This is a genomic window from Microtetraspora sp. NBRC 16547, from assembly GCF_030268965.1.
Lineage (GTDB): Bacteria > Actinomycetota > Actinomycetes > Streptosporangiales > Streptosporangiaceae > Microtetraspora.
The window spans coordinates 1-115,343 of sequence record NZ_BSSE01000022.1 but is presented as its reverse complement, the minus strand read 5'-3'; the positions used below and the strand labels follow the sequence as shown (position 1 = coordinate 115,343).

Annotated in this window: 91 protein-coding genes and 2 pseudogenes; 45 read left to right on the top strand and 48 right to left on the bottom strand. The window is 70.6% G+C overall.

Features of this window, described 5'->3' with window-relative positions; all coding sequences use genetic code 11:
- Positions 1 to 307 precede the first annotated feature (307 nt).
- From QSK17_RS26260 to QSK17_RS26240, 5 genes are all read left to right on the top strand, one after another.
- Positions 308 to 1,078 (top strand): peptidoglycan recognition protein family protein, encoded by a 771-nt coding sequence (locus tag QSK17_RS26260; RefSeq protein WP_285707977.1) that lies wholly within the window; start codon positions 308 to 310, stop codon positions 1,076 to 1,078.
- A 169-nt stretch (positions 1,079 to 1,247) separates the two neighbouring features.
- Positions 1,248 to 3,104 (top strand): methylmalonyl-CoA mutase family protein, encoded by a 1,857-nt coding sequence (locus QSK17_RS26255; RefSeq protein WP_285707976.1) that lies wholly within the window; start codon positions 1,248 to 1,250, stop codon positions 3,102 to 3,104.
- The gene (gene scpA / locus QSK17_RS26250; RefSeq protein ID WP_285707974.1) at positions 3,101 to 5,218 is read left to right on the top strand and encodes a methylmalonyl-CoA mutase; all 2,118 of its coding nucleotides are present in this window, start codon (positions 3,101 to 3,103) and stop codon (positions 5,216 to 5,218) included. The genes QSK17_RS26255 and scpA overlap by 4 nt, the downstream gene beginning before the upstream one ends.
- 2 nt (positions 5,219 to 5,220) lie before the next feature.
- The gene (gene meaB, locus QSK17_RS26245; protein WP_285708003.1) at positions 5,221 to 6,186 is read left to right on the top strand and encodes a methylmalonyl Co-A mutase-associated GTPase MeaB; all 966 of its coding nucleotides are present in this window, start codon (positions 5,221 to 5,223) and stop codon (positions 6,184 to 6,186) included.
- Positions 6,187 to 6,317: 131 nt separating this feature from the next.
- Positions 6,318 to 8,261, top strand: a complete 1,944-nt coding sequence (locus QSK17_RS26240) for a CehA/McbA family metallohydrolase (protein ID WP_285707973.1) — start codon at positions 6,318 to 6,320, stop codon at positions 8,259 to 8,261.
- A 79-nt stretch (positions 8,262 to 8,340) separates the two neighbouring features.
- On the opposite strand, the gene QSK17_RS26235 is transcribed toward QSK17_RS26240, so the two are convergent.
- From QSK17_RS26235 to efeU, 8 genes are all read right to left on the bottom strand, one after another.
- A complete protein-coding gene (locus tag QSK17_RS26235) occupies positions 8,341 to 9,810 on the bottom strand; it encodes a hypothetical protein (protein ID WP_285707971.1) in 1,470 nt (489 codons plus the stop codon).
- 209 nt (positions 9,811 to 10,019) lie between these two features.
- The gene (locus QSK17_RS26230) at positions 10,020 to 11,585 is read right to left on the bottom strand and encodes a serine/threonine-protein kinase (protein ID WP_285707970.1); all 1,566 of its coding nucleotides are present in this window, start codon (positions 11,583 to 11,585) and stop codon (positions 10,020 to 10,022) included.
- Positions 11,582 to 13,258, bottom strand: a complete 1,677-nt coding sequence (locus QSK17_RS26225; protein WP_285707969.1) for a serine/threonine-protein kinase — start codon at positions 13,256 to 13,258, stop codon at positions 11,582 to 11,584. The genes QSK17_RS26230 and QSK17_RS26225 overlap by 4 nt, the downstream gene beginning before the upstream one ends.
- A gap of 113 nt (positions 13,259 to 13,371) precedes the next feature.
- Complete coding sequence (locus QSK17_RS26220) at positions 13,372 to 14,262, bottom strand: hypothetical protein (protein ID WP_285707968.1); 891 nt, start codon at positions 14,260 to 14,262, stop codon at positions 13,372 to 13,374.
- Between the two features lie 34 nt (positions 14,263 to 14,296).
- On the bottom strand, positions 14,297 to 15,181 hold the full coding sequence (locus QSK17_RS26215) for a hypothetical protein (protein ID WP_285707967.1): 885 nt from the start codon (positions 15,179 to 15,181) through the stop codon (positions 14,297 to 14,299).
- A 251-nt stretch (positions 15,182 to 15,432) separates the two neighbouring features.
- A complete protein-coding gene (efeB, locus tag QSK17_RS26210; RefSeq protein WP_285707966.1) occupies positions 15,433 to 16,767 on the bottom strand; it encodes an iron uptake transporter deferrochelatase/peroxidase subunit in 1,335 nt (444 codons plus the stop codon).
- Positions 16,764 to 17,897 (bottom strand): iron uptake system protein EfeO, encoded by a 1,134-nt coding sequence (gene efeO / locus QSK17_RS26205; protein WP_285707965.1) that lies wholly within the window; start codon positions 17,895 to 17,897, stop codon positions 16,764 to 16,766. The genes efeB and efeO overlap by 4 nt, the downstream gene beginning before the upstream one ends.
- A 65-nt stretch (positions 17,898 to 17,962) precedes the next feature.
- On the bottom strand, positions 17,963 to 18,823 hold the full coding sequence (gene efeU / locus QSK17_RS26200; RefSeq protein ID WP_285707963.1) for an iron uptake transporter permease EfeU: 861 nt from the start codon (positions 18,821 to 18,823) through the stop codon (positions 17,963 to 17,965).
- A 474-nt stretch (positions 18,824 to 19,297) separates the two neighbouring features.
- On the opposite strand from efeU, the gene QSK17_RS26195 reads away from it, so the two are divergent.
- The 3 genes from QSK17_RS26195 (at position 19,298) to QSK17_RS26185 (ending at position 23,097) form a co-directional block, all read left to right on the top strand.
- Entirely contained in the window at positions 19,298 to 21,007 is a 1,710-nt protein-coding gene (locus tag QSK17_RS26195; RefSeq protein ID WP_285707961.1) for an ABC-F family ATP-binding cassette domain-containing protein, read from the top strand.
- 119 nt (positions 21,008 to 21,126) lie between these two features.
- Positions 21,127 to 22,092, top strand: a complete 966-nt coding sequence (locus QSK17_RS26190) for a hypothetical protein (protein ID WP_285707960.1) — start codon at positions 21,127 to 21,129, stop codon at positions 22,090 to 22,092.
- 105 nt (positions 22,093 to 22,197) lie between these two features.
- Positions 22,198 to 23,097 (top strand): TIGR03619 family F420-dependent LLM class oxidoreductase, encoded by a 900-nt coding sequence (locus QSK17_RS26185; protein WP_285707959.1) that lies wholly within the window; start codon positions 22,198 to 22,200, stop codon positions 23,095 to 23,097.
- A 48-nt stretch (positions 23,098 to 23,145) separates the two neighbouring features.
- Here the strand turns inward: QSK17_RS26185 and QSK17_RS26180 are convergent, their stop codons facing one another.
- The 6 genes from QSK17_RS26180 to QSK17_RS26155 all read right to left on the bottom strand — a co-directional run bounded on the left by QSK17_RS26180 (position 23,146) and on the right by QSK17_RS26155 (position 29,033).
- Positions 23,146 to 24,120 carry an alpha/beta fold hydrolase gene (locus QSK17_RS26180; RefSeq protein WP_285707958.1) on the bottom strand — a complete coding sequence of 325 codons (975 nt, stop codon included), beginning with the start codon at positions 24,118 to 24,120 and terminating at the stop codon, positions 23,146 to 23,148.
- Positions 24,121 to 24,238: 118 nt separating this feature from the next.
- Positions 24,239 to 25,255: a sigma-70 family RNA polymerase sigma factor gene (locus QSK17_RS26175; protein ID WP_285707956.1), complete on the bottom strand. Its 1,017-nt coding sequence runs from the start codon at positions 25,253 to 25,255 to the stop codon at positions 24,239 to 24,241.
- 40 nt (positions 25,256 to 25,295) lie between these two features.
- A complete protein-coding gene (locus QSK17_RS26170) occupies positions 25,296 to 26,342 on the bottom strand; it encodes an LLM class flavin-dependent oxidoreductase (RefSeq protein WP_285707955.1) in 1,047 nt (348 codons plus the stop codon).
- A gap of 124 nt (positions 26,343 to 26,466) precedes the next feature.
- A complete protein-coding gene (locus QSK17_RS26165; protein WP_285707953.1) occupies positions 26,467 to 27,267 on the bottom strand; it encodes an amino acid ABC transporter ATP-binding protein in 801 nt (266 codons plus the stop codon).
- Positions 27,264 to 28,118, bottom strand: coding sequence for an amino acid ABC transporter permease (locus QSK17_RS26160; protein WP_285707951.1), 855 nt, complete (start codon positions 28,116 to 28,118; stop codon positions 27,264 to 27,266). The genes QSK17_RS26165 and QSK17_RS26160 overlap by 4 nt, the downstream gene beginning before the upstream one ends.
- Positions 28,119 to 28,121: 3 nt before the next feature.
- A complete protein-coding gene (locus tag QSK17_RS26155; RefSeq protein WP_285707950.1) occupies positions 28,122 to 29,033 on the bottom strand; it encodes an ABC transporter substrate-binding protein in 912 nt (303 codons plus the stop codon).
- A gap of 291 nt (positions 29,034 to 29,324) precedes the next feature.
- Here QSK17_RS26155 and QSK17_RS26150 point away from each other — a divergent pair, with 291 nt between their 5' ends.
- Positions 29,325 to 30,104 carry an HAD-IIA family hydrolase gene (locus tag QSK17_RS26150; protein WP_285707949.1) on the top strand — a complete coding sequence of 260 codons (780 nt, stop codon included), beginning with the start codon at positions 29,325 to 29,327 and terminating at the stop codon, positions 30,102 to 30,104.
- A 47-nt stretch (positions 30,105 to 30,151) separates the two neighbouring features.
- Here the strand turns inward: QSK17_RS26150 and QSK17_RS26145 are convergent, their stop codons facing one another.
- The gene (locus QSK17_RS26145; protein WP_285707948.1) at positions 30,152 to 30,607 is read right to left on the bottom strand and encodes an NUDIX hydrolase; all 456 of its coding nucleotides are present in this window, start codon (positions 30,605 to 30,607) and stop codon (positions 30,152 to 30,154) included.
- A gap of 37 nt (positions 30,608 to 30,644) precedes the next feature.
- Complete coding sequence (gene arfB / locus QSK17_RS26140; protein WP_285707947.1) at positions 30,645 to 31,067, bottom strand: alternative ribosome rescue aminoacyl-tRNA hydrolase ArfB; 423 nt, start codon at positions 31,065 to 31,067, stop codon at positions 30,645 to 30,647.
- 269 nt (positions 31,068 to 31,336) lie between these two features.
- Between arfB and QSK17_RS26135 the strand changes: the two genes are divergently transcribed.
- Positions 31,337 to 32,170, top strand: coding sequence for a hypothetical protein (locus QSK17_RS26135; RefSeq protein ID WP_285707946.1), 834 nt, complete (start codon positions 31,337 to 31,339; stop codon positions 32,168 to 32,170).
- Between the two features lie 90 nt (positions 32,171 to 32,260).
- Here QSK17_RS26135 and QSK17_RS26130 read toward each other — a convergent pair whose 3' ends face one another.
- Positions 32,261 to 33,715 carry an MFS transporter gene (locus QSK17_RS26130; RefSeq protein ID WP_285707945.1) on the bottom strand — a complete coding sequence of 485 codons (1,455 nt, stop codon included), beginning with the start codon at positions 33,713 to 33,715 and terminating at the stop codon, positions 32,261 to 32,263.
- A 144-nt stretch (positions 33,716 to 33,859) separates the two neighbouring features.
- Between QSK17_RS26130 and QSK17_RS26125 the strand changes: the two genes are divergently transcribed.
- Genes QSK17_RS26125 through QSK17_RS26105 form a run of 5 tightly spaced genes read left to right on the top strand, consistent with a single transcriptional unit; the run spans position 33,860 to position 39,519 of the window.
- Positions 33,860 to 34,831, top strand: a complete 972-nt coding sequence (locus QSK17_RS26125) for an STM4015 family protein (RefSeq protein ID WP_502889304.1) — start codon at positions 33,860 to 33,862, stop codon at positions 34,829 to 34,831.
- A 46-nt stretch (positions 34,832 to 34,877) separates the two neighbouring features.
- Positions 34,878 to 36,185: an STM4014 family protein gene (locus QSK17_RS26120; protein WP_285707943.1), complete on the top strand. Its 1,308-nt coding sequence runs from the start codon at positions 34,878 to 34,880 to the stop codon at positions 36,183 to 36,185.
- A 1-nt stretch (position 36,186) separates the two neighbouring features.
- Positions 36,187 to 37,023: an STM4013/SEN3800 family hydrolase gene (locus tag QSK17_RS26115; RefSeq protein WP_285708001.1), complete on the top strand. Its 837-nt coding sequence runs from the start codon at positions 36,187 to 36,189 to the stop codon at positions 37,021 to 37,023.
- Positions 37,024 to 37,030: 7 nt separating this feature from the next.
- Positions 37,031 to 38,479 (top strand): STM4012 family radical SAM protein, encoded by a 1,449-nt coding sequence (locus QSK17_RS26110; RefSeq protein WP_285707942.1) that lies wholly within the window; start codon positions 37,031 to 37,033, stop codon positions 38,477 to 38,479.
- The gene (locus QSK17_RS26105; RefSeq protein ID WP_285707941.1) at positions 38,476 to 39,519 is read left to right on the top strand and encodes an STM4011 family radical SAM protein; all 1,044 of its coding nucleotides are present in this window, start codon (positions 38,476 to 38,478) and stop codon (positions 39,517 to 39,519) included. Before QSK17_RS26110 ends, QSK17_RS26105 begins: the two co-directional genes overlap by 4 nt.
- Positions 39,520 to 39,540: 21 nt before the next feature.
- Here QSK17_RS26105 and QSK17_RS26100 read toward each other — a convergent pair whose 3' ends face one another.
- Both QSK17_RS26100 and QSK17_RS26095 read right to left on the bottom strand, forming a co-directional pair.
- Positions 39,541 to 40,782: a DUF6745 domain-containing protein gene (locus tag QSK17_RS26100; RefSeq protein ID WP_285707940.1), complete on the bottom strand. Its 1,242-nt coding sequence runs from the start codon at positions 40,780 to 40,782 to the stop codon at positions 39,541 to 39,543.
- On the bottom strand, positions 40,782 to 41,108 hold the full coding sequence (locus QSK17_RS26095; protein WP_285707939.1) for a DUF8820 family protein: 327 nt from the start codon (positions 41,106 to 41,108) through the stop codon (positions 40,782 to 40,784). The genes QSK17_RS26100 and QSK17_RS26095 overlap by 1 nt, the downstream gene beginning before the upstream one ends.
- Positions 41,109 to 41,428: 320 nt before the next feature.
- Between QSK17_RS26095 and lon the strand changes: the two genes are divergently transcribed.
- The 7 genes from lon to QSK17_RS26060 all read left to right on the top strand — a co-directional run bounded on the left by lon (position 41,429) and on the right by QSK17_RS26060 (position 50,364).
- Positions 41,429 to 43,876, top strand: coding sequence for an endopeptidase La (gene lon, locus QSK17_RS26090; protein WP_285707938.1), 2,448 nt, complete (start codon positions 41,429 to 41,431; stop codon positions 43,874 to 43,876).
- 397 nt (positions 43,877 to 44,273) lie between these two features.
- Positions 44,274 to 45,239, top strand: coding sequence for a methionine ABC transporter ATP-binding protein (locus tag QSK17_RS26085; protein WP_285707937.1), 966 nt, complete (start codon positions 44,274 to 44,276; stop codon positions 45,237 to 45,239).
- Complete coding sequence (locus QSK17_RS26080; protein ID WP_285707936.1) at positions 45,236 to 45,892, top strand: methionine ABC transporter permease; 657 nt, start codon at positions 45,236 to 45,238, stop codon at positions 45,890 to 45,892. Before QSK17_RS26085 ends, QSK17_RS26080 begins: the two co-directional genes overlap by 4 nt.
- Before the next feature lie 125 nt (positions 45,893 to 46,017).
- On the top strand, positions 46,018 to 46,863 hold the full coding sequence (locus QSK17_RS26075) for a MetQ/NlpA family ABC transporter substrate-binding protein (RefSeq protein WP_285707935.1): 846 nt from the start codon (positions 46,018 to 46,020) through the stop codon (positions 46,861 to 46,863).
- A gap of 80 nt (positions 46,864 to 46,943) precedes the next feature.
- Positions 46,944 to 47,345, top strand: a complete 402-nt coding sequence (locus QSK17_RS26070; RefSeq protein ID WP_285707934.1) for a hypothetical protein — start codon at positions 46,944 to 46,946, stop codon at positions 47,343 to 47,345.
- A 50-nt stretch (positions 47,346 to 47,395) separates the two neighbouring features.
- Positions 47,396 to 48,991 carry an acyl-CoA synthetase gene (locus tag QSK17_RS26065; protein ID WP_285707933.1) on the top strand — a complete coding sequence of 532 codons (1,596 nt, stop codon included), beginning with the start codon at positions 47,396 to 47,398 and terminating at the stop codon, positions 48,989 to 48,991.
- An 89-nt stretch (positions 48,992 to 49,080) separates the two neighbouring features.
- Positions 49,081 to 50,364 carry a S1C family serine protease gene (locus QSK17_RS26060; protein ID WP_285707932.1) on the top strand — a complete coding sequence of 428 codons (1,284 nt, stop codon included), beginning with the start codon at positions 49,081 to 49,083 and terminating at the stop codon, positions 50,362 to 50,364.
- A gap of 153 nt (positions 50,365 to 50,517) precedes the next feature.
- Here the strand turns inward: QSK17_RS26060 and cydC are convergent, their stop codons facing one another.
- The 3 genes from cydC to QSK17_RS26045 all read right to left on the bottom strand — a co-directional run bounded on the left by cydC (position 50,518) and on the right by QSK17_RS26045 (position 55,589).
- The gene (gene cydC / locus QSK17_RS26055; RefSeq protein WP_285707931.1) at positions 50,518 to 52,317 is read right to left on the bottom strand and encodes a thiol reductant ABC exporter subunit CydC; all 1,800 of its coding nucleotides are present in this window, start codon (positions 52,315 to 52,317) and stop codon (positions 50,518 to 50,520) included.
- The gene (gene cydD / locus QSK17_RS26050; RefSeq protein WP_285707930.1) at positions 52,314 to 54,134 is read right to left on the bottom strand and encodes a thiol reductant ABC exporter subunit CydD; all 1,821 of its coding nucleotides are present in this window, start codon (positions 54,132 to 54,134) and stop codon (positions 52,314 to 52,316) included. Before cydD ends, cydC begins: the two co-directional genes overlap by 4 nt.
- Positions 54,135 to 54,653: 519 nt before the next feature.
- Positions 54,654 to 55,589, bottom strand: coding sequence for an RpnC/YadD family protein (locus QSK17_RS26045; protein WP_285707929.1), 936 nt, complete (start codon positions 55,587 to 55,589; stop codon positions 54,654 to 54,656).
- Positions 55,590 to 55,804: 215 nt separating this feature from the next.
- Between QSK17_RS26045 and QSK17_RS36260 the strand changes: the two are divergent.
- Positions 55,805 to 55,909: pseudogene (locus tag QSK17_RS36260) on the top strand (hypothetical protein); the annotation flags it as partial.
- Between the two features lie 924 nt (positions 55,910 to 56,833).
- On the opposite strand, the pseudogene QSK17_RS36255 reads toward QSK17_RS36260, so the two are convergent.
- Both QSK17_RS36255 and ctaD read right to left on the bottom strand, forming a co-directional pair.
- Positions 56,834 to 57,427 (bottom strand): annotated as a pseudogene (locus tag QSK17_RS36255) (pentapeptide repeat-containing protein); the annotation flags it as partial.
- A 22-nt stretch (positions 57,428 to 57,449) separates the two neighbouring features.
- A complete protein-coding gene (gene ctaD, locus QSK17_RS26035) occupies positions 57,450 to 59,132 on the bottom strand; it encodes an aa3-type cytochrome oxidase subunit I (protein ID WP_285707926.1) in 1,683 nt (560 codons plus the stop codon).
- Between the two features lie 131 nt (positions 59,133 to 59,263).
- Here ctaD and QSK17_RS26030 point away from each other — a divergent pair, with 131 nt between their 5' ends.
- Complete coding sequence (locus QSK17_RS26030) at positions 59,264 to 59,632, top strand: thioredoxin family protein (protein ID WP_285707925.1); 369 nt, start codon at positions 59,264 to 59,266, stop codon at positions 59,630 to 59,632.
- A 202-nt stretch (positions 59,633 to 59,834) separates the two neighbouring features.
- Here the strand turns inward: QSK17_RS26030 and QSK17_RS26025 are convergent, their stop codons facing one another.
- From QSK17_RS26025 to QSK17_RS26010, 4 genes are all read right to left on the bottom strand, one after another.
- On the bottom strand, positions 59,835 to 61,172 hold the full coding sequence (locus tag QSK17_RS26025; RefSeq protein WP_285707923.1) for a class II 3-deoxy-7-phosphoheptulonate synthase: 1,338 nt from the start codon (positions 61,170 to 61,172) through the stop codon (positions 59,835 to 59,837).
- Positions 61,173 to 61,279: 107 nt separating this feature from the next.
- Complete coding sequence (locus tag QSK17_RS26020; protein ID WP_285707921.1) at positions 61,280 to 62,158, bottom strand: aldose 1-epimerase family protein; 879 nt, start codon at positions 62,156 to 62,158, stop codon at positions 61,280 to 61,282.
- A gap of 160 nt (positions 62,159 to 62,318) precedes the next feature.
- Positions 62,319 to 63,458 carry an acyl-CoA dehydrogenase family protein gene (locus QSK17_RS26015; RefSeq protein WP_285707919.1) on the bottom strand — a complete coding sequence of 380 codons (1,140 nt, stop codon included), beginning with the start codon at positions 63,456 to 63,458 and terminating at the stop codon, positions 62,319 to 62,321.
- A 36-nt stretch (positions 63,459 to 63,494) separates the two neighbouring features.
- Positions 63,495 to 67,175 (bottom strand): indolepyruvate ferredoxin oxidoreductase family protein, encoded by a 3,681-nt coding sequence (locus tag QSK17_RS26010; protein WP_285707918.1) that lies wholly within the window; start codon positions 67,173 to 67,175, stop codon positions 63,495 to 63,497.
- Positions 67,176 to 67,332: 157 nt separating this feature from the next.
- On the opposite strand from QSK17_RS26010, the gene QSK17_RS26005 reads away from it, so the two are divergent.
- Positions 67,333 to 67,812: an Lrp/AsnC family transcriptional regulator gene (locus QSK17_RS26005; RefSeq protein ID WP_285707917.1), complete on the top strand. Its 480-nt coding sequence runs from the start codon at positions 67,333 to 67,335 to the stop codon at positions 67,810 to 67,812.
- Positions 67,813 to 67,827: 15 nt separating this feature from the next.
- Here the strand turns inward: QSK17_RS26005 and QSK17_RS26000 are convergent, their stop codons facing one another.
- The 7 genes from QSK17_RS26000 to QSK17_RS25970 all read right to left on the bottom strand — a co-directional run bounded on the left by QSK17_RS26000 (position 67,828) and on the right by QSK17_RS25970 (position 76,461).
- Positions 67,828 to 68,847, bottom strand: coding sequence for a LacI family DNA-binding transcriptional regulator (locus QSK17_RS26000; protein WP_285707916.1), 1,020 nt, complete (start codon positions 68,845 to 68,847; stop codon positions 67,828 to 67,830).
- A gap of 28 nt (positions 68,848 to 68,875) precedes the next feature.
- Positions 68,876 to 70,267: a GH1 family beta-glucosidase gene (locus QSK17_RS25995; protein WP_502889303.1), complete on the bottom strand. Its 1,392-nt coding sequence runs from the start codon at positions 70,265 to 70,267 to the stop codon at positions 68,876 to 68,878.
- A 41-nt stretch (positions 70,268 to 70,308) separates the two neighbouring features.
- Entirely contained in the window at positions 70,309 to 71,190 is an 882-nt protein-coding gene (locus QSK17_RS25990) for a carbohydrate ABC transporter permease (protein WP_285707911.1), read from the bottom strand.
- Positions 71,187 to 72,164: a carbohydrate ABC transporter permease gene (locus QSK17_RS25985; RefSeq protein WP_285707909.1), complete on the bottom strand. Its 978-nt coding sequence runs from the start codon at positions 72,162 to 72,164 to the stop codon at positions 71,187 to 71,189. The genes QSK17_RS25990 and QSK17_RS25985 overlap by 4 nt, the downstream gene beginning before the upstream one ends.
- Positions 72,165 to 72,249: 85 nt before the next feature.
- The gene (locus QSK17_RS25980; RefSeq protein WP_285707908.1) at positions 72,250 to 73,593 is read right to left on the bottom strand and encodes an ABC transporter substrate-binding protein; all 1,344 of its coding nucleotides are present in this window, start codon (positions 73,591 to 73,593) and stop codon (positions 72,250 to 72,252) included.
- 351 nt (positions 73,594 to 73,944) lie between these two features.
- Positions 73,945 to 75,408 carry a sulfatase family protein gene (locus QSK17_RS25975; RefSeq protein WP_285707906.1) on the bottom strand — a complete coding sequence of 488 codons (1,464 nt, stop codon included), beginning with the start codon at positions 75,406 to 75,408 and terminating at the stop codon, positions 73,945 to 73,947.
- A 234-nt stretch (positions 75,409 to 75,642) separates the two neighbouring features.
- The gene (locus QSK17_RS25970; RefSeq protein ID WP_285707904.1) at positions 75,643 to 76,461 is read right to left on the bottom strand and encodes an aldo/keto reductase; all 819 of its coding nucleotides are present in this window, start codon (positions 76,459 to 76,461) and stop codon (positions 75,643 to 75,645) included.
- Positions 76,462 to 76,645: 184 nt separating this feature from the next.
- Between QSK17_RS25970 and QSK17_RS25965 the strand changes: the two genes are divergently transcribed.
- Together QSK17_RS25965 and QSK17_RS25960 are read left to right on the top strand one after the other, a co-directional pair.
- Complete coding sequence (locus QSK17_RS25965) at positions 76,646 to 77,716, top strand: hypothetical protein (protein ID WP_285707903.1); 1,071 nt, start codon at positions 76,646 to 76,648, stop codon at positions 77,714 to 77,716.
- Positions 77,717 to 77,721: 5 nt separating this feature from the next.
- Positions 77,722 to 79,062 carry a DUF6716 putative glycosyltransferase gene (locus QSK17_RS25960; RefSeq protein WP_352231849.1) on the top strand — a complete coding sequence of 447 codons (1,341 nt, stop codon included), beginning with the start codon at positions 77,722 to 77,724 and terminating at the stop codon, positions 79,060 to 79,062.
- Between the two features lie 146 nt (positions 79,063 to 79,208).
- Here the strand turns inward: QSK17_RS25960 and cutA are convergent, their stop codons facing one another.
- From cutA to QSK17_RS25935, 5 genes are all read right to left on the bottom strand, one after another.
- Positions 79,209 to 79,544: a divalent-cation tolerance protein CutA gene (gene cutA, locus QSK17_RS25955; RefSeq protein ID WP_285707902.1), complete on the bottom strand. Its 336-nt coding sequence runs from the start codon at positions 79,542 to 79,544 to the stop codon at positions 79,209 to 79,211.
- A 219-nt stretch (positions 79,545 to 79,763) separates the two neighbouring features.
- A complete protein-coding gene (locus tag QSK17_RS25950) occupies positions 79,764 to 81,290 on the bottom strand; it encodes a polysialyltransferase family glycosyltransferase (RefSeq protein WP_285707901.1) in 1,527 nt (508 codons plus the stop codon).
- A gap of 63 nt (positions 81,291 to 81,353) precedes the next feature.
- On the bottom strand, positions 81,354 to 82,304 hold the full coding sequence (locus QSK17_RS25945) for a glycosyltransferase family 2 protein (RefSeq protein WP_285707899.1): 951 nt from the start codon (positions 82,302 to 82,304) through the stop codon (positions 81,354 to 81,356).
- A gap of 119 nt (positions 82,305 to 82,423) precedes the next feature.
- The gene (locus tag QSK17_RS25940; protein WP_285707896.1) at positions 82,424 to 84,493 is read right to left on the bottom strand and encodes an N-acetylneuraminate synthase family protein; all 2,070 of its coding nucleotides are present in this window, start codon (positions 84,491 to 84,493) and stop codon (positions 82,424 to 82,426) included.
- A 262-nt stretch (positions 84,494 to 84,755) separates the two neighbouring features.
- Positions 84,756 to 86,123 (bottom strand): ATP-binding protein, encoded by a 1,368-nt coding sequence (locus QSK17_RS25935; protein WP_285707895.1) that lies wholly within the window; start codon positions 86,121 to 86,123, stop codon positions 84,756 to 84,758.
- A 311-nt stretch (positions 86,124 to 86,434) separates the two neighbouring features.
- On the opposite strand from QSK17_RS25935, the gene QSK17_RS25930 reads away from it, so the two are divergent.
- On the top strand, positions 86,435 to 86,881 hold the full coding sequence (locus QSK17_RS25930) for a DUF488 domain-containing protein (RefSeq protein WP_502889295.1): 447 nt from the start codon (positions 86,435 to 86,437) through the stop codon (positions 86,879 to 86,881).
- Positions 86,882 to 87,012: 131 nt separating this feature from the next.
- Positions 87,013 to 87,645 (top strand): ACT domain-containing protein, encoded by a 633-nt coding sequence (locus QSK17_RS25925; protein ID WP_285707894.1) that lies wholly within the window; start codon positions 87,013 to 87,015, stop codon positions 87,643 to 87,645.
- Between the two features lie 42 nt (positions 87,646 to 87,687).
- On the opposite strand, the gene QSK17_RS25920 is transcribed toward QSK17_RS25925, so the two are convergent.
- Positions 87,688 to 88,962: an ABC transporter ATP-binding protein gene (locus QSK17_RS25920; RefSeq protein ID WP_285707892.1), complete on the bottom strand. Its 1,275-nt coding sequence runs from the start codon at positions 88,960 to 88,962 to the stop codon at positions 87,688 to 87,690.
- A gap of 518 nt (positions 88,963 to 89,480) precedes the next feature.
- On the opposite strand from QSK17_RS25920, the gene QSK17_RS25915 reads away from it, so the two are divergent.
- The 7 genes from QSK17_RS25915 to tnpC all read left to right on the top strand — a co-directional run bounded on the left by QSK17_RS25915 (position 89,481) and on the right by tnpC (position 98,128).
- Positions 89,481 to 90,779 (top strand): extracellular solute-binding protein, encoded by a 1,299-nt coding sequence (locus tag QSK17_RS25915; protein ID WP_285707891.1) that lies wholly within the window; start codon positions 89,481 to 89,483, stop codon positions 90,777 to 90,779.
- A gap of 3 nt (positions 90,780 to 90,782) precedes the next feature.
- Positions 90,783 to 91,790 carry a carbohydrate ABC transporter permease gene (locus QSK17_RS25910; RefSeq protein ID WP_285707890.1) on the top strand — a complete coding sequence of 336 codons (1,008 nt, stop codon included), beginning with the start codon at positions 90,783 to 90,785 and terminating at the stop codon, positions 91,788 to 91,790.
- Positions 91,787 to 92,668, top strand: coding sequence for a sugar ABC transporter permease (locus tag QSK17_RS25905; protein ID WP_285707889.1), 882 nt, complete (start codon positions 91,787 to 91,789; stop codon positions 92,666 to 92,668). Before QSK17_RS25910 ends, QSK17_RS25905 begins: the two co-directional genes overlap by 4 nt.
- Positions 92,669 to 92,737: 69 nt before the next feature.
- Positions 92,738 to 94,366: a glycoside hydrolase family 13 protein gene (locus QSK17_RS25900; protein ID WP_285707888.1), complete on the top strand. Its 1,629-nt coding sequence runs from the start codon at positions 92,738 to 92,740 to the stop codon at positions 94,364 to 94,366.
- Positions 94,367 to 94,376: 10 nt separating this feature from the next.
- Complete coding sequence (locus tag QSK17_RS25895; protein ID WP_285707887.1) at positions 94,377 to 95,399, top strand: LacI family DNA-binding transcriptional regulator; 1,023 nt, start codon at positions 94,377 to 94,379, stop codon at positions 95,397 to 95,399.
- Between the two features lie 58 nt (positions 95,400 to 95,457).
- The gene (locus QSK17_RS25890) at positions 95,458 to 96,456 is read left to right on the top strand and encodes a carbohydrate kinase family protein (protein ID WP_285707886.1); all 999 of its coding nucleotides are present in this window, start codon (positions 95,458 to 95,460) and stop codon (positions 96,454 to 96,456) included.
- Positions 96,457 to 96,658: 202 nt separating this feature from the next.
- Positions 96,659 to 98,128: an IS66 family transposase gene (tnpC, locus tag QSK17_RS25885; protein WP_285707885.1), complete on the top strand. Its 1,470-nt coding sequence runs from the start codon at positions 96,659 to 96,661 to the stop codon at positions 98,126 to 98,128.
- Between the two features lie 284 nt (positions 98,129 to 98,412).
- Here tnpC and QSK17_RS25880 read toward each other — a convergent pair whose 3' ends face one another.
- From QSK17_RS25880 to zwf, 5 genes are all read right to left on the bottom strand, one after another.
- Positions 98,413 to 98,643, bottom strand: coding sequence for a hypothetical protein (locus QSK17_RS25880; RefSeq protein WP_285707884.1), 231 nt, complete (start codon positions 98,641 to 98,643; stop codon positions 98,413 to 98,415).
- Positions 98,644 to 98,919: 276 nt separating this feature from the next.
- A complete protein-coding gene (gene eda / locus QSK17_RS25875) occupies positions 98,920 to 99,531 on the bottom strand; it encodes a bifunctional 4-hydroxy-2-oxoglutarate aldolase/2-dehydro-3-deoxy-phosphogluconate aldolase (RefSeq protein WP_285707883.1) in 612 nt (203 codons plus the stop codon).
- 43 nt (positions 99,532 to 99,574) lie between these two features.
- The gene (locus tag QSK17_RS25870; RefSeq protein ID WP_285707882.1) at positions 99,575 to 100,555 is read right to left on the bottom strand and encodes a glucokinase; all 981 of its coding nucleotides are present in this window, start codon (positions 100,553 to 100,555) and stop codon (positions 99,575 to 99,577) included.
- Positions 100,556 to 100,644: 89 nt separating this feature from the next.
- Positions 100,645 to 102,489, bottom strand: a complete 1,845-nt coding sequence (edd, locus tag QSK17_RS25865) for a phosphogluconate dehydratase (protein WP_285707997.1) — start codon at positions 102,487 to 102,489, stop codon at positions 100,645 to 100,647.
- A gap of 11 nt (positions 102,490 to 102,500) precedes the next feature.
- A complete protein-coding gene (gene zwf / locus QSK17_RS25860) occupies positions 102,501 to 104,105 on the bottom strand; it encodes a glucose-6-phosphate dehydrogenase (protein WP_285707881.1) in 1,605 nt (534 codons plus the stop codon).
- 142 nt (positions 104,106 to 104,247) lie between these two features.
- On the opposite strand from zwf, the gene QSK17_RS25855 reads away from it, so the two are divergent.
- The 7 genes from QSK17_RS25855 to QSK17_RS25825 all read left to right on the top strand — a co-directional run bounded on the left by QSK17_RS25855 (position 104,248) and on the right by QSK17_RS25825 (position 112,294).
- Positions 104,248 to 105,411, top strand: a complete 1,164-nt coding sequence (locus tag QSK17_RS25855; protein ID WP_285707880.1) for an ROK family transcriptional regulator — start codon at positions 104,248 to 104,250, stop codon at positions 105,409 to 105,411.
- Between the two features lie 150 nt (positions 105,412 to 105,561).
- On the top strand, positions 105,562 to 106,212 hold the full coding sequence (locus QSK17_RS25850) for a glycosyltransferase family 2 protein (RefSeq protein ID WP_285707879.1): 651 nt from the start codon (positions 105,562 to 105,564) through the stop codon (positions 106,210 to 106,212).
- Positions 106,209 to 106,853, top strand: coding sequence for a TIGR04282 family arsenosugar biosynthesis glycosyltransferase (locus QSK17_RS25845; protein ID WP_285707877.1), 645 nt, complete (start codon positions 106,209 to 106,211; stop codon positions 106,851 to 106,853). The genes QSK17_RS25850 and QSK17_RS25845 overlap by 4 nt, the downstream gene beginning before the upstream one ends.
- A gap of 8 nt (positions 106,854 to 106,861) precedes the next feature.
- Entirely contained in the window at positions 106,862 to 108,415 is a 1,554-nt protein-coding gene (locus QSK17_RS25840; protein ID WP_285707876.1) for an ArnT family glycosyltransferase, read from the top strand.
- A 90-nt stretch (positions 108,416 to 108,505) separates the two neighbouring features.
- Complete coding sequence (locus QSK17_RS25835) at positions 108,506 to 109,882, top strand: molybdopterin-dependent oxidoreductase (RefSeq protein WP_285707875.1); 1,377 nt, start codon at positions 108,506 to 108,508, stop codon at positions 109,880 to 109,882.
- Between the two features lie 5 nt (positions 109,883 to 109,887).
- Complete coding sequence (locus QSK17_RS25830) at positions 109,888 to 110,439, top strand: hypothetical protein (protein WP_285707874.1); 552 nt, start codon at positions 109,888 to 109,890, stop codon at positions 110,437 to 110,439.
- Positions 110,440 to 110,479: 40 nt separating this feature from the next.
- Entirely contained in the window at positions 110,480 to 112,294 is a 1,815-nt protein-coding gene (locus QSK17_RS25825; protein WP_285707873.1) for a glycoside hydrolase family 15 protein, read from the top strand.
- Between the two features lie 112 nt (positions 112,295 to 112,406).
- Here QSK17_RS25825 and QSK17_RS25820 read toward each other — a convergent pair whose 3' ends face one another.
- Positions 112,407 to 113,393: an NAD-dependent epimerase/dehydratase family protein gene (locus tag QSK17_RS25820; protein ID WP_285707872.1), complete on the bottom strand. Its 987-nt coding sequence runs from the start codon at positions 113,391 to 113,393 to the stop codon at positions 112,407 to 112,409.
- A gap of 210 nt (positions 113,394 to 113,603) precedes the next feature.
- On the opposite strand from QSK17_RS25820, the gene QSK17_RS36470 reads away from it, so the two are divergent.
- Together QSK17_RS36470 and QSK17_RS25815 are read left to right on the top strand one after the other, a co-directional pair.
- Positions 113,604 to 113,915, top strand: a complete 312-nt coding sequence (locus tag QSK17_RS36470; protein ID WP_502889293.1) for a golvesin C-terminal-like domain-containing protein — start codon at positions 113,604 to 113,606, stop codon at positions 113,913 to 113,915.
- A 53-nt stretch (positions 113,916 to 113,968) separates the two neighbouring features.
- Positions 113,969 to 114,304: a hypothetical protein gene (locus QSK17_RS25815; protein WP_285707871.1), complete on the top strand. Its 336-nt coding sequence runs from the start codon at positions 113,969 to 113,971 to the stop codon at positions 114,302 to 114,304.
- 18 nt (positions 114,305 to 114,322) lie between these two features.
- On the opposite strand, the gene QSK17_RS25810 is transcribed toward QSK17_RS25815, so the two are convergent.
- Positions 114,323 to 115,201, bottom strand: a complete 879-nt coding sequence (locus QSK17_RS25810) for an HARBI1 family protein (RefSeq protein ID WP_502889301.1) — start codon at positions 115,199 to 115,201, stop codon at positions 114,323 to 114,325.
- Positions 115,202 to 115,343: the final 142 nt, after the last annotated feature.

Genomic DNA, 115,343 nt, shown 5'->3' with positions numbered 1-115,343 from the left:
CGGCGTGACCCCTTGCCTTCCGGGCTCGTGTACCGAGTGAAAGCCCGCCCGGTTACATGTCCCTTGACCGCGGCATGCGTGGCGCTTTTCAAGGACCCTGCAAGGGCGCGCTGCCTCTGCCGGGGTGACGTCGCGCAGCCCGGAGTACCAGCAAAAATTGTGAAAAGGATGCCATTTAGTTGGTAATGCGGTTAGGGTCGCTTTGCCGGATTCCCGGGTCGAGTGCGTGAATGAACCGCCGGCTCCGGACCTTTTGCCGGGGCGTCCGGCGGTCCCCCGTCCGCCTTGCCCATCCGGGAGTACGTCCGTGGCCATCGACCTCGTGTCCCGCGCCGAGTGGGGTGCCCGTGCCCCGAGGGGCTCCTACTCGCGGCTGACCTCCACGAAGGGTGTCAAGGTCCACTACACCGGAGGCAGGGTCGATCCGGCGATCGTGGACGACCACGCCCGTTGCACGGCGGTCGTGAAGTCGATCCAGAGCTTCCACATGGACGGCAACGGCTGGATCGATATCGGGTATTCGATGATCGCCTGTCCGCATAGGCAGGTATTCGTCGGGCGAGGCCCGCACAACCTTCCGGCGGCCAACGGGTCCGGCCTTAATTCCGGCCATTACGCCGTGCTCGGCCTGGTCGGCGACTCCGGGCTGGTGGAGCCGCCCGACGGCCTCCTGCACGCGATCCTGGACGCGGTCGACTACCTCCGTGCCCAGGGCGGCGCGGGCAAGGAGATCAAGGGGCACCGTGACGGCTACTCCACCGACTGCCCGGGCGCCGCCCTCTACGCGTGGGTGAGTAAGGGCGCGCCACGCCCGGGCGGTGGCGGCCAGGAGCCGGACCCGGAGACCGCCCTGAAGTGGCCCGGACGTCTCCTGAAATATCCGCCGATCATGCGGGGCGACGACGTCCGCGACTGGCAGCGGCAGATCGCCCGGCTCGGCTACGCGATCGAGGTGGACGGCGCGTACGGCCCCGAGTCCAAGGCGGTCTGCGTCCGATTCCAGAAGGACAGGAACCTCGACCCCGACGGCATCGTCGGGAAGCTCACCTGGAACGCCGCCTTCACGCCCGCGACCTGAGCGGCCGGCCGAAAACGCGGGGCACCCGCCGGCATCCCGCGGATCAGGGGTCGCCACCGGGCGGATCGCCCGCCGATCACTCGCCGGTGCCCGTGATGTGTGACTCCCGCTCCCGGACTTCGGGACCCCGGATAATTGTTCTGGAAGCGGTGCGCCTAGCATCCCTCGCATGACGGTGCCGCCTCTTGAAGTCGCCGCAGGGTTCCCGCCGGGCACGCGGGAGAAGTGGCGCACGCTCGCGCTCGGAGTCCTCCGGAAGTCCGGTGTCCTCGCCGACGACGCCGCACCCGCCGCCGCCGAGGAGGCGCTGTCCTCCACGACCTACGACGGCGTGACGGTCGCCCCCCTCCACGACGCCTCCGACCTGCCCGACGCGCCGCGCGTCGTGCGCCCCGCGGGTCCGTGGGACGTACGGCAACGCCACGCGCACCCCGACCCGGCGGTCACCAGGGAGGCCGTGCTGGCCGACCTGGAGAACGGTGTCACCTCCATCTGGCTGGACCTGACCTCCCTCGGCCCCGAGGCGCTCCCGCGGGTGCTCGACGGCGTTTACCTCGACCTCGCCCCGGTGGTCCTCGACGCGGGCGACCGGGCGGCGGAGGCGGCCACGGCGTTTCTCGACCTGCTGGCCGAGCGCGGCGTGACCCCGCCGGGCGGCAACCTCGGGATCGATCCGCTGGGCGCTCGCGCGCGCGGCGCGGGCACGTCCCCCGGGTTCGATCCCGCACGCCGGCCCTCGCCCACGGATGTCTTCCCACGGGCGAGCGACGGGGCCAAGGAGCTCCTCCTGCGCTGCGTGCGCGATTTCCCCGCGCTGCGGACCTTCGTCGTCGACGCCCTGCTGTACCACGACGCGGGTGGCGGCGACGCCGAGGAGCTGGGGTGCTCGATCGCCACGGGCGTCGCCTACCTGCGGACCATGACCGACGCGGGACTCTCCGTCGAACAGGCGCTCGGGCAGCTCGAGTTCCGCTACGCGGCCACCGCCGACCAGTTCCTCACCATCGCCAAGCTCCGCGCGGCACGCCGGCTGTGGGCCCGCGTGGCCGAGGTCGTCGGCGGTCCGGGCGCTCTGGGGAGGCAGCTCCAGCACGCCGTCACCTCGTCGGCGATGATGACCGCCAGGGACCCCTGGGTGAACATGCTCCGCACCACGCTGGCCTGTTTCGGCGCGGGGGCCGGCGGCGCGGACGCGGTGACCGTGCAGCCGTTCGACGCCGTCCTCGGCCTGCCCGACGCGTTCGCCCGGCGCATCGCCCGCAACACCCAGTCGCTGCTGCTGGAGGAGGCGGGCGTGGCACGCGTCCTCGACCCGGCCGGCGGCTCGTGGTACGTCGAGCGGCTCACCGCCGACCTGGCCGAGCGCGCCTGGGCGTGGTTCCAGGAGATCGAGCGCGCGGGCGGGATGGCCGTCGCACTGGAGCGGCTCGTCCCCGAGCGGCTGGCGGCCACCCGTGCCCGGCGCGCCGACGGCGTCGCGCACCGGCGCGACCCGATCACCGGCGTCAGCGAGTTCCCCAACCTGACGGAGAAGCTGCCCGAACGCGAGCCGGGCCCCGGCCTCGCCGGGACGGGCGCGATCTCGGAGGAGGGCTTGCCCCGGATCCGGTACGCCGAGGAGTTCGAGGCGCTGCGCGACCTGGCCGACGCCCAGGATGAGCGGCCCACCGTGTTCCTCGCCACGATCGGGCCGGTGGCCGTGCACACGGCCCGCGCCTCTTTCGCGGCCAACCTCTTCGCGGCGGGTGGCGTGGCGACCGTGACCAGCGGGCCGGGCACCGACGCCGAGGCGATCGCCGCGGCCTTCCACGACGCGGGCACGCCCGTCGCCTGCCTGTGCTCCAGCGACCGGCTGTACGGCGAGCACGCCGAGGCCGTGGCCGCGGCGCTCCGGGAGGCGGGGGCGCGGCGCGTCTGGCTGGCCGGCAAGGGCGAGTATGAGGGAGTGGACGACCGTGTGTACGCGGGATGCGACGCGCTCGGCGTGCTGCGCACCACCTTCGACGACCTGGGAGTGAGCCGATGAACATTCCTGACTTCTCGGGAATCGACCTGGGATCCGGGGCGGCCGCCGCGTCGGACGTCGACGGCGTCGCGTGGGAGACGCCCGAGGGCATCGAGGTCAGGCCGTTCTACACGGCGGAGGATCTCAAGGGGATCGACTTCCTGGGGACCTACCCCGGCATGCCGCCGTACGTGCGCGGGCCGTACCCCACGATGTACGTCAACCAGCCGTGGACGATCCGCCAGTACGCCGGGTTCTCCACGGCGGAGGAGTCCAACGCGTTCTACCGGCGCAACCTCGCCGCCGGGCAGAAGGGCCTGTCGGTCGCCTTCGACCTGGCCACGCACCGGGGCTACGACTCCGACCACCCCCGGGTCGCCGGCGACGTCGGCATGGCCGGCGTCGCGATCGACTCGATCTACGACATGCGGCAGCTCTTCGACGGGATCCCCCTCGACCGGATGAGCGTGTCGATGACCATGAACGGCGCGGTCCTGCCGATCCTCGCGCTCTACATCGTGGCCGCCGAGGAGCAGGGGGTGGCGCCCGAGCAGCTCGCCGGGACCATCCAGAACGACATCCTCAAGGAGTTCATGGTCCGCAACACGTACATCTATCCGCCGGGCCCGTCGATGCGGATCATCTCCGACATCTTCGCGTACACGTCGCAGCGGATGCCCAAGTTCAACTCCATCTCGATCTCCGGCTACCACATCCAGGAGGCCGGGGCGACCTGTGATCTGGAGCTGGCCTACACGCTCGCCGACGGCGTGGAGTACCTCCGCGCCGGGGTGGCCGCGGGCCTGGACATCGACGCCTTCGCGCCGCGGCTGTCGTTCTTCTGGTGCATCGGCATGAACTTCTTCATGGAGGTCGCCAAGCTCCGCGCGGCCCGGCTGCTCTGGGCCGAGCTGGTCCGGGGCTTTGGCGCGAAGAACCCCAAGTCGCTGTCCCTCCGTACGCACAGCCAGACCTCCGGGTGGTCCCTCACCGCCCAGGACGTGTTCAACAACGTCGTGCGGACCTGCGTCGAGGCGATGGCCGCGACACAGGGGCACACGCAGTCGCTGCACACCAACGCCCTGGACGAGGCGCTCGCCCTGCCGACGGACTTCTCGGCGCGGATCGCCCGCAACACGCAGCTCCTGCTCCAGCAGGAGTCCGGCACCTGCCGGGTGATCGACCCGTGGGGCGGTTCGTACTACGTCGAGCGGCTCACCAACGATCTCGCCGCCAAGGCGTGGGGCCACATCCAGGAGGTCGAGCGGGCCGGCGGCATGGCCCGGGCGATCGACCAGGGCCTGCCCAAGCTCCGCATCGAGGAGGCCGCGGCCCGCACGCAGGCCCGCATCGACTCCGGCCACCAGCCGGTCATCGGGGTCAACAAGTACCGCCCGCAGGCCGACGAGCCCATCGAGGTCCTCAAGGTCGACAACACGGCCGTGCGCGAGCAGCAGCTCGAGAAGCTGCGCAGGCTCCGCGCGGAGCGCTCGCAGGCCGATGTGGACGCCGCGCTGGAGGCGCTGACCAGCGCCGCCGCGCAGGGCGGGAACCTGCTGGAGCTGGCCGTCGACGCCGCGCGCGCCAAGGCGACCGTCGGAGAGATCTCCGACGCGCTGGAGAAGGTGTTCGGACGCCACGCCGCGGAGATCCGTACGATCTCCGGGGTGTACCGCGAAGAGGTGGGCGAGGGAGTGGACGGCGTCCGCGCGGCCTGCGCCGAGTTCGAGAAGGCCGAGGGCCGCCGCCCGCGGATCCTGGTCGCCAAGATGGGCCAGGACGGGCACGACCGGGGCCAGAAGGTGATCGCGACCGGCTTCGCCGACCTCGGCTTCGACGTGGACGTCGGCCCGCTGTTCCAGACGCCGGAGGAGGTCGCGCGCCAGGCCGTGGAGGCCGACGTGCACATCGTCGGCGTCTCGTCGCTCGCCGCCGGGCACCTGACGCTGGTCCCGGCGCTGAAGCGGGCGCTGGCCGACCTCGGCGCGGACGACATCATGATCGTCGTCGGCGGCGTGATCCCCCCGGACGACTTCGACGCGCTGCGCGAGGCCGGGGCGGCGGCGATCTTCCCGCCCGGCACCGTGATCGCCGACGCCGCCCTGGACCTCCTCCGCGCCCTCTCCCACGCGTGATCATGGAGAACCAGCTCAACGACTACGTCAGCGGCGTGCTGGCGGGGGACCGGCGGTGGATCGCCCGCGCCATCACGCTGGTGGAGTCCACCCGCGCCGACCACCGCGAGCTCGCGCAGCGCCTGCTCGCCGAGCTGACCCCGCACGCGGGGAAGGCCCGGCGGGTGGGCGTGAGCGGCGTCCCCGGAGCCGGGAAGTCCACGTTCATCGAGGCACTCGGCACCCTTCTCACCGGGCGCGGGCACCGGGTGGCGGTGCTCGCGGTCGACCCGTCGTCCAAGCGGTCCGGGGGCAGCATCCTCGGCGACAAGACCCGGATGGCCCGGCTGGCCACCGATCCGAACGCCTTCATCCGGCCGTCCCCGACCGCGGGGACGCTCGGCGGCGTCGCCACGGCCACCCGGGAGGCGATGGTCGTCGTCGAGGCCGCGGGCTACGACATCGTCCTGGTGGAGACCGTCGGCGTCGGCCAGTCCGAGACCGCCGTCGCCGACATGGTCGACACGTTCCTCCTCCTCACCCTCGCGCGTACGGGCGACCAGCTCCAGGGCATCAAGAAGGGCGTCCTGGAACTGGCCGACGTGATCGCGGTCAACAAGGCCGACGGCGAGCACGAGACGGCCGCCCGCCAGGCCGCGAGGGAGCTGGCCGGGGCGCTCAGGTTCCTCCGGACCGGGGAGACGGCCCCGGTGCTCACCTGCAGCGGCCTGACCGGCGCGGGGCTGGACGAGCTGTGGAAGCACGTCGTACGCCACCAGGAGGGCATCGACCTGGCGAGCAAGAGACGCCGCCAGCAGGTCGAGTGGACGTGGGCGCTGGTGCGCGACCGGCTGCTCGCCCGGCTGCACGAGAAGGCCGGGCCGATCGCCCCCGAGATCGAGCGGCAGGTGCTCGACGGGAGCCTCACGCCCAGCCAGGCCGCGGACCGGATCCTCGCCGTATTTTCGGCCACGGTCGGGGATTTGTGACGAGCGGGACGCGTCATTTCCTCCCGGGTGTTACAGACCGCTACCTCCAGGAGAGGAGCGCCGCCGACACGCGGCTTCCCACACAGCGTGTTGTGTGACTATGGCCCCGTTATCGACTACGGGGAGGCACGATGCATCACGACCCGTTGCTGCCGCCGCCGGTGGCACGCGCGCTGGACGAGTACAGGAACCTGCTCACCGAGCACGGCATCACCTGGGGGGAGCCGCCGCTCGACTACGTCCGGATGATGACGTTTCTTCGGTTTCCGGACGAGGCGGACCGGATGGACATCGGCGCCGACCTCGACGCGGCCTTCAGGGACGTGCTCGGCGAGACCCTGCCGGACGGGCTCGTCGCTCTCCGGCTGGCGCCCCACGGCCACCGACTCGAGCCAGGGGCCGTACGCGCGGTGGTGGCCGCCGAACCGCTCAGGGTCGCGCTCATCGTCGACTCCTCGCGCGACGCCGCGACCGCCGTCGAGGTGGACGGCAGGCCGTACGAGATCAGGGCGCGGGGGGCCCTGCTCGTGGACATCCGCAGCGACTCGGTCCTGACCGTGGACGGCGAGCCGGTCGACCTGTCACCGCTCCGGCGCCACGCCGTACCCTCCCGGCTGCGCCTGCGGGCCGGCTTCCCCTGCCGCTGGAGCGTGACGTCTGAGGGCGGCCAGGGGTGGTATCCCGAGGGCGCGCCGCACCGCTACGACTACCACGGCATGCCGTTCTTCCACGGCGACGACGTCGTCCTCGACGTCCCCGCCGAAACGCTCACCGTCCGGGTCACCCGCGGCATGGAGTACGACTGCGCCGAGGTGACCCTCGTGCCGGAGCCGTGGCGGGAGACGCTCGTCGAGCTGACCCCCGAGCGGATCTACGACGCCGCCGCGCGCGGCTGGTACGGCGCCGACCTGCACGTCCATCTCAACTGGGCCGGTGACCTCGTCGCCCCGCCCGCCGCGGCGGCCTTGATGCAGCACGGCGAGGACCTGCACCTGCTCAACCTCGTCGCGGGCAACGTTTCGGGCGAGCGCGTCTATGACAGAGAAGCCCTCCAGCACTGGGCCGGACGCGACCTGCCCTGGTCGGACGCCGGGCACATCGCCCGGATGGGCGTGGAATACCGCAACGACCTGTTCGGGCACATCCATGCGTTCGGGGTGACGACCCCGCCGGACCGCTTTCACACCGGCTTCGGCGGTGAGGCCGACTGGCCGCCGAACGCCACCGCCTGCGGCGAGATGCGGGAGACCGGGGCCGTGCTCGCCTACGCCCACCCCTTCCACGCTCCGATCTCCACGCCTGAGGAGATCATCGGTGTGGGGCGCAGGAACTGCTCGGCCAGGGCCGTCGTGGTCGACGCCGCGCTCGGCCTCGTGGACGGCATGGAGCTGCTGCACTTCTCCGACATCATCGGCACCGCGCAGGTCTACCGGCGGTTGATCGGCGCGGGCAACCGGCTCACGGCGCTCGCCGGGACCGACAGCATGTTGTCGTTCACCCGGCAGGAGACCGTCTCCAGCCCGCCCGGTTGGGAGCGTGTCTACGCCCGACTCGACGGTCCCCTGACCACTGAGGGGTACGTCGAGGCCATACAGCGGGGCCGTACGTTCGCCACCACCGGGCCGTGGCTGGAGCTGGACGTGAACGGTCACCAGATCGGCGACACCGTGAACCTGTCGCCCGGCGACCTGGTGACGGTCCGGGCGAAGGCGATCGGGCCCGAGGTCGAGCGGGTTGAGATCCGCACCGCCGACGGCGTGCTCGCCGAGGGAGGCGGCGGCGAGCTGACCGCCGCGTTCACCGTGACGGAGCCGACGTACCTCGTCGCGGTCGCCTCCGGCGGCAGGCACCCCCGGTCGCTGCACCGGCAGGTCTACGCCCACACCAGCCCGATCTATCTCGACGTGGCCGGGCGGCACGTCGCCCACGCCGAGGACGTCCGCTGGTGCCTGCACTGGCTGGACCTGCTCGAGGAACTGGTGCGAGGACAGGCCCGGCTGGACGGCGAGGGACAGCTCCGCGACCATCTCGACCTCATCGAGAAGGCGCGCGCGGTCTACCGATCCCGCCTCTGACCCACGGTGCCGGGAGGCCTGGGCCGGGAGGACTGGGAAGAACGCCGGCCCGGAGCAGAGCATCCGTAAGGCGGCGGGATCACTCCGTGGCGAGGGCGTCCGTCATCGCCCTCGCCACGGCCATGGCTCCGGCCAGGCCCTCCTTTCCGCGCATGAGCGTGGACCTGGCCGAGTTCAGCGGGGCGCCCTTCGGCCGGTCGGCCCCGTAGTAATCGACGGTGATCACCGCGGGGCCGTACAGCACGGCCACCTGGCCGATGCCGGCGTGCACGGTAGGCGTCCGGTTCGTCCGATATTGCTGGTAGGCGGCGTCACCCAGGCCAGCGACATCGGCTGACTTGTACCAGAACAGGCTGTCGGTGATCCCGCTTCCGGCCCACTTCCTGCCCTCCGCGCGCTGGTCGATGAACCGGTTCTTCGCTCCTTGGGGATCCTCGGCGCCGACCCGGTTCGTGAAGCGCTGGACGGTGACGAAAACGCCGCGCAGCCGCGACTTCGCGCCCGCGGTCAGGTCGCGGTTCAGCCACTTGCACTCGACCCTGGTCGAGGCGCCGTCCTGTGTCTGGGTGGCCTTCGGCGTGGCCCCCGGCGCGAAGCGCAGCGCGACCGGAGACACCTGGGAACACGTGTCGGGCAGCGCGATCTCCGAAGGCGACGCCGAGGGGACGGCCGAAGGCGACGCGGCCGGAGTGGGAATCGGGCCGGTGGCGGTCGAGCCGCCCCCCGCGTCCGTGCCCGAGCCGGTGGAGGAGGCGCCGCCGCGGTCCCGCCAGGCGGACACGGACGCGGCCACCTCCCCGAGCAGTACGGAGACCTCGCGGAGCGCGTTCTCCTCCGTCACGCCCTGGACGCTCTCCGTGGAGAAGATGGGGGCGTCCTTGCGCTGCTGACGGGCCTCGTACTTCAGCTCGATCACGATGTCGCCGACGCGGCCGAACCCTTGGCCGTAGGAGTACCTGTTGCTCTTGGCGTCCCGCGCCCAGGTGTACCGGGCGAAGGCCTCCTCGCCGACGCCGGGCAGCGTACGGACCTTGGAGCTGTAGTTCTCCTTCGTCGAGTGGCTCTCGGCGTACTTCCCCGAGGTCAGCTCGGCGTCGTAGAAGTCCCTGGCGACCCGGAGGGCGGTCCGCTCGCCGTCCGCGTCGTACCGGGTCACCTTGATCTCGATGCTCCGCGACCTGACGTACTCGCCGAAGGAGAAGTTGTCGTTGCGCAGGGTGCAGATCCAGCTGATGTAGCCGGTGTCCTCCCGGCGGTCCCGGGTGTCTCTGTTGCTCTGCGCCTGGGGGACCAGCCGCTCCACAGTGGCGCGGCGCGGCATGGCGCACGCGTCCGGCGCGGCGAGCGTGGCGCGCGGCGAAGATGCGGTGCCCGCCGGGCGCGCGGCGTCGCCGCTTCTATCGCGGAACACGAAGAAGGCGGTCACGGCACCGGCGGCGACCAGCGCGGTCGCGGCGGCCACCGCCGGAACCACCTTGCTACGGCGGCGCCGGGGGATCGGCGCGACCATCGTGCTCAGCCCCGTCGGCCCCGTCGGCACGCCCGGCATGCCGGGTCCCGCTGGTCCGCCCGGTCCGCCCGGTCCGCTCTGCCCATTCGCTGCGTACGGCCACGAAGGCGGGGACGAGGGGCCGCCGGCCGTGTCGGGTGCCATGGGGCCCGGGTGGCCGGGCCAGGGCGTCATGGGGCGGCCGTTCTCGGCCCCGTTCGGATCGCGCGGGCCGTGTTCCTGGCTGTCCATGTGCTCTCCTCGGGGGCTCAGACGCGGCCGATCGCTTCCGCGGCGAGTTTCGCGGCGCGCTCCGCCGTACGCCGGGCGGCGGGGGTGACGGCGGGGCCTTCCATCTGGTGGTACCGGACCTCGGCGATCAGGTTGTCAACGCGGAACCAGACCGTGCTGGCGGTGGATTTCTGGAAGGCGTTCGACACGTCCTGCGCGAAGCCCTCGGCGCCGGCGCCGGGTACGTCCCGGACCCCGGACGTCGTCTCGTGGAACGCGGTCCCCTTGACGGACGCCTGAACGGAACGGCGGGAGGCGAGGGAGAGCCGGGCGGCCTCCCCGCTGTGCTCGGTCCGGAGCAGCAGGGTGACGCTGCGCCAGACGATCCCGTCCTCACGGAACCGCCACTCGCACTCGCCGTCCGCCGCCGAGGTTTCGGTGGGGCCGCCGAGAAGCTCGTTCGCCTGGGCGTCCGTGAGCTGGGCGCACGAGTCGGGAACCGTGGCGAAACGAGCGGCGCCGCTCGTGCTCCCTGCTTGAGAGGCGTCCGGCCGCAGGGCGAGCCAGCCCGCCGTGCCGGTGGCGGCCAGGGCGACGAGCACGGTGGACACGATCAGCAGCGACTTCCGCTTGGCAGGTCGCGCCCTACCGTGCCGCGAGGGCGCGGTGGGCAGGATCCCCGACACAGGCGACGACGGGTCGGACCATGCGGCGGGCGCACCGGCCGTGGGATGTGTGGCCGGTGCGGGGGCGGGGTCGTGCGCGGCGACCGCGCGCAAGGCCTCCCGCACCGCGTCCGGGGAGGGACGGGCGGCCGGATCCTTGGCCAGCATGGCGAGCAGGAGCGGGCCGAGCACGGGCCCGGCCCGCTCAGGCGCCGGTGGATCACGCAGCAGGATCGCGGCGGCCACGGCGGCGGCCAGTTCGCGCGCGAATGGAGCGCGCCCCTCGACCGCCGTATAGAGCGTGGCCCCCAGCGACCACAGGTCGGACGCGGGTGTCGCGGCGCGGCCGGAAAGCCGCTCTGGCGCCGCGTACCCGGGAGAACCCGCCGTGGTGAGCCACGTGCCCGTCTCCCATTCGGCGTCGGGGGCGGATCCGGACGTGTCGCCGGCGGCGGCCGGTACGGCGATGCCGAAGTCGGCGAGCAGGGCCTGGCCGTGCTCGTCGAGCAGGACGTTGGCGGGCTTGACGTCGTGATGCAGGAGCCCCTGGGCGTGCGCGGCCGAAAGGGCGCCGAGGAGGCGGAGCCCGATCTCGGCGACCCGGCGCGCGGGCAGCGGTCCGCCGTTCTTGATCACATGGTCCAGCGAGCGGCCGCGGATCAGATCCATCACGATCCACGGCCGGTCCCGGTCGAGTACGACGTCGTGGATGACCACGATGGCCGGATGGCTGAGCCTGGCGGCGGAGCGGGCCTCCTGGATCGCCCGCCCCCCGAAGGCGTGCCTGGCCTCTCCAGTGAGCTCGGGTGGCACGCGGATGTCCTTGACCGCGACGTCGCGGTGCAGCATCTCGTCCCTGGCACGCCAGACGGTGCCCGCACCGCCCTCACCGAGGGTTTCGAGCAGGCGGTATCGACCGGCCAGCAGCACGCCGCTCATCCCTTCGTGCGCAGCACGGCGTCGCCCATGCGGGCGACGGAGAGCGCCGCGCTGCGGATGTCGTCGTCGGTGGGGGTGGTCGAGAGCGTCGAGTAGGCGGCCTCGACCACGAGGTCGCCCAGCCGGAAGAGCACCACGCCGGCGAACGTGTGGCCCTGCGGCGTCGTGAACTCGTAGGCGAGCGCCTCGTCCCCCACGCCCGTGACGGGCCGGGGAGCGGTCTGCACGAACGCGATCGGGCGTGTCTGCCCGATCTCCTTCCACCTCCAGTCGCCCTTGAGCCCCTTGGCGTACTTCTTGGCGAGGCTCTCGTACAGCAGGCGGGAGGACTCCTCGGTCATGGCCCAGGGGTCGGGCGTGTCGGAGTCCTTCTTCGGGATGAGGCTGATCCCCTCGCCCCTGACCGCCCACTCGCAACCCGCCCCGGAGACCGAGCCCTTCGGCGCCGGCGCCGTACGGACGACCTCGTGGACCTGCTCAGAGGTGAGCAGCGCGCAGAAGTCGACGGGACGTGTGAACGACGGTGCCTTCTGAGCGCTGTCGTCCGGAAGCACGACGAACGCCACGGTCGCGGACACCGCCGCGGCCAGGGCCACGACCGCGCCCCCCAGGAGCACGCGCCGTCTCGTGGCCGTGGGACCGGCGGTTCCCGGCGCGTTCGGCATGCCCGGAGCGGCGGCCCACGGGTCGTGCGGGCCGGGCTGGTGGGCGACGTTGTGCGGGTTGGAGTGGTCGGCGACGCCCACCGGATGGCCCGGCCCTCCCGCGCCCTGCCAGACGGGGTAGCCGGGGGCGACCGGCCCCGGCGGGATCGGCGTCGGAGAGGCCGGGACAGGCGACAGCGTGGGAGAGCGGCCCTCGGAGACGTCGACGAGCAGCCGGAGCGCGGTCGCGGTGTCCGGCCGTGCCGCGGGGTCGCGGTCCATCATCCACATCAGCAGCGGCCCCAGGGTGCCGGCGCGGCGCGGCGGCGGGGGAGTCCTGCTGGCCAGCGTGGCATGGATCCGCTCGATGGGGCCGCCGTCGTACGCGGGGGCGCCCTCGGTCGCGAGATACAGGGTCGCGCCGAGGGACCACAGGTCGGAGGCAGGTCCGCCGGTGGCGCCGTCGAGCCGCTCGGGAGAGATGAAGCCGGGTGACCCGATCGTGGTGTCGGCCGCAGTCAGCGTGACCTGACCCTCCAGCCGGGCGATGCCGAAATCGGTCAGTATCGTACGCCCGTCCTCGTTGAGGAAGACGTTCGCCGGTTTGACGTCTCGATGCTGGATGCCGTGCGCGTGCGCCTCCCGGAGGGAGCCGAGCACCTCCGCGCCCACGCGGGCGGCCCGCTCCGGGGACAGCGGCCCCCGTTCCTTGACCTCGTCGGCGAGCGTGCGGCCGCGGAGCAGCTCCATGATGATCCATGGCCGCCGGTCTTCGACCAGTACATCGTGCAGGCTGACGATGCCGGGGTGCCGGACCCGCGCGGCGGCCCGCGCCTCGCGTACGGCGCGTTCGACGGTGTGGGCGCGCTCCGCCTCGTCGAGACCGTCCGGCAGGCGGAGCTCCTTGATCGCGACCTCGCGTTGGAGCATCTCGTCCCAGGCCAGCCAGACCGTGCCCATCCCACCACTGCCAAGTTGACGGCGCAGGAGGTAACGAGAGGCGAGTCGTCCCCCAGAGGACTCGGGCATATCGGGAGGATAGTGGATGGGGCGTGCGTGAAGGTCGAGTTGGGAGTGACCGAAGGGAGCGGGCGAGGCATCTCTCCTGGTCAGGTTCGACCTGGCGTCCGCCGCTGAGGCCGTCACATGCCGAATTCCTCGAAGAGCCGCCCGGTGATGGCCTTCGACCTAGGTGAGTACGCCGGGTAGAAGTCCTTGCCGCACTCCAGGTCGTCCAAGGCGGCCTTGATCTCCTTGTTCAGGTACGGCCTGGCCTCCGCGACGGTCAGATCCGGCTGGTAGGTCATCTGGATCTGGCCGTCCTTGGCCGGGGGCGCCACGTCCGGCACGTCGGGCCGCTGCTGCCTGCCCAGTTTGTCCGACTGTGCCCAGAACACCCGGAAGCCGCGATCGGACATGGCCCCCGGCGTGGTCTTGCCTACCGGGTAGCCCTTGCCCTTCAGGCAGCCGGCCATGGCCGTGGCGAGCTCGACCAGCTGGGGGTCGCCGTCGAGTTCGGCGGCCGTGGCGCGCCGCATCGCCATGTTCATCTGCTCGTAGTAGTCATCGGCCGACTTCAGGTCCTTGCCGATGACCTGCTTGACCGCCGCGATGACGCACGCGTCGAATGCCTTCCGGTAGGCACCGCCCTGGGCCGCGGAGAGCCTGGACTGGATCTCCCGGTTGGGGTTGGCATCCGGCTCTGCCGAGCCCTGCATCTCCTTGGGGTAGACGAACTCCGCGAACACCCCGAACCCGAACTTGGCACGATATTTCCGCATCGCTTCGTAGTCGCCGGAGGCGCGCTTGATCTGCTCATCGCTGTCCTGCTTCTCCGGCCGCACGTAGGCGACGTACTTGAAGCCCTTCTGCTTCATGCAGTCCGCCTTGACCGCTTCGAGCTGGTGCTTCTTGTCCTTGGCCGCCGCGTTCGGCGTCGGCTGGGCGCTCTCGGCCGCGCCCCCGCAGCCGCCGAGAACGGTCAGTGCACAAAGGCACAGCGCGGCCGAGGCCACAATTGATCTTCTTGGCATGGGAAAGGACCATACTCCGTTGAAAGAAGTATGGTCAATCCAGGAGATGTCGACGCGGCCGATACGGCGCGATGGCCGCCCCCAGAGTCAACAGCACCAGCATGCTCCAGTAGGCCAGGTGTTGTCTGGTCAAGTACTCCACGCGGAGGTTCAGCTCCCCCGACGCGGCCAGCAGGTAGATCCCCGAGGCGAGCGCCCAGCGCAGGTCCCGGGCCAGATACGCGCCCACCACGGCCAGCGCGAAAACGCCCACCTCGACGGACAGCCTGCTCAGGCTGATCGGGTACGGCGTGCCGTCCGGCATCCACGCCGGCCCCGCCCACGCGATCGGCGGCACGGCAGCCCACCACCACCAGGACCTGACCCGCACCGGCCCGCCCCGCCGGATGAGCACCAGCAGGCCGAGCAGTGCGACCGCGAACGCGCAGGCCACCGCGAACGGGCTGCTCCGCTCGAACAGGAAGTCTCTGGTCAGGAACGTCGGAGAGACCGGCACCAGGGTGAGGTCGAACACCTGCCAGCCGCCCGCGATGGCCACCGACTTGGCGCCGGTGAGGGCGGTGAGCGCGAACGCCGCCCCAAGCTGGCCACGCAGGATCGCCAGCAACGCGAGCGCCGACAGCAGCGTCCACCACGGCACCGCGCCCGCGTACGGCAGCAGCGCGGCCAGGTTGGCCACGGACACGGCCGTGATGCCGAGGTGCACTCCGTCCGCCCAGGTGCTGCCGGTCGCCAGATGGGCGATACGCGCCCGGGCGCCGCCGAAGATCAGGCCCAGCGCCTCCCTGAACACCGGGACCGACTGCCCGGGACGGGCCGACTCCAGCAGCACGTCGAGCAGTTCATCGCCATGCGCGGCGCGGTACGACCTCGGGTAGGCCAGGAGCAGCCTCCGGTAGCACCGCTCTAGCGTCGTCATACGCCGAACGGTCTCAGGATGAGGACCCGGCCCGCGGACAGTCGCCCGATCGACGTGCTGATCGCGCGGCCGTGGAGCGGACCGCAGTGTAACGCGGTGAGCACGAAGTACATCGGCTCGCTGACTTCCGAGGTTGCCCTGGGCATGGGGCCATTATTCCGTTCAACGGACCCTCGGTGATGCCTGCCCGCTGCGAGGGCCGGCGCTCGGTGTCACTCCCCTCGGCAACGCGCACGGCCGCGTCAGCCGCGTCAGGTGAAGAGCGCGCGGCCCCAGTAGTCGCCGGCGTCGGTCACGCCGGGCGGGCAGGCGAACAGGCCGCTGGAGACATGCTTGATGTACTCGTTGAGCGCGTCCTTGGCGGCCAGCTCGCGCTGGATCGGGACGAACTGCTTGTGCGGGTCCCGCTGGTACGCCATGAAGAACAGCCCCGCGTCGAGGCGTCCCAGGCCGTCGGAGCCGTCCACGTAGTTGTAGCCCCGCCGCAGCAGCCGGGCGCCGCCATGGGCCGAGGGGTGCGCGAGCCGTACGTGCGCGCTGGCGGCGATCACCGGCTCCCCGTCCGAACCGGTCTTGGCGAAGTCGGGGTCGTCGAACTCGGCCGCGCCGGTCAGCGGGGCTCCGGCGCCCTTGTCCCGGCCGAAGATCGCCTCCTGCTCGGAGAGCGGCGCGCGGTCCCAGGTCTCGATGTGCATCCGGATCTTGCGGATGACGAGGTAAGTGCCGCCGTCCATCCAGGCCGGGCCGTCGCCCGCGGTCGCCCACAGGTGGTCGCGGAGCATCTCGGTGTCCTCCAGCTTCAGGTTGGCGGTGCCGTCCTTGAAGCCCATCAGGTTGCGCGGCGTCGCCTGCGCCCGGGACGTCGAGGACGTACGGCCGAACCCGAGCTGGGAGTAGCGCACCGACACCTTGCCGAATCCGATCCTGGCCAGGTTGCGGATGGCGTGCACCGCCACCTGGGGGTCGTGCGCGCACGCCTGGACACAGATGTCGCCGCCGGAGATCTCCGGAAGGAGGTCGTCACCGCGGAACTTGGGCAGCTCGGCCAGCGCGGCCGGCTTCCTGTCCGCCAGTCCGAACCTGTCGTCGAACAGCGACGCGCCGAAGCCGATCGACAGGGTCAGGCCGGAGGCGGGCAGTCCGAGGGCCTCGCCCGTGTCGTCCGGCGGAGCCTCGGGGTCTCCGCCGACCGCGCCGAACGTGCCCGCGTCCTTGCCCTGGGTCATCCGCGCGGCGGCGGACGTCCAGTCCTGGAGCAGCTCGACCAGCTCGGCCCGCTTCTCCGTCGTCACGTCGAACGTGACGAAGTGCAGCCGGTCCTGGGCGGGGGTCACGATCCCGGCCTGGTGGGCGCCGTAGAACGCGACCGCGTCGGACGTCGACGCGGCGTGCGCGGCTCCGGACGGGTCCGTGTCGAGGACGCGGCTCGCGACCGCGCCCACACCCACCGCGCCCGCACCGACCGCGGCCACGCCGGCCGCGCCGAGCCCGAAGAGCTTCCTGCGGCTGATGTTCATGTGCTGCTCCGTCCCGTACGGCTGCCGCCGCTGGTCCTCGTATTCCGCATATCCGGACGATCCGGTCACTTGCTCACGGTGGAGGCGATCCGGCTGATCGGCTCCGACAGAGCGTTGATCACGTCGGACAGCTTCTTCAGGTCGTCCTTGGACAGGTCGGTGTGCAGCTTCCAGCCGTCGCCCTTGCGGTGTGCCTCGAGCGCGGCCTCGGCGGCGGCGAACTTCTCGTCGAGGGTCTTCACCAGGTCGGCGTCGCGCTCCTCAAGGACCGGGCGGAGCGCCTGCACGGCGGCCTTGGAACCCTCGAGGTTGGCGTCGAAGTCCCACAGGTCGGTGTGCGAGTAGCGGTCCTCCTCGCCGGTGATCTTCTTGGTGGCGACCTCGTCGAGCAGGCCCTTGGCGCCGTTGCCGAGCTGGAGCGGGGAGAGCGTCGCCTCGTTCGCCTTCTCGACGATGGTCGTGATGTCGGTCATCAGCTTGTCGGCGATCGGTCCGTCCTTGCTGACGTCCTTCTTCACCCAGAGGTCCTTCTCGAGGCGGTGGAATCCGGTCCATTCCTGGCCCTTCTCCACATCGTTCTCGCGGGCGTCGATCGCCGGGTCGAGGTCGCCGAAGATCTCGGCCACCGGCTCGATGCGCTCCCAGTAGGTCCGCGAGACCGGGTAGAGCCGCTTGGCCTTGTCGATGTCGCCGGCCTTGACGGCGTCCACGAACTCCTGGGTCTTGACGAGCAGCGTCCCGCTCTGGGTCTTGATGTAGCTCTTGTAGCTGGCGGTCGCCTCGGCGAGCTTGGCGTCGTCGCTCAGCGGCTTGTGCTCGCCGGTCACCTTCAGCGGATTCCTGATGCCCTTGCCGACCATGCCCGGCTTGCACGCCGTCTCGTACGTCCCGGCGGGCAGTTCGACGATGACGTCGCGGGTCAGCCCGGGCACGATGTTCTCCACCTCGCCCATCACCCGGTCGCCGCTCGCGTAGACGTAGAACTCCGTCACCTTGCTGCCGGTGTTCGTGATCGAGAAGGTGGAGGTGCCGGCGGGAAGCTCCGTCGCGGCGACCTTGCACTCGGTGTCGCCGGCCGCCACGGAGATCTTTCCGGGCTTGGCGCCGCCGCCCGGCGCGGCGGTGTCGGTCGTGCCCGAGGAGCAGGCGGCGGCGAGCAGGCCGAGTGCGGCCACGGCGACCACGGCGGGGGTGCGCATGCGGAGGACTCCAGTTCTGGGAAAAGCTCGATGAGGGCGTCGGAGGGTGCGGTGGTGACCCGCGCTCAGGAGGCGGGCACGGTGGGCGTGTCCCCGGCCGGTACGGCGGGGCCCCGCGACGCCTTCGGACGGCCCGACGGGCGGAGGAAGATGATCAGCACCGGAACGGCGTAGGCCACCCAGGCGGCGGTCTCCAGCACGGTCGGCTGCGCCGTGATGTTGAACATGCCCCTCAGCAGCGCGGAGTACCAGGCGCTCGGGTCGAGCACGCCGCTGATGTCGAAGGCCTGGTTGCTCAGGCCCGGCAGGATGCCCGCCTCCTGCAGGTCGTGCACGCCGTACTTGAAGATGCCGGCGGCGACCAGGATCAGCAGCAGGCCGGTCCAGGTGAAGAACGTGGTGAGGTTGATCCGCAGTGCGCTCTTGTAGAGGCCCCAGCCCAGCGCGACGGAGGTGAGCAGCCCGAGGGAGATGCCGATCACCGGGCTCGCGGTCGCCGAGGCGCCCTGGGCGGCGGCGAACCACAGGAGGGCGGTCTCCAGCCCCTCCCTCGCCACCGCGAGGAAGGCCATGACGACGACGGCGGTGGAGCCGAGCGTGAGCGCCTCGCCGAGCTTCTCGCGGAGATCGCCGGACATCCGGCGCGCGGCCGTGCGCATCCAGAAGATCATGAAGGTGACGAACACGGTCGCGGCGATCGACGTGACGGCGTCGAACAGCTCATGCTGCGTTTGGTTGAGGTTCGCGGCGGTGAAGGTGAGGAGTGCGCCGAACCCGACCGAAAGGGCGATCGCCCCGCCGACGCCCGCCCACACGAGCGGGAGGCGGTCACGGCGGTCGCTCTTCACGAGGAAGGCGACGAGAATGGAGACCACGAGGGTCGCCTCCAGGCCTTCACGGAGGCCGATGAGGTAACTCGCGAACACTGTGCCGCTCCTGCCGAATCGAGTAAGGCTTGCCTTATTTAGGCCAGGGTTACCTTACCTTTCCCTGGGCGTGCTGATCCAGAGGGATACCCGGTTGTCGCTCCAGTGACATTCGCCACGTTCTCCGCCACCTTCGGGCGGCCGTGGAGCGTCGCGTCGCGTTCGCGTGGATCAGGAGATTAATGGGTGGCGTGCCGGCGGGCGCGATGCGTACAGTGGTCCCGCCCTGCCGCCTCCCGCCAGGAGAGTCCGTTGAAGTTCTGAGGTCGCCGACACCGCGCCCGTGACCGCCGCCCATCGCGGCCGGCCGGCGCATCGACCTCAGCGGACCAGTCCCTCGCCGGGTTTCTACGGCTTTGCGCCGGTTTCTTCCTGCCAGGGCGTTTCCCCTACCGGGCGTGTGCCCGCGGTGTCCTCGCCTGTCGCGCGGCCGTAACGCCGCTTTCTTCGCCACCACAGTAGGGGAGCCGCCTCATGTCATTTTCGATCGTCTGTAGTGATCTGTCCTTCTCCTGGCCTGACGGCACGCCCGTCCTGGACGGCCTGGACCTGGCGTTCGGCTCCGGCAGCACCGGCCTGATCGGGGTCAACGGCTCCGGCAAGTCCACCCTGCTCAGGATCGTCGCCGGAGAGCTCGCTCCCGCGCGGGGAGCGGTCAGCGTCAAGGGGGAGATCGGCTACCTGCCGCAGAACCTTCCGCTCGGCGCGAGCCGTACGGTCAGCGACCTGCTGGGCATCACGCCCGCGCGCGCCGCGCTGCACGCCGTGGAACGCGGCGAGATCGACGGTGTCGACTTCGACACGGTCGTCTGGGACGTGGAGGAGCGCGCCGCGGCCGAACTGGCCCGCCTCGGCCTCGGCGGGGTGGACCTCGACCGAACGGTGGCGACGCTGTCCGGTGGGGAGACCATCCTGGTCGGCCTGGCCGCGCTGTTCATGCGGCAACCCGACGTGCTCCTGCTCGACGAGCCCACCAACAACCTCGACCTCGGCGCGCGCGAACGCCTGTACGACGCGGTCACGTCGTGGACGAGGAGCCTGGTGGTCGTCAGCCACGACCGTACGCTGCTCGACCTGGTGGACCAGATCGTCGACCTCCCGGTCCGGCGGACCTTCGGCGGCACGTTCAGCGAGTACGAGGAGGTGCTGGAGATCGAGCACGAGGCGGCGCAGCGGATGGTGCGCGCCGCGGAGGGCGACCTGCGCCGCCAGAAGCGGGAGCTGGCCGAGGCCAGGATCAAGCTCGACCGGAGGTTGCGGTACGGCAACAAGATGTACGAGCAGAAGCGCGAGCCGAAGATCGTCATGCAGGAGCGCAAGCGCCAGGCCCAAGTGTCGGCGGGCAAACACCGCTCCATGCACCAGGAGAAGCTGTCGGAGGCGCGTGACCGGCTGGCCGAGGCGGAGGAGGCGGTCCGCGACGACGCCGAAATCCGGGTGGAGCTGCCCAGGACCGAGGTCCCCGCGGGCCGTACGGTGCTGACGGTCGGCGGCCGGGCCCTCCACGGCCCGGCGGCGCGAGTGCCGATCGAGGGGTCTCAAGCCGGGCCGGTCGGGACCGCACCGGGTGAAGCGGAGTCTGTTGGAGCCGGGACGGAGCCGGTCGAGGTCGAGGTGGTGCGGCCGGGCAAGGTGCTGGAGGAGTTCGTCGTACGCGGGCCGGAGCGGATCGCCCTTCTCGGGGCCAACGGCTCGGGGAAGACCACCCTGCTCAGGAGGATCGCCGGCGAGCTCGACGCGTCCGGGCAGGTCCGGGTGGACGTGCCGGTGCGTTACCTGCCGCAGCGGCTCGACGTGCTGGACGACTCGCTCAGCGTCCTGGAGAACGTCCGCGTGTTCGCGCCGTCCACATCGGTCAACGCGATCAGGGCACAGCTCGCCAGGTTCCTCTTCCGGGGGAACCGGGTTGAGCAGGCGGCGGGCACCCTCTCCGGCGGCGAGCGCTTCCGCGCCGTGCTGGCCGCGCTGCTGTCGGCCGAGCCCGCACCGCAACTGCTGTTGCTGGACGAACCCACCAACAACCTCGACCTCGCCAGCGTGCGGCAGCTGTCACAGGCGCTGGCGGCCTACCGGGGCGCACTGCTCGTGGCGAGCCACGACCTGCCGTTCCTGCGGTCGATCGGCGTACAGCGCTGGCTCAGGGCCGACCGCGAGAGAGGCCTGGTCGAAATCGATGGCCCCTGAGCCGGATCCGCCGCCGGCCCCTGCTGTTCGGCGAACACCGACCTGGGGCCGGCCGGCCGCCGGAAGCCTGAAATGTTCACGGTTGACACATCCTGACGCGTGCCGAGAAAGTTGTTCGGGTGATCTCCCCGCGACCCTCCGCGCTCGCGCTCGCGCTCGCCGCGAGCTTGACGCTGACCCTGACGGCCTGCAGCTCAGGCGAGAACCCGAGCTCCTCCGGTTCCGGTTCGGACGGATCCGCCGGGGGATCCGCCTCGTCTCCGAACGCCGCTCCCGGGCTCACCCCGGAGGCGTACCAGGTCGAACTGGACGCCGCGGGCCGGCCGGTGGCCGACGCCTTGCGGGACATCTCCAAGGCCCGCACGCTCAAGTCGCTCGGTCAGCGCGTACAGCGTGCGCAGAAGGCGGTGGCCACGGCGGCGGACCGGCTGGGGCCGCTGCGACCGCCCGCCGAGATCGGCACCGAGCACGCCGACTACCTGGCGGCGCTGCGCGCCATGGACGGCAGGCTCGACGAGGTGGGCCAGGCCGTGGACGGCCGGTCGCTCTGCACGGCGTCGAGCGTGCTGTCCCGGCTCGGCAAGTCCCGCGAGTTCGGGGACCTGAAGGAGGCCGGGGCCGATCTCGCCGGGGGAGGGGACTACCGCGGCGGCCTGGTCGAGTTCACGCCGCCGAAGGAGCGCAACCGCCGTCTGGGCAACGGCACGATCCTTGTGTCGAGCATCCGGGGAGGCCGAGGCGGCCTGACCGTGAAGAACGGCACGGCCGGCGACAGCGTCGTCACCCTGGTCCTGGGCAAGAGGAAGGCCGTCAGCGTGTACGTGCGCAAGAAGTCGACGGCCAAGGTGTCCAACATCAAGGACGGCAAGTACCGCGTCTTCTTCACGAGCGGCGTCGACTACGACCGCGCGGCGAGGAGTTTCACCCGGAACTGCACCTTCCAGAAGTTCGACGACCCGCTGCCGTACAAGACCGTCTACACGGCCACCCAGATCCGCTGGGACGACTGGACGCTGACCCTCAACAAGGTCGTCGGAGGCAACGCGTCGACCAGTGACGTCTCTCCGGACGACTTCCCGGCCTGACGCCTCCCGCTTCCTGAACCGGACACCTCCCACTCCCTGGCATGGCCGGGGCTGTCCCGGCCGCGGCGCGACAGTTCGATCATGCGCTCAGCCTATGGTGCCCTTATGAAGATTGGCTTTGCCGTACCGGTCTCCGGCTCCTGGGCGACACCGGAGAACATGAAGCGGATCGCTCGTCGCGCGGAGGAACTGGGCTACCACGAGGTGTGGGCGTTCCAGCGGTTGCTCTATCCGGTCGGGCATCCCATGGGGCCGGTGTACCGGAGCGTCCAGGACCCGATCGTCAGCCTGTCCTATCTCGCTGGGCTCACCGACCGGATCCGGCTCGGCGTCGCGGTGCTGAACCTGCCGTTCGTCTCTCCGGCCCTGATGGCGAAGCAGCTCGCCACTCTGCAGGATGTGTCGGAAGGCCGGCTCGATGTCGGACTCGGACTCGGCTGGCTCCCGGAGGAGTTCCGGGCGTCCGGTGTGCCGATGGAGCGCCGCGGCAGGCGAGGGGAGGAGTACGTCGAGATCCTCCGCCGCCTCTGGACCGAGGACGTGGTGGAGCACAAGGGTGAGTTCTACGAGCTGCCGCCGGTCCACCAGGATCCCAAGCCCGTGCCCACGCCGCCGATCCTGTTGGGCGGCACGGCCGCCGTGGCGCTGCGCAGGGCGGGCAGGATCGCCGACGGATGGATCAGCGCCAGCCGCACCGACCTGGCCACGATCGATGAGCAGATCGCCATCGTCAAGGAAGCGGCGCGCGAGGCCGGGCGTGATCCCGACAGGCTGCGGTTCGTCTGCCGGGGCGTCACCCGGGTGCTCGCGACCGATGAGGGGCCGCTCACCGGGTCCTACGAGAAGATCCGCGCCGACGTGGCGGCCCTCGGGGAGAAGGGCATGACGGAGGTCTTCCACGACCTCAACTTCGATCCGGCGATCGGCGATCCCGACGCGGATCCCGCAGAGTCGATGCGGCGTGCCGAGGAGGCACTCGAAGCCCTCGCCCCGGCTCAGTCCTGACCCGTCCCGAGATTCGGCCCCGGCGATCATGCAGCCAGTCGGCCTGGTTCACCTCTCCGGGGCGAAGGAAAGGCCGCTCGCGGTGAGGGCCCGGCGAAGTCGATCTATCGCATTGGGGCCTACGCCGTGGAGTCGGCCGATGTCCGCCGCGCTGACCTGGGTGAGCTGTTCCAGGCGAGTGAACCCGGCGGCGATGAGGGCTCGCCGGGCGGGCTTGGCGAGGTCCGGGGGAAGGCTCCCCCGGTCGGACTCGAAAGCGGTAGGTGAGCCCGCGCGGCGGATCGGCATCCAGGTGGGCGTGGGGCCGGAGGTCAGGAAGCCGGTGACCAAACCGGTGCACAGCTCCGGCTTCTCGTGCAGGAGGAGATGCGACGTCCCGGGGACGACCGCCAGCTCGGCGTTCGGCAGGCCCCGATACAGTTCCAGCGTGTGTTCGAGAGTCACGATGTCGTCGTCGGCGGTCATGACCAGCGCCGGGCACGTGACGGCCCGCAGATCGGCCGGCGCCATGCCCGGTTCCTCGTTCACCGAATGAGCGATCTTGGCGAGCACGACCGGGAAGTGGCCGACACCGTCGGGTGACACCTCGCCGTAGGCCGCGACCAGAGGAGCGGGCGGACGATCGTCTGCTGTCGGCCGCAGGATCATGCCGTCCGGATGGAAGCCGCCGCTGACCAGCACGAGCCTGTCGACCAGATCGCGGCGCCTCACGGCGACCCGCAGCGCCACGGCCGCTCCGGCGCTGTAGCCGATCAGGTGCACCGCGGATGCGACGATCTTGTCCAGGAACGCGATGGTGTCCTGGGCCATCACCTCGATGGTGATCGGCCCCGCCACATCGGCGGTGTGGCCGTGGCCCCGGCGTTCGGGGAGCAGGAGGCGGAAGCGCCCGGACAGCGTGTCGAGGTTCCCGGAGAAATCCCTGCTGTCGGTGAGGCCGCCGTGCAACAGCACCACCGGATCGCCCTCGCCGCGGTCGTCGAACCACATGTTCACGCCGTTGATGTCTACATAGTCGGCCATCGTGCCGTCGTCCCTTCATCTCCAGTCCTGGCGCGTGTCATCGTGAACGCGCCCTCGCCGGTAGTACGGAGCGGCATGCGGAAACTCATCGCTCGTCCGGAAAGATCCGGGAGAAGAGTCAGGGGAGGGCGGCGGGAGCGGCGGGCAGGTCGAAAAGCGGGAACAGGCGCCCGGCGTCGAGGTAGGTCGTCGTTTCGGTGATCAGGCCGCCGGAGAGCTCGACGACGATGAGCGCGAACGGCTCGAAGTGGCCGTCCGGCCCGCTGGGACGGTACTGCCCGAACGCCGGAGAGCCGTTGGCCACGGTCGGCACCAGGCGAGCGTCCTCACAGGGCCGCCCGGCGGCGAGCAGCGCCCGGCGGATCGCGGCGCGACCGTGCAGCCACCACGAGAACGGCGGCATCGACATGGTGGCGTCCTCGTGCAGCAGTGACACCAGGGTCTCCACGTCGTAGCGCTCGAAGGCCTCGCAGTAGCGGGCGAGGAGCCGCCGTTGCGCCTGGTCCATCAGCTGGAACGGCTCGGCGGGAGCGATGTCGATGGTTTTGAGAGTCGCGCGAGCGCGTTGTAGCGCGCTGGTGACCGAGGCGACCGTGGTGCCCAGCAACCGCGCGACTTCGTCCGCTTTCCACGACAGCACATCACGCAGGATCAGTACCGCCCTCTGGCGAGGCGGCAGGTGCTGAAGCGCGGCGACGAACGCCAGGCGGATCGTCTCGCGCCGCGCCGTCAGATCCGCCGGATCGCCGCCCGCGGGGAGGGTGCGGCTGTCCGGGATCGGCTCGAGCCACGCGCTCTGCGGCAGCGGTGCCCCGAGGTCGGGCCCGGCCTGCGCGGACGGGCCGAGGTCCATCGCGCGTGCACGGCGCTGCGCGCTGCGCAGCATGTCAAGGCAGATGTTGGTGGCGATGGTGTACAGCCATGACCGCAGCGTCCCCCGGGCCGCGTCGAACCGATCGAGATTCCGCCAGGCGCGCACCAGGGTTTCCTGCACGGCGTCCTCCGTCTCGAACGCCGAGCCGAGCATCCGGTAGCAGTAGCCGCCGAGCTCCACCCGGAACAGCTCAAGGTCGATTTCGCCAGAATCGCGCATCGGCGCGCTCCCGGCGTCGTCCGCGGCCGGCAACGCCGTCATCCGATATCAACCTCCCAAGGCCGGGCGACGGAAGCACCGGTTACGACGTTATCCCGTGGACCTTGGCGATGAGTTCGTAGGAGCGCAGCCGGGCCTCGGCTCCGTGCACCATCGTGGTGACCATCAGCTCGTCGGCGCCGGTGCGCTTGCGGAGCTCGTCGAGGCCCGCGCGGACTCCTTCGGCGTCTCCGTGTACCACGTTGGACAGCCGCTCGCGGACGAAGTCCAGCTCCATCGGGGTGAACGCGTACGCCTCGGCGGCCTCCGGCGAGGGGAACAGGCCCGGCTGCCCTCGGCGCATGCGCAGCCATGAGAGCGCGCCTGGCATGGCCTGCCGGAGCGCCTCCTCCTCCGTTTCCGCGGCCACGGCCGCCACGCCGATCAGCGCGTACGGCTCCGAGAGGACCTCGGAGGGCCGGAACGAGGACCGGTAGAGGTCGAGCGCGGGCTCGGTGTTCGCGGCGCTGAAGTGGTGCGCGAAGGCGAACGGCAGCCCGAGCAGCCCGGCCAGCCTGGCGCTGAAGCCGCTGGACCCGAGCAGCCAGATGGGCGGCCGGTCGTCGGCGCGGGGGATCGCCTGAATCCGCGCGTACGGGTGTTCCTCGGGGAACGCGCCGTCGAGGAAGGCGGTCAGCTCGGCCACCTGCTGGGGGAACTCGTCCGGATCGATCTCGGCGGAGCGGCGGAGAGCGTTCGCGGTGGCCATGTCGGTGCCGGGCGCGCGGCCGAGCCCGAGGTCGATCCGTCCGGGATGCAGCGCGTGCAGGGTGCCGAACTGCTCGGCGATGACCAGCGGGGCGTGGTTGGGGAGCATGACGCCGCCGGAGCCGATCCTGATCGTGCGCGTCGCGGCCGCCAGATGGGCGATGATCACGGCGGGGGAGGAGCTGGCCACTCCGGGCATGCCGTGGTGTTCGGCGACCCAGATGCGGTGGTAGCCCCACTCCTCGGCGCGCTGGGCCAGCTCGGTGCTCGCCCGGAGTGATTCGGCGGGCGTGCTTCCCTCACCGACGGTCGCGAGTTCGAGGATCGACAAGGGCGTGTCGGCCGTTCCGCGCGGGACGCCGCGAATGATGTCCGTGGTCACCCTTCGAGCAACCGGTGTGGATTTCCGGTTATTTCCCGTCTCGCGATATTGCGCCAATGCGGTGATCGCGCGGGGCCCTGGGAACGGCCCCGCGCGATCAGCCGCCGGGTTCGCGGATCCGAGGTCAGAGGACCTTGGACAGGAACGCCTGCGTACGGGCGTGCTGGGGGTTGGCCAGCACCTCGCGCGGGACGCCCTGCTCGACGACCACGCCGCCGTCCATGAAGACCAGCGAGTCGCCGACCTCCCTGGCGAAGCCCATCTCGTGCGTCACGACCACCATGGTCATGCCCTCGCGGGCCAGGTCGCGCATGACGTCGAGGACCTCGCCGACGAGCTCCGGGTCCAGGGCGGAGGTGGGCTCGTCGAACAGCATGAGCTTGGGCTGCATCGCGAGCGCCCGCGCGATGGCGACACGCTGCTGCTGCCCGCCGGAGAGCTGCGAGGGATAGTTGCCCATCCGGTCGGACAGGCCCACCCGCTCCATCAGCTGCTCGGCTCTGGCCTTGGCGGCGTCCCGGCTCTCGCCCTTGACGAGCATCGGCGCCTCCATGACGTTCTGCAGCGCCGTCATGTGCGGGAAGAGGTTGAACCGCTGGAACACCATGCCGATGTCCCTGCGCTGCGCGGCGACCTCCTTCTCGCGGAGCTCGTACAGCTTGTCGCCGCGCTGGCGGTAGCCGACGAGGTGCCCGTCGACCCACAGCCGGCCCGCGTCGACCTTCTCCAGGTGGTTGATGCAGCGCAGGAACGTCGACTTGCCCGAGCCGGACGGGCCGACGATGCACATCACCTCGCCCTGCCGTACCGACAGGTCGATGCCCTTGAGGACCTCCACGTGGCCGAAGTTCTTGCAGACCCGCTCGGCCTTCACCATCAGGCCATCGGCCAGGGCGTCCCCGGGCATGTTCATGATCTCGCTCATCGCGCGTACCCCTTGCCGTAGTAGCGCTCGAGGTAGTGCTGCCCGATCATCATTATCGACGACAGGAACAGGTACCAGATGCAGGCCATGACCAGCATGGGGATGATCTGGTAGGTGTGCGAGTAGATGTTCTGCACCGTGAACGTCAGCTCCAGGTACGGCACGGCCGCGACCAAAGCGGTGTTCTTCAGCATCGAGATCGCCTCGTTGCCGGTGGGCGGCGCGATCACCCGCATCGCCTGGGGCAGGATGATCCGGCGCAGGGTCTGCGCTTTGGTCAGGCCGAGCGCGCTGGCCGCCTCCTGCTGACCCAGGTCCACCGACTGGATGCCGCCGCGCACGATCTCGGCCATGTAGGCCGCCTCGTTGAAGATCAGTCCGAGCGACGCCGCCGCGGCCGCGCTGTACAGCGCGTTGGTCTGCGCGGTGACGAACTCCGGGCCGAACGGGATGCCCAGGCCGAGCGTGGGGAAGAGCGCGCCGATGTTGCCCCAGATCAGCAGCTGGGTGAAGAGGGGCGTGCCACGGAAGACCCAGACGTACAGCCAGGCCGCGCCGCGCAGCAGCGGGTTGGCGGACAGCCGCATCAGCGCGAGCAGGATGCCCAGGAGGACGCCGCCGATCATCGCCGCGACGGTCAGCCAGATGGTGTTGCGCACGCCGCCGAGGACCGCTGGCGAGAACAGGTACTTGAGCTGCTCCGCCCAGTTGTAGGCCTCGTTGGTGATCAGGTTGTTGACCAGCATCGCGGCCAACACCGCGACCGCCACGGCCGCCACCCAGCGGCCGGGGTGGCGCACCGGGACGGCCTTGATCGTCCCGGTGCGTGTTTCCGTTTGACCGACGGACATGGATCAGCCGCCGGCGCCGTTGATCACGGGGGCGGTGATGGCGCCGTCCTGGACGCCCCACTTCTCCAGGATCTTGGTGTAGGTGCCGTCCGCGATCAGCTCCTTGATCGCGCCGTGCACGGCGTCCTTGAACGTGCCCGAGGTCTTCGCGACGGCGAAGCCGTACGGGGCCGCGTCGTACATCTGGCCGATGGTCTCCAGCTTGTCGCCGGTCTGCTTGATCGCGTAACCCACGATCGGCGAGTCGGCCAGCATGCCGTCGATCTTGCCCGAGACCAGGTCGGCGTTGACCTCGGTCTGGCCCTTGCGCACGACCTGCTCGATCGCGGGCTTGCCGTCCTTGACGCACTTCTCGCTGCGCGCCTTGATGTCGTCGACCTCGACCGTGCCCTGCTGGACGCCGATCTTCTTGCCGCACGCGTTGTCGGGGTCGACGCCCTGGGGGTTGCCCTTGAGCGTGGCCCACGAGACACCGGCGTTGTAGTACGTCACGAAGTCGACGACCTTCTCCCGCTCGGGGTTGTCGGTGAAGGACGAGATGCCGAGCTCGTACTTGCCGGACTGGATGCCCGGGATGATCGTGTCGAAACCGGCGTTCTGGAAGTCGGCCTTGAGCCCCAGCTTGGCGGCGAGCGCCTCGCCCAGGTCGACCTCCCAGCCGACGATCTTCTGAGAGGCCGGGTCGACGGACTCGTTGGGCGGGTAGGAGGCGTCGCTGCCGATGAGGATCTTTCCGTCTGCCGCGATGTTCTCGGGTACCAGCTTGGCCAGCGCGCTCTCGGCGCTGGGCGCCGGAGCCGCGGTGTCGGTGCCGGCGGTGTCGTCGCCGCCACACGCCGAGAGGGTGAGCCCCGCGGCGATGGCGAGTGCGCCGATCGCTGCGATACGGCGCCGCGTGATAGATCGTGGAAGCACGAGGCACTCCTTGGTTCCTTCGGCCGGTTCGCGCCCGACCGTGCGTGGGGATTCGGCCTGGTGGCGCCGGTAACCGGTGCCCGGAGCGCTGATGACGCCTCGGTCGCTGGAAACGGGCACCAGGGTGACTCTCCTCGAATGGTTTTTCGGGATGGGACACGTTATCCCAGATGTGGGAATCGTCCGCAACCCTTCCGGCACGTCTGTCGTGCTCATGGCGACATTCCGGTCCCCGGGAGCCCTGCCGTACGTGTCTCGCGGCCCCGGCACGCTCCCTGACATGCTGTGGGCATGAGTGAGCGTAAAGGGATCGAATGCTGGCTGTCGGACATGGACGGTGTGCTGGTTCACGAGGGGCATCCGGTACCGGGTGCCGACGAGTTCATCGCGAAACTGCGCGAGGCGGGACGACGCTTTCTCGTGCTCACCAACAATTCCATCTACACCCCCCGTGACCTGTCCGTACGGCTCCGCGCCGCCGGGCTGGACGTCCCGCCGGAGTCCATCTGGACGTCCGCGCTCGCGACCGCGGCGTTCCTGTCGAGCCAGCGTCCCGAAGGCTCCGCGTACGTCATCGGCGAGGCGGGGCTGACCACCGCCCTGCACCAGGCGGGGTACGTGCTGACCGACCTCGACCCCGATTATGTGGTGCTCGGGGAGACCCGGACCTACAGTTTCACTTCGATAACGCGGGCGATCCGGTTGATCGAGAACGGCGCCAGGTTCATCGCCACGAACCCCGACCCGGTCGGGCCGTCGAACGAGGGATCCCTCCCCGCCTGCGGCGCGGTCGCGGCTCTGATCACCAAGGCCACGGGCGTCGAGCCGTACTTCGTGGGGAAGCCGAATCCCATGATGATGCGCAGCGCGCTGAACCGGATCGACGCGCACAGCGAGAGCACCGCCATGATCGGCGACCGGATGGACACCGACGTGGTCTGCGGGATGGAGGCGGGCCTGCACACCATCCTGGTGCTGACCGGTGTGACGCAGAAGGAGCAGATCGACCGCTTCCCCTTCCGGCCGTCCCAGGTGGTCAACTCGGTCGCCGACCTGATCGACCTGGTCTGAGACCTCGACGTGGCGCCCTTCCCGCGACCGCCTTCGGGCCGCGGTCGTCAGCCGATCAGCTCGGGCAGCCGGGAGATGTACTCGCCCAGGTACGTGCTGAGCTCCTCGGGTATCAGGTTGATCGCGCTGATCTCCTCCGGCCGCAGCGGCAGCCGTACGACCTCGTAGTGGCCGCGCGCGGGGTCGGTGAACTCCGGCCCGCAGCGCAGCGCCACGTCCATCGTGACGAGGCGGCAGCCGTAGACGTGCTGGGTCTTGACGCCGTTCTCCTGGACGCAGCTCAGCGTGGTGAGCGGGGTGATCGCGTCGACGGTCGCGCCGAGCTCCTCCAGCATCTCCCGCCTGAGCGTGTCCTCCAGGGTCGCGTCCTCGGGCTCGACGTGGCCGCCGGGAGCGGACCAGTAGAGGTCGCGGCCCGGCACGGTGCGCCGGAACAGGATCAGCCGGTCCTCCTCGCCGTCGGATTCGAGGAGGACTGCCCGCACGCTTGGGGGGAGTTCCATCTCCTCAGCCTACGTGGTCACTCGCCGGCCCATGTGGTCACTCGCCGCCCCGCCGGAGCCGCTTCACGTCGGAACGGTGCTTCTTCGCCGCCAGTCGCCGCTCGACCGACGCCCGGGAGGGTTTGGTGGCGCGGCGCCGCCGGGGCGGCGGGGCGATGGCGTCGGCGATCAGGTGCGCCAGCCGCACCTCGGCGGCCTCCCGGTTGCGGAGCTGGGAGCGGTGCTCGGACGCCACCACGGTGAGGACGCCGTCGTGGAGGCGGGAGCCGAGCCGTTCGAGCGCCCGGGCCTTCAGCGCGGGGCCGAGCGCGGTCGTGGTCTCCACGTTGAAACTCAGCTCGACCCGGCTGTCGGTCGTGTTGACGCCCTGGCCGCCGGGACCGGACGAGCGCGAGAACCTCCAGCCGAGCTCCGCTTCCGGGATCACGACTGAACCGCGGACGTGCAACGGGCCTGGCATGGTGTCCTCTTTCTCGATTTTCTCGGGTTTCTGGGTTCCCGTTTCTCGCGGCCGGCATCGGTGTAGGGACGGCCTCGGGATGGTGACGGGTTGGCGTCGGGAGTGGTTCAGCGTAGCCATCCCGCCCGAGGCCCGATCAACTGATTTATCCCAGTAAACCGGGCGGCGTACGCCTCGGGAGGTCCCGGGTTTCGCCCGGCGATGCACGGGGCGCGGGGATCTCGGGCGGCGGAACGCGGAGACAGGAGTACGGAGGCGGGGGAACGCTCATGACGACGATCGTCGGAGTCCACGGGATCGGCAAATACCGCTACTACCAGGAGGCCGGGGGGTCGCCGGGCAGGGCGGCCGAGACCATGCGGCTCAAGTGGAACGGCTACCTGGACAAGGGCCTCACCGGAGGATCCCCGTACGGCGGCGCGGAGTACTTCTCCGAGATCGCCTACTACGCCCACCACCTGCGCAAGGCCGCACCGGCACCGGTTCGGCAGATGGCTCCGGACGCGAAACTGGTGTTCTCCGACTGGGCGAGGCAGCTCGACGGGCGAGCGCGGACCAAGGCCGGCGAGACGCTCACCGGGATCGCCCACCGGCTCGCCGAATGGCTGCTCGGCAGGCTGGGCACCCAGGCGGTGCGGTTCGCCGAGGACTTCTGCCCCGAGGTGGCGGCCTACCTCGGCGGGGGCGCGCCGAGGATCCAGGCGAGGGACACCGTCGCGGACGTCATCCGGCGCAGGCAGCCGCGGGTCGTGGTCGCCCACTCGCTCGGCAGCGTGGTCGCCTACGAGGCGTTCTGGGCCCACTCCGACCTGTCCACCGAGCTGCTCATCACGCTGGGCAGCCCGCTGGCGATGCGGAACGTCGTGTTCGAGCGGCTGCTTCCTGTGCCCACCCACGGCCGGGGAGCCCGGCCGCCCGGCGTGGGCCGCTGGATCAACATCGCCGACAAGGACGACATCGCGGCGATCCCGCCGGGGCTGCGCGACTACTTCGAGGGGATCGAGCGCGACGTGGCCTGCAACATCGACTGGCTGGACTTCCACACGGTGCGGAACTACCTGGGCTGCGGCTCGGCCAACGAGTATCTGCGGTCGTACATCTGACGCGCCCGGGCACCCCCACGATCGGCTCGTCGTCCCCGTTGCCGTACATGTCGCCGGAGGGGAGGGCGTGCGTCGGCTCCGCAGTCCTGCTCAGTCCTCCTCACGCTGTTCGTACGGCGGCGCCGCGACGCCGCAGTGCGTACGCCCGGCGGGTCCGGGAGCCGCGGCCAGCACGTTCGTCCTGATCGTGGAGAACGCGACCACGGCGGAGACCACGAGCATGACGGCGCTGGCGAGCATCGCCGTGCGGAACCCGGAGGTGAACTCCACCGGCGAGTCGTAGGCGCTCCCGGTCAGGCCGACCAGGGGCGGGATCGCGGCCACCGCGAGAAGACTGCCGGTGCGCGCCACGGCGTTGTTGATGCCGCTGGCCAGGCCCGCGTACCGCTCCCTGGCCGACGCCAGGACCGTCGCGGTCAGCGGGGCGACCGCCGCGGACAGGCCGAGGCCGTACAGCGTCGCCGCCGGGAACACGTCCACGAGGTACGTGGCGCCGGGACCGATGCGGCTCATCAACAGCAGACCCACCGCGCACATCAGGATGCCCGCCGTCATCGGGATCCGCGGGCCCACGCGCTTGGCCAGATCCCCGGCGCGGGCCGACAACAGCAGCATCAGGACCGTGACCGGCAGCATCGCCGATCCGGCGGCGATCGGCGAGAACCCGGACGACACCTGCAACTGGACCACGAGCAGGAAGAAGACCACGCCCATCGCCGCGTACATGATCATCGTGACGATGTTGATCGAGGTGAAGACACGTGAGGAGAAGATCTGTACCGGGACCAAAGCCTCCGGCGAGCGCCGGACCTCCAGAACGGCGAAGCAGACGGCGAGCACCAGCCCGATGACCAGCGCGATCCAACCGGAGCCGGGCTCGATCAGACCGTACGTGACGCCCGCGAGGGCCAGTGCCGCGAGCGTCGAGCCCAGCACGTCGAACCGCCCCGACGACGCGGTGTCCCGGCTCTCCGGCACGTGCCGCACGGTGACCAGGACGGTGACGGCCGCGATCGGGAGATTGATCAGGAAGACCCAGTGCCAGCTGGCCACCTCCACCAGCCAGCCGCCGAGCAGCGGGCCGACGGCGGCGGCGACCCCGCCCAGCCCGGACCACATGCCGATCGCCCGGGGTCGATCGTCATGCGGGAAGCTCGCCTGGATGATCGCCAGCGAGCCGGGGGTGAGCAGGGCCCCACCGACGCCCTGGAGCGCGCGGGCGACCACGAGCACCGGGACGTTGGGAGCCAGGCCGCACAGGGCCGAGGCCAGCGCGAACCAGACGATCCCGATGAGGAAGACCTTGCGCCTGCCGAACCGGTCGCCGAGCGAGCCGCCGAGCAGGATCAGGGCGGCCAGGGTGAGCGTGTAGGCGTTGACCGTCCACTGGAGACCTGACATACCCGCGTTGAGATCGCGGCCGAGCGCGGGAAGCGCGACGTTGACCACGGTGCTGTCGAGCATCGCCATGCCGGACCCGAGGACGGTCGCGAGGATGACCCATCGCCCGGTGGCGGACCGGAGCCGGATCTGGTCGGGTTTCACACGGCCATCATGGTCCGTCCCGCCGCCCGTGTGGAGGGGCGGCGACGGGAGGGAGGGGAGTCGGGAGAGGCGTCGTCGATGCGGGAACTGTCGGGCGGCTCTGGTAGGACAGTGCCCGCAGCTTTCCCCGGCGAGGAGTTCGGCATGGTGGAGTTCGACGAATACCACGGATACGCCCACGACTACCGCGATCGGTACGCGGGGCTTCCGGTCACCGAGGTGGATCCGGAGGAGGAGAACGGCGAGCTTCCGGCTCCCGAAGCGGTCGCCTGGCGGGTCTCGGCCGAGGTCTACGATTCGGAGCGCGGTTTCCCCGAAACGTTCGCCTGGTTCATGGAGCGGGTGGACACGACCAGGGTCACCGCCCTTGTGATCGGTTCCTGGGCGGACGCGTACGACATCTCCTCCGAGGAGGTGATCTGCCTCCTGGTCGAGAACGCCGCCCGTTTCCCGGCGTTGCGCTCCCTCTTCGTGGGCGCGATGCCGTCCGAACAGTGCGAGATCTCGTGGATCCAGCAGTCCGATGTGACGCCGTTGCTGGAAGCGTTCCCGTCGCTGGAGCGGTTGGACGTGCGCGGCGGCACAGGCCTCGGGCTGCGGCCGGTCAAGCACGGCGCGTTGAAGACGCTGCGCCTGGAGGCCGGCGGCCTGCCCGGACTGGTCGTCCGCGGGGTGGGCGGATGCGACTTCCCGGCGCTTGAGCATCTGGAGCTCTGGCTCGGCGTCGAGGAGTACGGCGGAGACGCCGCCGTGACGGATCTGGAGGAGATCCTCTCCGGTGTCCGGCTGCCCGCCCTGCGCCATCTGGGGCTGCAGGACAGCGAGATCGAGGACGAGATCGCCGCCTCGGTGGCGACCGCGCCCGTCGTCGCCCGGCTGGAGACGCTCAGCCTGTCGATGGGCGTGCTCACCGACGCCGGGGCCGAGGCGTTGCTCACCGGCCAGCCGCTCACGCACCTGCGCCGGCTCGACCTGCACCACCACTTCCTCACCGACGACATGATCAAGCGTGTTCAGGAGGCCCTGCCCGGCGTCGAGGTCGATCTCTCCGAGCAGGAGGAGGGCGACGACGACGGCGACGGCGAGGTCTGGCGTTACGTCGCGGTGAGCGAGTGAGCGACGGACGGGTGAGTGGTCCCCGAGCGGGCGGTCTCCGAGTCGCATGCCGCACGATCTGATGTCGCGTGATCCAGACGGAGCGGGTGGGGAGGCGAGTGACCCGCGGGAGCGCGTCCGGTTCGCCGTCGTCGGCACACCGGGTGATCGGCGGGTGACGATGTTCGGCGATGCCGTGGTCCGCCACGGCCTGCCCGAGCCGATCGTGATCCCTTGGTGTGATGTCCTCGCCGGTGGCGCGGCGCCGACCCCTCCCGTCCCGGACCCATCGGGCAGGGACTCGTGCGACAGCCCGTCCCCGGGCGCCGGGGGCGCGGCGCGGGCGCCTGGGGTGATTCCGCCGGGCACCCTCGTGCGGATCGACTCGCCTGGGGAGGACGCGGAGGCCGACGCCCTGCTGCGTGGCCCCGGCGACCCGAGCCGGGTCGCGGGCGGTGCCCGGTGGTACCGCAACCTCGTCGCGGGCCTGGCGCGGGCGCATGACCTCACCGAGGCCACGCCGTCGGCCCGCCTGCTCGGCGATCCCGGCGAGATCGCGGTGATGTTCGACAAGCGGCTGACCCATCGGCGGCTCCGCGACGCGGGCGTCCCCATTCCCGAAGCCCTGCCCGGCCCGATCACCTCATACGACGAGCTGCGGGACGAGATGGCGCGACGGGGCTGGTCGCGGGTGTTCGTGAAGCCCGCACACGGCTCGTCGGCCTCCGGCGTCATCGCCCTCCAGGCGCACCGAGCCCGGATCAAGGCGGTGACGTCGGCGGATCTCGGGCCGGGTCCGTCGCTGCACAACTCGCTGCGGTTGCGGACGTACGAGGCCGAGGACGACGTCGCGACGATCGTCGGCACACTGGCTCCCGACGGGCTGCACGTCGAGCGCTGGTTCCCCAAGGCGTCCATCGCGGGCCGGGCGTTCGACCTGCGCGTGGTCTGCGTCGCCGGAACACCGACGCACGCCGTGGTGCGCCTCGGCCGCGGCCCCATGACGAATCTCCATCTGGGCGGCGCCCGAGGCGATCTCGATGTCGTCAGGGCACGACTGGGGGGCGCGGGGTGGGACGGCGCCATGGAGGTGTGCGCGCGGGCCGCGGCGTGCTTCCCGCGCAGCCTGGCGGTCGGTGTCGATCTCATGGTCGGTGCCGACCTGCGGTCCGTGGCCGTCGCCGAGGTGAACGCCTTCGGTGACCTGCTGCCCGGCCTGCTCGGCCTGCCCGGCACCCCCGGCGCGGGCCTCGACACGTATGCCACGCAGGTCGCGGCCGTGCTCGGAGGTTGGCGCCCAGGGCCGCGGCAGGAGCAGGGCGAGCGACGCGCAGGGGAGAGCGTGGGGAGAGCCTGGGGGAGACGGCGTGCGTGACATGAACACGATCGTGGGGAGCCACGACATCCTGCTGGTGACGCTCGACACGCTGCGCTACGACGTGGCCGCCGAGCTGGCCGAGCAGGGGCGGCTGCCCACCCTCGCCCGCGTCCTCCCCGGCGGGCGATGGGAGCGCCGGCACAGCCCCGGCAGCTTCACCTATGCCGCGCACGCGGCCATGCTCGCCGGATTCCTGCCCACACCGGCGGAACCGGGGCCGCATCCCCGGCCGTTCGCCGCGGTGTTCCCCGGCAGCGAGACGACCGCGTCCGGCACGTGGGTCTTCGACGCGCCCGACCTGCCGTCGGGTCTGGCCGGGGCGGGCTACCACACCGTGTGTGTCGGGGGAGTGGGCTTCTTCAACAAGCTGACGCCGCTCGGTTCGGCCCTGCCCGGTCTGTTCGCGGAGAGCCACTGGACGCCCGAGTTCGGCGTGACCTCGGAGCGCTCCCTGGAACGGCAGATCGACTGCGCGGAGCGGGTGCTGCGCGACGTGGAGCGGCCGGTGTTCCTGCTGGTCAACGTGTCGGCGCTGCACCAGCCGAACTGGTTCCATCTGCTGGGCGCGACCCGCGAGCACGGCGACACCCGGGAAAGCCACGCCGCCGCCCTGGAATACGTCGACCGGCACATCGGGCGGTTGTTCGCGCTGATGACCCGCCGCCGGCCCTGTTTCGCGATCGTCTGCTCCGACCATGGGACCGCCTACGGCGAGGACGGCCACACCGGTCACCGGATCGGGCACGAGGTGGTGTGGACCGTCCCCTACGCCGAGTTCGTCCTCGAACGCGGCGCTGTGGACGCCGATGGGAGTCGATGGGAGTGGGAAAGGTGAGCTGGAAGTGAGTCACGATACGGGTGAGGCCGGGATGGCCCGTGAGGCCGGGGCCGACCCGCACTCCCCGCGAGTGGACCTCCCGTACCCCGAGGCCGGCAGCCCGGTCCGGGAAGGCGCTGACTCGCACCACGAGGCGGACAGCCCCTATCAGGGATACGTGTACGCCTATCCGCACAAGACGGCCTACCGGGAGCTCGACCCGCGACCCCGGCTCCGTGACGTGTGGGCGGGGGAGCGGACGGACGCCCTCTTCCTCTACCTGCACATCCCCTTCTGCGAGATGCGGTGCGGGTTCTGCAACCTGTTCACCCGGACCGGTGCCCCCGAGGAGCTGACCTCGGCCTACCTGGACGCTCTCGAACGGCAGGCGGAAGCCGTACGCGACGCACTGGGGGAGGCCCCCCGGTTCGTCACGGCCGCGATCGGCGGCGGAACACCGACCTATCTCAGCGCGAGCGAGCTGACCCGGCTGTTCGACCTCACCGAGCGGGTCATGGGGGCGGACCTGCGGGCGATCCCGCTGTCGGTGGAGACCTCGCCCGCGACCGCCACCCCCGACCGGCTGGCCGTACTGGCCGAGCGGGGCGCCACCCGTGTGTCGATCGGCGTGCAGAGCTTCATCGACGCCGAGGCCCGCGCCGCCGTCCGGCCGCAGCGGCGTGCCGAGGTCGAGGCGGCGCTGACCGCGATCCGCGCTCAGGGGTTCCCGACGCTGAACATCGACCTGATCTACGGAATCGACGGCCAGACCCCGGACACCTGGCGGCACTCGCTCGACGCCGCGCTCGCCTGGCGGCCGGAGGAGCTGTACCTCTACCCGCTGTACGTCCGGCCGCTGACCGGGCTGGGCAAGCAGGGCCGCGCGTGGGACGACCAACGGCTGGAGCTGTACCGCGCCGGCCGGGACCACCTGCTGGCGGCCGGATACGAGCAGGTGTCCATGCGCATGTTCCGCCTGCCCGGGCAGGGCGGCGCCACTGAATACTCCACCGAATACTCCACGGAATACTGCTGCCAGACCGACGGCATGGTGGGCCTCGGCTGCGGTGCCCGTTCGTACACCCGTGACCTGCACTACTCGTACGAGTACGCCGTGAGCGCCCGTCACGTCCGGGCGATCATCGACGAGTACGTCCGGCTTCCGCGCGCGGAGTTCGAGGTGGCAAACGTCGGGTTCCGAATGGACGACGAGGACCTGCGCCGCCGGCATGTGGTCCAGTCGCTGCTCCAGGCGGACGGGCTCTCCCGCGCCGACTATCTGAAGCGGTTCGGCACCGACGTGTTCGCGGACTTCGATGAGGAACTGACGCGCTTCGCCGGAGAGGGATGGCTGGAGGTCGACGACCATCTGCTGCGGCTCACCGCCGAGGGGCTGGCCCACTCCGACGCCGTCGGACCCGCGCTGTTCTCCGGCCTGGTCCGGAAGCTCATGGACGGTTACGAGGAGCGATGAACGACAGGATCCCGCTCCCGCTCGTGTCCTCGGGCCGCTGTTCGTCGTGCACGCCTGAAGCCCCGCCCACCGTTCCCCTCCCCGCATCCGGCGGGGACGGCGCGCGGGACGGTGACCCGGGTGGCCACGGTGGCCAGGGTGGCGGTGGTGGCCATGGAGACAGAGGCGGCCACGGTGACCGGCTCCGCCATCTGTCGATCCTCTACCGGGGCCCGCTGGCGAGCTGCGACTACGACTGCGCGTACTGCCCCTTCGCCAAGCGGAGGGACAGCCCGGAGCAACTGCGCGCGGACCGGGCGGCGCTGGAGCGCTTCACGGCCTGGGTGTCCGGGCGTGACCATCCCATCTCCGTACTTTTCACGCCATGGGGCGAAGGGCTGGTCCGCTCCTGGTATCGGACGGCGATGGTCGAGCTCAGTCGGTTGTCCCACGTGTCGAGGGTGGCCGTCCAGACGAACCTGAGCTGCCGCACCGGCTGGCTCGCCGAGGCCGATCTCACCCGGCTGGCGCTGTGGGTCACCTATCACCCCAGCCAGGTGGCCTACGACCGGTTCCTGGCCAAGTGCCGGGACCTGGCCGAGCGCGGCGTACGGCACAGCGTGGGCATCGTGGGCCACCCCGACCATCTCGAACCCGCCCGCAGGCTCCGCGCCGACCTGCCCGCGAGCACCTACCTCTGGGTGAACGCCGAGGAAGGCCGCGTCTACACCGACGTTGAGGCGGCGGAGTGGGCCGCGATCGACCCGCTCTTCGGATACAGCAGGTTCGCCCACGCGAGCGCCGGGCTCGCCTGCCGTACCGGAGAGAGCGTGGTCTCGGTGAGCGGAGACGGCACGGTCCGGCGCTGCCATTTCATCCCCGAGGTGATCGGCAACCTCTACGACGGGTCGTTCGAGCCGGCGCTGCGGCCCCGGCCGTGCCCCGCCGCGACCTGCGACTGCCACATCGGCTACGTCCACCTGGAGCCGCTCGGCCTGTATGACGTGTTCGCCGGCGGGATCCTCGAACGGATCCCGGCCGGCTGGCCCACCCGGGCCTGAACGCGTGCCGTGAAGCGGTGATCAGGTCTCGCGCTCGGGCTGGTAGTCCTCTTCCGCGACACCGAAGGTCCACGCCACACCCTGCCGCGCCCGCTCGATCCACGGGGGCACGCGCAGGAAGTAGGTGCGGCGGGTGCCGTCCGGCTCGGGGGTGGAGTTGACCACCTCGACCATGGTGACGTCCTCGTCCTCGGGCAGCGCGATCCGCCACAGCACGCCGGTCTCGTCGGAATGGACCGGGGACGCGCCCGAGTCGGCGAGATAGCGGTCATAGCCGTAGTGCTCCAGCATGACCCGGCGCAGCTCGGCGTTGCTCTCGGTGCGGATGCGCGCGGCGTCGAGCGTGGCCATCGTCTCGCTGAAGCCCGCGGGAACGGGCATCCCGTGCCAGGCGTCGAGCGCGAAGCCGTCCGGGAAGAGCATCGCGGGGCCGTCCGCCCGGTGGAGCCGTCCGAGGTCGTCGAGGTGCAGCTCGCGGGGCCGTTCGCACAGCAGCGCGACCCGTTCGAAGGGCCACCACCACCCGGCCGACCGCGCCACGTCGAAGAGACTGCCGAGCGCGGAGCGCTCGGCTTCGGCGACTCCGGTCAGGATCTCGCGAAGCACGCCCGCGTCGGGCGCGAAGGCGCACAGCCACGCGGCGTCGTGCTGCCCGAGCACCGCGTCGAGCGTCACCCCGCGCAGCAGCTCGCCCGCCGCGCCATCGCCCGCCGTCTCTCCGGCGGTCGTCGCGCCCGCCGTCTCTCCAGCGGTCGTCGCGCCCGCCGTCTCTCCAGCCGTCGCATCGCGGCCCCCTGGGCTGCCGGCTGTGCCGCCGGCCGTGGCGGCGATCGCCCGGCGGATCTCGATGACCAGCCGGTTCACCGGCGGCCACAGCTCGCCGCCGCTCGACGCCCAGGCGCCCGCCCAGCCCGCCGGGCCGAGCACCGCGTGGACCGCGCGGCGCGCGCGTTCCCACGGTCCGGTGCGCACCGAATCACGGACGCAGCGACCGGCGGGAGCCGTACCGACCCGGGAGAGGACCTGGTCGGCGACCTGGCCGAGCCCGGCGGAGGCGAGCATCGCGCGCGCCTCGGGTCCGCCGGACAGTGCGGCCGCCGCGACCGCTCCGCTCGCCGGGGAGCCGAACCAGAGGATGTGCTCGGGCTCGGCCAGACCGGCGTCGCGGTAGGCGCGCCGCACGCCGGCCTCCGCGACGGCGCGGTCGGCGGGGTCGGTGGCGAAGGCCGCCTCGCGCCAGGTGACGGTGAGATCGGTCGCCATCAGTCGGCCACCACCCGGAACGCTCCCGGGACGTACTCCCGCTGCCTGATCACGCGGTACCACCCCTTGGGGAGGGAGATCGCGTCGTGCTCCTCGTGCACGAGCCGCCCGCCCGAGGGCAGGTGCAGGAAATCGGGATTGCGCGGGCTCGGGTCGAGCAGCAGCGTGCCGGGGCCAGGGATCGCGTGGGCGTGCCCCGTCGCCTCTCCCAAGGCGAGGACGAGACGGCCACGCGGGTCGCGCGGTTGCGGTGGCAGCGCCCGGGCCCTCGCGGGCACGGCCTCCTCGGCCACAGGAATGATCAGGATGTCTCCCTGCCGGTACACGACGGCTCCTTTCGGTCGGTGATCGCGAAGATAGGGGACACCACCGACATTTCGCGTGCCGCGCGGCGGCGCAGTGCGCCTGACCAGGCCTGATTTGGGCCTGGTCGGGCCTATATGCGCCTGACCGGCCGCGCCCCTGACCGGGAAGCGCCGCCGCTACCGCGGGCCGGCGCAGCGCGGCTGCGCCGAGAAGCCGGAACCCCTCCGACATAGGCGAATTACAGAATTACGATCGCTCACAGCGAACTCGCGCAATGAAGGGAACACGGCAGGACTCGCGTTAGTTGAGCCGAGATAACTCAACCTTTGGGAGCGACCAGATGACACAGATCCTTCCCGTCCTTCCCCTCGACGACGAGGTCGTCCTGCCCGGCATGGTGGTCCCCCTCGACCTGTCGGACGCCGAGGTCCGCGCGGCCATCGACGCGGCCCGGGCCGGGAGCGGCGAGAGCAAGGTGCTGCTGGTGCCGCGCGTGGACGGCCGGTACGGCGCGGTCGGGGTCACCGCCGTGGTCGAGCAGGTCGGGCGGCTTCCCGGCGGCGAGCCCGCGGCCGTCGTCCGCGGCGTGAGCCGGACGCGGGTCGGCACCGGGACCACCGGCCCCGGCGCGGCGCTCTGGGTCGAGGCCACCGTGCTGGAGCCGGTCGAGCCCGGTCCCCGGGCCGACGAGCTCGCCAAGGAGTACAAGGCGCTCACCACCACGATCCTGCAGAAGCGCGGCGCCTGGCAGGTCGTCGACGCGGTCAACCAGATCCAGGATCCGTCCGTGCTCGCCGACAGCTCGGGATACGCGCCCTGGCTGACCACCCCGCAGAAGCTGTTCCTCCTGGAGAGCCCGGACCCGGTCGAGCGGCTGGAGAAGCTCGTCGGGTGGGCGCGCGAACACCTCGCCGAGATGGACGTCGCGGAGACCATCCGCAAGGACGTCCAGGAGGGCATGGAGAAGCAGCAGCGCGAGTTCCTGCTCCGCCAGCAGCTCGCCGCCGTCCGCAAGGAGCTGGCCGAGCTGAACGGCGACCCGTCCGACGAGGAGGAGGACTACCGTGCCAGGATCGAGGCCGCCGAGCTGCCGGAGAAGGTCCGCGAGGCCGCGCTGAAGGAGGTCGCCAAGCTCGAACGGACCTCGGACCAGTCGCCGGAGACCGGCTGGATCCGCACCTGGCTGGACACCGTGCTGGACATCCCGTGGAGCACGCACACCACGGACGAGTACGACATCGCGGGCGCCAGGGCGGTGCTCGACGCCGACCACACCGGTCTCGACGACGTGAAGGACCGCATCGTCGAGTACCTCGCGGTGCGCAAGCGCCGGGCCGACCAGGGTCTCGGCGTGGTCGGCGGCCGCCGCAGCGGCGCGGTGCTGGCGCTCGCCGGGCCTCCCGGAGTGGGCAAGACCTCGCTCGGGGAGTCCGTCGCGCGGGCCATGGGCCGCAAGTTCGTCCGCGTCGCGCTCGGCGGCGTACGGGACGAGGCCGAGATCCGCGGTCATCGGCGCACCTACGTGGGCGCGCTGCCGGGCCGGATCGTCCGCGCCATCCGCGAGGCCGGTTCGATGAATCCGGTCGTGCTGCTCGACGAGATCGACAAGGTCGGCTCCGACTATCGCGGCGACCCGACCGCGGCGCTGCTGGAGGTGCTCGACCCGGCGCAGAACCACACCTTCCGCGACCACTACCTCGAGGTCGAGCTGGACCTCAGCGACGTGCTCTTCCTCGCGACGGCCAACGTCCTCGAGCAGATCCCCGGCCCGCTGCTTGACCGCATGGAGATCGTCACGCTCGACGGCTACACCGAGGACGAGAAGGTGGCGATCGCCCGGGACCACCTGCTGCCCCGCCAGCTGGAGAAGGCCGGCCTGACGCCGGACGAGGTGGCGATCCACGACGACGCGCTGCGCCGGCTCGCGGGCGAGTACACCCGGGAGGCCGGCGTGCGGTCGCTGGAGCGCTCGGTCGCCCGCATCCTGCGCAAGGTCACGGCCAAGGTGGCGCTCGGCGAGGTCGAGCTGCCGGTCGCGGTGTCCGGCGACGACCTCGTGCCCTACCTCGGCCGGCCGCGGCACGTCCCCGAGTCCTCCCTCCCCGAATCGCGCCAGCGTACGGCGGTGCCCGGTGTGGCGACCGGCCTCGCGGTCACCGGCGCGGGCGGCGACGTCCTGTACGTCGAGGCGTCCCTCGCCGACCCCGAGACCGGCTCGACCGGGGTGACGCTGACCGGTCAGCTCGGCGACGTGATGAAGGAGTCGGCACGGATCGCGCTGTCCTACCTGCGCTCGCGCGGCGTGGAGCTGGAGCTGCCGGTCGGGTCGCTGAAGGACAGGTCGGTGCACATCCACGTCCCGGCGGGAGCCGTGCCCAAGGACGGGCCGTCGGCGGGCGTCACGATGACGACGGCCCTGGCCTCGCTGCTGTCCGGCCGCCCGGTGCGGAACGACGTCGCGATGACGGGCGAGGTGTCCCTCACCGGCCGGGTGCTGCCGATCGGCGGGGTGAAGCAGAAGCTGCTCGCCGCCCACCGGGCGGGGATCACGACGGTCCTCATCCCGGCGCGCAACGAGCCCGACCTGGACGACGTCCCCGCCGACGTGCTGGCGGACCTCACCGTCCACGCGGTCAGCGACGTCCGCGAGGTCCTCGACCTCGCGCTCACGCCGGCCACCGCGGCCCACACAGCGGCCCACACAGGGGCCCACACAGGGGCCCACGGAGCGGCCCACGCAGCGGCCCAGGCTGCGGCCCACACCCCGGCCCAGAACGCCGCCGCCTGATCAGGCGGGTCCGCGCCCGGGCCACCGCCCACGCCTGCGGCCCGCGCCTCGCTTCCGGGGCGCGGGCCGTACGCGTGCGTCCCGGGATGTGAGGCAAACCACATTGATTGTCGGGAATTATCGGAATATCACCGACAGGGCCTTCCGTTGGTGATGACCGTGGACGTGATGTGCGACGGTGCCATGGCCCGGCTGACGCGGGGCGTGATGATGTGCTGCTGTCGCCCGGCCTGAGCCCCAATCCCTTGATCGTTTCTCGCTCCGAAGGTCCGTTCATGAACTCCGCCACGGACTTCCTGGTCCTGCGCCGTTTCAGCCACCTTCCCTTCCCCCCGGGGACGCGCCGACCGTGCTCGCATTCCGCCGCCGCTCCCGTCATCGTTCCTGGGGAAGTCTCGTGATCAAAGTGTCTGGTCTACGCAAGGCCTACGGCTCCGTCGTGGCCCTCGACGGCGTGGACCTCCACGTACGCAAGGGGGAGATCTTCGGCGTGCTCGGGCAGAGCGGCGCCGGGAAGAGCACCCTGCTGCGCTGCGTCAACCTGCTCGAACGCCCGACCGGCGGCACCGTCACCGTCGGCGGACGAGACTTGACCGCCCTCGGCGAGGGCGAGCTCCGTCGCGCGCGGCAGGGCATCGGCATGATCCACCAGCACTTCGCCCTGCTGTCCTCGCGGACCGTCGCCGGGAACGTGGCCTTCCCCCTGGAGATCATGGGCATGCCCCGGGACCGGCGGGCGAAGCGCGTCGAGGAGCTGCTGGAGTTGGTCGGCCTGGCCGGGAAGGCGGGCGCCCACCCCGCACAGCTCTCCGGCGGACAGAAGCAGCGCGTCGGCATCGCGCGGGCGCTCGCGGGCGAGCCGTCGGTGCTCCTGTCGGACGAGGCCACCTCCGCGCTCGACCCCGGCACCACCCAGTCGATCCTGGCCCTGCTCAAGCGGCTCAACCGTGAGCTCGGGCTGACGATCCTGCTGATCACGCACGAGATGGACGTCATCAAGGCGATCTGTGACTCCGCGGCCATCATGAGCGAGGGCCGGATCCAGGAGGCGGGGCCGATCCCCGAGCTCCTCGCCACGCCGGGCTCCCGGCTCACCGACGAGCTCTTCCCGCTGCCGCCCGCGGAACCCGGCAGCGTGACGATCACCTTCACCGGCTCCTATTCCGGCCGCGCCGACGAGCCGGTCGTCTCCCAGGTCGTACGGAAGTTCGACGTGGACGTGAACATCCTCGGCGGCGCCCTGGAGGACGTCGCGGGCGTCTCGGCCGGGCGCCTCCGCGTACGGCTGACCGGTGAGGAGTCCGACGCGGCGCTCGGCTACCTGCGCGACCGCGGCCTGCTCGTGGAGGTGGCGTCCCGATGACCTGGTCGGACATGGCACCCCTGCTGTGGGAGGCCACGGGGCAGACCGCGCAGATGGTCCTCTGGTCCACGCTGTTCACCGTCCTGTTCGGGCTGCCCCTCGGCGTCGCCCTGGTCGGGGCCGACAGGGACGGGCTGTTCCCCGCCCCCATCGCCCGCAGGATCCTCGGCCTCGTGGTCAACGTCGGCCGATCGCTCCCGTTCATCGTGCTGATGATCGCCGTGATCCCGGTGACCCGGCTGATCACCGGCACCACCATCGGCACCGGCGCGGCGGCGGTCCCGCTCACGATCGGCGCCGTGCCGTTCTTCGCGCGGCTGGTGGAGACCGCGCTGCGCGAGGTCGGGCGGGACGTCGTCCAGGCCGCGCAGGCCATGGGCGCGAGCCGGGTCACGATCGTGGCCAAGGTCCTGCTGCCCGAGGCGCTGCCCGGCCTGATCGCCGCGCTGACGGTCACCGTCGTCACGCTGATCTCGTACTCGGCGATGGCGGGCGTGATCGGCGGCGGCGGCCTGGGTGACCTCGCCGTCCGCTACGGATACCAGCGGTTCGAGACGGCCCTCATGATCGTCACCGTCGTGGTGCTGGTCGTCCTCGTGCAGGCCGTCCAGAGCATCGGCGACGCTGTCAGCCGCAGGCTGACCCGCCGCTGACACCCGCGACCTCCCACCTGCGCCTTTTCGCGTTTCATCACTTTCCGCCGCTGCGGCGATCGCCCCGTCTGTCGGGCGACCCCGGTTCGGCACCCGGTTTTCCTCACACAAGGAGTGGTCACACCATGCGCAAGATGTTCGGGCTCCTGCTCGCCGTCGGGCTGTCGCTCGGCCTGACGGCCTGCGGCTCGTCCTCCTCGTCCTCCTCCTCCGACCCGGCGGCCGCCTCCGGGACGGCCGCGGCGAGCGAGCCGCTCAAGATCGGGGTGAGCCCGGTGCCGCACGCGGAGATCGTGAAGTACGTGGCCGACAACCTGGCCCCCGCCGCCGGCCTCAAGCTGGAGATCGTGGAGTTCAGCGACTACGTGCAGCCGAACCTCCAGCTCCAGGACGGCCAGCTCGGAGCCAACTACTTCCAGCACAAGCCGTACCTCGACGACTTCAACGCATCCAAGGGCACCAAGCTGAGCTATGTCACCTCCGTGCACCTGGAGCCGCTCGGCCTGTACTCCAAGAAGGTCAAGGACGTCGCGTCGCTCGGGAAGGGCGCGACCGTCGCGGTGCCCAACGACGCCACCAACCTCGGCCGGGCGCTCAAGCTGCTCGCCGACAACGGCGTGATCACGCTGAAGGACGGCGTCGGCACCGCCGCGACCGAGCGTGACGTCACCGGCAACCCCCAGGAGATCAAGCTCCAGCCGCTGGAGGCCGCCCAGCTGCCCCGCTCGCTCGAGGACGTCGACGCCGCGGTCATCAACGGCAACTACGCCATGGAGGCGAACCTGAACCCGGACAGCGACGCGCTCGTCCTGGAGAAGGCCGAGGGCAATCCGTACGCCAACGGCCTGGTGGTGGCCGAGGGCCACGAGAACGACCCCAGGATCGTCACGCTGTCGAAGCTGCTGACCAGCCCCGAGGTGAAGCAGTTCATCGAGCAGAAGTACAAGGGCGCGGTCATCCCCGCCTTCTGATCCCGGCCAAAACCCAGGACACGAATGGGCGAATCATTCGGTCAAGTGACCGAATGATTCGCCCATGCTGTCATGGGGTCATGCTGTACGGCACACCGATCGTCGACCCGATCGACGAAAAGGTCCTGGGCGAGGTCGAGGAGATGCGGCGCGACCTGAAGTACCGCCTGGCCGAGACCCATCGCTGGGACGGCCAGCTGCGGCGGCAGCTCCAGGCCCGTGCCATCCAGGGGTCCAACTCGATCGAGGGCTACCACGCGAGCGTGGAGGACATCGAGTCCATCATGTTCGGCGAGGAGCCGCTCCTCAGCCAGGGGCAGGCGGCGCGCGACCTGCGCGATCTCGTGTCCCGCGACTGGCTGCGGCCGTACGGCGAGACCAAGGGACGGTTCTACGCGCCGGGGCCGAAGATGCTGGCCATCAGGGAGGATTTCGCCGGTCGGGCCAGGCCGCTGCGCGACCCTTACGCGGTGGCGCGATGACCTGACCGGACACTTCCCAGGCGGGATCGAGCGGATTAACGTTCCGTTCTATGCACCCGGGAGCCGTCGCCGCCCTGACCCCCGACAAGCCCGCAGTGATCGTCGTGAGCTCGGAAGCCGGTACGAGCTTGCAGGACACCGAGACCACGGCGTCCGGCCCGCCCGCCGCCCGCGTGGTCACCTACCGGGAACTCGACGAGGAGTCCAACCGCCTCGCGCATCTCTTCCGCGCGGCGGGCCTGCGGCCGGGCGACCAGATCGCCTTCATGCTGGAGAACCATCCGCTGTTCCTGGTGGTGGCCTGGGCCGCGCACCGGTCCGGCCTGTACTACACCGCGATCAGCTCCCGGCTGCAGGCCGACGAACTCGCCGACATCGTGGACAACTGCGACGCCAGGGTCTTCATCTCCTCGGCCAGACTCGCGGACGTCGCCGCCTCCGTCACGGACGTCACGCCCAAGGTCGAGGTCAGGCTGATGATCGACGGTGTCGCGCCCGGGTTCTCCTCGTACGAGGAGGCCGTCGCGGGGCAGCCCGCGACGCCGATCGAGGACGAGTGCCAGGGCTCGGACATGCTCTACTCCTCCGGCACCACCGGGCGGCCGAAAGGGGTCAAGCCGGCCCTGACCCGCGCCCCGCTCGACACACCGGGGCCGCTGCTCCAGCTCATCCGGTTCCTGTTCGCGCCCAGCGCGGACAGCGTGTACCTCTCGCCCGCGCCGCTGTACCACGCCGCTCCGCTGCGCTACTGCCTGTCCTTCCTGCGCCTCGGGGCGACGGTGGTCGTGATGGAGCGGTTCGATCCCGAACAGGCCCTGCGGCTCATCGAGGAGTACGGCGTCACGCACGCCCAGTGGGTGCCGACGATGTTCATCACGATGCTGAGACTGCCCCCGGAGGTGCGCGGGCGTTACGACCTCTCCTCGCTGACCTGCGCCATCCACGCGGCCGCTCCGTGCCCGATCCCGGTGAAGGAGCAGATGATCGAGTGGTGGGGGCCCATCGTCCACGAGTACTACGCGGGGACTGAGGGCAACGGCTTCCTGTACGCCGGTCCGGAGGACTGGCTCAAGCACAAGGGGACGGTCGGGCGGCCGCTGCTGGGGGTCGTCCACGTCTGCGATGAGGAGGGGAACGAGCTGCCCGCGGGCCGGCAGGGCACGATCTACTTCTCCGACGGCCCTCGGTTCGAGTACCACGGCGATCCCGACAAGACCCGCTCCGTGCAGGACCCGCGGGGCAGGGGTTGGACCACGCTGGGTGACATCGGCTACCTGGACGAGGAGGGCTTCCTCTACCTGACCGACCGCCGCTCGTACGTGATCATCTCGGGCGGGGTGAACATCTACCCGCAGGAGGCGGAGGACGTCCTCGCGCTGCACCCGAAGGTCGCCGACGTGGCCGTCTTCGGCGTACCGGATCCGGTGATGGGCGAGGCGGTCAAGGCCGTCGTACAGGCGGCCGACCCCGCGGACGCCGGGCCGGAGCTCGCGGCGGAGCTGATCGAATACTGCCGATCGCGTCTCGCGCACTACAAATGCCCGAAGTCCGTCGACTTCCGGGACGAGCTTCCCCGCCATCCCACGGGCAAGCTCTACAAGCGGCTGTTAAGGGATGAGTACGGAGAATCCACGAAACGTCGCTGATCGCTTAGCGTGACCTTACAGCTCGTTTGGCATCGTGGACGTGTACCGGCGGATAGCCGGAAGACCTGGCAGCCACGAGGGGGAAGACCATGAGCTCCGAGGAGCGGACGCCCGAGAACGAGAACACGACGGGCCACGGATGGAGCCAGTTCGGGAGCACCCCGCCTCAGCACGGACAGTACGGATCCTACGGCCAGAACCCTCCGCCACCACAGCAGGGGGACACGGCGACGTTCGCCGCGGGCCCGGTCCAGCAGCCCGTGAAGCGGGCGTGGAGCGGTGGGCAGAAGGCGGTCGCGGGGCTCGCCCTCGCCGCGATGGCGCTGGGCGGCGGGGTCGCGGGGGCCTTCGTCGCGACCGGCTTCAGCGGTGAGAAGACCATCGTGTCGTCCCCGGTGTTGCCCGTGTCCAACAGCTCGGGCAACACCATCGTGGCGGTGGCCAAGGCCATCCAGCCGTCGGTGGTGTCGATCAAGGTCAGGACGCGGACCGGCGGGGGCGAAGGGTCGGGGGTGATCCTCTCCGCCGACGGGTTGATTCTCACGAACAACCACGTCGTCGCCGATGCCGGGCTGGGTTCGATCGTCACCGTCAAGTTCAGCGACGGCACGACCGCGTCGGCCACGATCAAGGGCACCGACCCGGCCACCGACCTCGCGGTGATCCAGGCCCAGGACGTCTCCGGCCTCACCCCGGCCAGCCTCGGGGACAGCGACAAGCTCCAGGTCGGCGACTCCGTGCTCGCGATCGGCAGCCCACTGGGTCTGGAAGGCTCGGTGACGTCCGGCATCGTGAGCGCGCTGGACCGCACGCTCACCGAGGGCGGCCAGGACCAGCAGCAGCAGCCCTTCCCCTGGGGGCAGCAGCAGCAGCCGACCCAGCAGGTGACCATCGGTGGCATGATCCAGACCGACGCGGCGATCAACCCCGGAAACTCCGGCGGCGCGCTGGTCAACGCGGCCGGCCAGGTGATCGGCATCAACACCGCCATCGCGACGTCGGGCTCCAGCTCCGGCAACATCGGCGTGGGCTTCGCCATCCCGATCAACACCGCGAAGCTGGTCTCCGAGCAGCTCATCAAGACGGGCAAGGCGACGCACGCCTTCCTCGGCGTGAGCGTCGCGGACGCGACCGGCGAGACATCCGGTGCGGTCGTCGCGTCGATCACCAAGGGCAGTCCTGCGGAGAAGTCCGGCCTCAAGGAGGCGGACCTCATCACCAAGATCGACGACACGAACGTCGGCGACGCGGAGACGCTGGTCGGCATCATCCGCCGCCACCAGCCCGGAGACAAGATCACCGTGACCTATAACCGGAACGGCAAGCCCTCCACGGTCACCATCACCCTGACCGAGCACAGCAGCACCAGCTGACGCCCCTCGCCGTCCTGCTCGGGGACGACACCCCCGTACCGGGCGCCCTGAACGGGCGCCCGGGGGCGGGGGTCGAGCTGTTCCGGGCCCGAATCGTGCCGGGCCGGGATCATGCCGGGGATCGTGCTGGGCCGGAATCACGATGGGGCAGAGTCATCCGGTGGAGGTCCGGGACGACGACCGGGACGATGCGGTCAGCGTCTCCGACTCCCACAGATCCCGGTAGTAGCCGGGCGCCGTCACCAGCTCCGCGTGCGTGCCGCGCTGCGCCACCCGCCCCTCCTCGAGGACCACGATCTCGTCGACCTGCTCCAGGCCGCGCAGGCGGTGGGTGACGAGCAAGGTCGTCCGGCCCCGTGTCGCATCGAGCAGATCGGCGGTCAGCGCGTCGGCCGTCTCCTCGTCCAGTGACTCCGCGGGCTCATCGAGCAGCAGCACGGACGGGTCGAAGAGCAGAGCCCGCGCGAGCGCCAGGCGCTGGAGCTGGCCGCCCGACACCGTGCGACCGTCCTCGCCGAGCACCGTGTCCCATCCCGTGCGGTGCGCCCACGCGTCCAGCCGGGCCCGCCGTACGGCCTGGGCCAACTCGTCCTCGGATGCCTCCGGCCCGGCCAGCCGCAGGTTGTCGCGGAACGACGCCTGGAAGACGTACGGGTCCTGGGTCAGGCCGGTCATCGTGGCCCGGACGTCGTCCGTGGTGTACGACCGAACGTCGACCCCATTGATCCGGATATCTCCGGACTCGATGTCCACAGTCCTCATCAGCGCGGACAGCAGGGTGCTCTTCCCCGCGCCGCTCGGCCCGACGATCGCCACCCTTCGGCCCGGAGTGAGCGTCAGGCTGACGCCGTCGAGCGCCGGACCGCGATCGCCGTGACGGACGACGAGGTCCCGCACCTCCACGGTCACCGGCGCCTCCGGCGGAGGCGCGGGACTGGCCGGCTCCGCCACCATCACCGGGGTCGCCTGGATCTCCGCGAGCCTGCGTAGCGCGGCGGTGACGCCCGCGAAGCGCTCACCGGCCGCGGCGAGCGGCAGCACCGGCTCGAAGGAGACCAGCGACGTCAGGGCGAGTACGGCCGTCGCCACCTGGCCCAGCTCGGCCGCCTGCGCGACCAGCACCACCGTCGCGACGGTCGCCCCTTGGAGGAGGACCCCGAGCCCGAGGGCCGTGGCGTTGATCCTGGCCTGCCCCCGCTCCAGCGTGGCAAGGCGGGCGTCCGCCGCCATCCCGTCCGCGAGGGCCCGTTCCTTCGCTCCGTACGCGGCGAGGTCGGCCGCGCCGTGCACCAGGTCGGCCACCCGGGCGGCCAGGTCGGCCCGCGCGGGAGCGATCCTGGCCGACCAGCGGCGGGCGGCGGCGCCCGTGCCTGCGGGCAGGAGCACACCGGTAAGCAGCAGGCCCAGGGCGAGCACGAGTGCGGCCGCGGGCAGCAGGAACGCCCCGATGACGACGGCCGCGATCCCGGTGAGCAGGGCGGCGACCGCGGGCAGCAGGCAGCGCACCAGCAGGTCCTGGACCGCCTCGGTGTCGTCCACCATCCGGCTGAGCAGGTCGGCGCCGCGCTGCCGGAGCGGCCCGGCGGGGATGAGCGACTCGTACAGCCGCTCCCGCGTGCTCGCCTGCGCCCGCAGCGCCACCTCGTGCCCGGTGAGCCGCTCCGCGTAACGGAGCACGCCCTTGCCGGTCGCGAACGCGCGCACCCCGACGATGGCGACCGACAACGCGGTCAGCGGCGGCTGCTCGGCGGCCCGCGTGATCAGCCACGCCGCCGAGGCGATCAGCGCGACCCCGGCGAGGTCGGCGGCCGAGCCGGCGAGAGCGGCGACGACCAGCCTGCGGGCCATCCCCGGGCCGAGGATCGTCCTGCGGAGCAGGGATCCCGGGGTGTCGGCGCGAACGCCCGCGCGGGTGCTCGTGCTGGTGCCGGTGCTGATGTCGGCGCCGGTCATCGGGCATCGCCCCTCTCCGCCGCGAGGGCGTCTGCTTGGCGGTCCTGGACGACCCGGCCGGCGCCGATCCGGACGACCCGGTCGGCCAGGCCGATCATCGCGGGGCGGTGCGCCACCACGATGGCGGTACGGCCCTCGGCCAGCGTGCGGGTGGCCACCACCACGGCCGCCTCGCTGCGGCCGTCCAGGCGCGCGGTGGGCTCGTCGAGCAGCAGGACGTCAGCGGAGGGACGGCAGAACGCGCGGGCCAGGGCGACCCGCTGGCGCTGTCCCGCCGACAGGTTCACGCCGCGCTCGCCGAGCACCGTGTCGTAGCCCTCCGGCAGCGCCTCCACGAACCCGGCCGCCTGCGCGGAGGCGGCGGCCGTACGGATCAGGTCGGGTGAGGCGGTGCCGCCCAGCCCGATGTTGTCCGCGACGGACATGGCGAACAGATGCGGCCGCTGCGGCACGAAGGCCAGCCTTCGGCGCCAGTCGTCGAGATCGAGGGTGGCCAGATCGACGCCGTCCACCAGCACCCGGCCCTCGGACGGCGTGACGAACCCCAGGAGCACGTGCAGCAGCGTGCTCTTCCCGCCGCCGCTCTCCCCGACGAGCGCGACCCGCTCGCCGGGCGCGACGACGAGTGACACGTCGTCGAGTGCGGGTTGGTCACGGCCGGGATAGCGGACCGTCACATGCTCCAGCCGGATCTCCGGCGCGCGGTCCGGCGGCGGCCCCGGCCGGGTGACCGCCACCTGGCCGTTCTGCCCCTGCGCCGCCCGGGTGATCTGCGTCTGTGTGATCTTGGCCTGTGTGATCGGCGCGGTCTGTGTGGTGGTCGGCCGTGCCTGGCCGTTCTCGCCGGGACCGTTCTGACCCTGGGTGCTCAGGTCCTGGGCGCTCCGGTCCTCAGCGGTGGGGGCGAGCAGGGCGAACGCCTCGTCGGCGGCGGCCACGCCCTCGACCGAGGCGTGGAACTTGGTGCCCATGGCCCTGAGCGGCAGGTACGCCTCCGGAGCGAGCAGGAGGACGAGCAGGGCGGTGTCGAGGTCGAGGGAACCCGACAGCAGCCGGAGACCGACGGGGACCGCGACCAGGGCCAGCGAGAGCGACGCCACGAGCTCCAGGACCAGCGACGACAGGAACGCCACCCGGAGCGTCCGCATGGTCGCCGCGCGGTGCGCGGCGGCGACCTCGCGGATCACCGAGGACTGGTAACGCGCCCGGCCGAAGGCCCGCAGCGTCGGCAGGCCGCGCACGACGTCGAGGAAGTGGCCGCCGAGCCGGGACAGCGCCCGCCACTGCCGCTCGGTCACCGTCTTGGTGGTCCACCCCACCAGCGCCCCGAAGACCGGGATGAGCGGCAGAGTGAACAGGACGATCAGCGCGCTGGCGAGATCGGCCGCGAAGAGCCGGGCCAGCACCGCGATCGGGACGATGGACGCGACGGCCGCCGCGGGCAGGTAGCCCGCGAGGTAAGGGTCGAGCGCGTCCAGCCCGCGACCGACGAGCGTGACCAGCTCGCCCGAGCGCGGACCCGCGAGGACGGTTTCCTGGAAGCGCTTCATCAGTCGGGTGCGCAGGACCGACTTGACGCCCGTGGCCGTACGGCCGGCCGAGACGCCCTGGAGCCAGCCCAGCATCCCCCGGAAGACCACGACCACGACCAGTGGGAGGAGGGCCGCCACGGCGAACCGTCCGGACAGCACGCCCGCGAGCAGCTCGGCCTGGACGAGCACGAGCAGGCCGGCGAAGACGGCGGCGGCCAGGCAGATGGCCAGGTGGTGCCGGACGGCCGGTTCCGCGCGGGCGAGCCGCAGGAGATCCTTATGCATATATCCCTCAGTATTCCCGAACTCGTGCGATGCCCCCGACGTGTGCGATCTCGTCAGCCGGACAGAGCGTGCGCGATCTCCGCGGCCCTCCCGGAGGCACCGCGACGCCGTTCACGGGCGCGCTGTTCGCGGGCGTGCCGTTTACGAGCGTGCGGGACGGCGCCGTCGCGACGGGCCACGCCATGACGATCGAGGTCACGGCAACACGATGGCATCCGGGAGGGCCGGTGCCGAGTCCGGGGCTGATGCTGAGGGTCATGTGGAGGACGAGGTCATCGCCGTGGTGGGCGCCACCTTGCCTCGGGGGCCTTCATCGAGGTCCGTGCCGAGGGCTCCCTGCGCGTCCTCGAACGTACCGGGCCGGGCATCTAGCATTCCGCCGGAGGCCCGCTGGGTACGGTCACCCCAAGACGCCCGGGCACTGAACGCTTCCCGGAAACGTCGCCGCCGGATCGTCCTGAGCGATCCGGCGGTTGGGTTCGTCATGGCGGCCCGGCGGTTGCCGGTGCAGGTCGTGTTTCAGGTGTCGAGCAGGTCGCGTGCCGATTCCACGGTGACGGCGGCTCGGATCCAGGCGTCGAGCTGGTCGGGTTCGGTGCACGTGCTGATGGCCGCGCGAACATCATCGGGTACGGCGAGGCCGCGTGTGGAGAGCACCGCGAAGATCGCCTCCGCCTTGCCCTCGGCCAGGCCCTCCGCCTTACCCTCGGCCAGGCCCTCCGCCTTACCCTCGGCCAGGCCCTCCGCCTTGCCCTTGGCCACGTTGTCGCGGGCCCAGTCGCTGAGGAATTCACGGGTTTCGGTCTGCATCAGATTCTCCAGGTGCTCCCAGATCTTGGGGGGCAGCGCCGCACGTACCATGTCAGCGTATAGGGCGCCCTTATGCGGGTCGAGGTCATGTACGGCTGTGAGCAGGGCATTGAGGATGTCGGGGCCCTGCGGCGTGTCGGCGTGGGTGATCACCGAGAGGGCGGCGAGTTCGGGGTCTTCAGCCGCCTCGCGCGGGTCGAGGATCATCGGGACCTCGGTGGGTCCGGCGACGAGAGGCGTCAGCGTCAGCCCTGGATGTCCCAGTTCGATGGGATGCTGAGACCAGTGGGCGATCGCGGGGTCGGGGCAGACCACCAGCAGGATCGAAGGGCATCTCATGCGGGTGCGCAGGCTGATGAGGTACATCGGCCAGCTCCAGCGTTTGTCTGCGTCCCTTCTGCGTTGGACTTCCAGGACTACGGCGAGGACGGGTTGGGGGTCGGCGTCGGGCTGTTTCTTGCGGAAGACGATGACGGAGTCGGCGCGAAGTTCGGTTGGGGTGACCTGGTTGAGATCTCCGGACTCCACGGCCGCGTGATCGTAGTCGGGTAGTGGGATCTTCAGCGTTTCGGTGAGAAGCTCGGCCGCCAGAACCGGACGTTCATGGAACAGGCGCACGATGGCTTCGTGTTCGGTTGAAAGCACAGCGTGACCGTAGAAGCGGTCGCATGGCTGGAATGCCGAATCTCGGACGACCGTAATTGATACGTTACACTATGTGACCGATATGGGTTGGTATCCGGGCTTTGATTCGGAGCCCCCGATTCTCCGATCGAAGCCTTCGCCGTGAGTCCTCCGGACGCCGGTGAAGCTAGTGCAGCGCCTCGGAGATCCTTGAGGGGTTCATCTGATCACTGGTCGTGATCGGTGGTGTCGGCGAGCTGCTCATCGCTGATGAGACGCTGCCGACGGCCCAGGTCGCGGCGCGGCTGAAGGTAGCCGAGAACACGGTGCGCATGTGGCGGGACCGGTTCGCCGAACGTGGCATCCGGGGTCTGCTGGATCTGCCCCGCCCGGGCCGTCCCGAGGTCAGGTGGGCCTGGGTCATGTGGGCGGCGAGTCGGGGCGGGCGCCGTGCCGGGGACGACGGTCCTCGGACCCGGCGGGCGGCGCGCGGCGTGCTGGGGAGCCGAGGACGACCACAGGAGGCCCGCGGCGGCCACCGCGGTGACGAGGACGAGCCAGGCCAGCGCCCGGCCCGTCCGCAGCCCGTAGCCGCTCAGCAGCCAGTAGGCCCCGAGCACCATCCGGACGGCCGGGCGGGCGGCGGCCATCCGCCGCATCTCCATCGCGCCGAACGCGAAGTCGGTCGCGGTGCGGTCGTCGTCGACCAGGAGGCCCGCGTACAGGTGTTTCAGGCGTCCGGGGTCGAGGGCGGGCCGGGCCGGACCGAACCGCCAGGCGTGCTCGTCGGCGAGGAGTTGCCGCCTGCTCCACCAGCGGACGGGCGGCCAGCTCAGCCGGAGCTGGATCCCGCGCGGTGTGGTGGCGAACACGCAGCCGGTCAGCCGCAGCCGCCCCGGGTCGGGCACTCCCGCCAGATGGCATCCGCTCAGGTCCGTGCCCGTCAGGGACAGGTGGTCGACGTCGAGCCGCTCCAGGGACAGCACCCGTACCCGCCCGGCGCGGCGGACCACGCTCGCCTGGCCGCGGGAGACGAGCCCGCACAGGTCCACGTCGGCGTCGCCGAGCCGGATGACGAGCCGTCCGCTGATCCGGGCGTTCCGCAGGTCGATCAGGCAGCCGACCGCGTCGATCTCCAGCCTTCCGTCGGCCCGCGCGCCCGCGAGCACGAGCCGCCCGGCGACCGACGCGGGGGACAGGAAGGCCCCACCGGCGAACCGGGCGCCGTCGAACGCGGCGGCCCCGTCGAACGCCGACCGGGACAGGGAGACGGCCCTCCGGAACCGGGCGCCCCGAAACCGGGCCTCTCCGTGGAACCGGGTTTCGTCGAACGAGGTGAAACCGTTGAAGTCGGCCTGGTCGAAGGACGCGGACGAAAGGCACGCGTCGCCGAACAGCGCGTCGCTGCCCACCCTCACCTGGTCGAAGGACGCATGGCCGTGGACCCGGGAGCCGTGCATCGACAGCTCCCGGGCGAACGCGGCCTCACCGAAGGAGACGTTGCCGGTGAACCTGGCGCCGAAGAACGACGCCAGGCCGTCGAAGCGGGCCCGGTCGAACGACGCGTCGCCGAGGAACTCCACTCCGGAGAACCGGGCGGCCGCGGGGAAGCGCGCCAGGTCGAAACGCGCCCGGCCGAGAGATCGGCGGGTCGCGGCCAGCACGAGGTCGAGCAGCTCGGCGCTGACCACTGTGCCGCGCAGATCGACGCCCTGCCCGGGGGAGAGGCTCTGGAGCCGGGACTCCAGCTCGTGGGGGTCCAGGTGTGCCAGGCAGCGTCCGTACGGCGGATGCGCGGCGCCCGGGCAGCCGCCCCGGGCGCACGTGATCCAGCCGACATCGAGAAGGCTCGGGGGCATGAGGGAGTCATACCCACATTCGTCAGTCTCCGGGGTCGATGGCGTCCCGCCTGCCGCGATCGAGGCGCTCCGTTACGGGAACCGGCGGATAACGCAGGTCGAACGCGGGGCGCTCGGACCTGATCGGCGGGAGGGTGACGAAGTTGTGCCGTGGCGGAGGGCACGATGTGGCCCATTCCAGGGAGTTGCCGAACCCCCACGGATCGTCCGTCCGCACCCGCGCGCCGTGCCGGGCCGTACGCCAGATGTTGTAGAGGAACGGCAGTGTCGAGAGGCCCAGGAGGAACGCGCCAGCGCTGGAGACGATGTTGAGGGTGGTGAAGCCGTCGGAGGGGGAGTAGTCGGCGTAGCGGCGCGGGAAGCCGATCACGCCGAGCCAGTGCTGGACGATGAACGTCATCTGGAAGCCGATGAACAGGCTCCAGAAGTGGATCTTCCCGAGCCGTTCGTCCAGCATCTTCCCGGTGAGCTTGGGCCACCAGAAGTAGAAACCGGCGAACATCGAGAACACCACGGTCCCGAACACCGTGTAGTGGAAGTGCGCCACCACGAAGTAGGTGTCGGTGACGTGGAAGTCCAGCGGCGGCGAGGCGAGGATGACGCCGGTGAGCCCACCGAGGAGGAAGGTCACCAGGAAGCCGACCGAGAACAGCATCGGCGTCTCGAACGTCAGGTGGCCGCGCCACATCGTGCCGGTCCAGTTGAAGAACTTGATGCCGGTCGGCACCGCGATCAGGAAGCTCAGCAGCGAGAAGAACGGCAGCAGGACCTGGCCGGTGGCGAACATGTGGTGCGCCCACACCGACATGGAGAGCAGCGTGATCGCCATCGTGGCTCCCACCATGCCGACGTAGCCGAACAGCGGCTTGCGGCTGAACACCGGGATGATCTCGGTGATGATCCCGAAGAACGGCAGCGCGATGATGTAGACCTCGGGATGGCCGAAGAACCAGAACAGGTGCTGCCAGAGGATCGGGCCGCCCGTGTCCGGATGGAAGACCTTGCTGCCCGCCTTCCGGTCGATCTCGAGGATGAGCAGGGCCGCCGCGAGCACCGGGAACGCCAGGAGCACCATGAGCGCGGTGAACAGGATGTTCCACGTGAAGATCGGCATCCGGAACATCGCCATGCCGGGCGCGCGCATGCCGATGATCGTGGTGACGAAGTTGACCGAGCCGAGGATCGTGCCGAGCCCGGACAGCGCGAGACCCATGATCCACAGGTCGGCGCCGGTGGACGGGCTGAACTGGGTGAGCGACAGCGGGGCGTACCCGGTCCATCCGAAAGCCGGGGCGCCCCCAGAGGTGCCGAAGCCGGCCAGCACGATCAGCCCGCCGAACAGGAACATCCAGTAGCTGACGGCGTTCAGCCGGGGGAAGGCGACGTCCGGCGCGCCGATCTGCAACGGCATGATCGCGTTGGCGAAACCGGCGAACAGCGGCGTCGCGAACAGCAACAGCATGATCGTGCCGTGCATGCTGAACAGCTCGTTGTACTGCTGGTTGGTCACGAACTGGAGCCCGGGTGCCGCCAACTCCGCACGGAAGATCATCGCCAGTAAGCCGCCGATGAGGAAGAAGACGAAAGATGTGATGAGGTAGAGGTGCCCGATCACTTTGTGGTCGGTGGTGCTGAGCCAGGACACGATGCGCGCGCCTGTCCGGATCCGCGCCTCCGGCGATGGGCGTGCCGCTTGCGTGGTCATGGCGTCTCCTGTCCCCGAAAAGGAGGCTTCCAGCCGTCATGTACCCCTGCGGCCACGGATGGAATGCTGGGCGGTGGGCATGGGGTTATGCCCGCTGAGACACAGACGAGACGCAGACGAGAGGAGTCGCCGTGGCGACCATCGAGGTAACCGAGAAGAACTTCAACGAGATCGCCGACAAGGGCATCGTGCTGCTGGACTTCTGGGCGTCGTGGTGCGGCCCCTGCCGTACGTTCGCCCCGATCTTCGAGAAGGCGTCGGAGCAGCACGCCGACATCACGTTCGGCAAGATCGATACGGAGGCTCAGCCCGGTCTGTCCGAGGGGTTCGACATCACGGCGATTCCCACGATCATGGCGATCAGGGACGGCATCGTGGTTTTCGCGCAGCCGGGGGCCCTGCCCGCTCCGGCGCTCGACGACCTGATCAAGCAGCTCCGGGCGCTCGACATGGATTCCATCCGCGCCGAGATCGAAGCGGAGGTGCAGCAGAAGAAGTAGGCCGTGTCCCGGCCGGCGACGGCCGGGTGCCCCGGCCGGAACGGCCCGCTGAGGGCCGCCGGTTCACGAGCGGAGGCTCGGAACCGGCGGCTCGGAACCCGAAGCCGGGGCTTCGGAACCGGAGCCACCGATTCACGTCCGCCGGTTCACGCCGTCCAGCCGGCGCCGTCGAGTTGGCGCCGTTCAGTCGGCGCCGTCCGGCTCAGGACTGCGGGCGGTAGAGTTCCGCGACCCGGAAGGCCAGGTCGAGCGACTGGCCGCGGTTGAGACGCGGGTCGCAGGCGGTCTCGTAGCGCAGCGAAAGGTCCTCTTCCACGATCGGGTGCCCGCCGCCCACGCACTCGGTCACGTCGTCACCCGTGAACTCGATGTGGATGCCGCCCGGATGCGTGCCGAGCGCGCGGTGCACCTCGAAGAAACCGGCCACCTCGTCGAGCACGTCGTCCAGGTGGCGGGTCTTGTGGCCGCTCGGGGCCTCGAACGTGTTGCCGTGCATCGGGTCGCAGATCCACGCCACCGTGGCGCCGCTCGCGGCGACCTTCTCGACGAGTGTCGGCAGCGCCTCGCGGACCTTGCCGGCGCCCATCCGGCTGATGAAGGTGAGCCGCCCGGGCTCGTTGTCCGGGTTGAGCTTCTCGACCAGCGTGAGCGCCTCCTCGGGCGTCGTCGTCGGCCCGAGCTTCACCCCGATCGGGTTCTGGATGCGGCTGAAGAACTCCACGTGGGCGCCGTCGAGCTGCCGGGTGCGCTCGCCGATCCAGACCATGTGCGCCGACACGTCGTACGGCAGGCCGGTCCGGGAGTCGATCCTCGTGAGTGCGCGGTCGTAGTCGAGGATCAGCGCCTCGTGCGAGGAGTAGAAGTCCACCGTGTGGAACTCCTCGGGCTCCGCGCCGCAGGCCCGCATGAAGGCGAGGGCCTGGTCGATCTCGCGGGCGAGCTGCTCGTATCGCTGACCGGCCGGGGACTCGGCCACGAAGTCCTGGTTCCAGGCGTGCACCTGGCGCAGGTCGGCGTATCCGCCCTTGGCGAACGCGCGGGCGAGGTTCAGCGTGACGGCCGAGGAGTGGTAGGCGCGCAGCAGCCGTCCCGGGTCGGGCGTGCGGGCCTCGGCCGTGAACTCGAAGCCGTTGACCATGTCGCCGCGGTAGGCGGGCAGCTCCAGCCCGTCGCGGACCTCGGTGTTCTTGGAACGCGGCTTCGCGAACTGCCCCGCCAGGCGGCCGATCTTGACGACCGGGATCTTCGCGGCATAGGTGAGCACGATCGCCATCTGGAGCAGCGTCTTGAGCTTGTTCCGGACGTTGTCGGCGGTGGCGCCGGAGAAGGTCTCCGCGCAGTCGCCGCCCTGCAGCACGAAGGCCTCGCCGCGGGCCACGGCGGCGAGGTTCGCCTTCAGCTGGTCGCACTCTCCGGCGAACACCAGCGGCGGCAGCCCCTGAAGCTCGGACACGACCTTGTCGAGTTTGCCGCGGTCGGGCCAGTCGGGCTGCTGGGCCGCGGGCAGGTCACGCCAGGAATCGAGATTGATTGCGCTCACGACATACCAGGTTATTGCACACGGTCAGTGAGTACGGACGTCGTGTCCACGTAGTGAGATCGCGTCGCGGGCATCGGCCGAGTTGCCGCCGGGGCGGCGATGTCAGGTCAGAGGGCGGTTATGGTCCAGGTGGCCTCGTGTGCGTCCCCCGGCTTGAGCACGACGAGGTCGGTGCCCGAATTGAAGGCGTCCGGCGGGCAGGTCATCGGCTCCACGGCCACACCGCGGTGGCCGAGCCCGGTGCCCGTGCAGACCTGTGCCCAGGGCATGACCGCGGGATCCCAGGAGATCTCGACCCCGCCCTCGGGCCCGCGCAGCCGTACCCGGCCCGCGGTCAGGCCGGTGAAGGCGTGATCGATCGCGGTGGCGCCGAGCGCGCGCGGCCGCCGGAAGTCGTACGGCGTACCCGAGACGTTCTCCAGGACACGCGGGCGCAGCAGATCGTCCGTCGACAGCACCTGCCCGGTGGGAAGGTCGAGCTCGTACTCCTCGATGTCCGGCCCGGCGAGCAGCCACGGGTGCGCACCACAGCCGTACGGCGCGGCGCCTTCGCCGACGTTCTCGGCGGTGAGGGTGGTGACCAGCCCGCTCGCCGACACGGCATGCCGCACCTGGAGGGCGATGCGGAACGGATAGCCGGGCGTCGGCTCGATGGTGTGCGTCAGCCGGACGAACCCGTGATCGTCCTCGGCGGTGAACAGCTCGGCGACCGTCCACGTCACGTCGGCGACGGAACCGTGCAGCGCGTTCCCCCGGTCGGGCTCGTTGACCGGCAGCTCGTGGCGCTCGCCCTCGAAGTCGTACGCCGCGCCCGCCACGCGATTGGGCCACGGAGCGAGAACGGTGCCGCTGTAGAAGGGGATCGGCCCGTCCTCCGGCCAGCTCGTCACCAGGTCCCGGCCGTCGTGGCGGAGAACCCGCAGGGCGGCGCCCCGAGGGCTGATCTCGACGTGGTAGCCGCCGCCGAGGATTTCGTACTGGGCCACGGGGGATGTCCTTTCGCCGGGGAACGGTCATATCAGCGTAAGCGAGCCCAATCGTCGCAGCGGGCCGGTGATAGGCCCAGCCGGTGGGAGCGCCGCGCGCGTGGACGGGCCCGACGGGAGCCGGCGGGCCCGTCCACGGCCGGCGGTCAGCGGGCGGCGGTCAGCGGGCGAGATGGCGGCTGATCACCAGGCGCTGGATCTGGTTGGTCCCCTCGAAGATCTGCATGATCTTGGCCTCGCGCATGTAGCGCTCGACGCGGAACTCCCGCGTGTAGCCGTATCCGCCGAAGACCTGCACCGCGTCGGTGGTGACCTTCATCGCGGTGTCGGTGGCGACCAGCTTGGCGACGCTGGCCTGCCTGCTGTACGGCAGGCCGGCGTCGCGGCGGCGGGCGGCGTCGACGTACATCGCCCGGGCGGAGTCAACGCCGGCGGCCATGTCGGCGAGCAGGAAGCCGAGACCCTGGTGATCGATGATCTTCTTGCCGAAGGTCTCGCGCTCCTTGGCGTAGGCGACGGCCTCGTCGAGCGCGGCCTGCGCGAGGCCGGTGGCGCAGGCGGCGATGCCGAGCCGGCCCGAGTCAAGGGCGCTGAAGGCGATCTGGAGGCCCTGGCCCTCCTCGCCGATCAGCCGGTCGGCGTCCAGGACCGCGCCGTCCCAGTGCGCGGTGGTGGTGGGGACGGCGTGCAGGCCCATCTTCTCCTCGGGACGGCCGAAGGCGAGGCCCTCGGCCGCGCCGGGCGCGAGGAAGCAGGAGATCCCCCGGCCGCCTTCCCCCGTGCGCGCGAACAGCGCATAGAAGTCGGCGATGCCCCCATGGGTGATCCACGCCTTGGTCCCGGTGATCCGGTAGCCGCCCTCGACCTTCTCGGCCTTGCAGGTGAGCGCCGCGGCGTCGGAGCCCGCCTGCGGCTCCGACAGGCTGTAGCCGCCGACGAGCCGCCCGGCCAGCATGTCCGGCAGCCAGCGCTCGCGCTGCTCCGGGGTGCCGTACGCGGCCACGGGGAAACAGGCCAGCGTATGCACGCTGGTCGCGACGGCGACGGCGGCCCAGCGCGCCGCCAGCTCCTCGATCACCTGCAGGTACACCTCGTACGGCTGGCCGCCGCCGCCGAACTCCTCGGGGTACGGCAGGCCCAGCAGCCCGGCGGCGCCGAGCGTCGCGAACAGGCCCTCGGGATAGGTCTCGGCGCGCTCATGCTCGTCGACCCGGCGCGCGAGCTCCTTGTCGGCGATCTCGCGGGTCAGCTCAATGAGGTCCCGGGCGTCCTGGTCGGGCAGCAGGCGGTCAACGGGCACGGTCACTCCTGGGGGGCGAAATATCGGTCTTATGCATCAGACGGTATGCGAAGCGGGCGTGTCCAGCCGCGTGAGGGCGGCCCTCGCGCTCTCGCGGAACTCGGCGACGCGGGCGAGCTTGATGTCCTCGTAGCCGCGGATCGCCTCCGGCAGCGCCGCGATCTCGGCGACGGCGTCGGCGGTGCCAGGGGTGAGCCGGGCGAGGGCGTCGCGCATCAGCGTGCGGTATTCGGCGACCAGCTCCCGCTCGACGCGGCGCACCTGGGCGTAGCCGAACACGTCCAGCGCCGTGCCGCGCAGGACGCGGGCGGCGCGGAGCCCGCGGAACAGGACGTCCGCCGAGCGGCGCAGCTTGATCTTCCTCTTCATGCCCAGCGCCCGCAGGAGCGGCGGGTGCAGCAGCACGGACACGACCGCGTCCGCGCCGTACTCCCGCTCCCGCCTGGCCTTCTCGACCGGGTCCAGGTGCAGCCGGGCGACCTCGTATTCGTCCTTGTACGCCATGAGCTTGTGCAACGCCCTGGCGTAGGCGAGCCCGATCCGCGCTCCGGCCTCCTCGCCCGCGCGCTCGACGGCCAGCGCGGTCACGCGGCGCACGTCCTCGGCGTACCCGCGGGCGTAGACCGCGTTCTGGTAGCCGGTCAGATCCGCGACCCGCGTGGCCAGCGCACGCTCCAGCGCGCCGGCTCCCGTGGCCGGCTCCGCAGCCGATTCCGCAGCCGATTCCGTGGCCTGACGCGTGCTCGTACCTGCTGCCGGATCCCCGGCCGGAGCCGCCGCCGGACCCACCGCTTGTTCCACGGCCGGTCCGACGGGCGCGGCCTCGAGTACGGCCTCGAGTACGGCCTCGCGGTCCACGACGGCCGCCCGGCCCCAGCGGAAGGCCGCGAGGTTCTGCTCGACGGCGGCCCGGTTGAGCCGGATGGCCCGCTCGATGGACTCGGCGGAGACCGGGAGGCAGCCGTGCTGGAACACCGCGCCGACCAGCAGCATGTTGGCGGGCATGTGGTCGCCGAACAGCGCCTCGGCCAGCCCGTGGGCGTCGAGGTAGAGGTTGTCGGCGCCGCGCGTGGCCGACTCGACGCGGACGATCGCGTCGGCGGGCGATCCCGGCATCGCCGCGCGCCCGGTGACCATGGCGGCGGTCGGCACGACGGAGGTGCTCACGACGGCGATCGTGCGGTCAGGCGACGCAACGGCCAGATTGCCGTCCGCAGCGGCCCCGAGCAGGTCGAAGCCGATCAGTACGTCGGCGGTGCCGCGGGAGGCGCGGAGCGAGCCGGCGACCGGCGTCGGCGCGATGCGGACGTCGCTGACGACGGGGCCGCCCTTCTGCGCCAGCCCGGTCTGCTCCAGACCGGCCGCGTGCAGTCCGTCGAGATGGGCCGCCATCTGCAGGATCTGCGAGACCGTGACGACGCCCGTGCCGCCGATGCCCGGCATCCTGATCAGGACCGGCCCGCCGCCGAGCCTGCCGACCGGCTCGGGCAGCGCCATCGGCGGGTACGGCACCGGCGCGCTCCCGGCCCGTGCGCTCCCGGTCTGCGCGGTCGCCGTGGCCGCCGCACGCCGTCCGCCCCGCCCACGCCCGTCGCGCCGTTCGCGTGGCTCGCGTGGCTCGCGTGGCTCGCGTGGCTCGCGTGGCTCGACCAGCAGGAACGAGGGGCAGTCGCCCTTGAGGCAGCTCAGGTCGGAGTTGCAGGACGGCTGGTGGATCCGGGTCTTTCGCCCGAACTCGGTGTCGACGGGCTGTACGGACAGGCAGGTCGACACGTCCCCGCAGTCGCCGCAGCCCTCGCAGACCCGCTCGTTGACCACGACCTTCGCCGCCGGGGTGGGCAGCTTGCCGCGCTTGCGCAGCCGGCGCTCCTCGGCGGCGCAGCGGTCGTCGTGGATCAGCACGGTGACCCCCTCCACGGTGGCGAGCTCCCGCTCGACCGCGGCGAGGTCGTCCCGGTGCCGGACGGTGGCGATCGGCGCCAGCCGCACGCCCCGATACGTCTCCGGCTCCGGCGTGGTGACCACGATCCGGCGGACCCCTTCGACGGCCAGCGACCTCGTGAGCGCCGGCACGTCCAGCCGGCCCTCCGCGCGCTGGCCCCCCGTCATGGCGACGGCGTCGTTGTAGAGCAGCTTGTACGTCATCGACACGCCCGCGGCGGCGGCGGCGCGGATCGCCAGGGATCCGGAGTGGTGGAAGGTGCCGTCGCCCAGGTTCTGCACGAAATGCGGGTCGTCGGTGAAGGGGGCCAGGCCGATCCACTGGGCGCCCTCACCGCCCATCTGGGTGATGCCGATCCGGGTGCCGCGCCCGTTCCCGTCCAGGGCGATCATGGCGTGGCAGCCGATGCCGACGCCGACCAGCGTGCTGTCGGAGGTGCGGGTGGAGGCGTTGTGGGGGCAGCCGGAGCAGAAGTACGGCGTGCGCGCGGCGACCATCGGCAACATGCGGCGCGCAGCCTTATGTGCCGTCTTACCGGGGGCCAGGGACTGGAGCCGGACGGCCGCCGCGCGGGGCAGCCGGTCGCCGCCGACGCACGTGGCGAGCGCCTTGGCCACGTCCTCGGCGCCGAGGGTGCCGCGGGCGGTGAGCAACTCGCGCCCGACCACGGCCGGGGTGCGCTCCCCGCCGTAGAGCGCCTGCTTGAGCTCTCCCTCCAGGAACGGCACCTTGTCCTCCACCACCAGCACCCGGTCGAGGTCGGCGGTCATGGCGGCGAGGTCGTCGTGGGCCAGCGGGAACGGCATGGCGAGCCGGATGAGCCGCAGGCCCAGGTCCTCCATCGCGCTCTCGTCCAGGCCGAGGTCGGCAAGCGCCCGCCGCACCACCGCGAAGGCGGTGCCGGAGGCGACGATGCCCAGGGTGGCGCGCCGCGCGCCGAACATCACGCGGTTCAGGCCGTGGTCGCGGGCATAGCGCCGGGCCAGTGCCAGCCTGCGGGTCAGCATGTCGTGCTCGGCGTCCAGGGCGGCGGGACCCACCAGGATGGGCGACGCGCCGCGATCGGCGTGGTCCGGCGCCGGGACGCCGGCGCGGATCGAGCCGAGATCGACGGTGGCGGACGCGTCGGCGACGTCCGCGACGATCTTCAGGCCGGTCCACAGGCCGCTGAGGCGGGAGAGGGCCACCGCGTGCAGCCCGAACTCGATGATCTCCGCCACCGAGCCCGGCGCGAGCAGCGGCATGGACAGGCTCTGGCACATCGGCTCGCACGAGCTGGGCACGGTCGAGGACTTGCAGCCCGGGTCGTCGCCGATCCAGGCCACCGCTCCGCCGAGCGCGGCGGTGCCGGCCAGCGTGCCGTGCCGGATGGCGTCGGCGGCCCGGTCCAGGCCGGGGTTCTTGCCGTACCAGAAGCCCGTCACCCCGTCGTGTCGCCGGCCGGGCACCTGACCGAGGAGCTGCGTTCCCGCCACCGCCGTGGCCGCGAGCTCCTCGTTGAGCCCGGGCCGGAACATCACGCCCGCCGGTTCGAGGAACCGCGCCGCCCGCCCCATCTCCAGATCGACCCCGCCCAGCGGTGAGCCCTGGTATCCGGAGACGAAGACACGCGTGTCCAGGCCGCGCTCCCGGTCCAGGCGGCGCTGCTCCAGCGTCAGGCGGACCAGGGCCTGGATGCCCGACATCAGCACCCGGCCGTCCACGGCCGTGTACCGGTCATCGAGTGACACTTCGGCGGGCACTTCGGCGGGCACTGCGTCGGGAGCGGCGCTCACGCGAACCTCCTGGCTTCGTTCGGGGGAGCCCCAAGCACAGCAACGGGACCAGGGAGTGCGCAAGTATCAGCAGAGCAAAAGGGCAAAAGACGCAAACTCTTTGCGGCGAAGGCGTGTTTCGCTAAGGTTCGTTTCGTCGACCCCGAGGAGTTTCCGCATGTCCGAAATCGATGACCTCGACCACCGCATCCTGCGGTTGCTGCGCGAGGACGGGCGCAGGACCTTCTCGGAGATGGCGGCCGAGGTCGGGCTCTCGGTGGCCGCCGTCAAGCGGCGCGTCGACCGGCTCAGGGAGATCGGCGTGATCACCGGCTTCACCGTCCAGATCGACTACGCCAAGCTCGGGTGGGGCATCGAGGCCTTCACCGAGCTGCGTTACCCCGGCACGACCCCGGTCAGCGAGATCGTCCGGACGGCGACCGACGTGCCGGAGGTCCAGGCGGTGTTCACCATCGCCGGTGACCCGGACGCGCTGATCCACGTCCGGGTCCGCGACCTCGGGCACCTCCAGCAGGTCATCGACCGCCTGCGCCGCGCCGGCGACGTCACCGGCACCAAGACGCTGCTGGTGCTGGGCTCGTGGACCCGCGACGCGCTCGGCGCCGCGGGCTCGCCGGACATCCGTCCCCGCTCGTAGGCCGCCCCGGCGGCGTCATGCCGAGGCGCGGATGACCAGGTGGGTGTCCAGTATGACCACGGGCTGCTCCAGCGGGTCGCCGTTGATCCTCGCGACCAGGAGCTGCACCATCTGGCGGCCCATCGCCTCGGTCGGCTGGTGGACGCTGGTCAGCGGCGGCTCCGTGTGCAGCGCGACCCGGGAGTCCTCGAACCCGATCAGCGCCACGTCGCCCGGCACGCTCAGGCCACGCTCCTTGAGCACGTGCAGCGCGCCGACCGCCATCGCGTCGGACGCCGCGAAGACGGCGTCCAGGTCCGGGTGGCGATCGAGGAGCTCCCGCATCGCCGTGGCGCCGCTCGCCTCGGAGAAGTCGCCGTACGCGACGCGCTCGGCGGTGCCGGTCGCCAGCAGCGCGTCGCGGTAGCCGGCGAGACGGTCGACGCCCACGCCCATGTCCTGCGGGCCGGCGATCGTGGCGATCCTGGTGCGGCCCTTGCCGAGCAGGTACTTCGTGGCCTGCCGGGCCCCCGCCCGGTTGTCCATGTCGACGTAGCTGTACGGCGTGAGCCCGACGGGGCGCCCGCCCAGCACCGTCGGCACGCCCAGGGCTTCCAGCCGCTCGGGCAGCGGGTCGGCCCCGTGCACGGACGTGAGCAGGACGCCGTCCACGTGCTGACCGGTGAGGTAGTCTTCCAGCCGCTCGTGCTCGGCCCGGTTCTGCGCCATCGTGAGGATGAGCTGGAGGCCGGTCTCGGAGAGGGCCGAGCCGATCCCGCGGATGATGCCCGCGAAGAACGGCTCGTCGAAGACCCGCTGCTCGGACTCGGAGACCACCAGCGCGATGGTGTCGGTCCGGTTGGTGACCAGGGTGCGCGCCGCGCGGTTGGGCACGTAGCCCAGATCCTTGATCGCCAGCAGTACGGCGTCGCGGGCCTTCTCGCTCACCTTCGGCGAGCCGTTGATCACCCGTGACACCGTGCCGCGTCCGACTCCGGCGCGGGCGGCGACCGCCTCCAGAGTCGGGCGCGCCCCCGGTCGGCGGTCCCCGTTCATCGTTGCCCCCTCTTGACTTTTCCCGGGCCTATTCTGCTGTGCCCGCAAGGCCGCCGCGCCGGGCCGTCTCCGCGTACCACAGGGCGCTGTCCTTCGGGATCCGCCGCTGTGTCGGATAGTCCACGTACACCAGGCCGAATCGCTTGCCGTAACCCCATGCCCACTCGAAGTTGTCCATCAGCGACCACGCGAAGTAGCCCTGGAGCGGGACGCCCACCTCGATGGCAGCATGACATGTCCGCAGATGGGCGTCGATGTACGCGAGCCGATCACGATCATGGATCCGGTCGTCCGCGGTCAGCTCGTCGTCGAACGCCGCGCCGTTCTCCGAGACGATCAGGGGGATCCGCGGGTAGTCCCGCGCCAGCCGGACCAGTATCTCGTACAGACCGGACTCGTCGATCTCCCAGCCCATGGCGGTGACGGGGCGGCCCCCGTCGACGAAACCGACGCGCTCGCTGCCGACCCACGGCGACCCCGAGCCGGTCGGCGCCGCGGCGGCCGACCGCGCGCCGCCCGGAGCGCCGGACAGGGTGAACCGGCTGTAGTAGTTGATCAGCAGCATGTCGATCGGCGCGGCGATCGTGGCGAGGTCGCCGTCCTGGACGAACCCCGTGTCGGTGACCGCGCGCAGGTCCTCCAGCACGTCCTCCGGGTACGCGCCGGTGAGCAGCGCGTCCAGGAAGAAGCGGTTCTGCAGCCCGTCGACGCGCCGGGCCGCGTCCCTGTCGGCCTCGCTGTCACTCGCCGGGGAGACCGCGTAGAGGTTCACGCACCCGCCGACGCGGGAGTCGGTCCGCTGCGCGCGGATCGCCTGTACGGCGAGCCCATGGGCGAGGTTGAGGTGGTGCGCGGCGCGGATCGCCGCGGCCGGTTCGCGCCGCCCCGGCGCGTGCTCGCCCGAGGCGTACCCCAGGAAGGCGGCGCACCACGGCTCGTTGACCGTGCTCCAGTTCCCGACCCGGTCGCCCAGCCCCTCGTGCACGGCCGCCGCGAAGTCGGCGAAGCGCTTCGACGTGTCACGCGCGGGCCAGCCGCCCGCGTCTTCCAGGGCCTGGGGGAGGTCCCAGTGGTAGAGCGTCACCCAGGGGTCGATGCCGTGGCCGAGCAGTTCGTCGACGAGCCGCTTGTAGAAGTCGAGCCCCTTGGCGTTGATCTCCCCGGCCCCGTCGGGCTGGATCCGCGGCCAGGACACGGAGAAGCGGTACGCCGTCAGGCCGAGATCGGCCATCAGCCGCACGTCGTCCCGATAGCGGTTGTAGTGGTCGATCGCGACGTCGGCGTTCTCGCCGCCCACGACGCGGCCCGGCCGGCTGACGAAGGTGTCCCATATGGAGGTGCCCCGCCCGTCCGCGGTGACCGCGCCCTCGATCTGGTAGGCCGAGGTCGCGGCGCCCCAGACGAACCCGGTGGGGAACATCAGCCCGGCGTTCCGGGTCTCGGCCTGAGTCTCCTGCGTGGTCACGCTTTGACCGCACCTTCCATGAGTCCGCCGATGATCTGTCGGCCGAAGAAGACGAAGACCAGCAGCAACGGAATGATCGATACCGTGGTGCCGGCGAAGATGAGCACGTAGTTGGTGGAATACCGGTCGTTGAGCGCCCGAAGCGCGACCTGGACGGTCGGGTTGTCCGGGGTGAGCACGATCAACGGCCACATGAACTCGTTCCAGATCAACATGAACGTCTGGATGGCGAGCACGGCCATGCCCGGCCGTACGGCGGGCAGGGCGACGTTGAACCAGATACGCAGCGTGCTCGCGCCGTCGACCCTGGCCGCCTCGACCAGTTCGCGCGGCACCGCCTGTTGGGTGTACTGCGTCATCATGAAGACGCCGAACCCGTTCACCAGGAAGGGGAGGATGACGGCCTTCAGGGTGTTGGTCCAGCCGAGGGTCACCATCATCTGGTAGAGGGGCACGATGCCCATCTGCTGCAGCGGGACCATCATGGTCAGGACGATGGACAGCAGCAGCACGTTGCGGCCGCGGAACCGCAGCGAGGCGAAGGCGAACCCGGCCAGCGCCGAGATGATCACTACGGCGAGGGTGACCGTCGTGGCGATGATGAGGGAGTTGACGATGCCCGTCATGAAGTGCGCGTTCTCGGCCTCGAACACCGCCTTGACGTTCTCACCGAGGTTGCCGCCCGGCAGCAGGGGCGGCGGCATGCTGTGCGCGTCCTCGTTGCTCCGGGTCGCGATGATGATCATCCAGTAGATCGGGAAGATCGACAGGAAGATCGCGAAACCGAGGGCGACCCTCGTCAGCGGCGTGGCGCGGAACGCGTCGAGCTTCACGGGCCTGACGGCCGGACCCCGCCCGGTACGGGTGAGCGTCGTCATTTTGATCTCCCGATTCCACGGACGAGAGCGAAGTTGATCAGCGCGCTGAGCAGGATCAGGAGGAAGAGGACCCAGGCCGCCGCCGCCGCGTAGCCGTACTCGAAGTCACGGAAGCCCTTCTTGACGATGAACATGGCCACCGTCTGGAACTGGCCGGTCGTGCCTCCGGTCATCAGGCCGGAACCGAACATCACCGGCTCCGCGAAGAGGGTGAAGCCGCCGATGGTGGAGACGATCACCGTGAAGACGATGGTGGGCTTCAGCATGGGGACCGTGATCCCCCAGAACTGCCTGCGCGGGCCGGCGCCGTCGATGGAGGCCGCCTCGTACAGATCCTTGGGGATCGTCTGCATCGCGGCGAGATAGACGATCGCGTTGTAGCCGGTCCACCGCCAGTCGACCATGGTCGCGATCGCGACCCAGGACGACCATTTGGCGTTCTGCCAGTGGACGTTCTCCACGCCGAACAGGCTGAGGATCCAGTTGACCACTCCGTAGTCCCGCCCGTAGAGCTGGGTGAAGACGACGGCGACGGCGACGACGGACGTGATCAGCGGAACGAGGACGCCCAGCCGGAGGAACAGCCGTCCCCGGAGCTTCTTGTTGAGCGCGTTGGCGAGCAGCAGGGCGATGAGCAACTGGGGGACCGTGGCGATGAGGAAGATGCCCACGGTGTTGCCGACCGCGTTCCAGAACTTCTCGTCGGCCAGCAGCTTGGTGTAGTTCTCCAGGCCGATGAACGTCTTCTCGCCGGCGAGCTGCCACTTGTGCAGCGACACCCAGAGCGTGAAGAGCAGCGGGAAGAGCCCGAAGATCGCGAAGAGGATGAAGTACGGCGAGACGAACATGTACGGGGTCGCGCGCAGGTCAAGCCACGACAGGAACCGCCGGGGGCCGTTCCGGTGCTCGTGGCGCCGGCCCCGTGACGGAGCCGCGCGGCTGGGGACGTGCCCCGCGTCCACGTGGAGGCTCATGGAAACGTGCCTTTCATCAGGGGAGCGGCCGGCTCCGGTCGTGCCGGGGCCGGCCGCTACCGAACGAGGGAAGGTGGGGCGGGGATCAGTCCGCGGCCTTGACGCCCTCGTCGACGAACCGCTGCCAGGCCTCGTCCCACTTGATCGAGCCCTGGTCGGCTCCGACGAGCACCTCTTCGACGGCGGCCTTCACCTGCGCGTGCTTCTCGCCGAAGAAGACGGGGGCCAGCTTGGCGACCGAGGCGGAGAAGATCGGACCGCTCGGAGCGTCGTTGAAGTACGCGTTCTTCGCGTCCGCGACGGCCGGGTCCTGCTGCGCCTGGATGTTGCTCGGGAAGTTGCCGCCCTCCTTGAACGCGGCGACCTCTCCCTCCTTGCCCGTGAGGTAGCTCAGGACCTCCGCGGCCTCCTTCGGGTGCTTGCTCTGAGCCGGGACCATCAGCCAGGAACCGCCCCAGTTGCCGCTGCCGCCGGGCACGGCCGCGACGTCCCATTTTCCGGCGTTGCCCTCACCGGAGGTGCCGGAGATGACACCGAGCATCCAGCTCGGGCAGCCCATGGTGGCGAACTGCCCCTTCTGCATGGCCGTGTTCCACTCCTCGGTCCAGGAGCGGAGCTTGGCGGTCAGGCCCGCCTTGCTCAGGGCCTGGACGTAGTCGAAGGACGCCTTGACCCCGGGGTTCTTGTCGACGATGAGGTTGTTGTCCTTGTCGAAGTACGTCACGTTGCCGTTCTTGCCGGTCTCCTGCGAGAGCACCGAGTTGTAGACGGTGTTCGCGCCGTCGACGAACCCGACGCCCTTGATTTTGGCCGCGAACTTCTTGCCGGTCTCCATGAAGGCGTTCCAGTCCGGCCAGAGCTTGGAGACCTCCTCGCGGTCGGTGGGCAGGCCGGCCTTCTCGAACAGGTCCCTGCGGTAACACATCGCCATGCCGCCGATGTCGGTGCCGAGGGCGAAGAGCTTGCCGTCCTTGTTGATGCCGGTGTTCCACTTGTACTCGGGGAAGTCGGCCTTGCGGCTCTCCAGGCCGTACTGGCCCAGATCGGCGAAATACTGCGGGCGGGCGGCCATGAGGCCCATGCCGCCTTCGTCCATGCCGATGACGTCGCCGGCGCCGGAGCCGGACTCGAGCCACTGCAGCATCTGCGGCAGGTACGTGTCTTCGAACCGGTCGGTGAGGTTGACGTACGTGACCTGGATGTCCGGGTGTGCCGCGTTCCAGGTCTTGACCGCCTCGTCGTAGCCGAAGTTCTTGCCGCCGCCGAAGGTCTGCAGGGTGATCGTGACCGGTTCCGCGGCGGCGGCGCCGCTGCCGCCCTCCGCCGGCTTGGCGTCGTCGTCGGGGCCGCAGGCCGCGGTGACGCCGAGGGTGAGCGTGGCCAGTGCGGCCGCTGCGAGCATCCTGCCGCGACGTGAGCTGTGGATCATTCCGGACCCCTCTCAGGTGGTATCCCGAAGTCATGGGAGGTGCGTCCCGGGCCGGTCCCCGACTACACGGCCCGTGATCGACGTGCTGGATCCAACGGGTGGGATCCCGCGTGAACGGTTCGTGCTCGCTGTCACAGAAGCACGTTGGGAGCGCTCCCACGAAGGTTGCTCCATGGGTGGTGTCGGCGTCAATATGCTGAAACCCAACTGTTACTCCCGGTGGCATTCGGGATCAGAAAGGCGGCAATCAATCACAAACGGCGTATTGCGTGATTTGGGAGCGCTCCCATATCGTGCGGCCCAAACGACTCACGGAGCGTGACAGCGTGGGGGGCCGGTCGTGTGTACCCGCTAGCGCGGCACCGTTCTGAGCAGGGAGCGCGTGTCCGCGTCCGCCACGCGGCAGATGGCGCCGGAGCAGCTCCGCAGCAGCGCGAGCCGCGCCGAGAACGACCCGACCAGGAACGGGTCCGCCGTCTCCACGATGTTCCGCAGCTCGTACGGATCGGCGGCCAGGTCGTAGAGCTGCCGCTCGCCGGTGCCGTACTCGACGTAGCTATATCGGTCGGTGCGCAGCACGCTGTAGCTCGGCGCCGCGTACGGCGCGTACGGCGGCTGGAAGAACTCCACGAGGGCGGCGTCGCGCCAGGGGACGTCACGCCCCTGCAGGAGCGGGACCAGCGAGCGCCCCTCGGTGAACGCCGGGGGGAGCACACCGCCCAGCTCCGCGAAGGTGGGCGCGAGGTCCACGGTCGAACAGAGCCGGTCGATTGTGGAACCGGGCGCGATCCCGGGACCTCGCACGACCATCGGCAGCCGGATGTCCTCCTCGAAGGGCGTCGTCTTGCCGGGGTGCAGCCGGTGCTGCCCGAGATGGAAGCCGTTGTCGGAGGTGAAGAAGATGTAGGTGTTGTCGAGCTGTCCCGAACGCTCCAGTGACGAGACGAGCGAGCCCACCATGTCGTCGACCCCGAGCATGGCGCGCAGCCGGTTCCGGTGCAGCTCGTCGATCCGCTGCACGACCGTGGGCGACAGCGGGGGTTTCCGGCGCAGCCAGAGCGGCTCGGCCGACATGTCGAGCTCGTCGAACGACGGCGTCCGCGGCGCCTGCTCGTCCATGAACGCGGTCGCGTGCCGTGGCGCGTAGTTGGCCGGCTCGTGCGGCGCCACGGGGGCGAGGTAGAGGAAGAACGGCTGGTCGCCGGACGAGGTGACGAAGGCGTCGGCCTCCCGGCTCAGCACGTCCTCCAGGTAGTCCTCTGGGGCGTAGCCGTGCTTGACGATCGTCCCGTTGTCGTTGAGCGCGTAGCCGTACTCCTGGTAGAGCTTGGTGACCGGGACGGCCCAGCGGTCCCAGCCGGGCGGCACATAGTCCCGCGACGCGCCAAGGGGGTACTTGTTGAGGTATTTCCCGAGGAGGCCGGTCCGGTAGCCCACGTCGTGCATCCACGTGCCGACCGTGGACTCCTCCAGCGAGCGGAACTTCGGGAAGCCGCCCGTCGGCGGCCGATTGCTCTCTACCTGATGGCTGTGCATGTACTGCGAGCGCAGGATCGACGACCGCGACGGGCAGCACCACGGATTGGTCGCGAAGAACCGGGAGAAGACGGCGCCCTGCTGTACGAGAAGGTTCCAGATGTTGGGGAACCGCTGGAGGTCGGTCGTGTCCAGGTCGTCGGTGAGGATGAACACGACGTTCGGAGGCCGCGTGGGCGTCTGCTGTTCCTGCGCGGTGGCCCCCGAGAACGCCGTGCACATGAGGAGTGTCACAGCGAGCCAGGGACACCACCTGCGGAGCTTCTTGGGGACCGGCATGGGACGGATCATTACCTGCCTGCTACCTGCGGAAACGTACGGTCTGCGCTCGAGAAGGCGCAGGCCGTGACGAATCCCCCCAGATCGTCCGCTCAGGTTCGTCCGCTCAGACGGTCGTCCGCTCAGGGCGTACGTCCGCGCCGGACGTTTAGGCACCGGACGTTCAGGCTCGGGCGTATAGGCGTCGGACGTTCAGGTCGCGGGTTCGCGCCGGACGTTCAGGTCGCGGTCAGGTCAGCCGAACGTCGCCGGGTCGGGACCGAGACGGCGGCCCACGTCCATCGCGTCGATCGCGGTCATGTCACCCGGGTCGAGCTCGAAGTCGAAGACGTCGATGTTCTCGCGGATCCGCTCGGGCGTGACCGACTTCGGGATGACGATGTTCCCGAGCTGGATGTGCCACCGCAGCACGACCTGGGCCGGGCTGCGGTCGTGCTTGGACGCGATCCGCGCCAGCGACGGGTCGTCGAGCAGGCCCTTGCCCTGCCCGAGCGGGCTCCACGCCTCGGTCGCGATGCCGTGCGCGGAGTTGTAGGCGCGCAGCGCGTCCTGCGCCAGCTGCGGGTGCAGTTCGATCTGGTTGACCACCGGCACCACGTCCGTCTCGTCGAGGAGCCGGTCCAGTGCCTGGACGGTGAAGTTGGCGACGCCGATCGCACGGACCCGGCCATCGGCGTACAGCTTCTCCAGGGCCTTCCACGCCTCGACGTACTTGTTCTGCGAGGGGGCCGGCCAGTGGATCAGGTAGAGGTCCAGCACGTCGAGCCCGAGCCGCTCCATGCTGGCGTCGAAGGCCCGCAGCGCCTCGTCGTAGCCGTGGTCGTCGTTCCAGAGCTTCGTCGTGATGAACAGCTCGTCGCGGGGAATCCCCGACTCCCGTACGGCCCGGCCGACGCCCGCCTCATTACGGTAGAGCTTCGCGGTGTCGATGCTGCGGTATCCGGCGGAAAGGGCGGTGGCCACGGCCTCCTCCGCCTCGTCGTCAGCCACCTGCCACACGCCGAAGCCGAGCTGCGGCATGGTGACGCCGTTGTTGAGGGTGATGGTGTTCATATTCCAATGCTGCCCGACCAGGTTTTGGCCAACGGCAGCAGGCCCCGGTCGACGTCGCGGCGTACAGCGAGGGCAGGGCTCCCGCTTCCCGGCGGTGGAACAGGGGCGTCGTCGGTGCCTGTTCACCTGACGTTCGCGGGCGCGTCGGGGATGAGAAGCCTGCCGCGAGTAGCTTCGTGGCGTCGTGAACGGGTCTTCACCGGACGTGGGCAACGCGGGTCGGCGCCACGCCGTCGAGCAGGGACCGGCCGTCGCGTGGGTCGAGTCCCCGCTGCAGTTGTTGTGCGTCGTCGAGGCGCAGCACGCCGGCCTTCTCGCCCCGGACACCCTCGTCGTGCCGAGGGCCGGCCAGCGTGCACTGCGGCTCACCGGCCGAGAGCTCGGACGGCTCGGGCTTCCCGAGGGACTGCGCCTCGCCGAACCCTCCGCCGGCATGCCGCGGCCCGGCAGGATCTGGGCCGTGGGCGACGCCTTCTCCGGCCGGGTCCAGATGCGTGTGCTCACCACCCGCCCGCGGCGGATCGTCTTGGTCGACGACGGCCTCGCCACGATCCGCCTCCTCGAACTGCTCACCACGCGCCGGCCGCTGCTGCGCGCGCGGGCCTCGGCCGGCCTCGCCCGATCGGTGCTCGGCGCCGCCGCCGGGATGCGGCTGCGCGGCCGCGGGCTGACCGTGTTCACCGCGCTACCGGTCCCGCAGGACTTGGCGGGAGCCGTACGCGATCTGGGGGCCGACCTCGTCGGCCACGACTTCGCGTGGCTGCGCTCCCGGCCCGCGTGCCCCGCGCCCGAGGAGCGCACGGTGGTGCTCGGCACGTCCCTCGTTCGTAACGGACTCATCCATCGCGACCGGTACCTGCGGTGGCTCCGGGACCTCGGCGAGCCTGTCGCGTACTACCCGCATCGCAAGGAGGATCCGCGCGACCTGGACCGGGTCCGCCGGATCACGGGCCTCACCGTCTACGACTCCGGGGCGCCCGCCGAGATGACGCTCCGTGACCTCCGCCCCGGCCAGCGCGTGCTCAGCCTGCCGTCTACGGCGGTCACCTCGCTCCGCGTCCTGTTGTCCGGCCGTGGCGTCGACGTCGAGGCCGTCGCCGTGCCGGACGACTGGTGGACATCGTCCGCCGCTCCCTCCCTGCGCGCCCACCTCCAGATCTTCACCGACGTCCCCGCCCCGACCGTCTCGTCTGCTCCGACTGCCCCGTCTGTCGCGCCGGGGGAGACCCCGGTCCCCGGAAAGGTTGCTCCTTGATCCGCGTGCTCGCCGTGGCCGACTCCGACTCGTACCTGAAGTGGGCTGCCGGCCTTCTCGACGCCATGCCTCCAGATTGGATCAGCGAGTTGGCCGTCGTGCGCTCACCGATAGCGCCGTCCGAGAGCCAGATCCGTGCGGCGGTGAGCGGGACGCGGATGGAGCGGCGAGCGGGACAGCACGCCGGTTCCACGGTCGCCACCGCATCGGCGCACATTGAACCTTCCGATGGTGGCGCAGGCGTGCCCATGAACGGGTGCGCGCCAGGATCGTCCGATGACGACGGCGGTGCCGCGGGGGACCGGCGCTGGACCGGGCCGCCCGTCCTCTCGGCGAGGCGGCTGCGCCGTACGGCCGAGCGCTTCCGGCCAGACGTCGTGCTGTTGGCCTGCACCGGCCCCGTGGTCGACGTCCTCGCCGCCGAGATCCTCTCCGACCTGCGGCCACGCCCGGTGTTCGTGTCCGGACTCCCGGGCATCTCCGTGCCGGCCACGGAGAAGGCGTGGCTATACCGCAGCGGATGCGAGCTTTTCGTCGTGCACAGCGGACGGGAGGTACGGGAGTTCTCCGCTGTCGGACGCGAACTCGGGGGCGGCGGCGGGGTGGCCCTGGCCCGGCTGCCGTACCTCGACCTCGGGAGCTTCGAACCGGCCCAGCGGGACAAGGTGATCTTCGCGACTCAGGCCAAGGTGCCGCGACGCCGCGAGGAACGCGAGAACGTGCTGCTCGCCCTTGCCGCCCTGGCCGACGCCCGTCCCGACCTCGAGGTCGTGGTCAAGCTCAGGGCGCGTGATTACGAACGTCAGACTCACAACGAACGTCATCACTACGAGCGCCTCTGGCTCGCGATGGCCGGAGAGGGGAGGGTCCGTCTCGATGCGGTACGGTTCGCCGCCGGACCGATGCACGAGCATCTGGCCCGCGCCGCCGGGTTCGTCACGGTCAGTTCGACAGCCGCCCTGGAGGCGATCGCCAGGAATGTGCCGCTCCTCGTGCTGTCCGATTTCGGAGTGAGCGCCGAGATGATCAACCTGGTCTTCGAGGGAAGCGGCTGTCTCGGCACGCTGGACGACCTCGCCAAGGGAGACTTCCGCGTGCCGGGCGAGGACTGGTGCCGAGCCAACTACTTCCACGACGACACCGAGAGCGACTGGCTCGGCCGGATCGAGGAACTGGTCGCGTCCGCCAGGGAGGGAAGCCTCGTGCCCGCCCGGTCCCTGCTCGACGGGCCGGACCATGCCCCTGCGCGGCGCCGCGCCCGGCTCCGACTCGAGCTCCCGCCCCGGGTCCTGCGCTACGGCTATCGTGCCAAGCGCCGTATGCGCCGCTACCTGAAAGCTTTTTAATCACTGGGCGAGACTCGGAAGGGAAGGTCTCATGGCAGCGCGGCAAACAGGATTCGCGATATGGACACCTCGGTTCGACGTGCTCGCGTGAGGATCACGGCGCCGGCAGCGTCGACCATCGGTCCGCGCATTCCTCGAGGACAGAGCTACTGCGAAGCGCCGGACTGCCTGGTCTCATCGCTGATCCACCGGAGATACTCCTGGCTACCGGCCACGATCGGTGTAGCGATGATCTCTGGTGTCTCGTAGCTGTGGTTCGCTTTGATGTGTTCCTCAAGCGCTGGGAAGAGATCGGCGGTGGTCTTCATGAGAAGCTGCCATTCCTGAGCTTCCTCCAACCGGCCCTCCCACCAACAGAACGATCGGATAGGGCCGACGATTTGGACGCATGCGGCAAGCCTCTTCTCAACGATGCTCCACGCTAGGTCCGACCCCTTCCTGCTGGTGTCTACAGTTGTGACAGCCTGCATATACTCGACCATGACCGCTCCTTTCCATCTGTCATCGTCTTGTCTATTTTCCGAATATGTCTACCCGGGCGATCGCTGCGGCACCCTGATCCACCGGCAACTGCTCGCCGGTGATGCTCGCCGAACCGTCCGCATGCCGCACCCCGATCACCGTGCCCTGAGAACTATTGGGTGCGGCGGAATCGGAAGTGAACGCAACCGAGGCTCGGCTCGAAACGGCTCGATGCGCCTTCAGCGGGAGAGGAAGCGGCGCAAGCGAGAGACGGGCGTCTTGGCGGATCCTGGTCCGGGTGTTCCCTGGGTCGGCTCCGCTCCCTGAATGGGCTGCACGCTCGGCTCCGGGTCCCGTCCCTGTCCTGGGGGTGATTCCTCCTTCGGCTCTCGGCCTGAGGCCGGGTCCGGCATCGGAGTGGGAAGCAGGGCAAGCGAGGACAGGCGGCGGTGCTTGAAGTAGCGCGCGGCTCCGCCGTCCTTGATGTTGTCCTTGATGAATGCCGCGGCGGCCTCGCGCAGGTCCGGATGCGCCGCACTGCGCATGCAGTAACCGACCGCTCGGACCAGGGCGTTCAGGTCCACCGGCGGTGGTTCGACGAGCGATCCGTCGACGGAGAGCCGGGGCAGGCTCGCGTCGATGACGGTCGCGGGGATCCGGCTGCCGTTCTCGTACGGCGAGAGCCGTTCGAGCACCAGGTCGCCGCCCACGGTCGCGGCCGGGATGCCGAAGAAGCGCCGCGCGGTCACCAGCGCGGTCGAGAAGCACCCGACGACGAGCTGCGGGCGATGTACGGCGAAACAGACCTCGGCCGGCATCGTCCCGGGAGCGATCAGCAATTCGACGCCGAGTTCCTCGGCGATCGGCCGGAGCTCGCGCGCATGCCGCCGTCCAGCGGCCGGGTGCGGCTTGAAGACGACCTTTCGGTGGCCCCGAGCGGCCAGACCGCGCAGCATCGCCTCGTGCAGCCCGGCCTCCTCGGCGGTGGTCAGGATGTCGAGGGAGGAGAGGCACTGCCCGAGGATGACGGCCTCCCGACCCCGACCGTCGGCACACCGAGTCTCCTGACCTGAACCAGCCGGAGGCGCGGCGTCCTGATCCAGGTCATCCGCATGTTCGGCCTTGTGCCCCGAACCTGCGGCATGCGGTGACTCCCGGCCCGAGTCAGCGGCGCGTGTGGTCGGGGTGTCACCTTTGATCTGTTCGATCACTCTGGTCAAGGCGGATCTGGACACGATCACGGGTGGCACGCCGCATTCGGACAGGAGCAGGGGAGCGAGCCCGGGGACGAGATCGAGGTGAAGCAGGCGGGTGATCCGGCCGGCGATCTCCCTGGGCAGAGGAAAGCGCGTGGGCCCGTAGCTCATCAGGCCATCCGAATAAACGGTGATCGGGATGTCCTTGAGCAGGCCCGCGAGAGTGCGGGAGGGCGGCACGGTGATCGACTCGACGACCAGCTCGTCAGGCTCGCCCAGGCGGGCCGACAGGAGGCGGCCCAGCATCGGCGTCTCCACTGAGCGGGCCTTCCAGTCGGACGGGTGCAGCGGGGCGATGATCGCGTTCCAGGACACCACCTCGTCGAACCGGTCCCGGATCCCCGCGAAGCCGGGAGCGTCGTCGAGGGCCGGGGTGATCTCGGGGATGGCGGCGTTGTTCGACACCAGCAGGACTCTCCGTCCGGTGCCGAACAGACCTTCGTCGCACGCCGCCGCGAGGGTCATCGCCCCGAACAGCGTCGAGGCGCAGAACAGCGTGGTCCGTCCCATGTCGCTCCCGTCGTGCCGTGCGTCGCCTCGCCATCCGGTGGCCGTGGCTGCCGCGCTCCCTGCCTATGGCGAAGTTCCGTCTGCACGTCCGTGTCGTGGCGGTGCGAAGGACTCGACGAGGGCGCGGCGGTCCGGGTCGATGCCGGCGAGGGCCTCGGGCGGGACGCGCCGGAGGACTTCACCGGCGCGTTCCTCGAACCTCGCCCGCAGCTCGGGCGTGAACCGGTCGATCAGCTCCACGTGGTGCGCGAGGAGCCCGGTCAGGTTGCGCGCCGCCTTGAGGAGGAACTCGGGCTCCACCTCGTCCAGGATCGTCTCGTACGCAGTGAAGAAGTCGAGCTGCCGCTCGTCCCCGATCGCGGTCAGCGACCCGGGCACCCCGCGCCGGTAGAACACGCCCGCGAGGGAGACCACGGCGAACGACCGCGCCTTGCGGTGCAGCCGCCAGATCCACGGCCGGTCCTCGGCGGTGTGCAGGCCGTCCGGGAAGGCGAGCAGCGGTCCGAGGTCACGGCGGTAGATCCCGGCCCACGTGTACGCGTAGTCCACCATCGTCCTCGCGTCGAACGGCAGGATGGCGTCCCGCGGATCGAGCACGATGTCCCGCCTGCTCTCCGGGGCCCGGAGCAGCTCTCGCCTGTGGCCCTCGACCTGGACGTGGTCCACCCGGACGAAGTCGCAGCCGAGCGTGTCGATCGCGGTGACCAGCTCGGCCAGGTAGCCGGGGGCCACCCAGTCGTCGCCGTCGAGGAACGTCACGTATTGTCCCGACGCCACCGCGAGGCCGGCGTTCCTGGCGCCGCCCGCCCCGGCCGGCACGGCGTTGCGGAGGAGCCGGAACCCCGGCAGGTCTTCGCGGAAGTCCTCGGCCACCGCCGAGGTGGCGTCCACCGATCCGTCGTCGACGACGATGACCTCGGCATCCGCGCGCGGATCGCGGGCCAGTGACGCCAGCGCGTCGGCGAGGTACGGCTCGCCGTCCCGGACCGCGACGATCATCGAAAGCGTGGGCACGGGCCGCCTTCCGCCGCTGGGACGCTCTCCGTCACTGGACCCTCTCCGTCACTGGACCCTCTCCGTCACTGGACCCACTCAGTCACTGGGCCGCGTTCCGCCACCGGGGCCGCTTTCCGTCACAGGGCGGTGACCCGGCGGAGGCGGGCGCGGGGGGCCTCCTCGCCGGGGAAGACGCGCTTGACGCCGTCTCCCAGGGCGGACTCGATGATGCGGATGTCCCTGACCAGGTGCTCCAGCCCGCTCGGCTCCAGCGAGGCCGCGTGGTCGGAGCCCCACATCGTCCGGTCCAGCGTGATGTGCCGCTCGACGGCGACCGCGCCCAGAGTGACGGCGGCGAGAGAGATCTGCAGGCCGCGCTCGTGACCCGAGTAGCCGACCGGCACGCCGTACCGCTCCTGGAGCGTGACGATCGTCCGCAGGTTGGCCTCCTCAGGAGGCAGCGGGTACGTGGAGGTCGCGTGCATCAGCACCAGCCGTGACGTGCCGAGGATCTCCACGGCCCGGTCGATCTCCTCGATCGTGGACATGCCGGTCGAGAGGATGATCGGCTTGCCGGTCGCCGCGAGGGCGCGCAGCATCTCGTGGTCGGTCACCGAGGCGGACGCGACCTTGTGCGTGACGACGTCCATCTCCTCGAGGAACTCCACCGAGGGAACGTCCCAGGGGGAGGCGAACCACTCGATGCCGCGTTCCGCGCAGTACTTGGCGATCTCGGTGTACTCGTCCCGGCCGAACTCCGTCCGGATCTTGTAGTCGAGGTAGGTCATCTCGCCCCACGGCGTCTGCCGCATCTGGCCGCGCTGCTCCGGCGGCACGCAGATTTCGGGGGTCCGCTTCTGGAACTTGACCGCCTGGCAGCCGGCGTCCGCCGCGACGTCGATCAGCCTGCGGGCGATCTCGATGTCGCCGTTGTGGTTGATGCCGATCTCGCCGATCATGTACACCGGCAGGCCGGGGCCGACCTGCGCCGCGCCGATCCGCACCGGCGCCCCCTTGACGCGCAGCGTGGGCCGGGCCACTCGCCGGGCCTCCCGCTCCGCCGGAGCGTCCGCACCCTCGGGACGGGCCGCGAGCACCCGGTCGCACAGTTCCCGTACGGCTCCCGCCCCGCCGGCGTGAGTGAGGACCACCCGGGCGGCGGCCCGTACGCGGGGGTGGGCGTCGGGGACCGCGACCGGCCAGCCGACGAGGGCCATGCAGCCGAGGTCGTTGACGTCATTGCCGACGTAGGCCACGCGCGCCGGGTCCAGACCCTCGATCGCCAGCCAGTCGCGCAGCGCGGTCTCCTTGGCGTTGAGACCCTGCAGCACCGGAACGCCGAGCTTGCGGGCGCGGGCGGCCACCACCGGGTTGCGCTCGGTCGAGAGCACGAGCAGCCGCACGCCGGAGCGCTTGAGCAGCGCCACCCCCATGCCGTCGGACCGGCTGACCGCGACCATCTCCCGGCCCTCGGAGTCGACGTACGCCCGGTCGTCGGTGTGCACGCCGTCGAAGTCGGTCACCACGGCGTCCACGTCGATCGGGAGCGGCTCGTCCACGAACGGCGCGAGCGCCCGCACGATCTCCAGGTCCTCGGGGGTGTCGACCTCCACGGCGTGCCGTGCCGGGACCGGCTGTACGGTGACCCGCCCGAAGAAGCGGTGCCCGTGCTCGCGCAGGCCCGCCGTGCGCATCACATAGAAGGCGCCGGTCTCGCGGTAGTGCGGCTCGCGGTCCTGCCGGCGCGGCCGCGTGGCGGGATCGTGGTTGACACCCGCGCCGGCGCCGGTCCACACGAACTCGTAGGTCTCCATCCCGGAGAAGACGACGTCCGCCCCGCCGTCGAGGACGCGGCTGACCGCGGCGTCCAGGTCGTCCGGGTCGATGAACGCGCTGGTGCACTGCACGAGGAGGACCACCTCCGGGTCCTCGGACAGCTCGTCGAGCGCGTGCAGCACGGCGGACTCGCTGGACGCGGTGGATCCGCTCAGCTCCGTGGGGCGCTCGACGACCCGCGCGCCCGCCTCCATGGCGGCGGCGGCGATGCTCTCGTGATCCGTGCTCACCACGACCTCGTCGACGAGTCCGGCCCGTAGGCACGCGCCGACGGCCCGGGCCACCAGCGGGACGCCGCCCACCCTCTCCAGGTTCTTCAGCGGCACGCCCACCGAACCGCCACGGGCGGGGACAACGGCCAGGACTCGCACGGTGCACTCCTTCTACCTGCGGCAACGCCCCTGGTGATCGGGGGTGTCCCAGAACCTAGCCAGAGGGATGTCACGCAGGGGGTGCCCGAGCTGAACGCCCAGGGGCAGCCGCATTAACTTTCCGTGCGGGCGTCCGGACGGGGTGAGACCGACGCGTCCCGGCGCGGCCCGCGCCGGTGCGACCGGCGCGCCTCCGATGGCCCGCGGTGCGGGCGCCGACGGCCCGCGGACCGGGTTCGACCGCTCCTGAGCATCCGCGGCGTCATTCGTCGGAGGAGGCGCTCGAGCCGTGGGTGATCGGCAGCCGGGCGACGAACAGCGCGCCGCTGTCGGTGTTTCCCACCCGGATCCTTCCGTGGTGGGCCTCGATGACCTCACGGGCGATGGCCAGGCCGAGCCCGGTGCCGCCCCGCCCCCTGCTGCGCGCCGTGTCGAGCCGGGTGAACCGCTGGAAGATACGCTCGCGGTCCTCTTCGGGGATGGGGTCGCCGTCGTTGCCCACGGCGAGCACCGCTTCGTCGCCGTCGCGGCCGACTTCGACCGTGATCAGGCTCTTGGCGTGCCGTTCCGCGTTGTTCAGCAGGTTGACCAGCACGCGGGAGAGGTGTGAGTCCACCCCGGTGACCGTCACCCCCGGCGTGACCCGCAGGTCGATCGCGATCGGTCCGTGGCGGCGGCGGTTGACCTCGGTCGTGGCCAGCGCCCCGAGATCGACCCTCTCCCGTACGGAGTGGTCGGCCGTGCCGATCCGGGCGAGGAACAGCAGATCGCTCATGATCGCCTCAAGCCGCTTGGTGTCGCGCAGCGCCGCCTTCATGGCCTCCGGATGGTCCTCGGGGTGCGGCAGCGCGCTCTCCAACTGGGCGCAGATGCCGGTGATCGGCGTGCGCAGCTCGTGCGAGGCGTCCGCGGCGAACTGCCGCTGCTGGTTGACCGACCGCTCCAGGCGTGACAGCGCGTCGTTGACGGTGCGGGCCAGCCTGGCGATCTCGTCGTGGCCCGGGGGCTGGAGCACCCGGGCGCTCAGGTCGCTGCCGCTGATCGCCGCGAGTTGCGCGCGGATGGCCTCGACCGGGTGCAGCGCGCGCCCGGCCACCTTCCACGCCAGCCACGCGATGACGGCCGAGAGCAGCGCGACCGTGCCGGCGACGATCAGTTCGAGCAGCCGGGTCGTGATGATCATGGGCTGCTGGCGGGCCGCGATGACGACCGGGGCGTCTGGCTGCGTCCCGGTGCGCAAGGCGACGGCGTAGGCGCAGTTCCCCTCGGGCAGGGGGCAGGCGGTGAACCTGGTGAACCGGTCGTCCGGGCCCGGCCGCCTCGGGGTCAGCACGGGCAGGTCGCGCGCGGACGGGCTGGCCGCGACGACCTGCCGGGACGGCGTGACGACCTGGACCAGATCGGATGTGTCTCGGGTTCGGATGGGGTTGTGCAGCGTTCCCTCGCGTACGTCGGCCGCGACCTTGAAGGCGATCTGCCGCGCGTCGTCCCACAGGTGCCCGCTGACGGCACGCCGGATCCCGACGTCGGCGCCGATCCCCAGCGGGATGAGGACGAGCAACGCGACGACGGTCGTGATCAACGTGAGGCGGGCATGGATGGACAGCTCGCGCAGCCAGGGGAGGGGCATTTCTTGAGGTTACTGACCGTGATCCAACGCGGATTCGCGACACCGGAAAGATCTGACTAAACCTGGTCAAAGTGCCGGGTCGGGGGTATGCGCCTCCATGGACGCGCATACAACGAGTCTTTTCGAAGAAAAGTTCGATTTACTGCCGACTCGGCCGGTCCCACCCGGCAGGTGACAGCGCGTTCGTCGCGAGGGGGGACCCTCGCCTCCGGCATCGCCGTACCCGTGCCGTCATTTCACGAAAAAACGACTTTAGGCGGATAAAATGGACAGGCCTGAGCGCGCGACGCGGCTTGCCAGGGGGCGCCATCATGACCCAGCACGGAACCCGGCACCACTCGCCCGAGAGAGCACCTCACCGAGGGGAGCATCGAGCGGGCCGAGCGGATCACCGGGCACCCGCGACCGTCGGATGCCGGAGGATCTACGAGGAAGCCTCGCCCTCCGACGGCGTACGGGTGCTCGTCGATCGCATGTGGCCCCGGGGGATGCGCAAGGAGGACGCGCACGTCGACGAATGGTTGCAGGACGTCGCACCGTCCACCGAGCTGCGCCGGTGGTACGGCCACGAGCCGAGCCGTTTCCCGGAGTTCCGCCGGCGCTACCTCGCCGAGCTGGGCGATTCCGGTCACAGGCGGGCCGCCGAGCATCTGCGGGATCTCGCCGGCCACGGCGAGCTGACGCTCCTCACCGCGACGCGCGACCTCGGGCACAGCCAGGCGGCCGTCCTCGCGGAGTGGCTCACGGGGAACCCGTGATTTAGCCGCTCCACGGGTACGGACGCCCGGCCGACAGTGAGAGCCGGACGCCGGCAGCATGCGCGACATCTGCCGGGAACACGCCCGAAATCTTTTCCCGGCACTGTCGGTGCCGGAAGAGAGGGGACGGGATGCTGCTGCGGCTACGCGTTTCGCTGCCGGACCGGCCCGGGGTGCTCGGTCAGGTGGCGCGGGCCTTCGGTGTCATGGGAGCGGACATTCTGCAGGTCACGGTGCTCGAACGGGATTCGGGACGGGCGATCGACGATTTCACCGTGTCCTGGAGCGGCGTGCTCAGCGCGGAGGAGCTGCGCGAGCGGGTCAGCGTGGTCCCCGGTACCAAGGTCGAGGCCGCCTGGCGGACGCGCGAGGTGCCGGGAGCCAATCCGGACTACGACCTTCTCGGACACGTCGCGGCCGATCCCGGCCGGGCGTTGGCCACACTCGTGGACGCCGTGCCCGATCTCGTCAGCGCCGACTGGGCGGTGGCGGTGAGCGCAGCGGGCGCCCTCGTACACGGCAGCTGGCAGGCGCCGGAGACGGTGTCCTGGTCGGACGTGACCCTGATCCGCCCGTCGTCGCTCACCTTGGACGGCCCGGTGCACGTGCTCAGCGTGCCGCTGCCGCCCCTCTCGGGGGACGACGCCCTGCACCTGGTGGTGGCCAGGAGTCAGGGCCCCGCCTTCCACCGGGTCGAGCTCGACCGGATGATCAGGTTGATGGAGCTCGTCGAGGTCCTCGTCCGCTCGGGGGTCAAGGCATAGGGAGTCAAGGCATAGGGATCGGGACTCCCCGGGTGCGCAAATCTAACGCCGGGGCGGGTCGATCCGGCTGCCGGTCAGGGTGAACAGCATGAGCCGGGAGACGTCGACGGCCACCCGGCCGTGCTCGCCCGCCCGCCAGACGGGCCGGCCGCCGAGCCGTACGATCAGGTCCGCGCGGCGGTGGGTGCCGCCGATCGCCGGCGGCGGCGCGTGCTCGGCGGAGTCGTCCGCCGCTCCCCACAGGCGGCGCATCATGGACCGCGCCCTGCTCCCGTTCGCGCTGTCGGCGTACGCCTTGTGCCGCGGGTCCGGGGGCTCGGGAACCGTGACGGAGGGGATCCCTGCCTCGACGTAGGCGAGCCACTCGTGCCCGTGGTACTCCAGGGTGCGCACCCGCCCGAAGAAGCTGGGCCCCTCGGCCTGCTCCGGGACCGGCGTCAGGGCGTCCGGCCGGATGCCGACGATGATCTGCGACCCGGTGTGCCGTGACACCGCGTAAGCACGTGGATCGGTCCAGGGCATCATGATCTGGTGCGGCCCGAAGTCCAGGAGGATGAACTGGTTCTGCGGGGTCCGCACGGTGGCGGCGAGCAGGTTGAGCTGCTGCGAGCTCAGGAACGCCGCGGTGAACGCCGTGGCCGGGTCGTTGTAGACCTGCGCCGGCGTGCCGATGTCCTGCAGGACGCCCCGGTTCATGATGGCGATCCGGTCGGCCAGGGTGAGCGCCTCGACCTGGTCATGCGTCACGTACACGGTGGTGACCCCGAGTGTCCGCACGAGCGACGAGATCTCCATGCGCAGTTCGGTGCGCATGCCCGCGTCCAGGTTGGACAGCGGCTCGTCCATGAGGAAGAGCGACGGCTGGCGGACGATCGCGCGGCCCATGGCGACGCGCTGGCGCTGGCCGCCGGAGAGCGTTCCCGGGCGGCGGTCGAGGGTCTCGTCGATGTGCAGGGCGCGGGACAGTTCGACGACCCGCTCCCGCGTCATGGCGGGATCGGCCTTGGCGATCTCCAGCGGGAAGGAGATGTTCCCCCGGACGGTCCGATGCGGATAGAGAGCGCCGTTCTGGAACACCATGGCGACGTCGCGGTCCCGGGGCGCCAGGTGGTTGGCGAACTTCCCGCCCAGCCACAGGTCGCCCGTGGTGATCTCCTCGAGGCCGGCGATCATCCGCAGCAGGGTGGATTTTCCGCACCCGGAGGGGCCGAGGAGAACGAGCAGCTCGCCTTCCTCCGCACGCAGGTTTATCCGGTCGACGGCGAGGAATCCGCCTGGGTAGACCTTGGTCACATTGTCCAGGACCACCGCGCTCATGACTGCATCCCGGCTGGCCGCCCGTTCCTGTATCCGCCCAGGCAGCACCCGTTGAACCGCTCGCCGCGCTCGCTCATGTGGAGACTCGCTTCTCCTGGGCACAACGTGCCCGGACGCCGGAAATCGGGGTAATTGATGAGGTAGTACATCGTGTCTGGGCACGCATGTCCATACATGACGTAAGAAAAACGCCATCCCATAGCTACTCACTGGTATAGGAATTGTCGGGCAATAGCGGCAAATAGCCAGCTATATCCCAATTCTCGACAGTTTCTGGTTACCGCGGAAAGGCCGGGCTGTCGTCATCGGCGAGCCGGACGGGTTGCGGCGCCGGGCTTCGCGCGCAGAGGTGGGATGACCGGTCGAATCGGGTCAAGTGGGATATGTAACGAATTTGCAGAAACTTGCTGCAAGGGGTTTCATGTCCGTTCGCATCGCTGTTACGTTCCGGCGTACACCCGGCGTGGCGGCCACCCCACCGAAACGCCGTTCCCCCTGAGCCATGAGGAGTGCACAACATGCGGCGAGTCATCTCAGCCGTGGCGGCTGCCGCGGCCCTCGCTCTCGCGGTGTCCGCGTGTGGGAGCGACGACTCCCCCAAGTCGGCCGCGCCCGCCACGAGCGCCGCCCCGGCCGACGTGACCGGCACGGTGACCTGGTGGGACACCTCCGACGCCACGAACGAGGGGCCCGCCTTCAAGGAGCTGATCGCCGACTTCGAGGCCAAGTACCCCAAGATCAAGGTCAGCTATGTCAACGTGCCGTTCGGCGAGGCGCAGAACAAGTTCCAGACCGCCGCGCAGGCCGGCTCCGGCGCCCCCGACGTGATCCGCGCCGAGGTCGGCTGGGTAGCCCAGTTCGCCTCCCTCGGCTACCTCGCGCCCCTCGACGGCACGCCTGCCGTCGACAACGCCGACGACTTCCTCCCCGGCCCGGCCAGCGCGGGCAAATACGACGGAAAGACGTACGCCGTCCCGCAGGTCACCGACACTCTGGGCCTCCTCTACAACAAGGAGTTGCTCGCCAAGGCCGGGCACAACGAGCCTCCGAAGACCTTCGACGAGCTCAAGCAGACCGCCCTGGACGTCAAGTCCAAGACCGGCGTCGACGGCCTGACCCTCAACGTCGACTCCTACTTCCTGCTGCCTTTCATCTACGGCGAGGGCGGTGACCTGCTCGACATTGACAGCAAGAAGATCACCGTCAGCTCCGCCCAGGCGGTCGCGGGCGTGCAGAAGGTCATGGACTTGATCAGCTCCAGTGCGGCGCCCAAGCCCACCATCAAGGACAGCTACGTCGCCGCGGAGACCGCCTTCAAGGAAGGCAAGACGGCGATGATCTTCAACGGCCCGTGGTCCATGTCGGACAACCTCGGCGGCAAGGTCTTCAAGGACAAGCCGGACAACCTCGGTGTCGCTCCCGTACCGGCCGGCTCGGTGAAGGCCGCGGGGCCCACCGGAGGCCACACCTACGCCGTGTACGCGGGTTCGGGGAACCTGGACGCGTCCTACCTCTTCGTGCAGTACATGGACTCGGCCGAATCGCAGGCGAAGCTGGCCGGCAAGCTCGGCCTGCTGCCCACCCGCGCCTCCGCCTACAGCCTGCCCGACGCCTCGGGCAGCCCCGTCGTCGCCACATGGAAGTCCGTCATGGAGACCGCGGTCTCCCGGCCGTGGATCCCCGAGCAGGGCCAGCTCTTCCAGCCGCTCGTCGAGGGTTACCAGGACCTCGTCTCCGGCAAGGAGAGCGATGTCCAGAAGGTCATGGACGGCGTCGCGCAGAAGTATCAGGGCCTGCTCAAGGGCTGGAGCCTCTAGCCGATGGCTGCGCAAGCCGTCGACGGCACGGTCGCGGGCGGCGGTCCCGCCCGCGACCAGGCCGCTCTGCACAGGAGGCCTGGGGGGCAGGGCCCGGTTCGGCGGTTCATCGGCCGGCACTGGTACGCCTGGGCGCTGACTGCTCCGGTCGTCATCGTGACGCTCGTGCTCGTGGGGTACCCGCTCGTCCGCGGCGTCTACCTGTCCCTCACCGACGCGACCGAGGCGAACGTGGGCCGGACCATCGGGATGAACGTCATCCCGTCCACGTACGAGTTCGTCGGGTTGAAGAACTACACCGCCGCGCTGGCCGACCCGGAGTTCCTCGCCACGCTCGGCTGGACCGTTTTGTGGACCGCCGTCTGTGTGACCTTGCACTACGGTCTCGGTCTCGGGCTGGCGATCCTGCTCAACCGTCCCCTCCGGTTCCGGTCGTTCTACCGGGTGCTTCTGGTTCTGCCGTGGGCCGTGCCCGCCTTCGTCTCCGCGTTCATCTGGCGCTACATCTTCAGCGCCAAGTACGGCGTGCTCAACGCCATGCTGAACGCCGCGGGGCTGCCCGCGGTGGCATGGCTCGACGACCCGGCCGTCGCCAAGATCTCAGTGATCGTGGTCAACGTCTGGCTGGGTGTCCCCTTCATGATGCTGGCCGTCCTCGGCGGCCTGCAGGCCATCCCGGGCGAGCTCTACGAGGCGGCCTCGATGGACGGCGCGACGCCCTGGCAGCGTTTCCGCTACATCACCCTGCCCGGCCTGCGCCCGGTCGCCTCCACCGTCGTGCTGCTCGGCACCATCTGGACCTTCAACCAGTTCGCCGTCATCTTCCTGGTGACCGGCGGAGGGCCGGGCACGTCGACGCAGATCCTGGTGACCAACGCCTACCGCCTGGCGTTCACCGGCATCCGCGACTATGCCGGCTCCGCGACCTGGGGCCTGCTGATTCTGCTCATTCTCAGCGCCATGACCGTGATCTACCGTCGGGCGCTGCGCCGTACAGGGGAGGCCTGGTGACGATCGCCGCCGGCCCGGCCGGGGTGGGCCGGGCCAAGCAGAAGGGGCCCAAGGGAAGGAGCACCGCGGCGTCGATCGCGCTGCACGGCACGCTCGCCGTCGCTTCGCTCATCGCCGTCTTCCCGGTCGTCTGGTTGCTGCTCACCTCGATCAAGCCGCGGAACGCCTGGGACTCGGCGACGGTGACGCTGTTCGACCACCCCAACCTGGGTAACTACGCCTTCGTCCTGTCCCAGACGAAGTTCCTGCGCTGGCTGGTGAACACACTCATCGTGGCGGGCGCCACCACGGTGATCGGCGTGCTGCTGGCCGCGAGCACCGGGTACGCGGTGAGCCGGTTCCGTTTCCCCGGCTTCCGGTCGGTCATGTGGATGCTGCTGATCACGCAGATGTTCCCCGTCGCGATTCTCATCGTGCCGCTGTACAACCTCATGGCTGGGCTGGGGCTGATCAACACCTTCCCCGGCCTCATGATCGCCTACCTGACCACGGCCGTGCCGTTCTGCGCGTGGATGCTGAAGGGCTACTTCGACACGATCCCCGTGCAGATCGACGAGGCGGGGCAGGTGGATGGGCTCACGCCGTTCGGCACGTTCTGGCGACTCGTCCTCCCGCTGGCCAAGCCGGGTCTCGCGGTCGCCGCGTTCTACTCCTTCATCACCGCCTGGGCCGAGGTGGCGTACGCGACGACGTTCATGACCGGTGACGAGAGCTACACGCTCGCGGTGGGCATGCAGAGCTTCGTCAGCGAGTACCGCGCCGAGTGGGGATACATGACGGCGTCCGCGGTGCTGATCGCGATCCCGGCGGCAGTGGTGTTCCTGCTCGTGCAGCGTCACCTCGTGACCGGCCTGACCGCCGGAGCCACCAAGTCCTGACAGTTCCATCGGCGGGGCCGCCCCGCCGATGGGGGATTTAGCACTATTCAGCAGAATCGGGGGAACCCAATGACCGAGCTCGTCCAGCAAGCCGCACCGCCGAAGGTCACCGGTCCTTGGTGGCGGGACGCGGTGATCTACCAGGTGTACGTGCGCAGCTTCGCCGACGGCAACGGCGACGGGATCGGCGACCTGCTCGGCGTCCGCAGCCGGCTGCGCTACCTGTCCGACCTCGGAGTGGACGCCATCTGGCTGACGCCGTTCTTCACCTCGCCGATGGCGGACTTCGGCTACGACGTGGCCGACTACCGCGACGTCGACCCGATCTTCGGCTCGCTGGCGGACGCCAAGGCCCTGCTGGACGACGCGCACCGCCACGGACTGAGGGTGATCGTGGACGTCGTGCCGAACCACACGTCCGACCGGCACGAGTGGTTCGTGGCGGCCCTGGCGGCCGGGCCGGGCAGCCCCGAGCGGGACCGCTACATCTTCCGCGAGGGACGCGGCGCGCGCGGCGAGCTGCCGCCCAACGACTGGGAGTCGATCTTCGGTGGCTCCGCCTGGACCCGGCTCCCCGACGGGCAGTGGTACCTCCACCTCTTCGCCCCGGAGCAGCCCGACCTGAACTGGGAGCACCCGGAGGTCCACGCCGAGTTCGCCGACATCCTGCGCTTCTGGCTGGACCTCGGCGTGGACGGCTTCCGCGTGGACGTGGCCCACGGCATGATCAAGGCCGCCGGACTGCCCGACGTCGGCCACACCGACCAGGTCAAGATGATCGGCGCCGACGTCGTCCCGTTCTTCGACCAGGACGGCGTCCACGAGATCCACCGCTCCTGGCGACGCGTCCTCGACTCCTACGAGGGCGAGCGGATCGGCGTCGCCGAGGCGTGGGCGCCCTCGCCCCAGCGGCTGGCCGCCTACGTCCGGCCGGACGAGCTGCACCAGGCGTTCAACTTCCACTTCCTGAGCACCCCGTGGGACGCCGCCGCGTTCCGCGACGTGATCACCGTGTCCGTGGAGACCGTGTCGCTCGTCGGCGCGCCCTCCACCTGGGTGCTGTCCAACCACGACGTCAAGCGGCACGTCACCCGCTACGGTGACGGCGAGCTGGGGCTGCGCCGCGCGCGGGCTGCCACCCTGCTCATGCTCGCGCTGCCCGGCTCGGCCTACCTCTATCAGGGTGAGGAGCTCGGGCTTCCCGAGGTGCTCGACCTGCCGGAGGAGTACCTCCAGGACCCGCAGCGGCTGCGCGACCCCGACAGCGGCCGGGACGGCTGCCGCGTGCCCTTGCCGTGGACGGCCACGGAGGAGCCTCCGTTCGGCTTCGCCCCGCCCGGAATCTACGAGAGCTGGCTGCCGGTGCCGACGGACTGGCGTGAGCTGAGCGTCGAGGCGCAGCTGCGGGACGGCGCGTCCACGCTCAGCCTGTACCGGGCCGCGCTGCGGATCCGGCGCGAGCACCCGGGCCTCGGCGACGGCGCCATCGCCTGGCTGGAGTCCCCGGCCGGCACCCTGGGGTTCACCCGCGACGGCGGCTTCGCCTGCCTGATCAACATGACGGCGGAGTGGGTCGAGATGGAGCGCCCCTTCAGGGAGGCCGGCCTGCTCCTCGCGAGCGCCGACCCCGTGTTCTCCGGAGATTCCATCCGGCTGGCTCCCGATTCCACCACGTGGTGGGCCCTTGAGAATGTCTAGAGTTGTGCGCATGACCAATGCGCGGCTCGCCGACATCGCGGCTCAGGCAGGTGTCAGCGAAGCGACGGTGAGCCGGGTGCTCAACGGCAAGGCGGGGGTCGCCGCGGCGACCAGGCAGGCCGTGCTGACGGCGCTCGACCTCATGGGGTACGAGCGCCCCCAGCGGCTCCGCCAGCGCAGCAACGGTCTGATCGGCCTGGTGATCCCCGAGCTGGGCAACCCGATCTTCCCCGCGTTCGCACAGGCGGTGGAGAAGGCCCTGACCCAGCACGGGTTCACCCCGATCCTGTGCACGCAGGAGCCCGGCGGCGCCCCCGAGGACGAGTTCACCGAGATGCTGCTCGACCGCGGCGTCTCCGGCATCGTGTTCGTCTCCGGCCTCCACGCCGACACCACGGCCAGGATGGACCGCTACACGCGGCTCACCGACCGCGGCCTGCCGATCGTGCTCGTGGACGGCTACAACGAGAGCATCGACGCGCCGTTCATCTCGCCGGACGACCGGCTCGCGGCCCGCCTCGCCGTACAGCACCTGGTCGATCTCGGGCACGAGCGCATCGGGCTCGCGGTCGGCCAGCGCCGCTTCGTCCCGGTGATCCGCAAGATCGAGGGGTTCCGGCAGGCGATGGCGCAGCTCCTCGGCCGGGGCGACGTCGACCACCTGATCCAGCACTCGCTGTTCTCGGTCGAGGGCGGGCAGGCCGCCGCGTCCTCGCTGATCGAGCGCGGCTGCACCGGCATCGTCTGCGCGAGCGACCTGATGGCCCTCGGCGCCATCCGCGCCGCCCGCGAGCACGACCTGTCCGTTCCCGCGGACGTCTCGGTGGTCGGGTTCGACGACTCGCCCTTGATGGCCTTCACCGACCCGCCGCTGACCACCGTGCGCAAGCCGATCGGCGCGATGGCCGCCGCCGCGGTGGAGACTCTGATCGAGGAGATCGGCGGAACGCCCGCCAAGCACCTGGAGCTCGTCTACCAGCCCGAGCTCGTCGTCCGCGGCTCCACCAGCTCGGGTCCCCTGGTCAACCGCTGACCGCGCAACCGCTGATCCCGCGCCCCGCGCGGTCAGGAGACACCCCTTGGGAGGCGGCGTGACGCCGCGAGACATCGAGTACGACGTCGAGCATGGCCTTGATCACGACGTTGATCCCAGCGCCGATCACGACGTCGAGCATGGCTTCGAGTATGAGCATGACGTCGTCGTGCTGGGCGGCACCGGCGTGGACACCACGGTCTACGTGCCCGAGCTGCCCCTGGCGTACCAGGACACCTACCACGTGCCGCCGGTGATCGACCGGATCGGCAACACCGGCTCCGGCGTCGCCCTCGGCTGCCATGCGCTGGGCCTGCGCGTGACGTTGATCGACCTGATCGGCGAGGACCCGCAGGGACGCCTGGTCCGCGACCATCTGGCCGGCCGCGGCGTCCGTCTCGTGTGGGCTCGGTCCGAGGCGGGCACGACGCGGAGCGTCCTGCTCGTCGGCCCGGACGGTCGCCGGCTCTCCCTGCACGACCCGCGCTCCGTACCCGGGGCCCGGCTGCCGCGGGAGCTCTACCTGCCCGCCCTGCGTACGGCACGGCACGTGCACGTGTCCATCACCGACTTCTGCCGGCACGTCTACCCCGACATCCCGGACGGTGTGACGATCTCCACGGACCTGCACGACTGGGACGGGGTCAACCCGTACCACGCGGACTTCGCCTACGCCTCGGACCTCGTCTTCCTGTCCGCGACGGCCCTGGGCGGCCGCAGGGAGGAGGTCATGCGCGACATCGCCGCGCGCGGCCGGGCCTCCCTGGTCGTCTGCACGGCGGGTGCCGGCGGATGCCACGTCCTGGACGCCGGCAGAGGCGACACCCGGCACTTCCCAGCCCAGCCCCTTCCCGGTCCCGTGGCGGACAGCAACGGCGCCGGTGACGCGTTCGTCTCGGGCGTGCTCTACGGGCGGCTGCGCGGGCTTCCGCTGGAGGAGTGCGTCATGCTCGGCGGCATCGCCGGAGCGCACGCCTGCACCAGCACGGGCACCCACGAGGACCCCATCGCGCTGGACGCGCTGCTCGAGCGCCGTCGCGGCCTTCACGTCAGGTGATCGGCACGGCTCCGAGGGGCGGCGCGCGACTGCGGAACCGCCAGGACCATGAATATCCGGAAATCGCCGGGGAAACAGGGCCTCGAGTAAGCATTCATCTCCTGCGCGATAAGTGACGACTGCCCCACCCTTCTCACGCTGCGTCACTTTGATCAAGTCCTTGGTGTCGTGGTGAGATCATCCGGTGTCGGGCCTGGAGGAGATGTCTCGCGAAGAGCTGATCGCTCTCACGCGTGCCTTGCTGGCCGAGAACGCCCGCCTGACCGAGCGGGTGGCGATGCTGGAGAGGCTGGAAAAAGAGAACGCCGAGTTGCGTGAGCGGGTCGCACGATTGGAGCGGCTGATCTCGCGCAACAGCGGAAACTCGGGGATGCCCTCGTCTGGTGACGATCAGCTGGGCAAGCCGCAGCCGAAGGACAAGCCCGCCCGGGGCGGCAGGCGCCGTCCAGGCAAGCAGCCCGGCGCGCCGGGAACAACGTTGGCCTGGTCCGACACCCCGGACGACACCGTCGACCACTTCCCTGCCGGAACATGCGAGTGCGGCGCCGACCTGGCCGAGGCCACAGATCTGGGAGTCACAGCCCGCCACCAGCAGGTCGAGGTGCCGCTGATGACCGCCGCGACGATCCAGCACAACCTGCACACGGTGACCTGTGGCTGTGGCAAGGTGCACGCCGCATCGCGCCCGCAGGGTGTGCCTGCAGCGCCGGTCAGCCTCGGGATCAACCTGCAGGCGTGGTGCGTGTACCTGATGGTCGCGCACGCCATCCCGGTTCACCGTTGCGTCGAACTGATCGCCTCACTGACCGGTGCCGAGCCGTCGCCAGGGTTCGTACACGGCATGCTCGCCCGTGCCGCTACCGCGGTGGAGCAGGCCAACCTGCGCATCCGGACTCTGCTCACCCTGGCGCATGTGGTGTGCTGCGACGAGACGCCGATCCGGGTGGGCGCGAAGAAGACCAAGAAGTACCTGCTGGTCGCCTGCACGCAGCTGTACACCTGGTACCTGCTGGGCGACCGTACCCTGGACACCTTCAAGAAGTTCATCATCGCGGACCTGACCGGCGTCATCGTGCACGACCGGTACCAGAACTACGACTCGCCCGAACTCGGCGAGCATCAGCATCAGCTGTGCTGCTCGCATCTGCTTCGTGACCTTGAAGACTGTGCCGAGACCTATCCCGGTGCCGTCTGGCCTGTCCAGATCCAGACCGCGCTGCGTGGGCTGATCCACGCCGCCAACCTCGCCCGGCGGGCGGGGCGGGACCAGGTCGCCCCCGGCACCAAGGCCATGTGGATCAACAGCTTCCGGCACGGCGTCCGCATCGGCCTGTCCGAGGTCCGCCGCATCCCCGGTCCTGCCAAGACCATCACCCAGCCGATCGGCCGCGTCCTGCTGGAGGTGCTGCGTGACCGCGAAGACGACGTGCTGCGCTTCGCTCACGACCTGCAGGTTCCCCCCACCAACAACCAGGGCGAACGCGATGTCCGCCCGGCCAAGACCCAGCAGAAGATCTCCGGCCGGCTTCGCTCGGTGAGGACCACTGAGCATCGGTATGCCATCCGCGGCTACATCTCCACCGCCGCCAAGCACGGGTCCGACGTCATGACCGCCATCCGTGACGCCCTGCTCGGCCGCGCATGGATGCCACCTGACCCAGCACCGGCCTGATCCCAACGCCACCAGCAACGGCTCACGCCTTGAGGCGATCACACACGGCGATCATGCAACACCGGAATGCGCAGGCCGTGAATGCTTACGGCCTCGATCGACGAATCGCTCGACAGTCGATTAATCATTCAATCAAGGCAGCAAAAATGCCCCTGTCGTCTTTTCTGGGCGACAGGGGCATTTCTTGCTCAGTTGCGCATCTCGGTCAGGGAAGCGACGTTCACCCGAGCCGGGAAGCGCGTATCACCGGTGAATTCGCTCGCCCGGTGCCGGAGCGAGTCGCGTCACTTCGTGCCCGACGTGGGCGACGCGATCTTGTGGTGGTGGTGCTTGTGGCGGTGCTTCCCGTGCTTGCGCGCGGCGACCGGTGCCTGCGCCGGCGCGGCCGCGACGTGCGGCCCCGGCGACGTCACCGCCGCCGAGGCCGCCGGGACGCCCGAGATCGCGAGCGCCGCGGCGGCCAGGGATGTGGCGCCGAGCAGGTAAACGGAGTGCTTGCGCGTGATTCGCGCCATCGTTGTCTCCTTGTCTTCGATGGCTGCTGGTTGTGCCGTCCACCATCTTCAAGGTCGTGAATTTGGTGTTCAAGCAGCGTTTATTAAAATCTCTCGAGCGCGGATTTGCGCCCCGCCCGGTTTGCCCTTGCAAAAACAGAAAAATGGGCTCGTGACCAACGGGTGAGGAGGTCACGAGCCCGGATTTCCATGAACGTGGTCACCGGGTTGCGGTCACGAACATGGCCGTCAGCTCCGCCGAGGGAGGATGGCTCGGCTGACGAGGTCGGGGGCCGATCAGCGCAGGGAGGACGCTTCCAGGGCGAGCTTCTCGACGCGGGCGTAGTCTCCGGCGGCCAGCGTGTCGGCCGGGGTCAGCCAGGTGCCGCCGACGCACCCGACGTTCGGCAGCGCGAGATAGCCGGGGGCGGTCGCGAGCTTGATCCCACCGGTGGGACAGAACCGCACGTCGGGGAGCGGGCCGGACAGCGCCTTCAGATAGGGGATTCCGCCCGCGGCCTCGGCCGGGAAGAACTTCATCTCGGTGACGCCGCGCTCGCGCAGCGCCATGGCCTCCGACGCGGTCGCCACGCCGGGCAGGAACGGCACGCCGCCGTCCAGCAGGGCGTCCACGAGGGACGGCGTGGTGCCGGGAGAGACGAGGAACCGCGAGCCGGCCGCGACGGCCGCCGCGACATCGGACGCGGAGCGGATCGTGCCCGCGCCGACCACGGCGTCGGGGACCTCGTCCGCGATCCGCCTGATGGCGTCGAGGGCGGCATCCGTGCGCAGGGTGACCTCGATGACCGGAAGGCCACCCGCGACGAGCGCGCGGGCCAGCGGCACCGCGGCCTCGGCGTCGTCGATGACGACGACCGGGACGACGGGCGCAAGGTCCAGCAGACTCATAGATTCCTCCAGGCGCGACGGTAACGTTCGCGCCGATACTTGGTCATACCTGGTCAACATTACTGGCCCTCTGGGTGAGCCAGGCGGCAGCACCGGTCAGGGCGGGTTGCTCCGCGACGATCAGCGACGTGGCGATGCCGGCGATGTAGCCGGACAGCGCCGGAGCCGTCATCTCGAACCGCGCGCGGAACGCGCTCTCGCGGGCGCGGCCGGAGATCCGCGGCAGCACGCCGCCGCCGAGATAGACCCCGCCCCGCGCCCCCAGGGTCAGGGCCACGTTCCCGGCGAACCCGCCCAGCAAGGCGAGGAACACCTCGACGGTCTCCACCGCGAGCGGGTCGTCGGACGCGACGATCTCGGACGCCGTCATCGGCTCGGGCGCGGCGTCGCGCACCAGCGCCAGGCCGCGATGGAGCCGGGGCAGCCCGGTGCCGGACAGGAGATGCTCGGCGTCCACGTACGGCAGGCCGTCGGCGCGCAGCGCCCGCACGATCTCGATCTCCAGATCGGAGACGGCCGGGACCGCCACGTGGCCGCCCTCACCGGGCACCGCGATCCACCCGGACCCGGCGGGGACCAGACCCGCGACCCCGAGCCCGGTGCCGGGTCCCAGCACCGCCCGGACCTTGCGCACCCTGCCGTCCAACGGGTCCGGCCCGCCGAGGGACAGGAGATCGTCCCCGGCCAGGTGCGGCAGCGAGACCGCGAGCGCCTCGAAGTCGTTGAGCAACTCGACGTACGGGATGTCCAGCTCGGACACCGAGCCCGACCAGTCCGCGTTGGTCAGCTGGTACCGGTCGTCCTGCACGGGCCCGGCGACCGCCAGGCACGCGGCCTCCGGCCGCACTCCGCCCCCATGCCGGTCGAGATAGGCGGCTACGGCATCCGGCAGGCCCTGATGCTGTGAGACTTGCAGTACGGCGACCGATTCGGGGCTGTCTCCAGGCCGGGTGACCAGGCCGAACCGCGCGTTGGTGCCGCCGACATCGCCGACCAGCCACGGTGACGTCAACGATGCCGGCAAGGGTGATGTCACCGGCGCCGGCGATGACGTCGTCACTGGTGCGGTCGACGGCGCTGTCAGGGGCGCTGTCATGGGCGCCGTCAGGGGCGTCACCCCTGGCACCCGTTCCCGAAGACGCTCGCGCCTCGCTCGGCGGGTCCTACCGTACGGCGGAACGCGTGGAACAGCTCCCGGCCCGTCCCGGCCCACTGGGCGTCGGTGAGCGGGGCGCCGTCGGGCGTACGGCCGGACAGGTCGGCGAGGACGGTCAGCGTGCCGGCGACGGAGTCCAGCCGGATCACGTCGCCGTCTCGGACGAGGGCGATCGGGCCGCCGTGAGCGGCCTCGGGGGACAGGTGGATCGCCGCGGGCACCTTCCCGGAGGCGCCCGACATGCGGCCGTCGGTCACGATCGCGACCTGCTGGCCGCGGTCGAGCAGGACCGCCAGCGGAGGCGTGAGCTTGTGCAGCTCGGGCATGCCGTTGGCGCTGGGGCCCTGATAGCGGACGACCGCGACGAAGTCCCGGCCGTCGAGCTCGCCCGCCTCGAACGCCCGCAGCAGGTCGAGCTGGTCGTCGAACACCCGGGCCGGGGCCTCGATGACGAGGTGCTCGGGCTTGACCGCCGACACCTTGGAGACCGCGCGGCCGAGGTTTCCGTCCAGCATGTGGATGCCGCCGTCGGGCGAGAACGGGGCGGAGACCGGGCGCAGCACGTCCGGATCGGCGCTGCCGCCGCCCGGGAGCGGCGGCCGCTCCTCCCAGACCAGCGTTCCCTCCTTGAGCGCGGGCGCCGACCGGTAGAGGTCGAGGCCGCGGCCCGCGACGGTGAGCACGTCGTCGTGGAGGAGGCCGGCGTCCAGCAGTTCGCCGATGAACACGGCCATGCCCCCGGCGGCGTGGAAGTGGTTCACGTCCGCCTGCCCGTTGGGGTACATCCGGGTCAGCAGCGGCACGGCCTTGGACAGGTCGGCCAGGTCGTCCCAGGTCAGGGTGATCCCGGCGGCGGCCGCCATGGCGACCAGATGGAGCGTGTGGTTGGTCGAGCCGCCCGACGCCAGCAGCGCGACGGCCGCGTTGACGATGGCCTTCTCGTCGACCACCTCGCCCAGCGGGGTGTACTCGTCGCCGTGCGGGGTGATCTCCACGGCGCGCCGGGCGGCGGCCTCGGTCAGCGCGTGCCGCAGCTCGGTGTGGGGGTTGACGAACGTCGCACCCGGCAGGTGGAGACCCATCACCTCGATGAGCAGCTGGTTGGAGTTCGCCGTGCCGTAGAACGTGCACGTTCCCGGCGAGTGGTACGACTTCGCCTCGGCGTCGAGCATCTCCAGCCGGGTGATCTTGCCCTCGGCAAACTCCTGCCGGGTCCGCGCCTTGACCTTGTTGGGCAGGCCCGAGGTCATCGGCCCGGCCGGCACGAAGATCGCGGGCAGGTGCCCGAAGTGCAGCGCCCCGATGAACAGACCCGGCACGATCTTGTCGCAGACGCCGAGCAGCAGCGACGCGTCGAACATGTCGTGCGACAGCGCGATCGCGGTCGCCATGGCGATCACGTCGCGGCTGTAGAGCGACAGCTCCATGCCGGCCCGGCCCTGGGTGATGCCGTCGCACATGGCGGGCACGCCGCCCGCGACCTGCGCCACGCCGCCGGCCGCGCGGACCGCCCGCTTCAGCTCCGGCGGGTACGTCTCGTACGGCTGGTGCGCCGACAGCATGTCGTTGTACGACGTCACGATCGCCACGCCCGGCTTCGCCGTGCCGCGCAGGTCGGCCTTGTCGTCCCGGGTGGCGGCGGCGAAGCCGTGCGCGAGGTTGGCGCAGCCGAGCCGGCCGCGCGCCGGGCCGCGGTCGCGCAGCTCACGTCCCGCCGCGGCGATCCGCTCCAGGTAGGCCGCCCGGGTCTCGCGGCTGCGCCCGCGGATCCTGTCGGTGACCGCCGAGACCACGGGGTCCATCGCGCGAGCGTTCACAGCTCCTCCTCGTGCCAGGTCCGGCCGCTGCGGGCCAGTAGTTCGCGGGCGGCGGCCGGACCGGCCGTTCCCGCGGGGTACGGCTCGGGCAGGGCCTCGGAGCCCTCCCAGTTCTCGATGATCGGGTCGATCCACCGCCAGGCGGCCTCGACCTCGTCGCGCCGCATGAACAGGGTCGGGTTGCCGGCCAGCACGTCCATGAGGAGCCGCTCGTACGCGTCGGGCACCCGGCTCTGGAACGTCTCGGCGAAACTCAGGCTGAGCGGCACCGGGCGGAGGGTGACCTCGCCCGCGCCCGGCTCCTTGGCCATGAGGAGCAGGTGGATGCCCTCGCTGGGCTGGAGCCGCAGGACGAGCCGGTTCGGCGCGGCGCCCGGGAAGATCGCGTGCGGGACGTCCTTGAACTGGATCACGATCTCCGAGCGCCGGCTCGGCATCCGCTTCCCGGTGCGCAGGTAGAACGGCACGCCGGCCCAGCGCCAGTTCTTCACCTCCGCGCGGATCGCCGCGTACGTCTCAACCCGGTGCGAGATCTCCGTGGGCGGGGTGCCGGCGGGCTCGTCCAGGTAGCCGGGGACCCGGCCATCAGGACCGTCGCCCGCCGTGTACTGGCCGCGCACGGCGAAGCGGTCCACCTCGGAGCCGACGATCGGGCGCAGCGACTGCAGCACCTTCACCTTCTCGTCGCGGATGGACTCGCGGTCGTTGCGGGACGGCGGCTCCATCGCGACCAGGCAGAGAAGCTGGAGCAGGTGGTTCTGCACCATGTCGCGCAGCGCGCCCGCGTGGTCGTAGTAGCCCCGGCGGCCCGGCGTGCCCACGGTCTCGGCGACGGTGATCTGGACGTGGTCGATCCAGAGCGAGTTCCAGACCGGTTCGAGGAAGGCGTTGGCGAACCGGAGCACGAGGAGGTTCTGGACCGTCTCCTTGCCGAGGTAGTGGTCGATCCGGAAGATCTGCCGCTCGTCGAAGATGGCGCCGACCTCGTCGTTGATCGCCTGGGCGCTGACCAGGTCGCGGCCGAGCGGCTTCTCCAGGACGACCCGGGACCGCGGCGTGACCAGCCCGGCCGCGTGGGCCTCCCGGCAGAACGGGCCGAACGTCATCGGCGGGCTGGCCAGGTAGAAGACGCGGTCGCGGTCCTCGTATCCGGCGAGCAGCCGGGTCAGCGCGCCCCACCCGCTCCGGTCGGAGCCGCCGACGTCGATCGACACGTGGTGCAGCCTGCGCAGGAACCGCTGCCAGCCCTCGTCGTCGTCCTCGTGCAGGGCAGGGCGCGCCTCGGCGTCGACCTTCCCGCGGAAGTCGGCGTCGGTGAGGCCGCCGCGCGACATGGCGATGATCCGCGTCCCTTCGGCCAGCCGGCCGTCACGGTCGCAGTGGTAGAGGGCGGGGATGAGCTTCCGCATGGACAGGTCGCCGGTGCCGCCGAACACGAGCAGGTCGGCCGCGTGTCGCTCGGGCGTGGCGGCCGGACCGGCGCCGACGGAGGCCGGCCGTACGTCGCCGGTGAGCGGGCAGGTCACGGACGATGGCGCGAGATCGCCCTCGGGCGCGGCGATCTCCGATGCCGGCAGGGGATTGCGGGGGGACACAGACATCTGGGGCTGTTGCTCCTGCGGGGACTAAACGGGGACAAGTGGGACAGTAGCCGGAAGTTCGGCACGACATCAACCGAGTTTTGTAACGTGAGATGAATAAGTCGTTGTGCTTCGGTACTTATCTGTGCTTCACTTTTGCACGATGTCACGACTTGCTACTACCGGTGAAGTCCTCCAGCTCGTCCGGAGCGGGGAGGCGGTGACCCGTGCCGAGATCGGCCGCGTGACCGGGCTGTCCCGTCCCGCGGTGGCGCACCGGGTCGCTGAACTGCTGCAACGCGGCCTCGTCGTCGAGGACGCCGAAGGGCCGTCCACCGGCGGCAGGCCGCCCGTCCGGCTGCGCTTCAACGCCGCCGGGGGCGTCGTCCTGGTCGCCTCGCTCGGCGCGAGTCGCACCCAGATCGCGATCTGCGACCTGGCGGGGGAGGCGCTGGCGCGCACCGACGTCGAGATCGACGTCGAGGAGGGACCCGACGTGGTCCTTCCCCTGGTGATGGACACCTGGGAGAGGCTGCTGGACGGCAGAGGCGGCGGAGACGACGTCGTGGGCGTCGGCCTGGGCGTCCCGGCCACCGTGGAGTTCGCCGCCGGCCGCACGGAGAGCGCCCGCGTCATGGCGAGCTGGACCGGTGTGGTGATCCCACCGATCATCGCGAGCCGGTTCCCCGTCCCCGTGCTGGTCGACAACGACGTGAACGTCATCGCCATGGGCGAGCACCGGATGGCGTACGCCTCGGAGCTCGACGACCTGCTGTTCGTGAAGGTCTCCACCCGCATCGGCGCCGGGGTGATCTCTGGCGGCGGCATCCTGCGCGGCGCGCTCGGTGCGGCGGGGGAGATCGGCCACATCCCGGTCAGGGACGGCGGGGGAGTGCTCTGCCGCTGCGGCAACGTCGACTGCGTCGACTCGGTGGCCAGCGGCACCGCCATCCTGCGCGACCTGCGCGAAAAGGGCCGCGACGTGACGTCGCTCGCCGACGTGACCGACCTGGTCCGCGCGGGTGACGCGGAGACCATGGCCGTCGTGCGGCAGGCGGGGCGCAGGCTCGGCGAGGTGATCGCCACCGCGGTGAACCTGCTCAACCCGGCCGTGGTCGTGCTCGGCGGCGACGTGGCGGAGATGTTCCAGCCGCTCGTGTCGGGCGTCCGCGAGATCGTCTACCAGCGGTCCACCCAGCTCGCCACCCGCAGCCTGCGCATCGAGCGCAGCCGGCTCGGTCCCGGGGCGGGCATCACCGGCTGCGCCCTCATGGTCATCGACCGCGTCCTGTCCGCCGAGGCGATCGACGGGACGCGCACCCCGTAACCCGCCACCTGTACTCCGCCACCCGCTTCCGCAGGTCGAAGGCCTGATCACTTTCTGAGTGATCAGGCCTTTCCGCTGCCTGGCGGTGCCCCGTCCGAAGCGCATCGGGCGGCGGCGATGGGTGATCGGCTGATTGCTTACAGTGAGTGGATGAGCGTGGACGTGATCCTGCCCTGTCTGGACGAGGCCGAGGCGCTGCCCTGGGTGATCGGCCGCGTCCCGCCCGGCTTCCGTGCGATCGTGGTGGACAACGGTTCGGCGGACGGCTCGGCGGAGATCGCCCGGTCGCTCGGCGCCGTCGTCGTGACCGAGCCCAGGCGCGGCTTCGGCGCGGCCTGCCACCGGGGCCTGCGCGCGGCCACCGCGGAGGTGGTGTGCTTCTGCGACTGCGACGCCTCCCTGGACCCCCAGCAGCTTCCTCTCGTCGCCGGGCCGGTCCTGCGCGGCGACGCCGATCTGGTGCTCGGACGCCGGCGGCCCGTCGCCAGGGGCGTCTGGCCGCTGCCCGCGCGGCTCGCCAACCGGGAGCTCGCCCGGCGCGTACGGCGCCGCACGGGTGTGCGCGTCCACGACCTCGGGCCGATGCGGGCGGCCCGGCGCGCGGATCTTCTCGCTCTGAACCTGGCCGATCAGCGGTGCGGTTACGCACTGGAGATGCTGCTGCGCGCCGCGGAGGCCGGCTGGCGGGTGAGCGAGGCCGAGGTGGACTACCGTCCGCGCATCGGCCGCTCGAAGGTCACCGGGACGCCGCGCGGCTACTGGCAGGCCGTGCGTGACATGCGCAAGGTGCTCGCGCGGTGAGGACAGGCGGCGGTGCCCGGACGACCTTGCTGGTCATCGCCAAGGAGCCGCTGCCCGGCAGGGTCAAGACCCGGCTGGTGCCGCCGTACACCTTCGAGCAGGCCGCGATGCTGGCCGCGGCGGCGCTGTCCGACACGCTGGCGGCGGCGCTCGCGGCTCCCGCGTGCCGCCGCGTCCTGGTGCTGGAGGGCCGGGCCGGGCCGTGGCTGCCGGACGGCTTCGAGGTGATCCCGCAGGGTGGAGGCGGGCTCGACGAACGGCTGGCCGCGGCGTTCGCCGCGGTGCGGGGGCCGGCGCTGCTGATCGGCATGGACACCCCGCAGGTGGCGCCCGAGCTGCTCGCCGTCGAGTGGGACGGCGTCGACGCGTGGTTCGGCCCTGCCGTGGACGGTGGGTTCTGGGCGCTCGGCCTGCGCGCGCCCGACCCGGACCTGGTGCGCGGTGTCCCCGTCTCCAGGCCGGACACGGGTGCCGCCCAGCTGCGGCGGCTGCGCGAGGCCGGACTGCGGGTGGCCGAGTTGCCGCTCCTGCGGGACGTGGACACCGCCGAGGACGCCGCCGCGGTCGCCGCCCTCGCCCCCGGAACCCGTTTCGCCGCCTGCGTGGGCCGGATCGCCGCGGCCCACGGCGGCCGTCCGTGAGGTCCGGCGTGGACGCCGGGAGGCCGCGCGCACGCCGGCCGTACACGTGGGACACGGCTGCGAGGGTCGCGTGCGGGCTCGCCGCGGTGGCGGGTCTCGCGGCGATCGCCGTGTTCCTGTGGACCGCCGCGCGCCGCGTGGACCATCCGTACGCGCTGGAGTGGCTGGAGGGCAACTCCCTGGTCGAGGTGTGGCGGCTGCGCTCCGGGCGGCCGCTGTACTCCGTTCCCAGCGTCGACTACGTGCCGGACGGGTATCCGCCGCTGTACTTCCTCGTATCGGCGGGGCCCGCCGCTCTCCTCGGGGTGTCCTACCTGCCGCTCCGGCTGGTGTCGCTGCTCTCCTCCGTGGCCTGCTTCGCGCTGCTCGCCCGGTTGGTCCAGCGGGAGACAGGCGATCCGGCCGCCGGGGTCGCCGCGGGGGGACTGTACGCCGCGACCTACTTCGCGGCCGGCACATGGTTCGATCTCGCCCGGGTGGACTCGCTGTTCCTCGCCTTCAGTCTCGCCGGGCTGTACTGCGCCCGCTGGATGCGCCGGGCGGCCGGCGCGGTGGCGGCCGGGGCGTTGCTCGCCGCGGCGTTCCTGACCAAGCAGAACGCGCTCGCCGAGGTGGCGGCGGTCACCGCGGTCCTGCTGTGCGGCTCCGCGCGCCGCCTGGCGGTGATCATGGCGGGTACGTTCGCGGGCGTGGTCGGCCTGATCACGCTGGTCTGGGGGAGGGCGAGCCAGGGCTGGTACGTGTTCTACGTATTCCAGTTGCTCGGACAGCACCCCGTGGAGCAGAAGGCATGGGCCGGGTTCTGGATCTGGTACCTGTTCCCGATCATGGGCGTCGCGCTCGGCGCGGCGCTGCTCGCAGTGGGGAGGGTCACGCCGGTTCTCGCCGCGGGCTGCCTCGCCCTGGCGGTGGAGGGCTACGCGGGCCTGCTGCACGCGGGCGGCGCGGTCAACAACATGCTTCCCGCCTTCGCGGCGGTGGCGCTGCTCGCGGGAGTGGCGATGGGCGGGGCACGCGCGAGGTGGCGCGGCGCCATGGCCGGTGCGCTGGTCCTCGCGCAGATCGCGTTCCTGGCGGTGACGACGTTCGCTCCGGGCCGGATGGTTCCGACCGCCGCCGACCGGCGTGTGGGCGACGCGCTGCGGGCGTGGTCGCGCGGGTTCGGCGGTCCGGTGGCGGTCTTCTCCGATCCCGGCCTCGTCGTGGCGGCCGGATTGCCGCCGGTGGCCCATCGGGGTGCCGTCCATGACATCCTGCGTGGCACGAGCTCCGGCGCGAAGGCGTCGCTGGGTCGCTCCATCGCCCGGGCGATCGACGAGCGGCGGTTCGCCGCGATCGTCGTCGAGCAGCCTGAGGACCTCAAAGGCCTTCCGTCCGGCCTGGTCCGGGCCTACCGCCGCTGCCCCGGAACGCTGCTCTCCGGCGTTCGCTGGCAGGTGTTCCGGCCGGTCACCGGGCCGCGAGTACGGCCGGCGGCGCTGTGGCTGCCCGTCGGCCGGGAGTCCTGCGCGGCGGCGTTCCACCGGCTCGAACGGGAGCTGGCCCGCCATGCCGGATCGTAATCGGGTCGCTACAATACGCGAAGGGGATATTTCCGGCAGACCGATGCCTGTGCGGTGAGCACCGGCGAACGCCGAACGCGGGGTGATCAGGTGCCAGATCAGCCGAGAGACGAGCACGGTCACGGGGGCGGCGGGTCCGCGCCGCGTCACGAGGGCGGCGAACCCCTGTCGCGGAGGGTGGACTCCTGGCTGCGGGCGCATCCGCCGCCCGGCCCGTTCCGGCCGGACTTCTGGCGCAGCCCGTTGCGTGGCCCCTGGTTGACCTCGGTGTTCGGCCTCGTCCTGTTGTTCGGCATCCCGATCATCGCGATCACCGGCCTGGTGTCCTACGCCGCGTACAACCCGTGGCTGCCCCGCAACGACACGACACCGGAGAGAGGCCTGCTCGGGTTCTATCTCTTCGACTGGCCGACCTGGCCCGCGTGGCTGTACCGGGTCACGCAGGGAGCCCACGTCATCCTCGGGCTGACGCTCATCCCCGTGCTGCTGGCCAAGCTGTGGTCGGTCATCCCCAAACTGTTCATTTGGCCGCCGGCCCGCTCCGTGGCCGAGGCCGTCGAGCGGGCCAGCCTGCTGCTCCTCGTCGGCGGCGCGGTGTTCGAGTTCGCCACCGGTGTGCTCAACATCCAGATCTTCTACACCGTGTTCCCGTTCTCCTTCTATCCGGCGCACCTCTACGGCGCGTGGGCCTTCATCGCGGGGTTCGTCGTACACGTCGCGGTCAAGCTGCCGCGGATGGTCCGCGCGCTACGGTCGAGGAGCCTGCGTGGGGAACTCCGTACCGACCTGGACGGCACGCGGCCGGAGCCGCCCGACCCCGACGGCCTGGTGGCCACCCGTCCCGCGGAGCCCAGCCTCTCCCGGCGCGGCCTGCTCGGCTTCGTCGGCGGCGGCTCCCTGCTGATCTTCGGTCTGTCCGTGGGGCAGACCCTGGACGGGCCGCTGCGCCGCACCGCCCTGCTCGCCCCGCACGGACGCATGTACGGCCTGGGGCCGAACGACTTCCAGGTGAACAAGTCCGCGGGCGCCATGGGCGTCGACCCGGCGAGCACCGGTCCCGGCTGGCGGCTGGAGCTGGCCGGAGGTCGCCTGATACGGCTGTCACGCGCGGATCTGCTCGCGCTGCCGCAGTACACCTACGCGCTGCCCATCGCGTGCGTGGAGGGCTGGTCGACTCAGCAGACCTGGACGGGCCCGCGCCTCGCCGATCTCGCCCGGCTGGCGGGAACCGTCCCGGGGCGGGTCGAGGTCTACGTGGAGTCGCTGGAACACGGCGGCGCGTTCTCCCAGGCATCGCTGAGCGCCAGGCAGGTGGCCGACCACCGCTCCCTGCTGGCGTTGCGGGTCAACGGCGCGGATCTCTCCCTCGACCACGGCTATCCGGCCCGGATCATCGTGCCGAACGCGCCCGGAGTGCACTGCACCAAATGGGTGCGCAGGCTCAGCTTCCGGCTTCAGGGCGGGTGACGGCGATGGCCTCCTGGGCGCGTGCCCTTCGGCGGCGGGTCGCCGATCGCTACGGCGCCGACCCGCTGCACCTGCTCGTGCTGCTCGCCTGCTTCGCGCTGGCCGGCTACGCCGCGAGCCGGGTCGTCGCGGCCGGCATCTGGGTGGGCTTCCTCGTGTGGTTCGTCGGTGCGGCGATCATCCATGACTTTGTGATCTATCCGCTGTACGCCGTCGCCGACATCGCGGTGCGGTGGCGGCCCTGGCGTGGTGTGCGGCCGTCGGCCGCGCTCTCCCATCCGCCGCCGTGGATCAACTATCTGCGCGTTCCCCTCGCCCTGTCGGCGCTGTTGCTGCTCGTCTGGTTCCCGCTGATCCTCCGCCTGTCCCAGGACGGGTACCGGAGGTCGGTGGCGCTGGACACGACCCCCTTCCTGGGACGGTGGCTCCTGGTGACCGGCCTGCTCTTCGCCGGATCGGCGCTGGCCTATGCCGTCAGGCTGCGCCGGCGGGCGCAGCCTGAGAGGAACGGACCCGCCGCACGACCGGACGGCCCACCCGGTCCCGGACGCGGGTGACCGGCCGTCCACCACGGAAACAACCGGACGAGGTGCCTGTGTGAGTACGCGAGCGATCAGCGACTACGCCTTGTTGTCGGACTGCCGGTCCGCGGCCCTGGTCTCATCGGACGGCTCGGTCGACTGGCTGTGCTCTCCCCGCTTCGACAGCCCGGCGATCTTCGCCCGGTTGCTGGACGAGAACGCCGGGCACTGGGCCGTCGGCCCGGCCTGCCCGGCTGAGATCACCCGCAGATACCTGGACGACACCCTCGTGGTCGAAACGACCTTCCGCACCGCGACCGGGACCGCGGTGCTCCGCGACGCGCTCGCCCTCGGCCCTCGGGAACGCGGGCACGCGCTCGGGGCGGCCTCGCCGAGCGCCCTCCTGCGCGAGGTGACGTGCGTCGAGGGACAGGTGCCGATCACCGTGGACTTCGCTCCCCGGCCCGAGTTCGGGCTCATCCGGCCCCTGATGGAACCGGTGCGCGGCGGACTGGTGGCGCGAGGAGGAGCTCAGGTGCTCACCTTGTCGTGCCCGGTCGAACTGCGGGTGCGCGACGCCACCGCGCGGGCGACGGTCACGCTGCGCGCCGGGCAGCGGCTCGGCCTCGCCCTGCGCACCGGTCCTGGCTGGGAGCCTGAACCGTCACGCTGGCGCCCGTGGCGCGTCCACCGCCGGATCGGGGACACCGCCTCGGCATGGCGCTCCTGGTCCCGGATCCACTCGAATTACCAGGGCCCGTGGCAGGAGCAGGTCGGCCACAGCGGGCGGGTGCTGCGCGCGCTGACGTTCGCCCCCACCGGCGCCATCGTCGCCGCCGCTACCACCTCGCTGCCCGAATGCGTCGGCGGGGAACGGAACTGGGACTACCGCTACACCTGGGTACGGGACGCCAGCCTCACCCTGCAGGCGCTCGCCACCGCCGCGTGCGAAATAGAGGAGACCGCGTTCTTCTCCTTCCTCGCCGGTGCCGCGGCCGGTCTGCTCGACCACGACACCGACCTGCCGATCATGTACGGCGTCGGCGGCGAGCGCGACCTGACCGAGCGGGCACTGCCCCACCTGACCGGCTGGCGCGGCAGCACCCCGGTCAGGATCGGCAACGACGCCTGGCGCCAGCGTCAGCTCGACGTCTACGGCGAGCTGCTCAACGCGGCCCACGCGCTCTCCTGCGCCCGGTTCGACCCGCTCACCCGCGCCTTCCTGCTCAGCGCGGCCGAATCGGCCGCCCGTCGCTGGCAGGAGCCCGACCAGGGCATGTGGGAGATGCGCGGCCCGAGCCGGCACTTCCTGCATTCCAAGCTCATGTGCTGGGTGGCCCTGGACCGGGCCGTCGCCCTGGCTCCCCTTCTGGGCGCCACCGACCGGGTGCCCTCCTGGGAAGACGCGCGCGAGCGAATCCGGGCCGCGATCCTCACCCGGGGCTGGAACGAGGACGCGGGCGCGTTCACCCAGGTACTCGACGGGACGGACCTGGACGCGTCGGCGCTGATGCTCCCGCTGGTCGGGTTCCTGCCCGGCGACGATCCGCGTGTGCGGTCGACTGTGGAAGCTGTCGCGACGCGGCTGGTGGACAGGCGTGGGCTGGTGCTCCGCTACCGCACCCGCGACGGGCTCACCGGCGTCGAGGGGGCGTTCCTGCTGTGCACCTTCTGGCTCGCCCATGCGCTGGCGCTCACCGGCCAGACCGGACGCGGCGAGCGCGTGTTCCGTATCGCCGCGTCGTACGCCAACGACGTCGGCCTGCTGGCCGAGGAGGTGGACCAGGCCACCGGGGAACCGATCGGGAACTTCCCCCAGGCGTTCAGCCACATCGGCCTGATCAACGCCGCCCGGGCGATCCGCGACGCCGGCCCGCCGCCGGGCCGGTGACGGACCACTGTCGGCCCGCCGCCGGGCCGGTGACGGACCACTGTCGGCCCGCCGCCGGGCCGGTGATCGACGGTGACCGGGCGGCGGTTCGTCCCGGGTTCGGCCCAATGGTTCATCCCAGTGGCGCGGTGGCGAGCTCCCTCATCCCGGCCGCGAAGCCGATCCCCGCGCGGAACCCGAGCTCTTCCGCCGCCCTGTCAGGCGAGGCCACGATGTGCCGCACGTCGCCCAGCCGGTACTCGCCCGTGGTGACCGGTTCCGGGCCGCCGCGTTCCGCGGCGAGCGCGGCGGCCAGCTCGCCGACGGTGTGCGGCTCTCCGCTGGCGATGTTGTACGCGGTCAGCGCGCCGGGCACCCCGGCGTCGAGTGCGGCCGCGTTCGCGCGGGCGACATCACGGACATGAACGAAGTCGCGCCGCTGCCCGCCGTCCTCGAAGACCGTCGGGGCCCTCCCCGCCTCGAGCGCGGATCGGAAGATCGCCGCGACCCCGGAGTAGGGCGTGTCCCTGGGCATCCGCGGGCCGTACACGTTGTGGTAGCGCAGCGCGACCGCGGTGCCGCCGGTCTCGCGTGCCCAGCTCGCGGCCAGGTGCTCCTGGGTGAGCTTGGTGGTCGCGTACACGCTGCGCGGATCCGCGGGCGCGTCCTCACCGATGGCGGCCGAGGTCAGCGCGGCGGCGCAGCGCGGGCAGCGCGGCTCGAAGAACCCGGCCGCCAGATCGCGCTCAGCGCGCGGCCCCGGCCGCACCCTGCCGTGTGCGGCGCAGTCGTAGGCGCCCTCGCCGTAGACGACCATCGACGACGCCAGCACCAGTCTCGCGACACGGCACCTGGCCATCGCGGCCAGCACCACGGCGGTGCCGTACGCGTTTATAGAGACATAGTCGGGCATGTCCGCTATGTTCACGCCGAGCCCGACCTTGGCCGCCTGGTGCACGACCGCGTCCACACCGCGCAGCGCGCGCTCCAGCCTGTCCGCGTCCCGGACATCGTCCCCGTTTCGCAGGTCAAAGCCGGATATGTCGTGACCGGCGGTTTCCAGGGCTTCGGCGACGTGGCTTCCGATGAACCCGGCCGTGCCCGTGATCAGCACCCTCACCCGCCGAGACTACCCACCCCCCGGGCCGCCGAGCGGTCCCCGCGATCCCCGCGGTGGAAAAGACCGCGGCGAAGGTCCGCCCATGGCCAGGTGATCAGTGAACGGCCGCCTGGCTTCGTGCGCCGCGGCCGCCTGCGCCGCGCCACCCGCGTCCCGTAACCAGCCACCTGCAGTCCGTCGCCTGTGACCCGCCGCTCGTAACCGTTCTGTGTGCGCGTCATCCGCGTCGAGCGGACACGGCTCTCGCGGGGGCTACGCCCGGCGGCGGCACATGACGCAGCTCAGGGCGTGTTCGAGCTCGGCGGCGCTGGTCGCGGGTGCTGGCCAAGGCAGCCGGATCAGCCGGTCCAACCCACCCTCGCTGACGCCTCCGGCTTCGTCGGATCTGACTACGCCACGGCTCCGGCCGGCAGCGGCGATGCCAGCTTCACCTGGCACCTGACCATCCCATCGCCTGGCACGTACAAGACTTACGTCAAGTACCCCTCCGGCCGGCGCGGGCGCGACGAACCCTTCACTTGACCTTAGTGGAGGGCTACCTTCCGCTTGACCTTCATCACTCGCAAAGGAATGACGTGAGCAGGGACGTAACAATAAGCTTCAACTTCGCCGCACCCGTTGATTTCGAGATGGTCATCGATCGGCTCACCCTATCGGGGTGGACGTTTCTGCGGGACGATTCCGTGTGGTACATGGTAGACGACTTTGAGTGGAAGGATGCGCCGCCCAGCCACATGGAAACGATAATGCGAGAAATGCGGATGTCCTACGAGGCGGGAGAGGTCGTGGCCATATCGGCCATGATCCCTAGCGAGAAACACTTCGGGAATCTTATGTTCCATACCGACAGGAAATCCGTCTCCTTTGTTCCCCTGCTAGATTACAGACTCATTCGTGCCGCCACTCAATGAGCCTTTCCGCGTAACGGATCATGACGGATTGTGATCTCCGGTCAGGTATCTGCCGTGTTCGAGGCGGAGGATGACGAACGCGGCTGCCACGATCGCGCCGATCCGCCACGGGTCGAGGCTGACCCGCCGCAGCGCCTTGAAGGTCGTTTTGAGCAGCGAGTTCGCGCGTTCGGCGACGGCATGCACGCCGCGGATGACCTGGTTGTACGCCTTCTGCTCTTCGGTGAGCTCGGCGTTCTTGGGCTTCTTGACCGGGGTGCGTATGGCCGGGCTGAGGTTCTCATAGCCCAGGTCGGTCAGCGTGAGCAGGCCGGTCTCGGTGGCGGCCTGCTCCAGCGCTTCCACGAGCCCTTCGGCGGCTTTCGCGCAGGTGGTGTCGTGCTCGCGGCCAGGCCGGACGCCGGAGGTCCACAGCGGGAAACCGTCGGGATCGGACAGGACCTGGACGTTGCCGCCGTGGTGTTTGTGCTTGCCACTCCACCACAGGTCGGCCCTGTTGGGGCCGGGTGTGCTGATCCGGTCGGTGCGGATGACCGTGCCGTCCAGGTTGAGGTGACCGGCTCCCCACGCTTTGGCCTCCGCCAGGGCCGTGGCCAGATCGGGGGCGTCAGCGGCGAGGGCGTCGATGCCTTCGTGCAGGTAGTCGTAGGCGGTGCTGCGGCTGATGGCGTTGTCGGTGGCCAGTTGCCGTACCCGGGTGCCGTCGCAGAACCACCGCAAGACCAGCACGGCCTGCTTGAACGGGCCGAGCGCGCGAGTACCGGCCCGCGTGCCGCGTTGAGTGCGCCGGGCGGCCAGGAGCACCGACAGGTACTCGACCGTCTCCCGCTTGATCTCCAAGGTGGCGGTGTATGTGACACTAGAAGACACGTGAAGCCTCTGGTTCTCGAAGTTGATCTGTCGCAAGACCACTTCTTGTCGGGTGGCCCCGAGGGATTTCACCTCGGGGCTCCCACAGATCCCGGCGTGAACCTCTCGGTTCACCGGGCTCCTGTCACTCTGGTCACCAGGCGTGCGGGACCGAAGGTGTCCATGGCCA

What these genes read in the sequence shown, in the direction of transcription:
- cutA (WP_285707902.1), bottom strand. Translation starts at nt 79,544, where the DNA reads ATGGTCGAGTATATGCAGGCTGTCACAACTGTAGACACCAGCAGGAAG.
- QSK17_RS25975 (WP_285707906.1), bottom strand. Translation starts at nt 75,408, where the DNA reads ATGCCGGTCCCCAAGAAGCTCCGCAGGTGGTGTCCCTGGCTCGCTGTG.
- QSK17_RS26255 (WP_285707976.1), top strand. Translation starts at nt 1,248, where the DNA reads ATGACGGTGCCGCCTCTTGAAGTCGCCGCAGGGTTCCCGCCGGGCACG.
- QSK17_RS26160 (WP_285707951.1), bottom strand. Translation starts at nt 28,118, where the DNA reads ATGTCCGTCGGTCAAACGGAAACACGCACCGGGACGATCAAGGCCGTC.
- QSK17_RS26075 (WP_285707935.1), top strand. Translation starts at nt 46,018, where the DNA reads ATGCGCAAGATGTTCGGGCTCCTGCTCGCCGTCGGGCTGTCGCTCGGC.
- QSK17_RS26145 (WP_285707948.1), bottom strand. Translation starts at nt 30,607, where the DNA reads ATGGAACTCCCCCCAAGCGTGCGGGCAGTCCTCCTCGAATCCGACGGC.
- QSK17_RS25950 (WP_285707901.1), bottom strand. Translation starts at nt 81,290, where the DNA reads ATGGGACGGACCACGCTGTTCTGCGCCTCGACGCTGTTCGGGGCGATG.
- QSK17_RS25880 (WP_285707884.1), bottom strand. Translation starts at nt 98,643, where the DNA reads ATGGCGCGAATCACGCGCAAGCACTCCGTTTACCTGCTCGGCGCCACA.
- QSK17_RS25855 (WP_285707880.1), top strand. Translation starts at nt 104,248, where the DNA reads ATGTCACGACTTGCTACTACCGGTGAAGTCCTCCAGCTCGTCCGGAGC.
- efeO (WP_285707965.1), bottom strand. Translation starts at nt 17,897, where the DNA reads ATGCGCACCCCCGCCGTGGTCGCCGTGGCCGCACTCGGCCTGCTCGCC.
- edd (WP_285707997.1), bottom strand. Translation starts at nt 102,489, where the DNA reads ATGGACCCCGTGGTCTCGGCGGTCACCGACAGGATCCGCGGGCGCAGC.
- ctaD (WP_285707926.1), bottom strand. Translation starts at nt 59,132, where the DNA reads ATGACCACGCAAGCGGCACGCCCATCGCCGGAGGCGCGGATCCGGACA.
- QSK17_RS26235 (WP_285707971.1), bottom strand. Translation starts at nt 9,810, where the DNA reads ATGCCGGGCGTGCCGACGGGGCCGACGGGGCTGAGCACGATGGTCGCG.
- QSK17_RS26070 (WP_285707934.1), top strand. Translation starts at nt 46,944, where the DNA reads ATGCTGTACGGCACACCGATCGTCGACCCGATCGACGAAAAGGTCCTG.
- QSK17_RS26225 (WP_285707969.1), bottom strand. Translation starts at nt 13,258, where the DNA reads ATGCCCGAGTCCTCTGGGGGACGACTCGCCTCTCGTTACCTCCTGCGC.
- QSK17_RS26150 (WP_285707949.1), top strand. Translation starts at nt 29,325, where the DNA reads ATGAGTGAGCGTAAAGGGATCGAATGCTGGCTGTCGGACATGGACGGT.
- QSK17_RS26065 (WP_285707933.1), top strand. Translation starts at nt 47,396, where the DNA reads ATGCACCCGGGAGCCGTCGCCGCCCTGACCCCCGACAAGCCCGCAGTG.
- QSK17_RS26125 (WP_502889304.1), top strand. Translation starts at nt 33,860, where the DNA reads ATGGTGGAGTTCGACGAATACCACGGATACGCCCACGACTACCGCGAT.
- eda (WP_285707883.1), bottom strand. Translation starts at nt 99,531, where the DNA reads ATGAGTCTGCTGGACCTTGCGCCCGTCGTCCCGGTCGTCGTCATCGAC.
- QSK17_RS25935 (WP_285707895.1), bottom strand. Translation starts at nt 86,123, where the DNA reads ATGCCCCTCCCCTGGCTGCGCGAGCTGTCCATCCATGCCCGCCTCACG.
- QSK17_RS25900 (WP_285707888.1), top strand. Translation starts at nt 92,738, where the DNA reads ATGACCGAGCTCGTCCAGCAAGCCGCACCGCCGAAGGTCACCGGTCCT.
- QSK17_RS25930 (WP_502889295.1), top strand. Translation starts at nt 86,435, where the DNA reads ATGACCCAGCACGGAACCCGGCACCACTCGCCCGAGAGAGCACCTCAC.
- QSK17_RS25920 (WP_285707892.1), bottom strand. Translation starts at nt 88,962, where the DNA reads ATGAGCGCGGTGGTCCTGGACAATGTGACCAAGGTCTACCCAGGCGGA.
- QSK17_RS26175 (WP_285707956.1), bottom strand. Translation starts at nt 25,255, where the DNA reads ATGACGGCGTTGCCGGCCGCGGACGACGCCGGGAGCGCGCCGATGCGC.
- QSK17_RS26230 (WP_285707970.1), bottom strand. Translation starts at nt 11,585, where the DNA reads ATGAGCGGCGTGCTGCTGGCCGGTCGATACCGCCTGCTCGAAACCCTC.
- arfB (WP_285707947.1), bottom strand. Translation starts at nt 31,067, where the DNA reads ATGCCAGGCCCGTTGCACGTCCGCGGTTCAGTCGTGATCCCGGAAGCG.
- QSK17_RS25995 (WP_502889303.1), bottom strand. Translation starts at nt 70,267, where the DNA reads ATGTTCCCCACCGGGTTCGTCTGGGGCGCCGCGACCTCGGCCTACCAG.
- QSK17_RS26100 (WP_285707940.1), bottom strand. Translation starts at nt 40,782, where the DNA reads ATGGCGACCGATCTCACCGTCACCTGGCGCGAGGCGGCCTTCGCCACC.
- QSK17_RS26220 (WP_285707968.1), bottom strand. Translation starts at nt 14,262, where the DNA reads ATGCCAAGAAGATCAATTGTGGCCTCGGCCGCGCTGTGCCTTTGTGCA.
- QSK17_RS26005 (WP_285707917.1), top strand. Translation starts at nt 67,333, where the DNA reads ATGTCCGAAATCGATGACCTCGACCACCGCATCCTGCGGTTGCTGCGC.
- QSK17_RS26195 (WP_285707961.1), top strand. Translation starts at nt 19,298, where the DNA reads ATGTCATTTTCGATCGTCTGTAGTGATCTGTCCTTCTCCTGGCCTGAC.
- QSK17_RS26000 (WP_285707916.1), bottom strand. Translation starts at nt 68,847, where the DNA reads ATGAACGGGGACCGCCGACCGGGGGCGCGCCCGACTCTGGAGGCGGTC.
- QSK17_RS25910 (WP_285707890.1), top strand. Translation starts at nt 90,783, where the DNA reads ATGGCTGCGCAAGCCGTCGACGGCACGGTCGCGGGCGGCGGTCCCGCC.
- QSK17_RS26115 (WP_285708001.1), top strand. Translation starts at nt 36,187, where the DNA reads ATGAACACGATCGTGGGGAGCCACGACATCCTGCTGGTGACGCTCGAC.
- QSK17_RS25925 (WP_285707894.1), top strand. Translation starts at nt 87,013, where the DNA reads ATGCTGCTGCGGCTACGCGTTTCGCTGCCGGACCGGCCCGGGGTGCTC.
- QSK17_RS25985 (WP_285707909.1), bottom strand. Translation starts at nt 72,164, where the DNA reads ATGAGCCTCCACGTGGACGCGGGGCACGTCCCCAGCCGCGCGGCTCCG.
- QSK17_RS26180 (WP_285707958.1), bottom strand. Translation starts at nt 24,120, where the DNA reads ATGGCCGACTATGTAGACATCAACGGCGTGAACATGTGGTTCGACGAC.
- QSK17_RS26120 (WP_285707943.1), top strand. Translation starts at nt 34,878, where the DNA reads ATGCCGCACGATCTGATGTCGCGTGATCCAGACGGAGCGGGTGGGGAG.
- QSK17_RS25850 (WP_285707879.1), top strand. Translation starts at nt 105,562, where the DNA reads ATGAGCGTGGACGTGATCCTGCCCTGTCTGGACGAGGCCGAGGCGCTG.
- QSK17_RS25990 (WP_285707911.1), bottom strand. Translation starts at nt 71,190, where the DNA reads ATGACGACGCTCACCCGTACCGGGCGGGGTCCGGCCGTCAGGCCCGTG.
- QSK17_RS26135 (WP_285707946.1), top strand. Translation starts at nt 31,337, where the DNA reads ATGACGACGATCGTCGGAGTCCACGGGATCGGCAAATACCGCTACTAC.
- tnpC (WP_285707885.1), top strand. Translation starts at nt 96,659, where the DNA reads ATGTCTCGCGAAGAGCTGATCGCTCTCACGCGTGCCTTGCTGGCCGAG.
- QSK17_RS26105 (WP_285707941.1), top strand. Translation starts at nt 38,476, where the DNA reads ATGAACGACAGGATCCCGCTCCCGCTCGTGTCCTCGGGCCGCTGTTCG.
- lon (WP_285707938.1), top strand. Translation starts at nt 41,429, where the DNA reads ATGACACAGATCCTTCCCGTCCTTCCCCTCGACGACGAGGTCGTCCTG.
- scpA (WP_285707974.1), top strand. Translation starts at nt 3,101, where the DNA reads ATGAACATTCCTGACTTCTCGGGAATCGACCTGGGATCCGGGGCGGCC.
- QSK17_RS25830 (WP_285707874.1), top strand. Translation starts at nt 109,888, where the DNA reads ATGGCCTCCTGGGCGCGTGCCCTTCGGCGGCGGGTCGCCGATCGCTAC.
- QSK17_RS25895 (WP_285707887.1), top strand. Translation starts at nt 94,377, where the DNA reads ATGACCAATGCGCGGCTCGCCGACATCGCGGCTCAGGCAGGTGTCAGC.
- zwf (WP_285707881.1), bottom strand. Translation starts at nt 104,105, where the DNA reads ATGTCTGTGTCCCCCCGCAATCCCCTGCCGGCATCGGAGATCGCCGCG.
- meaB (WP_285708003.1), top strand. Translation starts at nt 5,221, where the DNA reads ATGGAGAACCAGCTCAACGACTACGTCAGCGGCGTGCTGGCGGGGGAC.
- QSK17_RS26165 (WP_285707953.1), bottom strand. Translation starts at nt 27,267, where the DNA reads ATGAGCGAGATCATGAACATGCCCGGGGACGCCCTGGCCGATGGCCTG.
- QSK17_RS25915 (WP_285707891.1), top strand. Translation starts at nt 89,481, where the DNA reads ATGCGGCGAGTCATCTCAGCCGTGGCGGCTGCCGCGGCCCTCGCTCTC.
- QSK17_RS26240 (WP_285707973.1), top strand. Translation starts at nt 6,318, where the DNA reads ATGCATCACGACCCGTTGCTGCCGCCGCCGGTGGCACGCGCGCTGGAC.
- QSK17_RS26060 (WP_285707932.1), top strand. Translation starts at nt 49,081, where the DNA reads ATGAGCTCCGAGGAGCGGACGCCCGAGAACGAGAACACGACGGGCCAC.
- QSK17_RS26185 (WP_285707959.1), top strand. Translation starts at nt 22,198, where the DNA reads ATGAAGATTGGCTTTGCCGTACCGGTCTCCGGCTCCTGGGCGACACCG.
- QSK17_RS25980 (WP_285707908.1), bottom strand. Translation starts at nt 73,593, where the DNA reads ATGATCCACAGCTCACGTCGCGGCAGGATGCTCGCAGCGGCCGCACTG.
- cydD (WP_285707930.1), bottom strand. Translation starts at nt 54,134, where the DNA reads ATGCATAAGGATCTCCTGCGGCTCGCCCGCGCGGAACCGGCCGTCCGG.
- cydC (WP_285707931.1), bottom strand. Translation starts at nt 52,317, where the DNA reads ATGACCGGCGCCGACATCAGCACCGGCACCAGCACGAGCACCCGCGCG.
- QSK17_RS26215 (WP_285707967.1), bottom strand. Translation starts at nt 15,181, where the DNA reads ATGACGACGCTAGAGCGGTGCTACCGGAGGCTGCTCCTGGCCTACCCG.
- QSK17_RS26080 (WP_285707936.1), top strand. Translation starts at nt 45,236, where the DNA reads ATGACCTGGTCGGACATGGCACCCCTGCTGTGGGAGGCCACGGGGCAG.
- QSK17_RS25970 (WP_285707904.1), bottom strand. Translation starts at nt 76,461, where the DNA reads ATGAACACCATCACCCTCAACAACGGCGTCACCATGCCGCAGCTCGGC.